Source organism: Motiliproteus sp. SC1-56 (assembly GCF_017309075.1).
Taxonomy (GTDB): domain Bacteria; phylum Pseudomonadota; class Gammaproteobacteria; order Pseudomonadales; family Balneatricaceae; genus Motiliproteus.
Window position 1 is genome coordinate 1 of the sequence record NZ_JAEMGS010000002.1, and the last position, 114,997, is coordinate 114,997.

Sequence of the window (114,997 nt, forward strand, 5' to 3'; positions counted from 1 at the left end):
AGGGGTGAAAACTGAAACGACTGTGGTAACATTTTGCTCACGGCTGTAGCTGCGTGGAAGTAGGCTCGACACCAACAACCATAAGGCTTTCAGCCGTTTCTGTTTACCCCTTCATGAAAAATGCGGGCTAGAGAACGGCGGTTTCGTGCTGATGAAGACTCACGGCGGTTTTCGACAGGATGTTCATCAGACCTCGTTGTGAACAGTGGTGTCGAAGTGGCGCATATCAATGGCGCGGGATCTTTCCAAGCCGGTCTCGAGCGAGCGTCCTGTCGATATGCGCTCTTCGTCTAAAGCGGCGTTCAAAAATTCGATGCTGTCGCTGATGGACTTGTTAAGCAGGCCGTCGATGGTTGTCTCCAGCCACTCCCCGCTTTCAGGGTTTTTGTATCTGATTTCTTGGCCAAAGTCGTAGTGGGTGAATGCCCCGCATTTAAAGTACGACAGACTGAGAACGGTTTGGAGGGTCTGTGGCAGAAAGCCCCCGAACAAGGACAGGGCGCTAACCATGGCTCTGTTGCCATAGATTCGCCTGGCTAGCACGTAGTTCTTGAACGCGCTCTCTATCCAAGCCCACTCTATCCTGGTGTCTATTTCCGGTGCATCCAGTCCATCTGCCAGGACATTGCGGAGTTTGGCAAGGCCGCTGTTCACCATCTTGCTGAAGTTCAGTTCGGGGCTGAATTTCTTGTTCAGATAGTTATCCAGGGCCGACTCCAACTGCCGGTGTCGTAACTGCGCAACGGCCCTTCGATCGGGGTTCTGGTCGTAGTAATTTCCGGTGTGGTAGTAGATGTAGGGGTGGAAGTTGATGTCCGCATAGATATGACTGGCGACCCCTGTGGCGAAGGCGAGCAGGATGTCCTTCTGCCGGGATTTTTCGGATTTCTGAAGGATTGCCTTAACCAGGGAGTGGGTGTCCTCCTGATTGGAGCCATGCAGCTTGTCGGGAAGCGCTGATGCTTCTTTGGAGTCGCCGGTGAAGTAATAGAGCGCATCGTGAATGACCGCGCCTATCAGCAATACGTCCCGGTGTTCGTCCAGGTTGGTGATCTCGGGTGTGAGTCTGCCGCTTTTTAAAACTTGCTCAGCGGCCACCCAGTGAGTGATCTCTTTTGGCATCTCGCTGTTCCTGTCAAACTTCGTCAGTGAATATGCCGTGTAGACCGAGCGCTTCGGCGAGTCTGATCTCGCTGCGGTTGTTTACCGTCCAGGCGTAGACTTCAATTCCACCGGCCTTAAGCGTGTTGATGGTGTGTGCGCACACCGAGTCAAACCCGATGCCCGCCTGGTTCGCCTTGCAGGCATTGACAAGGTGGAGGGGGTCGATCGGGCAGCATTCAAACAGGGCCATGGTGGCCTGTGCAGGGTTCTGCCGCTTGGCCTCCAGAAGGGTCGAGTGGTGGAATGATGAAATGATGCAGCGATCTTCAATGCCATATTTTTCGATCGCATCCAGGGTGGCGCCGAGGGCGCGCTGATCGATCAGCTCAAGGTACATCCTGGTGCGTTTATCCCTGAGGTTATCGAACAGGTCATAAAGCGTCGGTACTTTTTCACCGTTGCTGAGCCGGCAGGTTTCGTCCAGCGCTTTGTAATCGTAATCTTTGACAAAGCCTTTTTGATTTGTGGTCCTGTCAAGCAGTTTGTCGTGCATCAGGACAGGCACATTGTCACGGGTGAGTTGAATGTCTGTTTCAATTGCCCAGGCATTGTTCTCCGCGCAGAATTTGATTCCGGACAGGCTGTTCTCCGGGTGAATGCTGGGGAAAAAACGATGCGCGATCCTTTTAAGCATGCTGAGTCCCCGCGATTATAATTTCCGGAGCGGCGATTAGCTCGTTTCTGCCGTTTTTGATCCAGTAATCAAACCAGGATTTGTACGTGAGGAACAACGCCTTGTTCAGCTCAGAGTTTGAATCTTTCTTGATGTAGATATAAGGCGTGGCGCCTCCAACCAAGCCTCCTCCGCTGAAGTGGGTAAAGCCAAGCAACAGATGTTCGTCATCGATCAGAAAGCCATGGATCACCGGGGGGGTGTTGTAGCTGTGCAGCTCGATGTCGATGGTCGTTTCTCCGGAGTCGATGGCTGACCTGACCGCCTCTACCGCCTTCCTGGCGGTATCACAACAAAGGTTGCTGCGCCCTTTGCAGACGCTCTCTATCAGCGGGTCACTGTAGTCGATGACAAGGCCCCGGTAGATGGTCTCCCGCTTGGTGATCTCTTCTTTGAAGGTATAGCGGAACATCGAACCGATGGTCTCCAGGTCAAGCCCGAAGTTGTCTATGCGCAGCGGTTTATGGCTCTCTTTTGACGACTCGAATATTTCAATTATTTTTGCTTTGGCAGCATCGACATTCGGCAATACGGCGTCGAACAGCAGGTTGCCGTTTTTGGTGACCTCCTGGGACTCCATGTTTTCAAGCTGCCTGGATAACGAAATTATCTTTCGCTGTTGGGTGATGAAGAAAACGGCGATTGATAGAACAACACCGGTGAGTGAAATGACGAGATCAATTCTTCCGAGATCTTCCCACATTGCTCAAACTTCCTACTTCTAGAATGGGTTTTATTTTTTAGGTTGTTTTTTGCCAACCCTTTTCTATCTGCCTATATGGGCTTCTTTTTTATGCGTGAATACGCTTGGGCAGTTTCCCGGCTACTTTAACACAGGATTTCGATTTTGTTATTCGCAGCGGATTGAGGGTAGCGTGGGGGGAGGGGCACTGAATGATTTCTGTTTTTTAAAATGTGCACCCATCATGGGATGCCGATCGTTACCGCTGCCGGAGTCGCATCGGGTGTTCACCAAGCGCCCAGGGCTTTTAGCGGTCGGACCGCGTTTGGAGGGCGCGTAGGCGGGATCGCCATCTAGATTCTTGCCCCTGGGTGGCGCCGCGCAGTGCCGGCGGCTATACCTTTGTCACCACCGGCCCTGTCACCACCGATGTTGCCACTGGCAACTGTCTGGCGCGGGGCGCGCCGCCCCTGAAAAATCACCAACTGCATGCCCCGGCTTGCTCCTCAGAGCGATACGCCCAGGAGTTAACATGCTGGTTTCCCTCTATAAAACCGAAGGCCGCCATGCGACCTGGTTGGAGCTTTTTTTCGACTTGGTTTTTGTGGCCGTTATCGGGGTGATCGCCCATGATCTCTCCCACACCCACGATGGCCACATTGGTGTTGAGCAACTGGTGCGGTTTCCGCTGGTGTTCGTTCCTGTGTGGTGGGTGTGGATGACCCATACGCTGTATGCCAACCGCTTTGATAACGACAGTCGTGAGCACCGCCTGTTCAGCCTGGCGATCATGGCCTTAATGGTGGTGCTCTCCACCTTTGCCGAAGACAGTCTGGACGCAGGTTTTACCCCCTTTGTGGTGCTCTATTGTCTGGTGCGGCTGATGCTGGCGTATCTCTACTGGACGGTCCATCGCCGCGCGGAAAATGATGACGTTTTTGCCAAGGATGTTGCGGTCGCGATTGCGGTGGGGGCGGCCGTCAGCGCGACTTCAGTGCTTTTTAGCGGCGCTGCCAAGTTCGTGGTTTTTTACGCGGGGCTGGTGATCGATGCCGGCTGGCAGATCGCTCTGCGTGATAAGCTCAATCTCAAGCCGATCGACCGGGGGCATTTCGTTGAACGCATCGGGTTGCTGGCCATTATTATCCTGGGTGAGTCGGTCATCGCGATGGTGGCCTCACTGGATCATGAGGTATGGAACCTGCTGGATATCGTCTCGGCGGTCACCGGCTTTCTGTTGATTGGTGCGATCTGGTGGATTTACTTCGATAGCTTTCCAAAGCTGGAGCGATCTACGCGGGTGACCACGGGCAACGTGCTTATCTTCACCCACCTGCTGCTGTGCATGGGGCTTTTGATTCTGGCCAATATGATCCGGCATGCCATCTTGGGAGACCTGAACAGGTCCACCTTTGGCTTGCTGGCGGTCACGGGGCTGTGCCTGTTTTACCTGGGCAAGCAAATACCTTACTGGTACGCCTTTCCACCCTGGCGGGGGGCGATCATTTCAAACACGGTGATCTGTGTGGGGATTACCGTCGCCAGCACGTTTTTGCCGAAACCGGAGTATTCGCTCGTGGGAATGATGGTTGGCATGCTGGTTTATGTGTGGCTGACGTTTAAGCGCATTCTCTCGGTCAACGTTGATGCCTACCTGGATGAGCATCACGGATAGGTTTTTCGGCGACCGTCGATGGGAGTGCAGCGTTGGCTGATAGCTTGCGCAGTCAACCGCGGCCGGGCACCGGGCGTCGGCAAGCCCACCTACCGCTGGACTGTTTGTGGGTTTCGGGCCGGGTGAAGGCCAAAAAAAAGAGCGGCCAGTGGCCGCTCTTTTGTCGTGACGTTGCCCTTGGGCTCGGTCTTGTTCCTTAGGCTTGGGCGGGGCTGGGCTTGAGGCTGCCCGCGGTCTCTTGCTCGGGGGCAGGCTGAGCCTTGCCGGTCCAGAAATCCGCGTTCTCGATGCCCAGCTTCTCCGGATCGAAGGTGAACTCGGTGACGCCGGCTTTCTGCTGCGCCTCGTAATCCTTCAGGGCCTTGAGGGCGGGCTTGGACATGAAGAAGATGATCACGATGCCGATGATGTTCAACCACGCCATCAGGCCGACACCCGCGTCGCCGAGGCCCCAGGCCAGGTCGGCGGTCTTGATGGCGCCGTAGAACGTGGCGGCCATCAGGGTGATCTTCAGGGCGACGGTCATGCCGGGAACCTCGAAAGTGCGCTTGATGTACGCCACGTTGGTCTCGGCGATGTAGTAGTAGGCCAGGATGGTGGTAAAGGAGAAGAAGAACAGCGCCAGGGCGATGAACGGCTTGCCGATTCCGGGCAGTACGCTATCCACTGCCATCTGGGTGAAGGCGGGGCTGTTGGCCGCAACATTGGCGGTCAGGTTCTGTACCAGGAAGGTCTCCTCGGGGCCGTGCACGTTATAGGCGCCGGTGATGAGGATCATCAACGCGGTGGCGGTACAGACGAAGAGGGTGTCGATGTAGACGGAGAAGGCCTGCACCAGGCCCTGCTGGGCGGGGTGCTGCACGGCGGCGGCGGCCGCTGCGTGAGGGCCGGTGCCCTGGCCGGCTTCGTTGGAGTAGACGCCGCGCTTGACGCCCCAGCCGATTGCCGCGCCCAGGCCCGCCATGGGGGTAAAGGCATCGCTGAGAATCATGGCGAAGATGCCGGGCAGTTGCTCGATATTCAGGGCCACGATGGTGCAGGCGGTGATGATGTAAGCCAGCGCCATAAAGGGAACCACGATTTCGGTAAAGCGGGCGATTCGCTTAACACCGCCGAAAATGATGAAGCCCAGTACCAGGACGATGGCGAGGCCGGAAACGATCTTGGCGGAGCTCAGCTCGCCCATGCCGGTCTGGATCATTTGGCCGGGTCCGAAGGCCATCTCCACGGCGTTGCCGATGCTGTTGGACTGAACGCCCGGCAGCAGCACGCCACAGGCGAGGATGGTCGCCAGAGCGAAGATCCAGGCGTACCACTTCTGGCCCATCGCTTTTTCGATGTAGTAGGCCGGACCGCCGCGGAACTCGCCGTCCCGCTCTTCCTTGTAGATCTGGGCCAGGGTTGATTCGGTGTAGGCGGTTGCGGCGCCCAGGAAGGCGACCACCCACATCCAGAAGACCGCGCCCGGACCGCCGAAGCCGATGGCGGCGGCGACGCCGGCGATGTTACCGGTGCCTACGCGGCCGGACAGGGAGACCGAGAGGGCCTGGAAGGAAGAGATACCGGTGTCGCCGCTTTTGCCGGAGAGGAGCAGGCGCCACATCTCGCGAAAGTGCCGTACCTGAACGAAGCGGGTAAGGATGGAATAGAAGAGGCCGGCGCCGAGGCACAGGTATACCAGTACCGGACTCCAAATGATGCCGTTGATAAAGTCAACCAACTCTTGCATGCGAAACTCCCTTTGATGATACGGGCGGGCGCGTTTGTTTTTGTGCTGCCCGCAGTGATAAAGCGCCGCATTATAGACAAAATCATAAAAAAATTGACAGAAATGCTCGAAAAAATTGACGAATTGCCTACGGGCGGCTGGAGAGCGGCGCGGGAGTCGGGCGCCAAGGGCCCGTGGTTGCGGCGGATCAGCGTTGGGCGCGGTCGTTCTGTTCTTTCAGCTCTTTCCAGCTGGTGCTGACAGGCGTGGTCAGCCATTTGATGAACAGGCGGAAGGTGGAGAGCCGCTTTTGCGGCGCTGGAGCGGCTTGGCTCTTGGCTGCTTGCGGTTTTTTAGGAGGGGCGGCGTGGGGCGGCTTTGGCGTGGCCGCTGCCTGGGCAGCAGGGGGGGGCGATTCGGGTGGAGATTGGGGGGCGGGGCCGGGCGTCGCTTCAGGCTTGGGTGTGGCAGGGATGGGCGTTTCGGCGGGCAGTTCGGAATCCACGACCACCACTTCAAACTTGCTGGGCAAATCTGCCACGGAGCCGCCGCGGGCCAGGTGCTCAAGGTTGGCCTGCATGGCTTGCTCCACCGCCACCAATTGCTGCTTCTGCTTGTCCGACAGGGCAGGGCTGCCCAGCAGGGCGCGGGTATCGTCGATAATGCTCTTGGCTTCGGCCTTGATCTGGGTGATGCAGTATTTTTCCTGCCGCCTTAGCACCTCGATGCGCTCGATCACGGTTTCCTGGGGAAACGGAAGCTTGAAAGCTTCGAGCATGACCCCGCGATTCTTAAGCAGGTAGCGCAGGGCAAGGGCGGTCTGGGTGCGTCGGTCGAAGTCGACGACCAGCTTCTTGAAACCTTCAAGGTCGAGCCCCTTGAGGGCCCCTTCCCGTAACTGGTGAAGGTCGAGCTGGGCGACTTGCGCCAGGTGTTCCACCGTTTTCTTAATGGTCGTCTCTGCCGAGGCGAGCCATTGGCGCAGCTCCTCGTCACTGAGGCGGGCGTGCTTTTCCTCAAAGGCGTGCAGGTTGCGTACGGTCTTGGAGGGGATTTCCTGGGACGGACGGGCGATCACGGAGAGGTCGCCCATCGCGGCCTGCTGGCTGTTGATGCTGGCGGCGATGGTGATGAGCTTTTCCAGGGCGGCGCGCTTGTGCGTCAGTTCGTTGAGCTGGCTGAACGCGTCGGTTTGGGTTTTCTCTGAACTCATGATCCGTTCCTGCATGCTGCACTACCGGCCGGGTCTGGGCCTGCTTTCCCCGGCAGCGACGGCTCCGGGCTAAAGCGTCGATATTACTACTGTTTGTGGGTGCTATCTAGAAACAGGTTAAGCGCATTTCCCGGCCAGCTGCGTCAAGTCAGTAACCGCGATCGAAGTCGACCTCATGCATCAGCGGCTCGCCGGCACGGTAGCGCGCCAGGTTTTCCAGGAAGATCGGGGTAATGTCCTCGGGGAAGCTGGGCGCGGCGGTGTGGGCGGTGAGGGTGACGCGCTCGGTGGTCCAGAACGGATGCTCGGGGGGGAGGGGCTCCTGGCGAAACACGTCCAGTACGGCGCCGCCCAGGTGGCCGTCGTTGAGGCTGTCGATCAGGGCGGCATCGTCAATCAGGTCGCCGCGGCCGACGTTGATTAACAGGGCGCCGGGCTTGAACTGCTCAAGTACCGATCGGTCCAGCAGGCCACGGGTGGCGGGCGTGCTGGGCAGGGAGGCGACGAAATAGTCCGCCTGGCTCACCATGTCGGCCAGTTGGTCGGGGGTGTAGTGCTCATCGACCTGCGGGAGGGGGCGTTGGGTGCGGGCGCAGCCCAGGGTGCGCATGCCGAACTGCTTGGCGGTGCCGGCCAGGTGCTGACCGATGCTGCCCAGGCCCAGCAGCCCCATGGTTTTACCGCGCAATGTCCCCGGGGCCACCGGTTGCCATCGTTGGCTGGCCTGGGCTCGACGCTGTGCGTCCAGTTTGCGTACGTGGGCCAGCAGGTGGGCGAAGACGTACTCGGACATGAGTGGGCCGAAAACACCTTTGACATTGGTCAGACGGTAGTGGCGCTCCGGCCGCTCGACCAGGGGCCTGACGCCGGCCCAGGTGGATTGAAGCCAGCGTAAACAAGGTAGATCCGGCAGGGCCTGGCTGGCGAGGTCCGGGTCGGCGAGCAGGAGAGTGAAGGTCTCGGGCCCGGCGGTGGCCTGGTCGGGATCGGTGCAGGTCGTCACCCGGAGATCCTCGGGTAGCGCGTCTGTGAGCAGCGCCTTGTAGCGGGCCGCCTGCTTGCTCAGAATAAGTAAGTGTTCAGCCATGGTTGTGGGTTGTTACAAAGAGGTTTGGAGGTGATCGAGGCGTTTTCGTCGTGCCATGCTTGGATTTTGGCTGCCGCTAGGCCACAAAAAAAGGCGCCTCGAGAGCGCCTTTTTTATCTTGCCGATCGGACTTTTTGTCCTATCGGTGCATCACGCCTTTAGATGGCAGTGATGTTCTCAGCCTGGGGGCCTTTCTGGCCTTGAGTTACGGTGAACTCAACGCGCTGACCTTCGGTCAGGGTCTTGAAGCCGGAGCCGGTGATCGCGCTGAAGTGGGCGAATACGTCGGGGCCGGACTCCTGCTCGATAAAACCAAAACCTTTAGCTTCGTTGAACCACTTAACGGTACCAGTAGTAGTAGACATATTAATATCCTGTAAAATCAGAAGTTTTTGCCATAAAAGGCGGGATTTAGCTGGAAGTCTTGCGATAACTTATGAAAAACAGGTCGAGCTACTAACTAGGGAAGGTCGAAATGGTGTACATAAATATAAGGCGTACTTTCAAGCTAAGCGCATACTATAGACGCTGTTCAGCCGGGTCAACAATTAATGCTCGATAGTGGTCAAGAAAATACAGCTTTGAGTCGGTGCAAGCCCTGAAGCACTCAGAGCTTCCCAAGGGCGGCCTGAAATTCCTCCATGCTGATTCCTGCCCGGGCCATCAGCCCCCGCATTTCCTTTAGCGAGCGTTCGCCTTTCTGTTTCAGCGTTCGCTGTTCTGCCTGCTCGCGGGCCTCTTCGATCAGCGCCTGCAGGTTGCGTTGAATACCCTCCAGCTCTTTGCGGCTGAGGTTGGTGCACAGGCTTCGCAGCGTGTCAGGATCTGTCAGGGGTAATAGGGAGTGGGACATCGTCAAATCTGAAAGTTAATGCGTGGAGAAAGAAAAGATCGATACGGCGATTGGGTTCGAGATGGTTAGCCTTGAACGGAGTGTCGGCTTGCCTGGTTACAACTTCGGCCATTATAGCTCAATAACGAGCGATACCGAACTGTCAGCCGGCAGGGTGGTGCGTTGTCCCGAAGGTCAAAAAGAAAGCACAAGGCTTCGTTGATGCGCGAAGCGGCGGGAGTGGAGAGAGCAGGGAACGCAGGTGTTTGCACCAGGGGCGGCTTCAGGCGCCCCTGGTGCAGCAGGTAGTCGGCGTTAGCCGGCCAGTGCCTCTTCGGCACGGACGTAGCTGTAGCCCAGGTCGCGTGCGACCGCCTCATAGGTGATCTGTCCCTTGTGGACGTTGAGGCCGTTGCGCAGGTGCTCGTCATCGAGCAGGGCCTGCTTGTAGCCCTTGTTGGCCAGAGCGATGGCGTAGGGCAGGGTCGCGTTGGTCAGCGCGAAGGTGGAGGTGCGGGCCACGCCGCCGGGCATGTTGGCGACACAGTAGTGGACCACGCCTTCTACCTCGTAGATCGGCTCCTGGTGGGTGGTGGGCTTGGAGGTTTCGAAACATCCGCCCTGGTCGATCGCCACGTCTACCAGAACCGCGCCGGGCTTCATCAGCTTCAGCATCTCGCGGGTCACCAGCTTGGGGGCGGCGGCGCCGGGAATCAGGACCGCACCGACTACCAGGTCGGCTTCGCGAATGCTGGTCTCGACGGTCTCGGCGTTGGAGTGAAGGGTCTTCAGTCCGGGGCCGTAAAGGTTGTCCAGCTCTTTGAGGCGGGGCAGGGAGCGGTCCAGGATGGTCACATCAGCGCCCATTCCCAGGGCCATGCGCGCAGCATGGGTGCCGACCACGCCGCCGCCGATGACCGCCACCTTGGCCGGGGCCACGCCGGGTACACCGCCCAGCAGGGTGCCGTTGCCGCCCTGGGCTTTCTCCAGGGCGTGGGCGCCGGCCTGAATGGACATGCGCCCGGCCACTTCGCTCATGGGGGCCAGCAGCGGCAGGCCGCCGCGGGCGTCGGTCACGGTTTCATAGGCGATGGCCACGGCCTTGGACTCGACCAGCAGCTCGGTCTGGGTGGGGTCGGGGGCGAGGTGCAGGTAGGTGAAGAGAATCTGGCCTTCGCGCAGCATGCGGCACTCGTTGGGCTGGGGCTCTTTGACCTTAATGATCATCTCGGCCTGGGCAAAGATCTCCTCGGCGGTGTCGACGATGCGCGCCCCGGCGGCCTCGTAGAGTTCGTTGGTCAGGCCGATGGCCTTGCCGCCGTCTCGCTGGATCAGGACCTGGTGGCCGTTGGCAATCAGTTCGCGGGCGCCGGCAGGGGTCAGGCCGATGCGATACTCGTGGTTCTTTATCTCTTTGGGTACGCCGATAAGCATTTTTATTCTCCTAACGAGTTCATTGGAATAATGTTGCTATCGTAGAGAATTAGCAGGAGAAAATGTTGGTTTAATTCGGATTTTGCTAGATTAAACGCTGGTTTTTCGGTGTTGATGCAGGTGATATTACTGGTTTGTGGTTGGGGGCTTGAGTCTGCTGCCTGCAAGCGCGGACAAGCGTTGAGTGCGTGGCTCAAGCCGCCTAGTATCACCTGCTTTAAGCATAGTCCGGTTCGTCGCGATGCTCCGTCCCCGATGCATGTGCCGAGGGCCGATGCTCTGGCGCTCACCTTGGGCTATTAATGGAGGAGACACCTAAAACCTGATGCGCCATGATCCCAGGCTTTTTGGTTCGGCATGGCATAAAGGCGAGGGCAAGCGGGTGCGAGTACGGATACGCAAAAGGAGCCTGCGATGGAAGGGATGAGGGTTGGCGGCCTGCTGGGCGCAGCGGTGATGGTCGCCTTGCTGGTCGGCTGCGACGGGCCGGCGGAAGAAGCCGGGGAAAAGCTGGATAAGACCCTAGAGGAAGCCTCCAGAGAGGTCGATAAGACCCGCAAAGAACTGAAGTCGGTGCGCGACGAGCTGAAAGAGGTCAAAAGGGAGCACGTACGGGCGCTGGAGGAGCTGGAGCAGGCTAAAGAGGCCCGGGATCAGGCGGTGGAGCTGCTTGAGCAGGTGCGTGATGGCGACGGTGCTGCGTCACCCGAATGACCTTCCCCGCGGGGCTGGCGCGGACTTGTCTCCATGACTGTAATTATATACAGTGCTCCGCGTGTGCCCCAGCCAGGCTTTAAGCGTCGGTTTTGCCCCTATGTCACCGCTGCATCTGTCTCCGTCCGCCGGTCGCCAGCGCAAAATCATTCACTGTGATTGCGACTGTTTTTATGCCGCCATCGAAATGCGTGATGACCCCGCCCTGCGGGGGATTCCCATCGCCGTGGGCGGGGCGCCGGACAAGCGCGGGGTGATCTCAACCTGCAACTACGAAGCGCGGGCGTTCGGGGTGCGATCGGCAATGGCGTCGGCCCGCGCGGTCACGATCTGCCCAGGGTTGCGCATCCTGCCGCCCCGCTTTGAGGCCTACCGCGAGGCCAGCGCTCAGATCAGCGCCATTTTCGCCGACTACACCGAATTTATTGAGCCCCTTTCCCTGGACGAAGCCTACCTGGACGTGACCGATTGCCACGCCTGCCAGGGCAGCGCGACCCTGATCGCCGAGGAGATCCGGCAACGGGTCCGGGCCCAGGTGGGCATCACCATCTCCGCTGGCGTGGCGCCGAACAAGTTTCTCGCCAAGGTGGCGAGTGACTGGAACAAGCCCGATGGGCTGTGCGTCATCACCCCCGACCAGGTCCCCGAGTTTGTCGAGCGCTTGCCGGTGAGCCGGCTGCACGGGGTGGGGCCTGCCACCGCGGCGCGCCTCAAAGCACGGGGCATTGAAACCTGCGGCGACGTCCGTCCCTACAGGGTGCTTGAACTGAGCCAGTGGTTGGGGCGGTTTGGCGAGCGTCTGTATCAGCTCTGCCGGGGCATTGACGAGCGCCCGGTGAAAACCAGCTGGCGGCGCAAGTCGGTTAGCGTGGAGAACACCTACCCCCATGACCTGCCGGACCTGGCCAGCTGCGAAGCGCGGCTGCCGGCGTTGCTGGAATCACTGGAGCGGCGCCTGGGGCGGCTGGACAGCAGTTACCGGGTGGTGGGCGCCCTGGTCAAGGTGAAATTTGACGACTTCACCCAGACTACCGTCGAGCAGCGCAGCCTGACCCCTGATGCAGCCCTCTACCGCCGGCTGCTGGGTGAGGGGGTGGCCCGGGGAGAGCGGCCGGTGCGCCTGCTGGGGGTGGGGGTGCGGCTCGAGGATCTGGCCGAGGCAGCCCCGACGGCGGGGCAGTTGCGCCAGCTCAGTCTCGACTTATGAGGCGGCGGCCGTGACCGTCCCCTTGAGTCCCAGCATTCGCTTGGCGTTTTCCAGCATGTAGAGCAGCGAGGGGACTACCAGCAGAATCAGCAGGGTCGCGAAGGCGAGGCCGAAGACGATGGAAGTGGCCATCGGAATCAAAAACTGCGCCTGCAGGGAGGTCTCGAACAGGATCGGGCTGAGGCCGGCAATGGTGGTCAGGGAGGTCAGCAGCACCGCCCGCAGGCGTTGGCAGGCCGCCTCCACGATCGCCTCCTCTACTTCCATGCCTTTTTCCCGCAGTTTGCGGTAAAAGGTGATCAGCACGATGGAGTCGTTGATCACGATCCCCGAAAGCCCGAACAGCCCGAACAGCGAGAGGATTGTCAGCGCTTTGCCCATCACCAGGTGGCCGATAATGGCGCCGGTGAGCCCCAGCGGAATGGCGGCCATGACGGTCAGCGGCCAGCTGTAGGAGGAGAACACCCAGGCCAGGATGATGTAGATCAGCGCCAGGGCGATCACCAGCCCGGTCTTCATGTCGGCCAGGGTCTCCCGCTCGTCCGCCTTTTTCCCCTCGAAGCTGGCCTGGACGCCGTAGCGCCCGGTGATCTCCTGCAGGGGGCCGGCCCGCAGTTCGTCGATAATCTGGTTGGCGTTGGCCGCCTTGTCATCGACGTCGGCGGAAACCACCAGCGCCAGCTGGCCGTCGATGCGCTTGAGGGTGTCCAGCCCCCGTTTGGCCCGGAATTCCACCACGTTGCTCAGGGGGGTGGAGTCGCCGTTGGGCAGCAGTATCGGCAGGCGATCCAGGGTTGCCAGGTGATCGCGCTCGCTATCGGGCAGGATAACCCGTACCTCCACCTCGTCGTCCTGGTCGTAGAAGATCTGCACCAGCTGGCCGTCAAAGGCCGCCCGCAGGCGCCGCCCCACGGTTTCCAGGTCAAGCCCTGCGGCCTTGCCGGTGCCGGTGAGGGCGTAGATCCACTGCTCCTTGCCGTAGGGCAGGTCGTCGTCGACGTTACTCACCCCGGTGTAGCGCTTGAGCAGCGCCTGCAGCTCCAGGGAGGCGGACTTGAGGGCGTCGGTGGTACCGCCGGCCAGCTTGATTTCGATGGGCTTGCCGGGCGGGCCGCCGCTCTGCTGGGTGATGCTGAGCCGCTCAAGACCCGCCACCTGCGGTAACTTCTCCCGCCAGCGGGCCAGCAGGGTCTCGTTGGGCAGGTTCCGTTGCTCGGCGTTGACCAGTTGCACGAACAGGGCCCCGTACTCGTCGCCATTACTCGCCGCGGCGCTGTCGCGCTCGAACAGGGAGCGGCGCTGGTGTTGTATCACCGACTCCACCAATCCGCCGCCAAGCTCCTCCTCGGCTTCGTACAGGCCGGCCTCGAGGCGATCCAGGAAGTCATCCACCCGCCGCGGTTCGGTGCCGGCGGTGAACTGCACGCTGGCGGTGAGCACATCCCCGTCCACCACCGGGAAAAAGGTAAAGGGGACGCGACCGCCCGCCACCAGCCCCACGGCCAGGATCAGGCTGGCGAGGGCGGTGCTGAACGTGACCCAGCGCAGGCGGATGGCGGCCTTGACCAGGCGTCGGAAACCGTGCTCCTTGAAGTCATTGAAGCCCTTGTCCAGCCAGGCCCGCAGGCGCCCCGGCTTGACCTTGTCGGCCCGCTTCAGGCTGTGGTGAAGGTGGCCCGGCAGGATCAGGAAACACTCCACCAGGGAGGCGATAATCACGCAGATCACCACCGTTGGAATGTCGATCAAGATGTTGCCGATGGTTCCGCCGACCAGCAGCAGGGGCAGGAAGGCGCTGATGGTGGTCAGGGAGGAGGCCATGACCGGCGCCAGCATCCGTTGGGCCCCGCCGATGGCGGCGTAGACCCCGGGCTCCCCCTGTTGCACGTGGGCGAGGGTGTCTTCGCCCACCACGATGGCATCGTCGACGATAATCCCCAGCGCCATGATCATGCCGAACAGGCTGATCAGGTTGATGCTGCCGCCGATCAGATGGAGGATCGCCAGGGTGGCGAGAAAGCTGACAGGGATGCCCATGGTCACCCAGAAGGCGACCCGCACGTTGAGGAACAGGAAGAGCATGGCGACGACCAGGATAAGCCCGCCCAGGCCGTTCTTGAGCAGCAGATTGATGCGGTCCTGCAGGTAGTTCCAGCGTTCGTTGTAAACGGTCAGCTCCACCCCCTCGGGCAGGGTGGGGCGCACTTCTTCAAGCCACTGGTGGAGCAGGTGGGCGGCTTTCAGGGTATCGTCGTTCTCGGTGCGTTGCAGGATCAGCTCCACCGCCGGGCGCTGCTGAAACTCCAGGTAGGTCTGGTTGTCCTGGGGGCGGCGTTCAATCCGCGCCACATCCCCGAGTCGCACCAGCCGGCCGTCGGCCTGGGTGACCAGCGGCAGTTCGGCGAAGGCCTCGGTTTCCCGGGCCTGGCTGAGGCTGCGGATCTGGCGGGCGCCGTCGCTGCGTCCGGCGGTGCCGGCGGGCAGGTCCTGGCTGCGCCGGTCCACCACCGCGGCGATTTCGTTCAGGGTCATGCCCAGCTCGTGCAGGCGGTCGGTGGGGACCTGGATGGCGATCTCCTGTTCCGGCAGCCCGGCGATATCCACCTTGCGCACCCCCCGGGCGAGCAGGTCCCGTTCCAGCCGGCGGGCCAGCGGGCGCAGCTCCTCCAGGGAGTCGTTGCTGCTGATCACCACGCTGGCGATGGTCTCGTAGCGGGTGATCTGCTGCACCACCGGTTCCTCGGCATCCTGGGGCAGGTTGCGGATGCCGTCGATCTTCTGCTTGACCTGGTCCAGCACCTCACCGGTATCGGCCCCTTCGTCCAGCTCCAGGCGCAGGGAGGCGACGCCCTGGTTGGAGGTGGAGAGGATCCGGTCGACGTGGTTGACGCTCTTGAGCTCCTGCTCGATGGGGATGGTGATATTGCGCTGGACGTCCTCGGCGGCGGCGCCGCTCCAGATCACCTGTATGGTGATGATGTCGAGCTCAAAGGTGGGGAAGAACTGGGTGTTGAGCTTTTTGATGCCGTAGCTTCCCGCCAGGATCATCAGGAACATCAACAGGTTGGCGGCCACCCGGTGGGTGGCAAAGAGACGGATGAAGCCGTGGAGCATGCCGCTGGGACGGGTCATGTCAGGCCTCCGCCCGGCGTACTTTCAGGCCACTGATGGCGTTGGGCAGCTGGGTGGTGACGATGGCGTCGCCGGACCGAATCTGCTCGCCGCGCACCAGGATGCGGGGGTTGCCGTCGCGCCGGGTTTCCCCGACCCGCTCGACGCTAACCGGCTCCAGCCGCCCCTCGCGAATGCGGTAGACCCGGTCGGTACCGTAGAGCGCCTGCGCGGGAATGGCGAGTACGTTCTCAAGCGGCGGCAGGGTCAGCTCCAGCTCCAGGGGGCGTCCGAGTTCCAGCGAACCCGGGGCCGAGTCGACCCGGAACAGGGCATCCACCCCCGCCTTGCCGCCGCCCACCTGGCCGGAGAGACGTTGCAGACTCATGGTCAGCGGCTGGCCATCGAGGGTGGCGACGGCCTGCAGGGTATCGCCGCGCTCCAGGGCGGCGCGGATGGTGCCGAGGCGTCGCGAGGGAATCTGGGCCCGCACTTCCAGCGCACCGGTGTCATACAGGCGCACCAGGGGGTCGCCGCTGCGCACCCGGTCTCCGGGGGCCACGTTGACCTGTGCGACCCGACCCTGGAAAGGGGCGCGAACCTCGGTCCGTTCCAGGTCGAGCCGGGCCGCTTCCAGCTGGCTGCGGGCCTGCACCTGCAGCGCCTGGAGCTGCTTGAGACGGCTCGGGTGTTCGTCGATCTCTCGTTGGCGGTTGCTCAGGGCCAGCGCCTGCTGCTGGTAGTTGCGCTCGGCCTCGTCCAGCTGGGTCTGGGAGCTCACCTGGCGTCCCTGCAGCTCCTTGAAGCGGGCCACGGCGCGGCGGCTCAGGGCCAGCAACTCTTCTTCGATGGCCAGGGCGCGCCGGTCGGCGCGGTGGCGGTTATTCTCGCTGTCGATGCGGGCCTGAATATCCGCCAGTTCGGCCTCGCGCCGGGCTACCACCAGTTTGGCGTCGCGGGGATCGAGCTGCAGCAGCCGCTCGCCCTCCTGCACCGGGTTGCCCTCGCGCACAGAGAGGCTTTCGACAAAGGCGGTGACCGCGGCCGAGAGCTCGGCGGTGCGGGGTGATTCGATGCTGCCATAGAGGGTGATCTGGGGAGCGACAGTCTCCAGTTTGGCCTCGAGGGTGTTGACCGCCCATTCGCGCTCCTCCGCAGGCCGGGCCGGCGGGGTGGGTTTGCTCTTGACCATGGCGGCGAACGCCAGCACGGCCAGCAGCAGGATCAGGAGCGCAGCGAGGTAGGGCAGGGCGCGACGATAGGTCAGGCGGCTTGGCATGGGGTGTTTCGATATCCGGCTGTAGGTGTAAGGGCTATCTGTTTGAATAAAAACCAAAGAGTCGCCTTGGCGACACCTTTGAAAGGACTTCAGAATAACGCAATAATTCCCCCGTGTCCGGACAGGGACCTAAGCTTTACCGAACTTTAGGTTAACAGGCGGTAAAACGTCCGCGCCCCCGGGCAGGCCGGGATTGCGCGGGAACTGACAGGTGAGGAGAGCTATGCGAACCGAAAGCTTTTTGGCGCTCAACCCCCAGGGGTTTCACCGGGTGGTATACCGGGAGTGGGGTGCACGGGAGAACGAGCGGGTATTGGTCTGTGTTCATGGCCTGGTGCGCAACAGTCGCGACTTCGACGAGGTGGCCCGGGCGTTGAGCCGGGATTATCGCGTGGTCTGTCCGGACGTGGTCGGTCGCGGTGACAGCGACTGGCTGCCGCCGGGAGCGACCTACCAGGTTCAGCAGTACGTCAGCGACATGACGGCGCTGTTGGCGCGGCTTAACGTGGAAAAGGTCGACTGGCTCGGCACCTCCATGGGCGGCATGATCGGCATGGCGATGGCCGCGCTACCGGGATCCCCCATTGAGCACCTGGTGCTCAACGATGTTGGTCCCAGCATCAGCCGCGCGGCGCTGAAGCGAATCGGCGAATACGTGGGGCGGGCGCCCCTGTTTCAAGACCACGCCGAGGTGGAAGCCTACCTTCGATCGGTTTATCCGGCCTTTGACGGGATTGAGCCGCGCCTTTGGCAGCAGCTGGCCCGGCACGCCAGCCGCGAGACCGAAGACGGTAAACTGGCGTTGGCGTATGATCCGGCCATTGGTGAACACCTGCGCCAGGCCGCCGACGAGGCGGTGGAGCTCTGGGACCTGTGGGAGCAGGTGTCCTGCCCCCAGCTGCTGTTCTGGGGCGAGGAGTCAGATGTGTTGAGCGCCGAAACCGTCGCCCGCATGCAGGCGACCCGGCCCGATTCCCTGACCCTGAGCGCCTGGCCCGGAATCGGCCACCCGCCTTCCCTGATGGAGCCTGCGCAGATCAAGGTGCTGGTGGAGTGGCTACGAACCCAGCGGGCCGCCTGAGCGTTGCCGCAGGCGGCTTCAAGACGGAGTAACGGAATGAGTATATTGACCAGCTGGCCCCGGGATCAGCTTTGCCTGAGCGATGAACGGCGCCAACAGGCGGTGGATGCCGTTGAAGCGGCGTTTTCCTCCACCCTGAAGTCACTGAAAGTGGATATCGGCTTGGTGGAGATGCTTGATGCCATCTACGTGCCCCTGGGCGCTTGGTTGATGGAGCGGAAAAGCGCCCAGCAAGGTCCCCTGATCATCGGCATCAACGGCGCCCAGGGTGCCGGGAAATCGACCCTGTTTACCCTGCTCGAGGTTACCCTGAGCCAGGGCTTTGGGCAGCGGGTGGTGGGGTTCTCCCTTGACGATCTCTACAAGACCCGCGCCGACCGGCAGGCGCTGGCCGAGCGCGTGCACCCGCTGTTTGCCACCCGTGGTGTGCCCGGCACCCACGACGTGGACCTGGGGGTTGGCCTGTTGCAGGCGCTGAAGGAGGCCGGACCCGGACAGATCACCAAGATTCCGGTGTTTGACAAGTCGATTGACGAGCGCTGTCCCGAGGCGGTCTGGCAGGAGTGGCTGGGGCCGGCGGACGTGGTGGTGCTGGATGGCTGGTGCCTGGGGGCCTTGCCCGAGGACGACGAGGCGCTGGCAAACCCGATCAACGCCCTGGAGGCCGAAGAGGACCCCGACGGTACCTGGCGTCGCTATGTCAACGAGCAGCTGAAAGGTCCCTACAGCGAGCTGTTTGAAATGCTCGACGTGCTGCTGATGCTGAAAGTGCCGAGCATGGAGGCGGTTTACGAGTGGCGCACGCTGCAGGAGAAAAAGCTGGCCGAGCGGGTTCAATACCTGGATCGCACCCAGCAGCCCAGCGAGCCCCTGCGGATCATGGACGAGGCGCAGATCCGGCGCTTTATCATGCACTACGAGCGGCTGACCCGGCTGATGCTGGCGCAGATGCCGGGGCGTGCCGACGTGACCCTGCACCTCAACAACAACCACAAGATCCACCAGATTCAGATCAACAGTCCGCTGGTTTGTAACCAGCGCACATTCTAGGTTCAGACTAGGTTCAGATCCCCACGGGAAGCAGCGTCGAGGAGGCGATGCTGTGGACTACGCTGTTGATGGCGCGGTTGTTCCGGTCGGCAACGATCTTCGCCATCATGTCCTGGAGCACGATCATCTTGCCGAATATCCGCTCAAAGCTGAGGTTGGGCACGCGGCCGGTGTAACCGTTACTGAGCAGGAAGGGCTCACCCGCCGAATTATGGCGGTTGTTGAGGCGCCAGGTGATGATCTCCAGATTGCGGGCGCTGTCGTAGAGTTTCTGCTGGTCCAGGTCGTCCAGCAGGAACAGCTCGGTCTTGCCGTCGTAGGCGGCGTTGAGCATGCTGTTGATCCCGACCATCAGCGCAAACACCCGGTCCCCCTTGAAGTCCTCGTCAAACGCCAGGCGCACCGCGTCGTTGCCCCGGCGGTTACCCAGTTCGATAAAACGGTAGTTGTTGGGCTGGCTGAAAAGCTGGTTGATGCGGCGGGTGACCGAACGTCCTTTGCCCCGCGACAACTGTACAGGATTGCGCTTGTAGAGCTTGACCAGCAGCTCGTGGCTGAGATTGCGAAGCTCGCGAATATGGGCGTCGGCGACCATGTCGACGTCGCTCTTGGCCAGGTTCTTGACGTTGAAGGCACGCCCCGAGCAGCCCGCGAGCATGCCGACCAGGGCGATCAGCAGCAGGCTCTTGACGAAAAACCGGTGGCGGAGAGCAGCACGCATGAAGGCATTTTAGAGGCCCGGGGGAGAACAGGAAAGCGTTGTCGTGCTGCGCGTAGGGATTTTTTTTTGCGCTTTTGTTGCGGCGCACAACAAAGCGGACTACTTTTACCCTGTACGTTGTGCTTCATCCTCCTAGTGGCCCAGTGCCCTGTGACCTTGCCCCCTGTCCCCCAGGGGGCTTTTTTTGTGTTCAGGCGTCCATGCCCGCGCGTTTTCGGCCCCAGGTTGTCGGCGCGTGGCGTTGCGCAGCGCAAAACGGTTGGCAGGGGGAGCGAACGGCCAAAAAACTGACCCCAAAAAAAACGGCGTCCAAAAAAAGCCCCGCGTTCACGGGGCCAAGAGTAGGAAGGAGAAGAAAAGACCGATGTTATCGGTGTCTCCAATAGACGCAGGCGTTTTCAGAAAGTTCCCGCCCGATTGCGCTGCTTAGTCTGCTTGTTGCAGGCAGCGGGCAAACTCGCCGGCAAGTTGCTCAAGAAACGCCGTGTAGCTGTCGGCATCGGTGGCCAGCGGATCGAGGCTGCCGCGTTTCACCGGCAGCCCTTCGGCCACCCGCTCCACCAGATCGCTGCGGAACTGGGGCTCGCTGAAGATGCACCTTGCCTGGGAGGTTTCCAGCTGCCGGCGGATATGCTGCAGCTGGCGGGCACCGGGCGGGCGTTGCGGCGATAGGGTAAAGGCCCCCAGGTGGTTGAGCCCGTAATGGCGCTCGAAGTGACCGTAGGCGTCGTGGAACACGAAGTAGCCGGCCTTGAGCGGCGCCAGGCGCTGCGCTAACGCTCGGTCCAGGGTTTTCACCCGGTCGACGAACGCCCCCAGGTTCGCTTCGTAGCGGGGCCGGTTGGACGGATCCAGCTCGACCAGCGCCTCGCTCAGGCGTGTGGCAATCGCGATGCCCTGCACGGGGTCGAGCCAGATGTGGGGGTCGCCGGCCGCGTGGTCGTGGCCATGATCGTGGTCATGCCCTCGGCCATGTTCTTGCTTGGTTGTCTGCAGCAACTGGACCACCCGGGTTTGCGGCAGTTGCTGAACCGGCTTGTGCAGAAAGGGCGCCATGGCTGGCCCGATCCACAACAGCAGGTCGGCTTCGTTCAGCTGTTTAAGGTCTGAGGGCCGCAGCTGGTAGTCGTGGGGAGACGTGCCGGCGGCGAGCAGTTGCCGGGGCTGGGTAACGCCGGCGGTGACCGCCTCGGCAATCAGCTGCAGCGGCTTGATGGTGGTGACGACCTGGGGCGCGCTCTGGGCGGAGAGAGAATGCAGTGACAACAACGACAGCAGCGCAACGCTTAGGGCTCGAAGCATGGGGGATTCCTCGGGAAAACGGGGCAGGCAACGGTAATGTTATAGAGTAACCTTTGCAAGGGCGAACCATGGCTTTCTGCGGGCAGGGGCAGTCGCTATAATGCGCCCTCACATTCAGACAGCACGATTGGGATTACGATGACTGTTCGCACGCGTATCGCGCCTTCCCCCACCGGTGACCCCCACGTCGGCACCGCCTACATTGCCCTGTTCAACCTCGCGTTTGCCCGCCAGCACGGCGGCCAGTTCATCCTTCGCATCGAGGATACGGACCGGGCGCGCAGCACCCCAGAGTCGGAGCAGATGATCCTGGATTCGCTGCGCTGGCTGGGGCTGGAGTGGGACGAAGGCCCTGACGTGGGCGGCGAGCACGGTCCCTACCGCCAGAGCGAGCGCGGCGATATCTACGCCGAACACGCCCAGCGGCTGATCGACGACGGCCACGCCTTTCACTGCTTCTGCAGCAGCGAGCGCCTGGATGAGTTGCGCAAGGAGCAGATGGCCAACAAGCAGACCCCCGGTTACGACGGTCATTGCCTGCACCTGCCCAAGGCCGAGGTGGAAGGCCGCCTGGCCGCCGGCGAGGAGCACGTGGTGCGTATGAAAATACCCACCGAGGGCACCTGTCGCGTCGAAGACATGCTGCGCGACCCCATCGAGATCGACTGGTCGCAGGTGGATATGCAGGTGCTGGTCAAGGGCGACGGCATGCCCACCTACCACCTGGCCAACGTGGTGGACGATCACCTGATGGGCATCACCCACGTGATTCGCGGGGAAGAGTGGATCAACTCGGCGCCCAAGCACCTGCTGCTCTACAAGTACTTCGGCTGGGAGGCACCCACCCTCTGCCACATGCCGCTGCTGCGCAACCCCGACAAGAGCAAGCTGAGCAAACGCAAGAACCCCACCAGCATCATCTACTACCAGCGCATGGGCTACATGGCCGAGGCCCTGCTCAACTACCTGGGGCGGATGGGCTGGTCCATGCCCGACGAACGGGAGAAGTTCTCCCGCGAGGAGATGTTCGCCAATTTCGACATTCAGCGGGTCTCCCTGGGCGGGCCGATCTTCGACCAGGAAAAGCTCAGCTGGCTCAACGGCCTCTGGATTCGCGAGGAACTCAGCCCCGAGGCCTTCGCCGACCGGGTCAAGGAGTGGGCGCTGAACCGCGATTACCTGATGCCCATCGTGCCCCTGATCCAGCCGCGGGTGGAGACCTTCTCCGACGTGATGCCCCTGGCCGGCTTCTTCCTCTCCGGCATGCCCCAGATCGACGAGGCGGCCTTTGAGCACAAGAGCCTGGAGCGCGACGACGTGCGCCGCATTCTGCAGTACGCCCTGTGGCAGCTGGAGGCGACCCGCCACTGGGACAAGGAGCATATCTTCCCGGGGCTCAGCGGGCTCTCCAAGGCGATGGACTTCAAGATCCGCGACTTCCTGTTTCCGCTCTTTATCGCCATCGCCGGCACCAGTTCCACCGTCTCGGTGATCGAGTCCATGGCGATCCTGGGACCGGACCTGAGCCGCGCCCGCGTTCGCCACGCCCTCAACCTGTTGGGCGGCCCTTCCAAGAAGGAGGCCAAGCGCTGGGAGAAGGAGTTCCGCGGCCTGCAGGCGGCGCTGGAAGGCTAATCCGCACCTGATCGGAGCTTAAGCTTCGAGTTAAAAAGCCACGCGGTTTCCGCGTGGCTTTTTTTATGGTGATTCGCAAGGTGGCGCCACGGCAGCAATCGGTTAAATCCACAGTGCATTGCCGGCGTTGGGTCGTGCTCTTTAAAGCTCATCATCGGCATTGCTCGAAGCATTGTTCCGCCCCGGCCGGGCGGGCCAAGGGAATGTTTCGCCATTCCCTTGGCAATCGTTTCTTTGCCTCGCGGCAAAGAAATGAAGGCGCCCGGGTGGGCGCAACCGGAACCATCAAAACACACCGCTAATGCGCTTAAAACGCCTTAACAAAAGATCTTACCCGAGAGGTAAAAGTGCCGGCTTTACTCTGGAAACGCTCCGAGGTGGGGCTCCTGCAAGTGATCCCCGTACTTCAGTGCCCGATGCTATCCAGCGGACTCACCGTACCGGCGAAGTGCTGCCCCAGCACATGGGTATAGATCTGGGTGGTCGCCACGTCACTGTGGCCGAGCAACTCCTGGACAGTCCGGATATCCCGCCCGGATTCCAGCAGGTGGGTGGCGAACGAATGCCGGAAGGTGTGGCAGCTGACCCGCTTGGTCAGCACACCGGCGCGTTTGACTGCCTGCTTTAATGCCTTGCGAGGGGCCGAGTCGTGAAGGTGGTAGCGGCAAAGCGCCCCGGTATTCGGGTGCTCGCGCAGGCCGGAGGCCGGGAAGAGGAACATCCAGGCCGGCTGACGGAACGCGTTCGGGTATTTTCGCCCCAGTGCGTCGGGCAGCGCGGGCCCCAGCCCCCGGCTGTTATCCTGCCGCTGAACGTCCAGCGCCGCCTCGATGGTATGCCGCAAACTGTCATGGAGGCTTCGGCTCAGCAGGGTGGTGCGGTCCTTGCCGCCTTTGCCGTTCCTGACCGTCAGGGCGCCGTGATCGAAATCCACGTCCTGCACCCGTAGGCGCAGGCACTCGGTAATTCGCAATCCACTGCCGTAGAGCCGCGAAAAAATCAGCCGGTAGGGCGCCTTCATTTCTCTCAGCAGCTTGCCGATTTCGGCGCGGGTCAGTACCACCGGCAGGCGCCGGTGCTGCTTGGCGTGCTGAAAATCCAGCTTGCCGAGCGGAGCAGACAAAACCTGGTGGTAGAGGAAGGCCAGCGCGTTCAGCGCCGTCTTCTGGGTATTGACCGCCACCTGTCGTTCGTTGGCCAACCAGGACAGAAACCGGGTGACCTCGTTTGCTCCCATGGTGGCGGGGTGTTGCTGGTGATGAAAATTGATATAGCGCCTGATCCAGACCAGGTAGCTTTTCTCCGTCCTCAGGCTGTAGCCGCGCAGCCGGATAGCGCGGCGAACCTCTTCCAGCAAGGCGCTCTTGGTCATGGTTTGGGCCCTTTGGAGATCGTGTCATTATATGTATGTATATACAGTATGTTGAGAGGTTTCCAGTGAACTGGCTCGAATTGTCTGTAAGGCAGGCTCGTTTTACAGTGGAAACGAAAACGATAATCCAGCATTATCAGTGTATTAGAGCTGATTGGCGCCGAGATAACGCGCCAAGACCCCGGGACAAACGAGCCGGCTCGTTTTTGCCGGGAAGGAATGACGGACGTTTTACTAAATGTCTTTAGGTTCAGTTGGTTAAGTTGGATCTATTCATCTTGTGAATACGACAAAACGAGCCGGCTCAGTATTAAGCTGTTGCAGATGACGTCTATCGCTTTATAAACAAAGAGATAGGTTGCTTAAGAGTTGGTCTGATATATAAGAGGACTTGGCGTTAACTGAAAACTTTTTACCACCAGTGTGATTCAGAAAATGTCCAATATCTGGATGTTTTCATTCATGCTACCGTGTCCGCAAACGACGCGTTTGAACGGGTTCAACCGACGGCGTCATCGGTCACGGTTAAGGAATACAGCCTGATATGGGCTTTATTTTTTGTTGAAGTCCGCGATGGCTAGGGAGACTGTGTGAACCGTCGAGTCCGTGACACCAAATCTGACTACTTTCCTTTGCTGGCCGTTATGGCATGGTCGGCGCACAACAACAAATCGATACACGAGATCCCAATTGCAGAAAACGCAAGTGGGACTCGTGATCTATGTCGTTAGGGGGCTTCAATGACCAACGCACCAAAAATAGCCCTTGGGGTATTTGCAGCACTTGGAATTCTGGTAACTCTGAAATTAGTCACCGGTACAGTAAGCGTCTCTGGTGCAAATATCTGCAATGGTACTCTCCAAAATGTGTACCCATCTCCAGACAGAGTTCGCAGCCTAACTGTCGAACACCTCAACTGTTCAAATACTGGTTCAAAATCAACTGTATTGCTTGGGCACCGTGATACACCAGATGAGTTTGCGGTACTTTTAAGCTGGGAGGCAAAGACCTACCAAAGCGAAGGTTTGGTATTCTTTCCCCCACCAATCGCTGTGGAGTGGTACAGCAACAATGAAGTCCACATCATGGCACCGGAAGAGAGCCTTCAATTCAAAAAAAATGAATCACGTGAAGGGGTTGAAGTTCAGTACTATAGCCTCAGCCCCCTAACAAGGCACTCAACTTTAAGCCCAACTGCGTTGGGCTCGGAACTCCGCCACTACGCGGCTCCGTCCCGTTAGTGCGGCGTTATGTTTCAAGGCAAGTAATGGAGTAAGCCATCGAAATGGAATTCTTAGTTCCTGACCATCTTGAAACTGAAAGACTGATCCTCCGGCAGTTTCGGGATGAGGATTGGAAAGACCTTCACCACTACTACTCCTCCGCTGAAGCCACGAAATTCACAGTGGGTCGCGAGTTCACCGAAGGCGAAACGTGGCGAACCATGTGTGGCATGGTCGGCCATTGGCAAGTCCGTGGCTACGGTCCTTACGCCTTAGAAGAAAAATCCAGTGGTAGGGTATTGGGAACGGCTGGTTTCTGGTATCCGAACGACTGGCCAAGCCCTGAAATAAAATGGGCGCTGGCTCCTGAGCATTGGGGCAAAGGTTACGCCAGTGAGGCTGCACGAGCTGTGCAAAATGCTGGGCTTAGTCACTTGCCGGACATTTCTCTCATCAGCTTCATCAACGCTGAGAATACGGCGTCTATACGGCTAGCGCACGCGATTGGAGCAAAGTTCGAAAAAGAGGTTCTGTTCCGTGGTGCAAACTGGCATATATACAGACATCCACGTGAAACATAACAAACAGGTCAAGTTCGCCCTGCGGGCGGGACGCTTCGCAGCGCTGCTGCTACGCGCCCCTTACCTGGGGCGTTAAATAGCAACGGAGAGTTCGTCATGGGACGACGTTATAGGAGAAGGAGTGCAGCCAGCTCAATCGTATTCGATACGGGCTATATCGGCTCAAGGCTGCCTTGGTGGGGCGCTCTTATTTTCGGCTTGGCGGCATTCATTCTTTTCTATTTCATGGCCCCAGCATGGCTTGAGTCCAAGCTTGCAGCACAAGAATCTAGCAGATTTTATCCAATGCTTGAGGCCACGTTCGGTCGGCGTATCCATTGGTTTGAGTGGGTCGGTATCGCATGCGGTTTGGTGGGTTTGTTTTTTGGTGTTCGCAATTATCTATGGTCGAGCCAAGCAGGCTACAAAGAGCGTGGTATCGTTGCGTTACTATCCAAAATATTCGGTAGGGACTTGAGTTAGTTGCAATTTAACAAGTCAATCAACGATCGCCCTTCGGGCTCGGACCTCCAAAACGCTGCGCGTTTTTCCGGCCCGTTATTGAGGCGTTAATCGAAAAATGAATAAAGATGCTTTTTTAAAGGAAGTCACCAGAAGACTCGAGCAGGTTTTCGGCTCCGCCCGGGATGGTTACAAGGTGCCTCCGGTTCAGAGGCACCGACTGGAGGGCTTTATGCAGGCCGGTGTGTTCCTCGGGTTGGCGTCCAATGAGGAGCTCCAGCAGTTGATGGAAACGACTCACGTCTCAATATTCGGCAAAACCATCAAGGAGCGTGAAGCGCAGCGGCCGGTCGCGTGGCAGGAAAGCGCCCTGGACTACCGGGAGTACGAACAGCCGACCTTTACCCGAAGGCCTTAACCCTCGGCTGGGATGGGCGGGAATCGGCTGGCGGCCGCAGCGGGTCGTCTGAGGCAGACCCCGCGGCGCGTCCGTCTATCATATCGATTCTTCCTGGATGAAACCGGGGCCCCGAGTGCTGGCAACCCCGGCGGGCGGCATCAGCTGGTCCCCGCCAGCACGTAGGCGGCCATCATCACCCCGTAAAGGGCAGCGAAAATCCGGGGGATCAGGGCCTCGAGCCCCGCGATCGACCGGTAAGCGCGGTAATTCCGGTCACCTTTGATCCGCGCCCATTCCCGCGTGTAGGGCGCATACGGCAGTCGTTGCTCCATCTCGTGGATCACTTCGTAGCGAGCCTTGGTCAGCGTCTGGTAGGAGCGTGTCATGCGGGCCCAGACCAGGCAGGCGAGGATTCCGGCAACCGGCAGGCCGGCCAGCCAGACGCCGCTGCCCGTCGGCGCGTGCTCGATCCCCAGCCCAAGCAGGGCAACAAAGGCCGTGTTGACGGTGAGAAAATAGCGATTATTGGCGGTGCGGCGCTCGATCAGTAACTCGGTGTGCTCAGCGTAGAAGCAGTACAGTTCCTGGATGTTTTTCGCGTCCATTCCCGACCCGTTGTTGTCCGCCATTCCGGTCGCCTCCCGAATCGGTAACTGGCCGCTTGCGGCGTAGGGTTCTCTCATACCCGCGCGCAGCGGTAATCTTTTTTAGTTGTCAGTATTTTTGGAGTTGGCAATCATTTCCCAGAAGCGCTCCACCACCAGGCCGAGAAACTCCTGGTTCATGGGGGCGAACCGCTGCAGTATCTCCGAGCACGCCCTGGCATCGCGCCTGTCCATGGCGCGGTTGAGCTCACCGGTGCCTTCCGGGTTCTTCGCGTTATTCCAGGCAATGAACATCTCGAACACGCTGTCCCGGTGTGCTTTATCGAACAGGTTGATGATGTCCGCCCGGTCACCGATATCCCTGGACTCCCAGTCCTTGTTGAGCCGGCGCAGGGAGACATCAAGGCGGTCGACGTCCTCTTCGGACGCCATCTTGCCGGCAAATCCCTCCAGTACCTCCCAGCGGAATCGGTAGGCGAAGCGCAAGACGGCGGCGAGCTTGGCCAGCTCCCTGGGGATGGAGGAGTTATCGATCGCCACCACATCTTCTGAAAAGGTGAGGTGAAAATTCAGGATCGCGCCCTGGGAGTTGTTGGCCCTGTCCACGGCGTGTAGAACCGGCCGGTAGAACTGGCCGTTGAGTGCCTTGAACACCGCCTGAACCGGGTAGAAGCGGCGCCCCTGGGCGGCCCTTCGGATCACGTGGAACAGCTCGGAGAGCCAGCGGGCGTCGTCGGACTTCTCGGCGAGTTCGGCCCGCAACGCGCCCCAGGTCCCGGGGCATTCCACAAAGTCGAACAGGGCGAGGGCGCACGGGTTGGCGTACTCGATAACGCCGCTGTCCAGGTCATCGGGGTTCTCAAGGGCCCCGGGGTTGGCGACCCTGATGACCACGGAGGGTTCGAAGACGTCGTGATAGACCTTCTCCGGCGGGCGGATGGCGTTCACTATCTTCTGGGCGAGTTCGCCGATATCGGGTTCCGCCTCCGGGTTGATGGGGGGTAACCCGGGTATCGGGTTGTCTTCCACGTAAACCATGCGCAGGAATTTCTCGACCTCCGGGACCGTCGCTTTAACGTGGTGATAGGTGCTGATCGGGTCCGGAATGGGGGTGTCGGGGTGGTGCAGGCAGATCACCCGGTCGCAGGAGCAGACCTCCCGGTCAAACAGCCCCGTTTCATACAGGCACCAGTCCCAGTCGTCAGAGGGGTCGGGCAGCAGCAGTATGAACCAGTTGGCGCGGCATATATCTTCCTTGATCTTGTCGCGCCATTCCTGACCGGGAATCTCCTCAGTGTTGTCGGCCCCGAAGGAGATGCGCAATTTGTTGGCGGAAAAAAGCCTGAGCAGGCGCACGACCTCTCTGGCCGCGATCTCGTCCTTTTGCTTGTAACTGAAAAAGACATTGACGGCTTTCTCGCTCAGGGCGGGCAACAGCTTTCGCAGGGCGGTGGGGGCGTCCTGTTTATTGGATAACCACTCGGCGGCCCGTTGTACCTCCTTGACCGAACCCTGGTGACTCTTGATCCAGTCGGCGATGAAAGGGTCCGTCAGCAGGTTGTTTTCCGGTGACATGGCAGCCTCCAGTGCTGTTGTCATTTCCGTTGGTGAGCCGATCCCGTGAGAATCGCCAACTGCCATGGCCGCCGCCGGCGGCGCTGCTAACGCGTGTGCCCGGCGCGCCCAGGGTTTAACCCGGGGGCCTTGTCGGTGGTGGCTTGCGCGGCCTGCCGTCGTGAGGGGGAGCGCCCTCCCGATCCTCGGCGCAGCCTGCTCAATAGTCATCCGCAGTATAGATCGTGCGGTGGTCGTTCGGTTAGCAGAGGGGAGGAGGGGCTCGCCGCGGAAAAGCGGCGGTTGCCGGGGGGCGGCCCGCCGCCAATGACCTGTCTGCGGCACGCACAAAAAAAGCCCGGAGCACCTGAGGTGCCCCGGGCTTGTTAGCAGGCCGGGCCTGTCTTACTGGGCGGCGCTGGCCAGGATTCCGTTGAGGGTGGCGCTTGGGCGCATCACCTTCTTCACGGTCTCACGCTTGGCGTGGTAGTAACCGTCCAGCTCGGCGGGCTTGCCCTGGCAGGCGTTCAGCTCCTCGACGATCTTCGCCTCGTTGTCGGCCAGTTGCTTGGCGACGGGGGCGAAGCGCTCGGCCAGCTCCTTGTCCTCGGTCTGGGCGGCGACGGCCTGGGCCCAGTACATGCCGAGGTAGAAGTGGCTGCCGCGGTTGTCCAGCTCACCGGTCTTGCGTGAGGGGGACTTCTCGTTCTCCAGCAGTTGCTCGGTAGCCGCATCCAGGCACTTGGCCAGCACGCGGGCGCGGGCGTTGTCCTGCTTCATGCCCAGCTCGTCCAGGGATACGGCCAGGGCCAGGAACTCACCCAGGGAGTCCCAGCGCAGGTGGTTCTCTTCTTCAACCTGCTGCACGTGCTTGGGCGCGGAGCCGCCGGCGCCGGTCTCGTACATGCCGCCGCCCTTGAGCATGGGCACGATGGAGAGCATCTTGGCGGAGGTGCCGAGCTCCATGATCGGGAACAGGTCGGTCAGGTAGTCGCGCAGTACGTTGCCGGTGACGGAGATGGTGTCACGGCCGCGGATCATGCGCTCCATGGAGCGGCGGATCGCCTCCTCGTAAGTCTGGATGCGGATATCCAGGCCGCTGAGGTCGTGCTCCTGCAGGTAGCAGTTGACCTTCTTGATCAGCTCGATGTCGTGGGGACGGTTGCGGTCCAGCCAGAAGATGGCGGGGGTGTCGGACTGGCGGGCGCGGGTAACGGCCAGCTTGACCCAGTCGCGAACGGCGATGTCCTTGGTCTGGCAGGCGCGCCAGATGTCGCCTTTCTCGACCTCGTGGCTCATCAGCACGTTGCCCTTGGCGTCGACCACGCGCATGGTGCCGTCGGCTTCGAGCTCAAAGGTCTTGTCGTGCGAGCCGTACTCTTCGGCCTTCTTGGCCATCAGGCCGACGTTGGGTACCGAGCCCATGGTGGTGGGGTCGAAGGCGCCGTTGGTCTTACAGAAGTTGATCATCTCCTGGTAGATCTTGGAGTAGGTGCTCTCGGGCATGACCGCCTTGCAGTCCTTGGGCTTGCCGTCGGGGCCCCACATCTTGCCGCCGTTGCGGATCATGGCGGGCATGGAGGCGTCAACGATCACGTCGCTGGGGACGTGCAGGTTGGTGATGCCCTTGTAGGAGTCGACCATCGCCATTTCGGGACGGTTCTCGTAGACGGCGAGGATGTCGCGCTGCAGTTCGTCGCGCTTGGACTGGGGCAGGTCGGCGGTCTTCTCGTAGACGCTGGAGAGGCCGTTGTTGGGGTTGACGCCCAGCTCCTTGAAAAGCTCGCCCCACTTCTCGAACACGTCCTTGTAGTAGACGGTGACGGCGTGGCCGAAGACGATGGGGTGGGAGACCTTCATCATGGTGGCCTTGACGTGCAGGGACCACATGACGCCGGACTCTTTGGCGTCTTCCATGGTCGCTTCCAGGAAGCTGCGCAGGGCTTTACAGCTCATGCGCATGCTGTCGATGATCTCGCCGGTCTCGAGTTGCAGCTTCTTCTTCACGGTGACGTTGCCCGCCTTGTCGACGAACTCGATACGCACGTCGCCGGCCTGGGGCATGGTGTAGGACTGCTCGGCGGAGTAGAAGTCACCGTCGCGCATGTAGTCAGCGTGGGTGCGTGAGGCCATGCTCCACTTGCCCATGGAGTGCGGGTACTTGCGGGCGAAGTTCTTCACCGCCTTGGGGGCGCGACGGTCGGAGTTGCCTTCGCGCAGCACCGGGTTGACGGCGCTGCCCAGGATCTTGGCATAACGGGCCTGAACCGCCTTCTCCTCGTCGCTCTTGGCCACCTGAGGGTAGTCGGGGATGTCGTAACCCTGGGACTGGAGCTCCTTGATGCAGGCGTTGAGCTGCGGTACGGAGGCGCTGATGTTGGGCAGCTTGATGATGTTGGCGTTGGGGTCCTGGGTCAGTTCACCCAGGAAGGCCAGGCCGTCTTCGACCTTCTGCTCGTCGCTGAGCTTTTCGGGGAATGCTGACAGGATACGGCCGGCCAGGGAGATATCGGTGATCTTGACGTCGATACCGGCGGCACTGGTGAAGGTTCTGACGATCGGGAGCAGCGAGCAGGTCGCCAGCGAGGGTGCCTCGTCGGTAAGGGTGTAGTAAATGGTGTTTGCTGTTTTAGTCATGATGTCCCCTGTAGTTTCCGGCTGGTAGCCAAGGGCCTGTGGCTGGAACCCGCTTTTGACGGCTTTCGGACAGGCCTAAGGATTAGAAATGCCGCGGCGAATTGTAGGGCACTTTGGGGGCCATACTGAAGTAGTCCGGCGGCTTTTCGTGGCGAGATTCTACTAAAAGATAAGCCGGGCATTAATTACAGCGTGGCCTTTCAGCTCGGGAGACGATGGGGTTTTTGGCGTTATTTGTCTTTTGTAACAATAAGTTGTTTGTTTTTCTTCGCGCACTCAGAAAGCTGTGTGGGGCTAGGGCCTGTTTTTGTATCTGTAGTAGCACTACAACAGTGGTGCTACTTGCCGTTGCCCAGCTCTTCCTGGATGTAACGTTCCAGAAACTGCTGCCCCTTGCGGGTGGCGTTGACGATCCAGAGGGTGAACAGGGCGCCCAGGGCGATCACCAGGATACGCACCTCTGGCAGCAAAATGGCGGCCGCCAGGGCGATGGGCAGCACCACCGCCAGCGCCAGCCGACAGCGTCTGGCCAGGTTGGCCTGGATGTCACGGGCCTGCTCGGGGGCGGTGATTTCAGCCTGCTTCAGGCTCTTGCTCAAGGAGGCGTAATCCCGTTCCTGCCGGGCCGCCATGCGGCCAAAGGGATCGTTCAGGTTCATCGGTCTGGACTCCGAAGGTCACATCAAAAGGCGCCTATTCTGGCACAAGGGCGGCGGACTGGAAAATCCGCCTTCACCGGCACCCGCTTTGGCCGCTCCCTGCTAGGCTTCAATTCACAGACGTCAATTCAAATAGATCGGGTAAGTTGAGATAAACCATCATGAAACTCGCGATTTTATCCTGCGCCCCCAAGGCTTACAGCACCCTGCGCCTGCTGGAAGCGGCCGAGGAGCGGGGGCACGTGGCCAAAGTGCTCAATACCCTTAAGTTTTCCATCGACCTGGAACGGGGCTCGCCCAACCTCTACTACCGGCAGAAGCAGCTCAGCGAGTATGACGCGGTGCTGCCGCGGATCGGCGCCTCCATCACCTATTTCGGTACGGCGGTGGTGCGTCAGTTCCAGGAGATGGATGTTTACTGCGCCAATACCGCCCACGGTATTGCCAACTCCCGGGACAAGCTGCGCAGCCTGCAGATTCTCAGCCGTCACCACATCGGTATTCCCAAGACCAACTTCGCCCGCGATAAGAAAGATGTGTTGCCGGCGATCAAGCGGGTGGGGGGCGCCCCGGTGATCATCAAGCTGATCGAGGGAACCCAGGGCATCGGTGTACTGCTGGCCGAGTCCACCAAGTCCGCCGAAGGGATTATCGAGCTGCTGCAGAGCCAGAAACAGAACGTGCTGGTGCAGAAGTTCGTCGCCGAGAGCAAGGGGCGTGACATTCGCGCCCTGGTGGTCGGTGACCGGGTGGTCGCGGCCATGCGCCGGGTCGCCCAGGGGCAGGAGTTTCGCAGCAACGTGCATCGGGGCGGCGTGGCGGAGCCCGTGGAGTTGGATGAGCAATACCGGGAGACGGCGGTGCGCGCCACCCAGATCCTGGGGCTGCAGGTGGCCGGGGTCGACATGCTCGAAGGCAAGGATGGCCCCCAGATCATGGAGGTGAACTCCTCGCCGGGCCTTGAAGGCATCGAAACCTGCACCCAGCTGGACGTGGCCGGCGCCATCATCGACTACATCGCCGCCCAGGTGGACTTTCCCGAGATCGACCTGCGCCAGCGCCTGACCGTCAGCCGTGGCTACGGCGTCACCGAAATCTACGTGCCCGGCGAGTCCACCTTCGTCGGCAAGACCATCACCGACTCGGGGATCCCCGAGCACGATGTTAACGTCCTCACCCTCTACCGGGGCAACAAGGTGATTCCCAATCCCAAGTACTCCCGGGTGCTGGAGCCGGGGGACAAGCTGCTCTGTTTCGGCAAGATGGAGTCCATGCGCAAGCTGATACCGCTCACGGCGCGACGCAAGCGCAAGCCCAAGGTGCAGCAACTGGAGGAGGGACACGAGCCGCCCCAGGGGGATGATTGAAGCGTCGGAGGTTTATCCACGGAAGCTGTGGATAAGGTTGTGGCCAAGCACTGAAGTCAGCGCCCGAGCGCCCGCAGAGCGGGTGACGGGGCGCGGCGGTGATTTTTTAGACGCCGCCGCCGGCGCGTTAACGGCGCATCGCCAACGCCTGCGCTAGGGGCCCGTATCCGCGCCGCTTTGCCGGCGCGGCAGGCTGAAGTAAAAACGGCTGCCGGCGCCGGGCGCGCTGTCCACCCAGATGCGACCGCCATGGTGCTCGATAATCCCCTTGCAGATCGCCAGCCCCAGGCCCGAGCCTTTCGGCTTGCCCTGCTGCTCATCCTCCACCTGCTGAAACTTGTCGAACAGCCGGTCGTGGAAGGAGGCCGGAATGCCGGGGCCGTTGTCGTCGACGCAGACCGTGACCCAGTGGGCGTCCGCCCGCAGGCTGACTTTCACCCGGCCCCGGTTCTCCGGGCAGAACTTGGCGGCGTTGGAGAGCAGGTTGATGACCACCTGCAGGATCCGGTCCCGGTCCATTTTCGCCATCACCCGGGCGTCGGGAAACTCGGTGCGAAGGCGGATGCCCCGCTCCTGGTAAAGCTGGTAGACCGCCTTGGTGGCGTCGTGGACCAGCTGCTTGAGATCGGTGTCGGCCAGGGTCCACTGAAAGTTGTCGGCATCGAGCTTGGCCAGGTCCAGCACATCATTGATGAGTCGGGTCAGGCGCTGGCTTTCATCGACGATGATCTGCAGAAACTCCTGGCGCTTGTCCATTTCCAGGTCCGGCTCGCTGAGCAGAATTTCGGAAAAGGCGCGGATTGAGGTGAGGGGGGTGCGCAGCTCGTGGCTCACGGTGGAGACAAAGTCGTCCTTGAGCCGGTCCAGCTGCTGCAGGCGCTCGTTGGCGGCGCGCAGCTTGGCGGTGGCGGCTTCGTACTGGCGTGTCTTCTCCTCCAGCTGGTGGCTGTACTCCACCACCTGGGAGGTCTCGTCGAGGATATCCATGACGTCGTCGATGTTGAGGGTCTGGCCCTTGTAGAGGGTGGAGATCATCACCCGGGCGCTGGCCGCCCCGATCACCCCGGCGATCAGCCGCTCCCCGTAGCTGACCAGGTGGGTGTGGGGCTCGGCAATGGTCTGATCCTCAAAATTGAACCCCCGTTCCAGGGCAAACTGGTTGAAGGCCCGTTCGGCCGCCTCTTCGCCGGTAAAGCGGGCCACCAGCGCCTTGAGGGAGGCCACGGTGACCGTGCCCCGCCAGACATCGATCCGCCCGCGCCCCGGCTCCACATCCTTGAAGGCGTCCACGAACTCCCTGGCCTGGACCTTTTCGATCAGGCTCGGGTTGCTGTAAAGGGAGACGGTCACCAGCAGGAAAATATTGATCGGCAGGCTCCAGAACACCGCGTGGGTGATCGGGTCCAGTTCGGCAAGTCCGAACAGCGCGTAGGGTTTGAGCACCGCAATGCCGAACAGCCCCTCCTCGACGATGCTGATCGGGAGCCAGCCGGATTTGGCCAGCGCCGGCAGCAGCAGGGTATAGCCCCAGATCACAAAGCCCGCCAGCAATCCCACCAGCGCCCCCTGCCGGGTTGCGCCCTTCCAGTAGATGCCGATGAGGATGGCCGGGGCAAACTGGGCGGCGGCGACGAAGGAGACCAGGCCGATGGAGACCAGGGCGTAGGACTCCCCGATCAGGCGGAAATAGAGGTAGGCCAGCAGCAGGATGACGAGGATGCTGCCACGGCGAATCCGCAGCACCCAGCGGCTCAGGTCGCCCTCGGGCAGCAGTCCCTTGGCCTCCTCCTGGCGGCGGGTACGCAGCAGTGTGGGGAGAATCAGCTCGTTGGAGATCATGGTCGCCAGGGCGATGGTGGCGACGATGACCATGCCGGTGGCCGCCGATACGCCGCCGATAAAGGCGAGCAGCGCCAACCCTTCGGCCTGCTGGGCCATGGGGAGGGTCAGCACGAAGGTATCGGGGTCGACGCTGCCGTCAAGCAGAAGCAGGCCGCCCAGGGCCAGGGGGAGCACAAAGATATTGATCAGCAGCAGGTAGAGGGGAAACAGCCAGCTGGCCTGTCGCAGGTGCTCCTCGTTGACGTTTTCCACCACGGCGACCTGGAACTGGCGGGGTAGAAAGAGAATCGCCGACATGGAGATCAGCATCAACGAGAGCCAGCTGGCGTAGCCGCCGGGCAGGGCCTCGAGGGTTAGCAGTTTCGCCAGCTCGGGGTCGTGCGCTGCTTGCCGGAAGATGTCGCCGGGACCGTCGAACAGGTGAAAGGTGACGTAGAGACCGACGGCGAGAAAGGCCACCAGTTTGAATATCGATTCAAAGGCGATTGCCGCCACCATCCCTTCATGGCGCTCGGAGACATCGATATGCCGGGTGCCGAACAGGATGGTGAAGGCGGCCAGCAGCAGGGCGATGTAAAACGCGGTGTCGTGCCAGAGCAGGGGGCTGCTGCCCACGGGAACCTCGAGGGCCGGGTAGCCCTGCAGCAGGATGAAACTGTTCGACACCGCTTTGAGCTGCAGGGAAATGTAGGGAAGAATGCCCACCACCGCGATCACTGTCACCAGTCCTGTGAGCTGGGCGCTCTTGCCGTAGCGTGAGCCGATAAAGTCGGCGATGGAGGTGATCCTCTGGCGGCGGGAGATATGGACGATTTTGCGCAGCACCAGCCACCAGAGCGCCGCCATCAGGGTGGGTCCCAGGTAGATGGGCAAGAATCCAAGGCCCGTCTTGGCGGCCCAGCCGACGCTGCCGAAGAAAGTCCAGGCGGTGCAGTAGACCGCGATGGAGAGGGTATAGATGTAGGGGTTGGCGATCAGCGAGCGCCCCTGCTTGGCGCGGTGGTCGGCGACGAAGGCGATGGCGAACAGCAGCCCCAGGTAGAGGGCGATGGTGACGACCACCACGGGTGTGCTAAGCACCGCGGTTCCCGCGCGCCTTGTCGGTCCCTGTCCGCGGTCGGACGGGGGAATCGCCCTCGTCCACCGGGCCGGGGTGGAGCAGGAACCGGACGGTCAGGATGAACACCAGCCAGAGCACGAACAGGTAAAGGAACAGGGGCGGGATGTCCGCCACCAGGTGCTTGGAGTCAAACAGGGACAGCCAGGGGTAGTTGAGCAGCAGCAGCAGGGTGGTGGCGGCAAAGGGTAGCAGGGGGGCGCGGCTGACTGGGGCTTTCATGGCAAATCCTCCGGGCTCAGCGGTACGCCTCCAGGGCGTCGCGCAGGGTGATGATGCCGCGGGCTTCCAACAGGTCGATCTGGGAGAGCAGGATGCGGGCGGTGGCGAGGCTGTCGCCGAGGGCGGAGTGACGCCCCAGGATATCGATGCCCAGGCGGTTGGCGATGCCATCCAGGGACTGGTCCACCTCCTGGCCGTGCAGGCACACCGAGAGCATCAGGGTATCGAGAATGGGGTTGGTGAAGTAGGCCCCGGACTGGGCCTCGCGACGGCGGATGAAGGCCAGGTCGAACCAGGCATTGTGCGCCACCAGCACCGCGTCCTTGGCGTAGGCCTTGAAGCGGGGCAGCACTTCGACGATATCGGGCGCGTCCTTGACCTGCTCGTCGGTAATCCCGTGGTAGCGGATCGAATCCCGGGGGATGGGGCGGCCCGGGTTGACCAGTTCGTTGAAGTTCTCGTCGGGCAGGATGCGCTGGTTGACGATGCGCACGGCAGCGATGGAGACCACTTCGTCGCCGGACTCGGGGTGCAGGCCGGTGGTTTCGGTATCGAACACCACGAAGTCGAGCTGGCGTAACGGGCGTTCCATCAGGGGGCCGTGGCGGTCACGCTCCTCGAACAGGTTGAAATCGTAGATCATGGGCCGGGTCGGCAAAGGCGGGGCGGCATCTTCGGCCGACTGCTCGGGCGCGGGCAGCGGCAGGCGCACCTGGGCCCGGCTCTCCAGTCGCGGATGGGGCTGGCTCCAGAGTTCGCTGCCCAGTTGTTGCAGCAGCTCGTCCGCCGAGGGTTTGCCCACCACCTGCCCGAGGGTCGCCGCGCGGCAGGCCTCCAGCTCCGAGGTGCTCAAGGCCCGGCCTGACCAGGAAAGATCCAGGTAGACCCCCTGGCCGCCGCCGCTGGCTTCCACGTCAAAGGCCTGGACTTCGAGTTTGTCGGCGACAAAGCGGGTGATGTGCTCCAGGAGCGCCACCAGCGCGTAGCTGTCGGTGGTGAGCCACTGGGGAATGCCGGTCATGGTCACAGCCAGCGGGTCCTCGTCGCCGAAACGGCGGGTGAGGAGGTGGATCAGGTCGGCGGAGTAGATGTCCGCCAGTTGCCATTTCTGGCCCACCAGGGTGCGCTCGTTGCCGGCCAGCTCGGCCACCTGCTCACTCAACCGCTGGCTCTCATCATTGATGACCTGGACGAAGGCGCGGCGCTGTTCGGCGCCCATGTCGCCGTAGTCGGTCACGGCTTCGGCGGCGGCGCGCAGGCTCGCCAGGGGCCGGCGCAGCGCCTCAAGGGTGGCGCTGAAGAGGCGGTCCCGACGTTGCAGGGTCTGCTGGCGGGCGGTGACGTCCTCAAAGGTGAGGACGAAGCCCCTGCCCAGTCGGGAGGGGCTGCCCTGGTGCTCGTCAACGGCGCGCAGCAACCCCAGGCGGCAGTTGAGCAGCAACTCCCGGTCCACCACCGCGCTGATAAACTGGGCGTCCTGGCAGTCGGGGCTGTTGAGCCGGTCCAGGGTGTGTTCGATGGGGGTGCGCGGGAGCAGGTCGTAAAGCAACCGCCCCAACCCCAGCGCCGGGTGTTGCTCCAGCACCCGGTGCGCCGCCGGGTTGTAGAGCAGGATGCGGGCGTCGGTGTCGCAGACGATGACGCCTTCCTCGAGCCCCTGGATCACCTGCTCGAGGCGGCGACGCTGCAGTTCTGCCCGCTCGGCGCCGGTGCGCAGGGCGCTGGCGATCTCGTTGCGCCCACGGGCAATTTCGTCCCCCAGGGCGTGAATCTGCTCGGGCAGCCGGCCCAGCAGGTGGTGGCGGGGAAGCTCCAGGTCGTGGGCCGCGTGGGTCTTGAGGATGATTTCGTTACCGCGCTCAAGCCCGCGCAGGGGCCTGAACAGGCGGCTACGCAGCCACCCCGCGCAGACCGCCTGCAGCAACAGCATCAACGCTGCGGCGCCCAGCAGTGCGGCGAGGGCCTGTCCCTGTTCAAGGCGAAGCCAGAACGCCGCCCCCGCGACGACCAGAAGTTGTGCGCCGAAGAGGGTGATGACAAGTGTTCTGAGGGGCTTCATGGTCGCTCAGTCGGCGGGAAGCAGGGACTGGATCTTGGTCATCAGCTCCTGGTTGGAAAAGGGTTTGGTCACGTAGTCGTCGGCGCCCAGGGCCAGCCCTTTCTCCCGTTCCACATCGCGCCCCTTGGCGGTCAGCAGGATGATCCGGATCTCCTGCCAGGCAGGATTGGCACGTATTCTTTCGCACACTTCGTACCCGTTCATCTTGGGCATGTTGATGTCCAGCACCACCAACGCCGGCTGTAGTGCCGTCACCTGGGTCAGGGCCTGTTCACCGTCGCAGGCGGTGGCCACCGTGTAGCCGGCTCTCTTAATCAGAAACTCCAGGGACAAGAGGATGTTGGGCTCGTCATCCACCAGCAGAACCTGCGCCTTCATCTGTCGACTCCCGCCTTGTCGCTCACTCGTTTTCGCCTCGTCAAACCGCTACCGTGGCGGTAGATCAAGTTGCTGTTTTTCAAAGATAGTTGACGTGGGGGGAGTTTGCGTCGAGGGTCGGAATATCCCTCGTAATCAACCGTTAGCGGGGGGCGGGGGCGCGTCAGTGGGTGGGCTTGCAACGGGGTGCTAGAGCTAGGGCTGCCCAGAAACCGTCAAAGGTCGCATTTAAAGGGCAGGTAGGTGCGGGCCTCCTCGCGGTAGGCGGCGATGTGCTGCCGTTCCCGGCGCAGCCAGGCGGCCACGGCCGCCGATAACCCGGGGTCGCGCAGCCAGTGTAAGGAGCGGGTGATCACCGGCTCAAAACCGCGCAGCAGCTTGTGCTCGCCCTGGGTTCCGGGATCGAAGTAGGCCAGCCGCTTCTCAATGGCGTATTCGATGCCCTGGTAGTAACAGGTTTCGAAATGCAGGCAGTCGATGGTCGGGTCACCGCCCCACCAGCGCCCGTAGAGGCCGCGCGCGCTCTTCAAAAACAGGGCGCAGGCCACCGGCTGGCGCTCGGTTTCCGCGCAGACCAGCATCAGGTGCTCGGGCATCCAGTCGCGCAGGTGACGGAAGAAACCGGCGGTGAGATAAGGCGTCTGCCCCCTGACGTGGTAGGTCTGACGGTAGAAACGGTAAAACCGCTTCAGCAAGGCGTCGTCGATCTCCGCGCCTTCCACCCGGCGTAGCCGCACCCCCTGTTCATGTACCTTGCGCCGCTCGCGCCGGATCCCCTTGCGCTTGCGGGAGGCGAACCGGGAGAGGTAGTCGTCGAAATCCTGGTAATCACGGTTGTGCCAGCGGAACTGGCATCCATGGCGCTCCAGCAGGTGCATGTCCCCGGGAGCCGCCGCCTTTGCCTGTTCGCTGGTTCGGGTGTCCGCGAACAACAGGTGCCAGGAAGAGGCGCCCTGGTGCTCGGCCTCGGTTTGAACCGCTTGCAGCAGCCTGCGGACGTCGGTGGCGGACCCATAACCCAGCCGCGGGCCGCTCGCGGGGGTGTAGGGGACCGCGGTCACCAGCTTTGGGTAATAGTCGATGCCGTAGCTCGTGGCTGCCCGGGCCCAGCTCCAGTCAAACACGTATTCGCCGTAGGAGTGCGTCTTGAGATAGAGCGGGAGCGCGGCCTCGGCGGTCGCGCCCAGCGCAATATGGGCCGGCTCCCAGCCCTGGACCGGACCGACGCTGTCCGACGCCTCCAGGGCCTGCAGGTAGCGCTGATCCAGGAAAGGTGCGCCCTGGGGGAAAAGGCGTTCCCACTGGTCGCGAGCGATGGCCGTAATGTCACTCAGGCGCCGGTACTGGTCGCGAATGTCGGCTTCCACTGACGAGTTCACCCTGGGCTATCCTTCAAAAAATCCCTCAGGCTAATGAGTATGGCCGGCTACCAACGTTCACTTTTTCTTTTTCGCCGGGATCTGCGCCTTGACGACAACCGGGGGCTGAACGCCGCCCTGGTAGGATCGGAGGAGGTCCTGCCGGCCTTTATTCTCGATCCACGCCAGCAGGCGCCGCACCCCTATCGCAGTGAGCCGGGGCTGGCCTTCCTGTTCCGGGCCCTTGCGGCGCTGGATCAGGCGCTGGGAGAAAAGAGTGGCCGCCTGCACTGCTACCGTGGCGATCCTGAATCTCTGCTCGCCAGCCTGGTGGAGCGCCTGGGCATCGACGCCCTGTTTGTGAACCGGGATTACACCCCCTTCAGCCGGGACCGGGATGCGGGACTCGCCCGGGCATGCCGGTCGCTCGGCATTGGATTTCACCCCTTTGCCGATGCGCTGCTGACCGAGCCCGAGGAGATCGCGAAAAGCGACGGCAGCGCCTACCGGGTCTTCACCCCGTTTTACCGCCGTGCCCGCCAGCTCCATATCGATGCGCCGGAAGCGATGCCCGAGGGGCGCTGGCTGAGCGACGCCGCCGCCGAGGAACTGCCCCGCGACCCTGCATTGGCCGAACGCTGGCCGATGACCGCGGCAGGCGCCAAGGCGGCCGAGGATCAACTGGCACGGCTGGATGAGCTCGGCGACTACGACAACCAGCGCGACCTGCCTGCCATCAATGGCACCAGCGGCCTCTCGCCGGCGCTGAAGTTTGGCACCTGCTCGGTGCGCCGGGCCTACCACCGGGCTTGTGAGGCCCTGGGCGCTGACCACTCGTTCGTCCGGCAACTCTACTGGCGGGACTTTCTTGTCCACGTCGCCTGGCACTGGCCCCACGTGTTTGAGGGCGCCTTTGACCGCCGTTTTGATGCCCTTGAGTGGAATAACGACGAGGCGGCATTTGAGCGCTGGTGCGAAGGGCGCACCGGCTTTCCCCTGGTGGACGCCGGTATGCGTCAGCTCAATCGCAGCGGCGAGATGCACAATCGGTTGCGAATGGTGACCGCCGCGTTTCTGGTCAAGGACCTGCATATCGACTGGCGGCGCGGCGAGGCCTACTTCGCCCGCAAACTGGTGGATTACGACCCCTGCCTCAACAACGGTAACTGGCAATGGGTGGCGTCCACGGGCTGCGATGCCCAGCCCTGGTTCCGGGTGTTTAATCCCTGGCGTCAGCAGCGCCGCTTCGACCCGCAGGCAGCCTATATCCGTCGCTGGGTGGACGAACTCGCCGAGCTGGAGCCCGCGCAGATTCACGGGCTGGAAAAGGGCGGGGCGATCGAGGGTTATCCGGCGCCGATGGTGGACCATCGCGAGGAGGCGGAGGAGACCAAGGCCCGTTATCGCCGGGCGGCCCGTGGCTGAGCGGCGCCCGGGGTGCGCCTGTTGCGTGCCAGCTGAATCCCGTGCTTATACTACCGGCTGATAGTTCAAAGGGCGCGCAAGAGGATAGTGGCGATGGATGACTTGGAACTTGATGATCAGGCCCACCTGCTGGACCCGGAACTGCACCGGTTTGGCCTGGACCCGCAACTGGCAGCGGATACCCTGTTGCTGGGGACTTTCCCGCTCTGTGATCTGCTGCTGATGAAGGATGCCAACTACCCGTGGTTTATCCTGGTGCCGAGGCGCCCGGACGTCACGGAAATTCACCACCTGGGTGAAGAGGATCAGCGCATGCTGATGCGCGAGTCCAGCGTACTATCGCAGAATCTGGCGGATATTTTCGCCGCCCATAAGATGAATGTCGCCGCTCTGGGTAACGTGGTGCGCCAGCTCCACATCCACCACGTGGTCCGTTACGAGGGCGATCCCGCCTGGCCGGCCCCCGTCTGGGGTAAGCACACCGCCAAACCGTACAGCCAGGATCAGATCGAGGAGATCAGGCAGCGGGTCTGTACCTTGCTGGAAGACCGCGGCCAGTTTCAGCGCGCCGGTGACGCGAAACCTGTGCCAGAAAGCGGCAAGTGAGTTGAAAATAACTCCAGCTCAATTGGTTGTAATTCGGGCAGTGAGGACTAAGGTTTAACCACGCTGCCGGTTTTGACAAAAACCAACGGATTGGTAAGCGTATGTTTCCAAGCGGCTCAGGATGGCCCCTATGACGATATTTCTCTGGATAATGACCGCGGTCGCCCTCTATCTGCTAGCCTCCGCATCCATGGACCTTTCTGGCCTTTACCGCCAGCTTATGGGAGGCCGGTCTCACAAAGCCGTGGCCTCCGGCCCCAAAGACGGTTCCTGAAAAAGACGGTTCCTGAAAAAAGACGGTTCCTGAAATCTGAAAGCCCCGTTCCTATGCAGGGAACGGGGCTTCTCTTTGTTTGTCTCTCCTCCTCCTCTCTGTTTTTTTTCCTTCTATCTTCGCGTTGTGCGGTGGCTTGCCACTTGTCCGATCGCGGCGGACTTTAAATCGCCCGATCATCCCTGCATCCCCTCAGCGCAGTGCCAGTCGTTTTAACAGCCGGGAGAAATTGCTCCGGTTGACGTTCAGCTCCCGGGCCGCCGCTGCCTGATTGCCTTGATGGCGGCTCAGTACTTCCCTCACCAAATCTTTCTGAAACTGATCAACCGCTTCGCTCAAGGCCACTCCCGGGGGCAATTGAAACGCCGACTCGGGGTGGACGCGCTCTGCATCCGGAAGAACTGTGGCCGGCAGGGCTTGTGGCGCGATATCCAGTTCCGTGGGGTGGAGAATGATGGTGCGGCTGTCCCGTCCCTGGGCGGCGATCGCTTTCAAGGCCGCGCGGCTCAACAGGTGCTCAAGCTCGCGGACATTGCCTGGCCAGTCGTAACTGAGCAGGGCGCTCTTGGCCGCATCCGAGAGTCGCAGCCCCTGGACCCCGAGGCGGCGCTGGCTGCTCTCCAGCAGGTAGCCGGCGAGGAGGAGGATGTCGCGGCCCCGGTCCCGCAGGGGAGGAACGTTGACGGGGTAGACGCTGAGGCGGTGGTAGAGATCGGCGCGAAACCGCCCCTCGGCGACCTCCCTTTGCAGGTCGCGATTAGTGGCGGCGACGACCCGTACATCGACCTTCACCGCGTTGTCGCTCCCCACCCTCTGCAGGTCGCCGTTCTGCAACACGCGCAGCAGCTTGGCCTGGATCGAGAGGGGCAGTTCCCCCACCTCATCCAGGAACAGGGTGCCGCCGTCGGCAATTTCGAACTTGCCCGCCCGGTCGGCGACGGCCCCGGAAAAGGCGCCGCGCACGTGTCCAAACAGCTCGCTCTCGGCGATGTTTTCCGGCAAGGCCGCGCAGTTGACCTGGACCAGGGGCTCCTGGGCCCGGGGGGACTGGTGGTGTACCTGGCGGGCTACCAGCTCCTTACCTACCCCGGTTTCTCCCAGTACCAGCACGGTGAGGTGGGACCGGGCGACGACCGCGATCTCCTGCCGGAGCTGCTTGATCGGTTCGCTGTCACCGATGATCTCCAGGGTCGAACTCTCTTCGGCCAGGGCCTTGGCGACCCGGTGTTCGCGTTCGGCCCGGGCGGCGAGCTTGTCCATGCGTTCGGCGGCTTTCACCGTGGCCTCGGTGAGGCTGATAAAGGTCTGCAGCTCCAGGGGATCGATGCCGTCAAAAGTACCCGGCTGCATCGCATCGAGGGTCAGTACCCCCCAGGGATGCCCGTCGATGTGCAGGGCGAACCCCATGCAGTCGTGCACGTGCAGCTGCTGGTCGTCGTTCTCCACCAGCCCGTCATAGGGGTCGGGCAGGTCGGAATCGGCCGGGAAGCGCACCGGTTCTCGCGCCGACAGCAGGCGCGCCAGGCGGGGGTGTTCGGCCACGACAAAGCGCCGCCCCAGGGTGTCGTCGCTGAGGCCGTCGACCGCCAGGGGTTTGAGGTGGTCGTCCTGGCGCTGCAGCAGGGCCGCCGCGTCGCAGGGAAAAATCCGCAGCATGGCCTCCAAGAGGCGGCGGTAGCGCCTGGGCGCCGGGAGGTCCCGGGACAGGTCTTCGACGATAGAGGTGAGGCTGTGGAAAAAGGCGGGTGTTGTCATTGTGACTCCTTGTTGTCATTTGGACAGCATAGCGGCTGCTGTCAAAAAGACAACAAAAATAAAAAATTCAATAAAAACATATAAATAAAATCTGGCACGTTTCTTGGTATAGGGAGGGCACAGGTTAAAAAATACGAGGAGCCACCATGACATACCACCAAGCCAGTGCTTCTGGCATTCCCGATCCGCACCCCGTCGGGGCGGAACGGTTGAGCACGACAACCGCCGACGTCTTTTTCAACGGAATAGGAGTACACCATGGCTGACAGCTTCAACAAAGGCATGGCCAGAAACATCTACTACGGCGGGGGCGTGTTCTTTTTCCTGCTGCTGGTGGGGCTGACCTTCGACACCATGCTCGAGTTGCCCAAGCGCGACCACCGGGAAAACATCACCCCGGCGGTGGCCAACGGCAAGGCGATCTGGGAAGACAACAACTGCATCGGCTGCCACAGCCTGATGGGCGAGGGCGCCTACTTTGCCCCGGAGCTGGCCAACGTTTACGACCGTTACGGCCAGGGCAGCGAGGAAACCTTCACCCAGTTTCTGCAGGCCTGGATGGCGATGCAGCCGCTTAAGACCGAGGGTCGGCGGCAAATGCCCCAGTTCCACCTGACGGAGTCCGAAGTGAATGATCTGGCTGCGTTCCTGATCTGGACGTCGCGGATCAACGATAACGACTGGCCGCCCAACAAGCAGGGTTAAGAGGGGGATTTCATGAAATTTCAATCACAAGCGGTGGCGAAGCCGTACTTTATCTTCGCCCTGGCCCTCTTCGCCGGCCAGATCCTGTTTGGCCTGATCATGGGCCTGCAGTACATCATCGGCGACTTTATGTTCCCGTACCTGCCGTTCAACGTCGCGCGTATGGTTCACACCAACCTGCTGATCGTCTGGCTGCTGTTCGGCTTTATGGGGGCGTCCTATTACCTGGTCCCCGAGGAGTGCGACACCGAGCTGCACAGCCCCTGGCTTGCGCGGGTGCTGTTCTGGGTGTTCGCCGCCGCAGGCGTCGCCACCATCCTCGGTTACCTGCTGGTGCCCTATGCCGAGCTGGCGGAAATCACCTACAACCACCTGCTGCCGACCATGGGCCGGGAGTTCCTGGAGCAGCCCACCATCACCAAGATGGGGATCGTGGTGGTCTGCCTGGGCTTTATCTTCAACATCGGCATGACCATCCTCAAGGGGCGTAAGACCGTCATCAACATGGTGCTGATAACCGGTCTGATCGGGCTGGCGGTGTTCTTCCTGTTCTCTTTCTACAACCCGGACAACCTGGTGCTGGACAAGTTCTTCTGGTGGTGGGTCGTACACCTCTGGGTCGAAGGAGTCTGGGAGCTGATTCTGGGCGCCATCCTGGCCTTCACCCTGATCAAGGTCACCGGCGTTGACCGGGAAGTGATCGAGAAGTGGCTCTACGTGATCATCGCCATGGCGCTGATCTCAGGCCTCATCGGCATGGGCCACCACTACTTCTGGATCGGCCCGGGTGAATATTGGCTGTGGCTGGGTTCTATCTTCTCCGCGCTGGAGCCGATTCCGTTCTTCATGATGGTGCTTTTCGCGTTTCGCATGGTGAGCCAGCGCCGTTACGAGCACAACAACCGCATCGCCACCACCTGGGCGCTGGGCTGTGCCACCATGGCGTTCCTGGGCGCCGGTGTATGGGGCTTTATCCATACCCTGGCACCGGTGAACTACTTTACCCACGGCTCGCAGATCACCGCCGCCCACGGCCACCTGGCCTTCTTCGGCGCCTACGCGATGATCGTGTTGACCATTATCTCCTACGCCATGCCGATCATGCGCGGCCGCCCCCAGGGCAACCCGGCGTCGGCGCAGACGGTGGAGCGGTTCGGATTCTGGGCCATGTGTCTGAGCATGCTGGGGATCACCCTGGCCCTCACCGTGGCCGGTGCCTACCAGGTGGCCCTGCAGCGCCTGCCCGAGGACAGCCTGGCGCTGAGCTTCATGATGACCCAGGAGAAGCTGATTCCCTTCTACTGGGTGCGCCTGGGCTTCGGGTTGATCTTCTTTGCGGGGCTCGTGGCCTATTTCGCCAGCTTCTTCGTCGGCGGCAAAACCGTCAGTGACGAAGAATCCCTGGTCGAGGGTGAAGCCCGACCGGCGGTCTGCTGCGGCAGCTGTAGCTGATCCGTCAGGCGGGGACCATGGGTCCCCGCCTTCATCCCGCTTCGATTCTTTAGCTCTGTGCCCGACGGATGCAGAGCTAAGGGGTGGAACCCAACCGACAGTGAGACCGAACCATGGAAGAATTTGTAGGCGAGCTCTGGCACAAGCTGATCACCCGCCAGGCCCGTACCGATTTTGAGGCGGCCCGGGTGCAGCTCAGCGAGCTGCAAACGCAGCTGGGCCTCTATTTTCGTGCCCTGGGTGGCGATCCCGGTAAGGGATTGGAAGGGGCCGATTCCCGGCTGCTGGAGACCCGGCGTCGTCTGGTGCAGCGGCTCGCCGGCACACACCGTCGGTTTCCGGTCTGCTGGCAGGACGAGCGCAGCCTGCGGCTGCCCCCCAGCATCGCCTGCTTTCCCGAGGCCGAGCTGAATACCTCCCTTTACTTCTGGCTCACCGCCCTCAGCGCCCAGCTGCCCCGTATCGGTCACTGGTTCGTGGATAACCAGCGGGCCACCCTGGCATTGCTGGAGAAACGGCCGGGCCTGGCTGAAGGGTACTGGCGTCTCGCCGACGCTACCCTGGTCTCCCGGCCTTCACTGGACACCCTCCAGGGTGCCGAGCGGGAGCGGGAAATGGTGATCCAGCAGGCCATCCGCCAGCCGGGCTCCGTGGACCGCCTGCCCCTTGCCAAGGGGGATCCGCTGCCGGTGCCGCTCTGGGTCTATCCGGCGCCGCTGCGCGCCCTGGCGCCGAGCACCCGGGATGACCTTGAGGATCAGGGCGACGGTAGCCGTGCCGAAGAGAGTCTGGAAGGGAGTCGCAAGCAGGCCGAGCGCTTTGACGACAGTAAGCAGACCGACGGGTTGCTGGTGTTCAAGCTCGAATGCCTGTTCAGCTGGGCCGAGCAGGTGGAGCTGGATCGTTGCCAGGAAGAGAACCTGGAGGAGGACCCGGGCTCGGCGGCAGAGGACCTTGACATCATCAGCCTCTCCCGGCAGCGTCGGGCCGGCGCCGCCCGCATCAAGTTCGACCTGGATCTGCCGGCGCCCCAGCAGGATGACCTGCCGCTGGGGGAGGGCATTCGGCTGCCGGAATGGGATCACCGCCGCCAGGCGCTGATCAACGATTACTGCCTGCTGCAACCCATGCTGGCCGATGACGCGCTGCCCGCGCCGCTGCCTGAACACCTGCGCCGTCAGGCCCGCCAGCTCAAGGACCGTTTTGCCCTGCTGCGCCCCGAGCGGCGCATGCAGCGCCGTCAGCCCCAGGGGGAGGAGATCGACCTAGACGCCTGGATGGAGTTCTGTACCCAGCCCACGCGTGCCGAAACCTGTCACAACCTCTACTTGGACCGCAGCCAGCCTCACCGGGATCTGGCCTGCCTGTTGCTGGCGGACCTCTCCCTGTCCACCGAGGCGGGGCTTGGGGGCGATCAGCGGGTGATCGATGTGATCCGCGACAGCCTGGTGCTCTTCGCCGAGGCGCTTTCCGGCAGCCGCGACCCTTTTGCGATCTACGGTTTCTCTTCGATCAAGAACAAGCAGGTACGTTACCAGCTGCTCAAGAATTTCGGTGAACGCTACGGCGACGAAGCCCGGGGTCGCCTGCTGGCTATCAAGCCCGGGTTTTATACCCGTATGGGCGCGGCAATCCGCCAGTCAACGGCGGTGCTGCAGACCCAGAAGGCATCGCAGCGACTGCTGCTGATCCTCTCGGACGGCAAGCCCAACGATATCGACCGTTACGAAGGCCGCTACGGCATTGAAGATACGCGCCAGGCGGTGCTGGAGGCACGCCAGCAGGGGCTGCAGCCCTTCTGCGTCACCATTGATGATGCCGGTAACGACTATTTGCCGTACCTGTTCGGTGACCGCGGTTACACGGTGATCAGCGACCCGGACCGGTTGCCGGTCATGCTGCCCAGGCTCTACCTGAACCTCACCGGGAACGGGCGGTGAGACGCGACCCGGGAGCTCGATGCGTTTTATACCGTTATCTTAATGGGAATAACCGGCGCTACGGCGCCCTGAACAGCATTAATCGGACAGGCGAGGCCGTGCGCCCGCCTCAGGAGTAATCCATGTCGAAAGAGCGTCACTACCTGCCCAAGGGGCGGGAAATTGAAATATTCACCCTGGCCGCCGAGAACCGGTTGCCGGTGCTCATCAAAGGGCCCACCGGGTGCGGCAAGACCCGTTTTGTCGAACATATGGCCGAGCGGCTGGGACGTCCCGTCTACACCGTGGCCTGCCACGATGACCTCACCGCAGCCGACTTGGTGGGCCGCCACCTGATCGGGGCCGAGGGAACCTATTGGCAGGATGGCCCGCTGACCCGCGCGGTGCGCGAAGGGGGGATCTGTTACCTGGACGAGGTGGTGGAGGCACGCAAGGACACCACCGTGGTGTTGCACCCGCTGTCGGACCACCGCCGGGTGCTGCCTGTGGAGCGCACCGGGGAGATGATCGAGGCGCATCCGGATTTTATGCTGGTGATCTCCTATAACCCGGGCTATCAGAACCTGCTGAAGGGGCTCAAGCCCAGCACGCGACAACGCTTCGTGGCCATGAGTTTCGACTACCCCGACCCCGAGCAGGAGGTGGTGATTGTCTGCCAGGAGTCCGGTGTCGATAAGCAGCAGGCCCAGCAGCTGGTTGCCCTGGGCAACGACCTGCGCCGGCTGAAGGATCATGACCTCGAGGAGGCCGCCTCCACCCGCCTGCTGATCTACGCCGCCCGCATGATCGGTGCCGGCCTCAGCCCCCGGGAAGCCTGTCTTGCCTGCCTGGCGCAACCCCTTAGCGATGAGGCTGAAACCCTGAGCGCTATTGAGCGCCTCATCCAGGCGTACTTCTGATTATGTTGAGCCTCGTCGCCTCGCCGTTGGCACTCGCCGCCGCCGAGAACGCGTCGCGCCGGGCGCCGGCCAATATCGCGGTCTGGATCCTTGTCTGGGCGGAGTTGACCGAGTTCGCGCTCTTCTTTCTGGTGCTGCTGGTGGTGCGTGCCCACAACCCTGACGTGTTTGCGGCCGGCCCGGGGCAGCTCAACACCCTGGCCGGGCTGGTCAACACCCTGCTGCTGCTGACCAGCAGCTTCTGTGTGGCCCGGGGGGTGGCCGCTATGCAGCAGGGGCGGGCGCGTCGCTGTCTGCACTGGCTCGGCGGAACCTTGCTGATAGGTGCGGCCTATCTTGGGGTCAAGGGGTGGGAGTACCAGTGGAATGCCGCTGCCGGGTTCGATTCACGGACCAATGTCTTTTTCACCCTCTATTACTACCTGACCTTCAACCATTTGCTGCACGTTCTGGTGGGCATGTGCACCATCGGCTGGGCCATGGCCCGCACCCATTGGGGGCACTTCAACGCCCGTGAACATGAAGGCCTGGAGGGGGCGGCCTGCTACTGGCACATGATCGATCTGGTGTGGATTCTTATTTTCCCCCTGCTGTACGTATTGAGGTGACCAATGTTGAACCGTGAGTTGCTGGTGTCGGTGTGGCTGTTGTTGCTGGCGGTGACCCTGATCAGCGCCTTGCTGGCGGACGTATCGGCTTCCGGCGCCGTTCCGGTGTTGCTGGTGTGCGCCGCCGCGGCGATTAAGGGGAAACTGGTTGTCGAGTACCTGGTGGGCCTGGCGGGTGTGAAAGGCGCGATACGGCGGAGCATGCTCGCGTACTTTTATGTACTGGCACCGCTGATCGCCCTGGGGTGGTTGTTTCCGGAGGTGGTAATCCGGCTTACATCGCTCTAGGTGAGCAGCGCTTTTGGGCTTCCCCGGCCGTTGAAAGACGGTGCCGGGTGAAGCCCTTTTTTTTCTTTTTTTGGTTCTGTGTGTGCCCTTTAAGGCGCTGATATAAAAAACAAAACCAAAAAACATACTGCTTTTATCGGAATTGATGCGAATCAAGTCGGGAGCCTCGTTTCGCTCCTACACTCGGAGTCAGATTATCGTTAAGCAAGAGGCTAAGAGCATGAAAAAACAGACAACGGATTGCATGGAACCTGAAGGCGTCAGCCGACGCGGTTTTATCGGCGCGACCGTCGCCACGGTGGGCGTTGCGGCTGCGGCCAGCCTGATGAGTTCGCAGGCCGCCGCCGGCAGCCGCCCGGTGGGGGCCGCTGTGCCGGCGGAGGAGATCGGTTCTCTGCGACGAGTAAAGCAGACCCTGGTGCCGCCCCCCTTTGCCCCCGTCCATGACCAGGTGGCTACAGGGGGCCCCAAGGTGGTGGAAGTGCGGATGGTAGTCGAAGAGAAACTGATGGACGTGGACGGCAGCGGCGCCAAGGTCTGGGCCTGCACCTTCAACGGCAGCATGCCCGGGCCGCTGATCGTCTGTCACGAAGGGGACTACGTTGAGTTGACCCTGGTTAATCCGGCTTCCAACCAGCTGATGCATAACATCGATTTCCACGCGGCTACCGGCGGGCTGGGTGGCGGTGCCCTCACCGAAGTTTCCCCGGGCGAGGAGGTGGTGTTGCGGTTCCGGGCCACCAAGGCCGGCACCTTTGTTTACCACTGCGCCCCCGGTGGCCAGATGATCCCCTTCCACGTGGTCAGCGGCATGAACGGCGCCATCATGGTGCTGCCCCGTGACGGACTCAAAGATCCCCAGGGCAATCCGGTCCGTTACGACCGCGCCTACTACGTGGGCGAGCAGGACCTCTACCTGCCCAAGGACGCCAACGGCAAGTACAAGGTCTACGACAGCATTATCATGGGCATGCCGGAAATGCTGGAGGTGATGAAGGGGCTGACCCCCACTCACGTGGTGTTCAACGGTGCCGTCGGCGCTCTGACCGGCAAAAACGCCATGAAGGCCAAAGTGGGTGAGTCGGTGCTGATCGTTCATTCGCAGGCCAACCGTGACACCCGTCCGCACCTGATCGGCGGGCACGGGGACCTGGTCTGGTCCGGCGGCTCGTTCAACGATACCCCCTCCACTAACCTTGAGACCTGGCACATTCCCGGCGGTGCCGCCGCCGCGGCCCTCTACACCTTCCATCAGCCGGGCACCTACGCCTACGTCAACCACAACCTGATCGAGGCGATCCTGTTGGGCGCCGCCGCCCACTTCCAGGTGGAGGGCGCCTGGAATGACGACCTGATGACCCAGGTCAGAGCGCCCGGGCCGATCAAGGCCTGATCCGGTGACGGGGGGAGTGATCCCCCCGCTCAAATTTAATCACCCAGAGGGGAGGGATGGCCGTGACCATCATGCGCTCTGTGGCCTTCGGCCTTTGTTTATGGCTAGGGGGGCTGGTGCTGCCGGCCACGGCCTCGACCATGGACGCCGACACTGCGGCAGCGAGCGCCCGCGAACTGGTCGAACGCTGGCTGGAACTCCAGCATCAGCGCACCACCCAAATTGACGGTTACCGCACGCTGGTGGTCGAACGAGGCTGGGAGATCCAGCTGGTGGAGGGCGAGGCCCGCTCCTTCGCCCAGCTTGAAGCGTTACTCGGGCAGCGTTTCGACGGTCTGAGCGCCAGCCGTTACCGGATCGCTTACTTTAAGACGGCGCCACGCGGGAACGGCCTGCTCCGCGTCTGGGTGGAGCTGGACTGGCAGGGTACGCAGGACGATGGCCTGGCGGCCGTGGCGCGGCTTGATGTGGAGCTCACCCTTGGGGAGATGCCGGATGGCCAGCTGCGAATACGCCGGCTGAGCGAGCGCTATCTTGCGCCGCTGCAGGGTAACGGCGCCCGTATCAAGTGTTAGGAGATTCCATGATCAACAAAGGCATGAAAATCGGCACCGTCTGCCTGCTGTTCTGGTTGGCCTCGTTTGAGGCTACGGCGGCGCTGCCTGTATTGCGCGGGCTCGGCGGTGATTTTTCCGCCATGAGCACCCTGGGCCGCGAGGTGGGGCCTGCGGACTTTCAGGGCCAACCGGTGCTGCTTTTTTTCGGCTACACCAACTGCTCGGATATCTGCCCGGCGACCCTTGGGCATCTTGCCGAACTCACCGGCGACGATGAGGTCGCGGTTCAAGTGCTCTTTGTCTCCGTTGACCCGGAGTACGATACTCCCGCGCACCTCAAGGCCTACCTGGCCCATTTCGACCCCGGCTACATCGGCATCAGCGACCGTCGCGAGCGGATTGACCAGATCGTTGCCTTGTTTCAAGCCCGTTACGACCGCAAGGGTGAGCAGCCGCTGAGCACCGCCTACAAAAAACTCAAGGTTAAGAAAACCGATGGCGACGGTTCGCTCGCCTACCTGTATAGCCACAGTGCCGGTATCTACCTGTTGGATAAACGCAGCCGGGTTCGGGCAACCTATTTCAGTGGTACGCCCATTGCCCAGATGCGGGACGATATCCAGGCACTCAATGATGAATAAGGAGACGGTATGAGCGTGTTCCGTCGAGCTGTGTGGCCTCGGGTTCTGCCGCTGTTGTTAGCCGCTTTGCTCCTCCCCCCGGCGTCGGCGGATTCGAAGATCCATATCGAGGATGTCTGGGTGCGTTCGTTGCCGGCGGTTTCCAAGGTCAACAGTGGCTACATGGTGATCCACAACCACGGTGACGCTGGCGATCGCTTGCTTAAAGTGCGCTCTGATTTGGCCGGGGAGGTCGAAATTCATAAGAGCGAAGAAGTGGACGGCCATTATCGTATGCAAAGGGTACCCGGAATCCCGCTTCCTGCCGGTTCCTGTACGACTTTGCAAAGCGGCGGCTACCACCTGATGTTCAAGGGCATGACCCGGGCTCCGGCGGTAGGCGAGCGGGTTCCCATCTGGCTCACCTTCGAGTCGGCGGGGGATATTCGCGTGGACGCCGAGGTAAGGCCGGTTGGCTCCATTCCGACCGCCAGCGCGCAAGCCAACGGGCACCATCATCGCCATTAGCCGGCGATGACCGGGTCTGGCCCGGTCGCCGGTGCCAGCGAACTACACTTCGAGCAGGAGGAAGCCATGACCCGACTGCTCGCCACCCTGTTGCTGGTGTTGTTTGTTGCCGGTTGCGCGGGGCCGCGAAGTTACACCCAGTTGACGGGACTTCAGGATGAGCCCCGTTGCCGGGAGCTGCTGGCTGACATGGAAGGGCGCATCCGCACCGCCGGGACCCGGGATCGCAGCGCCCACCCCCTGGACGATTTTCCCTACCTGCGGGTGGACCGCTTTCTCGCCAGCTTCGCCGGACAACTGGCGGGGCCGGCGCAAAGGCGCGCCTGGCACGGGCGTCTTCTGGCGCTGGGCAGCGAGGCCCGGGCCCTGGAGCTGGATAACCTGCCGCGGCCGTTCACTGCATCCGAGCGCCAGGCGATTGAAACCTGCATTCGGCGTCTGGCGGATGCGGACCGAGCCGCCCCCGGTTTTTACCAAAGGGTTCAACAGCAGGCCCGGGTCCCCAGTGGCTACAGCACGCCCCAGCGAGTACTGGGTCTTTTCCCTTTGACCCGCCTGGTGGTGCTGCACCAGATTGAACGGTGGAATGCGATTTGGGAGCCGGCGTTTAACGCCCCCCGTTTTGCAAAGGGAGTGCGCATCGAGTACCGCCCCTTGCAAGCGGTGACACTGGAACCGGACCGGATCCGAGCCTGGCTGGCCCAGGCCCGCGCGGCCAGCCCGCTGGCGATCCCGGAACTGCCGGACGCTCGGTTGCAAGCGCTTTTTCACCATTTCGCCCCCCGTTGGCAGGTGCGGCAGGCGAGTTCGGCAGACCGGATCGGCGCACTGTATTGGGGGCAGGACGGGCGACCCCAGGTCGACGGAGCGCGGCCGGTAGTGTACCAGCTGCCGTCCTATACCCGTTTCCAAGGCCAGATTCTGTTACAGCTCAATTACCAGGTCTGGTTTGGGGCGCGCCCGGCCCAGGGTCTGTTGGATATCTATGCCGGTCACCTGGACGGGTTGATTTGGCGGGTCACCCTGGATTCTGATGGGCAGGTGCTGGCCTACGACAGCATTCATGCCTGCGGCTGCTACCACTTTCTGTTTCCCGTTTCAGAGGAGGTCCGCCTCCATGCGCTGGACCCGGACGAGGAAAACCCGCTGATCTTTTTCGGGGCCCCGGACCGGGATGAGGAGCGTCTGTCGGTTCGGATCACGGATAGCCATCACTACCTGGTCGGCCTTTCCCTTGAAAAGGATCAAGGGACGGAAGTGCGTGATTATCGTCTCCAGCCCTACCAAACGTTGCTGCGGTTGCCGGACGGGCAGGGGGGCACCCGAAGCCTGTTTGACCCGGGTGGAAGGGTAGCGTCTTCCCGCCGGCTGGAACGTTTTCTGTTATGGCCCATGGGGGTGCCTTCGGCAGGGGCGATGCGCCAGTGGGGCCAGCACCTGATCAGCTTTACCGGGCAGCGCCATTTCGACGACCCTTTTCTGCTGAGCGAGTTTTTGCTTCGTCCCGGCCCTCCCGGTGGACAAAAAAAGCGTTGACAAGGGATATTAAAATTCGCTTATGCACAAGATTGAAGGGTGAAAAAAAAGTTGACACCGGGTGCGTTCAATAGGTTGAAATTTTTTTAACAACTCGGCTTGACAAACGCAGAGCCTTGAAAACAAAAGAAAAAAATATTTGTGAGCAAAAAACGCCCAATTTGCAGGGGCACCGCGGTTAGTGCGCCCTAGACGCGGATACCCAAAAGTTACACACAAACTTATCCACAAAATCTGTGGATTTTGTAAAAGGGTGCCGGAGGCCCGCCGGGAGCGTTGACTTGGCGATTGAATCGGGGTTGGTTAAAGTACGCCCTCTGTTGATCGCGGGCTGTCAGGACCACTCCATGAGCGCCAAGAAAAAAATTGCCTTTGTCGCCGGAAAGTCCCCCTCGGCCCAGGGCGCGCGGGATATTCTCTGCCGGATATACCCCCACGTAGACCCCCAGGAGGCGGACGTGATCGTCGCCCTTGGCGGTGATGGCTTTATGCTGCGGGCCCTGCACCGTTATCTGCGTCTGAAGAAACCGGTTTACGGCATGAATCGGGGCTCCGTGGGCTTTTTGATGAACGAGTTTCGCCCCGACGGGCTGATCGAGCGGCTGGAGCAGGCCGCTTCCATCGATCTGCACCCTTTGCGGATGGAGGCGTTCTGCAATAACGGCGAACGTCACCACGCCCTGGCGTTCAACGAAGTCTCCCTGTTCCGCGAAACCGGCCAGGCGGCGCACATTCGCGTCAGCATCGACGGTGTGGTGCGTCTGGAAGAGATGGTCTGCGACGGGGTCCTGGTGGCAACCACGGCAGGCAGTACCGCTTACAACATGTCGGCCTACGGCCCCATCCTCCCGTTAGGCACCAACGTGCTGGCGCTGACCGCGGTAAGCCCGTACCGGCCCCGCCGCTGGCGGGGCGCTATTCTGCCGCGCCAGGCGGCGGTGGAGATGGAGGTGCTCGACGCCGAGAAGCGGCCGGTGGGGGCCTCGGCGGACTCCACTGAAATCCGCAACGTGCTGCGGGTGAAGGTCTTCGAGGATCGAAGCCTGTGGAGCCGTCTGCTTTACGACCCCGAGCACAACCTGGAGGAGCGGATCCTGCGCGAGCAGTTCGCCCACTGATGTCACCGCGGCTGTCACTTGCCCTGCAGCGCCGAGTGGCGCGGGCGTTGATCTTGTTTGGGTTGCTGGCGCTGGGCAGCGGCCTTACCGCCCCGATGATGACCCTGGAACAGTTTTACTTCTGGGAAGATCGGGTGTCGTTGTTATCGGCCTTGCTGCAACTGGCCCGCGGCGGGCACTGGCCGCTGGCCCTGCTGCTGGGGCTGTTCAGCGTGCTGCTGCCGGTGGCTAAACTGTTGCTGCTGGCCAACCTGGCAGGGGAGCACCCCGCATCCCCCCGGGCGCACCGCTACCTGCGATGGATGCAGCGCTACGGACGCTGGTCGATGCTGGACGTGTTCGTGGTGGCGGTTCTGGTGGCGGTGGTGAAGCTGGGCGGGCTGGTGGCGATCGAGCTCCATTACGGTTTTTATCTTTTTGCCGCGGCAATTCTGATCACCCTCCTGGCGACCGCGCTGACCACCGGGTTGTTGCAGCGGGAGGCGGGGTGAAGCGCGTGCGGCGCATTCTGCTCTGGGTCAGCCTGCCGCTGCTTCCGGTGCTGCTCCTGCTCCTGTTTTTCGGTATCGGCTGGCAGGGGTATCAGCGCCTCACCGACGAGCAGCTGGTGGCCGAGCTGACCTTTGATAACCTGGGCCCGCAGCGTTACGAGGCCATCCTGCTCAGCGGCGACCGCTGCCGGGTACAGCGCTACCTGATGCTCGGTGACCAGTGGCGTCTCGACGCGCGCTTTTTGAAGTGGAAGCCCTGGGCCAATCTGCTGGGTTTGGATGCCCGTTATCGCCTGGAGCGGCTGGAAGGGCGCTACCAGGATATCGAACAGCAAAACCGGGGGCCTCTGCTGGCCCATGCATTGGGTGAATCAAAGCTGGATCCGCGCCTCCTGACCGAAGCCCTGGGGCCGCTGAACGTTTTTTTCGACAGCCGTTACGGCAGCTCCACCTTTCGGGAGATGGATCCGGACCTGCGCTATCGGGTTTACCGCACCCAGAGCGGGCTGATCACGCGGGCCGCGCCGCGCCCCGGTGCCCGTTACGAGGGGGGCACCCTGACCCTGGAAATTAACAGCGCCTGCGCTCCCAGCGAAGGTCTCTGGCAACGGGCCAGCCGCGGCCTGGCCAGCGTTTTCCAGCGAGTTTTTCCGGGCAACGACGATCATGGGTGAGCCCGCCAATTTGCTCCTCTTTCTGCTCTCCAGTGCCGCGCTGGGAGTGGCGCCGGGGCCGGATAATCTTTACGTTCTGGCCCAGTCTGCCCGTCACGGCTGGCGGTCAGGGATGTCCGTTACCCTGGGCCTGTGCACGGGGCTCGTGGTCCACACTGCGGCGGTTGTCCTGGGGGTGGCGGCGCTGGTCGCCGCTTCGCCTGCGGCGCTGACCGGGCTGCAATGGCTCGGCGCCGGTTACCTGCTTTACCTGGCGCAAGCCGCGGTGTTTGGGCGGGGGGCAGGCGGGTCGAACGCGGCCCCGCATCTTGGCTTCGGGCAGCTCTATCGGCGCGGTGTGCTGATGAACCTGAGCAACCCCAAGGTGCTGCTTTTTTTCCTGGCGTTCTTGCCCCAGTTCGTGACGGACAAGGGCGACCCGCAGGGGCAACTGCTGGTGTTGGGCGGGCTTTTTATTCTGGTAACCCTGGCGCTTTTTGCCGGCTTCAGCCTGCTGGCCGGGCAGCTTCGCGCCCGCCTGGCGGCAAATCCGGGGTTTGGACCGTGGCTTGATCGTTTAACCGGCGCGATTTTCCTGTTGCTCGCCCTGCGGCTGCTCTTCGCCGCGCTCTGAGCGGGGCGGCACCAGCAGGCGGTAGCTGGCAAAGCTCAGCAGGCCGCAGCCGGCGATGACCGCCACCATCGGCAGCGGCGTTTCGTCGTGGAACCAGCCTACCAGCGCGGCGGCGCCGGCGCCGGTCAGAAAGCGCAGGCTCCCCAGCAGGGCCGAGGCGCTGCCGGCGCTGTGGCCGAAGGGGGTCAATACCCCGGCGGTGGTGTTGGCCCCCAGCAGGCCGATCATGCCGACAAAGGCCACCAGCAGGGGCACCAGCAGAACGAGGGTCGCGGCATCCATCACCACCAGCGCCACCATCCCCAAACCGCACAGGAGCTGAACCCAGGTTGCGACCCGGATCAGCCTGGCGCCGCCCAGGGTCATCACCCAGCGGCGGTTCATCCAGTTGAGCAGCATCATGACCAGCACGTTGGCCCCGAACAGGAGGCCGTAGAACTGTTCGCTGACCCCGAAATAGCCGATGTAGACAAACGGGGAACCGGCGATGAAGGCGAACATGCCGGCAAAGGAAAACGCGGCGCAGAGCAAGTGGCCCAAGGCGCTACGATGAACCAGTACCGCCAGGTAACCCCGCGCCAGATTGCCCGGCGACAGCGTGCGGGGCTGGGACAGGGTTTCGGGCAGGCGGCGCCAGATCAGCAGCGCCAGGAGCAGGGCGAAGCCGGCCAGCAGGTAGAAGATCAGCCGCCAGTCGAACCAGAGCAGCACCTGGCCCCCCAGCAGGGGCGCCAGTAAGGGGGCCAGGGTCATGGACATGATTACCAGGGACATGGCCCGGGCTGCCTCGTCGCCCTGGTAGAGGTCCCGCACCAGGGCTGCGACCACCACCGAGGTGGCGCCGCCGCCCAGAGCCTGCAGCAGGCGCCAGGTGAGCAACTCGCTGACCGACCCGGCCCGCGCGCAGAGCAGGCTGGCCACGGCAAAGAGGAGCAGGCCGAACAGGATCACCGGCTTGCGCCCGAAACGGTCGGAAAGGGGGCCGTAGAGCACCTGGCAGGCGGCAAACCCGAGCATGAAAACCGCCAGGGTCTGCTGGACGCGGCTGATCGGCGCCTGCAGCTCTTCGGCAATGGCCGGCAGCGCCGGCAGGTACATATCCACGGCCAGCGGTGCGGTCGCCGCCAGCGCCCCCAGCACCAGCAGCAGGGCCGGGGAGGCCGTATCAAAAAAACGTCCGACGGGCATCTTCAAGGGCTGAAGGCTCCTCTCTAAGGCTGAAGGCTCCTCTCCAAGGGCTGATTGCTCCCCTCGGTTCGCAAAAAAGTTAGCAGGGTAGCAGATAATCCGGTTCGACCTACTGTAACGCCGGTTCTCCGCCGGCGTCTTGTAAAAAACGGCCAAGGGTCGTGATACTAACGCAACGCTCAACATAGGGACGGGTTATGGAGTATTCGCTGGGAATTCTGGTCGCCGTGGTGGCCCTGGGCTCGATTCTGCTGACCCGGCGCGCCGGGAGCGCCGCCATGTTTTTCCGCGGCGCCGGCCCCGGGGGGGAGGCTCCAGGGCTCTGGTTGCTCACCTTCTCCCAGGTGACGACCTGGGTGTTTGCCCGCTCGCTGATGAACGCCGCCATTCTCGGGTTTTACTACGGCATCTGGGGCACGTTGGCCTACGCGGCTTACTACCTTTCGTTTCTCACTGGCGGGCGGATTATCGACAGTCTGCGCTTTCAGCATGGCTACAGCAGCGTGCAGGGATTCCTGCGGGCACGGTTCGGCCGCAGCGGAACCCTCTGTTATAACACCGTGGTCGGTGTACGCCTGATCAGCGAGGTATTCGCCAATCTGCTGGTAATCGGTCTGCTGTTCGGCGCCGCCGGTTCCGGTGCCTATGCCCTGTCGATTACCGGTTTCGCCCTGGTGACCTTGCTTTATTCCATGCTCGGGGGCTTGCATGCCTCCCTTCGTACCGACCTGTTTCAGATGGCGCTGTTTATGCTGGTACTGGGCGTGCTCCTGGTGCTGGCCCTGGGTAATGGGGCGGTCAGCCTCGGCCAACTCGGCTTTGTCCCTTTTGTCTACGACCAGCCCGGCCCCGTGCTGCTCGCCGTGGCCCTGCTGCAGATCTGGAGTTACCCCATGCACGACCCGGTGATGATGGACCGGGGCTTTCTGGCGGATCGTCAGACCACCCGCCGCAGCTTTCTGCACGCCACCTGGATCGGTGTCCTTTGCATCGCGGCCTTTGGCAGTCTCGGCGTGCTTGCCGGCGCCAACGCGCTGGAGGGTGAGGCCATGCCCCAGGCGCTGGAGCGGTTGCTGGGGGCGCTGCCGATGCTGCTGTTCAATGCCGCGTTGGTAATCTCCGCCATGTCCACCCTGGACAGTACGCTCTCGAGCTCGGCCAAGCTGGTGGCGCTGGACATGGGGTGGGTGGATGGCTCCCTGCGCAACGGGCGGGCGGTGATGGCACTGTTTATGCTGCTAGGCTTGGCCTGTGTCTACGGGGGCAACCAGGATCTGTTTAGCGCGGTGGCGGTCAGCGGTACGGCCTCCCTTTACCTGGCGCCGGTGATCTTTTTCTGCCTCTGGGGCGGGCGGGCGGATATTCCGGTCTGGAGTTACCTGGCCACCTTTGTCCTGGCTCTGGGGGGCGCTGCGCTCTATTTCCTCGAGTCCGCCGGCTACAGCCAGTGGCTGGGGGATCTACACAAATACACCAAGCTGCTCTATATCTCCGCCACGGTGCTGGGGGGCGGCTGCCTGCTGTTCTGGCTCGGGGGGCGCCTGGGGGTGGAAACCGTCTCCCGGCCCCAGGTGGCTTGAGATGGAGGTGAAGGTGAAGGTGAAGGTGCAGGATTTGGGACGGATCGAAGGGCCGGTACTGATTTTTGGTGGTCCTTACAGCAACCTGGAAGCGACCAAGGCCATGCGCAGCGAGGCGCAACGTCTGGGGCTGCCCCCCGAGCGGGTGATCTGCAGCGGCGACCTGATTGCCTACTGCGCGGATCCGGTCGTCACCCTGGAGCTGGTGCGCGACTGGGGAATCAGCGTGGTGATGGGCAATTGTGAAGAGTCCCTGGCCCGGGACTCCGCCGATTGCGGGTGTGGGTTTACCGAGGGCAGCGCCTGTCAGCTGCTCTCCGTTGGCTGGTACGGCTATGCCCGCCGGCAGATGGATTCCGCCATGCGGGCCTGGATGGGCGCCCTGCCGCGGCGGGTCCGCTTTACCTTGGGGGAGCGGCGGGTGGCGGTGATTCACGGCGGCGTCAGTCAGATCAGCCGGTTTATCTTCGCCTCCACCCCTGCCGCCGTGAAAGTTGAGGAGCGGGCGGCGTGCGAGGCTGATCTGGTGGTGGGAGGCCACGCGGGGCTGCCCTTTGGCGAGCGTATCGGCGACGGCGCCTGGCTCAACGCCGGGGTGATCGGGCTGCCCGCCAACGATGGCACCCGGGACGGTTGGTACCTGCTGCTGGAGCCCCGGGGCGGTGCCCTGCGCTGTCGTTGGCAGCGCCTGGTGTACGATGCGGACACGGCGAGCCGCAAGCTGGCGGCGGCCGGCTTGGGTGAGGGATACGCCCGGGCGCTGGTGTCGGGCTGCTGGCCCAGTATGGACGTGCTGCCCGAGGCGGAACAGCGGCAGCGGGGCCAACGGCTGGTGGTGCCGGAGCTGTGGATCTAGCCAGGGGGTTGAGTCCGGGAGGAGGGGCGCGGGTCAGAGCCCGCTGTGGCCGTGGTCGTTGTGGCCGGGCAGCGGGTGGCTGTGATCGGCCAGCCCCGGGGCATGAATATGCAGGTGGCTGTGCTGGTGGGGGTGGCGGTGCATGACCGCCTCCTTGAGCTTGCCCGCCTCCAGAATCACCGCCCGGTTGGCCAGTTTTTCTACCAGCAGCCGGTCGTGGGAGATAAACACCATGGCCTGGGGCAGCTGCTTCAGGTAATCGGTTAGTCGTTCGTCGGTGGCTTCGTCCAGGGCATTGGTGGGCTCGTCCAGCAGCAGCACCTCGGGTTCCATCGCCAGTACCGTCGCCAGCGATACCAGCCGTTTCTGGCCCCCGGAAAGGCGGTGGGTGACCCGGTCGCGCAGGTGAGAGAGGGCCAGCTCATCCAGCACGCGCTCGGCAATGGCCCGGGCCTCTCCAGCGCTGCGCCCCAGGTTGAGGGGGCCAAAGGCGATATCCTCCAGTACCGTGGGGCAGAACAGCTGGTCGTCCGAGTCCTGAAACAGTAACCCGGCACGGGCGCGCACCTCCCTGAAATCGGCTTCCGAGCGGCGTTCCTGGCCAAAGGCGTGGATGCGCCCTGCACGGGGCTTGACCAGTCCCACCAGCAATCGCAGCAGGGTGCTTTTGCCGGCGCCATTGACTCCGGCCAGTGCTACCCGTTCGCCGGGGTTGAGGGTGAAATCCACGTCTCTGAGTACTGGGTCCGAGGGGTAGTCGAAGCAGACCCCTTGCAGCCGAATCAGCGGTTCGCTCATAAAACAGACTCCAGTAGGGGCAGGACAAGCACCAGCGGCACGGCGGCCAGGGCGATAAGGGTATCGTGCCGGCCCCAGGCGCCGTCGTCCAGCAGGTAAAAGCGTCCGTGGAAACCGCGGCACTTCATCGCCTCGTGAATGCGTGAGGCGCGCTCCAGGCTGCGCACCAGCAGCATCCCCAGCAGCCAACCCAGGCTGTTCCAGCTGTGGCGGTTGGTGCCCGGCACGAAGGCCCGGGCTCGCATGGCTTGGCGCAGGCGCAGGTGTTCTTCATAGAGCACCTGGACGTAGCGGACGGTGAACAGCAACAGGTGAACCAGTTTGTCGGGGACGCCCAGGCGGGCGAGGGCATGCCCCAGGGTGACCACCTCCAGGGTGCCCAGCAGGATCAGCACCATGAAAATTACGCCGTGGGCCTGGAACAGGATTCCCAGCGCACGGGCGAAGCCGGCATCGGTGGCCTCCAGGTTCCCCAGGGTGAACACTGGGTTGCCCGGCATGCTGAAGGGCAGCAGGAGCAGCACCAGCAGCATGAAGCCTTCCATCACCACCAGGCGACGCAGCAGTGCCCGGGGACTCAGCCCGAGCAGCAGGGCGACGCCCAGGGCGGCCAGCGCCGCGAGGGCCTGAAGCGAAAGGCGCTCCAGGCTCAGGCAGCTACCGGTCCATGCCAGGCAGAGGAGGACCCGCAGGCGAGGATCCAGGGTGTTCAGAAAGGAGGAGGTGGCCAGCGGGGCCAGCAGGGGCAGGCTGCTCACTTGGGGGCCGCCGGCCGGCGTTTGGCTCTCCACCACAGGGCCAGCCCGGCCAGCCCGAGGATATAGCCCAGCGCTCCCAGGATGTCCTGAAAACGCAGCCGCTGCTCCAGCGCGATCAACTGTTCGCGCAACGGGCGGACCTGTCGGGCCACGGCGCGCTCGACCTCGGCAGTGACGGCGACCTTACCGGCGGTCGGAGACGTAGCCGGATCGTCCGTTACTTCGAGGGAGATCCCGGGGGCCGGGGGCAGGTCGACGGCCAGCTCCCGGGACGGAAGAGTCCACTGTGCCCGGTGGCCGTCGCCGGCGTCCGCGGTGATCAGGTAATCCTGGCGCGAGGCGATGGAGAAGGTAAATGAGCCGCTGGCGTCCACTGTGGGTGACGCGGCGGACGTGCCGTCCTGGGCGTTCACCGCGAGGGTGGCCTGGGTAGCCGGCGCACCGCCGGCGAAATAGACCTGGCCGCTGACCTGTTCGCCTTCGGCGAACGCGAACAGGTGCAGTTTGTGGGCCCAGGCAGATGCGCTCAGCAGTAACAGGGCGAGCAGGGTAAGGGGTCTAGTCACGGGTCACCTGTTGGAGTCGAAGCTGCTCGGGGGCCACCCGCTGTACAAAGCCGAGAATGGTGCCGGTGATGGCGGCTTCAGCCAGCATCAGGGGGACATAGGTGAGTAGCGCCACCTTGGCGGCGGGGATGTACTCCGGGCCGCTCAGGGCCAGTGCCAGGCAAACCAGCACACCGGTCAGGGCGATGCCGCTGAAGCCGGTCAGCGCGCCCAGCCAGAAAAGCTGGCGGGGGGAGTGGCAGCGGTGAATGGCGCCCCGGAAGAGCGCCGCGCAGAGCAGGGCGGGAAGCGCCAAATTAAGGGTGTTGATCCCAAGCACTGCAAGCCCCCCGTAGCCGAAAAAGATCGCCTGCAGCAGCAGGGCGACCAGCAGCGCCGGGACCGCGGCCCAGCCCAGCAAGATGCCCATCAGCCCGTTCAGTATCAGGTGAACGCTACTGGCTCCGACCGGGACGTTGACCAGGGAGGCGACGAAAAAAAGCGCCGACAGCATCGCGGCCTGGGGAATGCGATCATAATCCAGCCGTCTCAGTGCGTAGACAAGCGCGCCGGCGCTGAGGACAGCGCCGGTGGTCAGCACCGGGGCAGAGAGTACGCCGTCTGGAATATGCGCCACGAGCTACTGCATGTCCCTTGCGTGGATCCAGATCAGCCCCGCTTCTTCGACCGGCACCTGGGTACCGTCGGGCGCGGCTTCCCGCCCCTCGGCCTTACTCAGGGCCGAGAACCCCCACCAGCCGGCCCGGGGCAGGGCGTAGGCGAAGACGCCTGCGGCGTCAGCCTTGATCAACTGGGTCTGATGGGCGTCGGTGGGGGCGGTGATGCTGCCGTCGTTGCGCCATTCCACTTCAACCTCCCCAAAAGGCAACGGGCTGCCATGGCGAAGAACGCGGCCGCGGAACAGGTTGCCGGTCCAGAGCCCGTAGGGGCGGGTCAAGGGCTCGATCTCGGTGGGAAAACCGACCAGCGTGTCCCAGCCCTGGTGGTTACTGAAGGCATCGACCACCACTTTGGTGTAGTGGCGAATCAGTTTGTTCTCGTCGGGCTCCCAGTAGGTGGCCGGGCTCAGGTAAAACAGGTGGTCCCCGGGTTGGCGGACCTGGTAATCGAGCCGGTAGGCGTCCGCGCCCTGTCGCTGCAGCGGCTGCAGCTGCCCGCTGAGGTCTTCCGCCTTGCCGCCGGCGATGATTACGCCGAACGCTTCGGGGCGCTGCATGGGCATCACCGGCCCACCCGCCATGGGGTGGGTAAAGGTCAGTTCAAGGCTCAGGTGGCGGTTTTGGGTCAGGGCCGGGGCGGACGGGATCAGTTCCTGGAAGTGGGCCATCGCCGGCAGGCTCAGCGAAAGCCCCAAGCTCAGCGCGAGCGCGGGCAGGCGCGACAACAGCATAGGAATACCTTGGTGGAAAAATTAAAAAAGCCTAAAGCCCGGTGGTCAAGGGGTCAATGGTTTTAAGGGAAACGGCTGGAATCCAGGGGCTGTTGGCGGCATCATGCGGCCATAATCTGACATATCTCTTTTTTGCAGGTACCGGTTCGCCATGTCTGACCAGGAGCACCCCTTCGCACCCTTTGTACGGATTCTGGGTAAAGGCAAAAAAGGCACCCGCTCGCTCAGTGTCGACGAAGCCCGTGATGCCATGAGCATGATCCTCGCTGGCGAGGTCCGACCGGAGCAACTGGGGGCTTTCTTGATGCTGTTGCGCGTGAAAGAAGAGAGCCCCCAGGAGCTGGCAGGGTTCGCAGAAGCCGTGCGGGCGCGGATGTCGGCACCTACGGCGCTCAGTGTCGGCCTGGACTGGTCCACCTACGCCGGCAAAAAAAACCGGCTTCCCTGGTTTCTTCTCAGCGCCCTGGTGCTGGCCGGCGAGGGGGTGCGCATTCTGATGCATGGCGCCCGCGGGCACACGCCGGGGCGGCTTTATATTGAAGACCTGCTACCCCGCCTGGGGCTGCGTGCCGCAGCCAGCTGGCTCGACGTCGAGCTGGATCTCGCCCGGCAAAACTTTAGTTTCGTACCCATCACCATGCTCAGTCCGGTCCTGGCCGAGATCATCAACCTGCGGCCGATATTGGGGCTGCGCTCGCCGGTGCACACCCTGTGCCGTCTGCTTAACCCCCTTGATGCCCCTTACCGGGTGGACGGTGTGTTTCACCCCGCCTACGGCCCTTTGCACCAGCAGACCGCCGCCTTGCTCGGCCACGCCAACAGCGTCACCATTCGGGGCGATGGCGGTGAGGCGGAGATCAAGCCCGACGGTGAGAGCAGCCTGCAGTGGCTGCGCCAGGGGGAATATTGCGATCAGGTCTGGCCTCGTCGTTTTGAACGGCGCCTGATCAAGGAAGAGGCTTTGGATCCCCAGGATCTTCTTCGCCTGTGGCGAGGTGAGATACAGCACGAGTACGGCGAGGCGGCGGCGGTGGAAACCCTCGCCATCTGCCTGCGGCTTTTGGCAAAAGCGGACACCGATGCCAAGGCGCGGGAACAGGCGGACGCGCTTTGGGCCGGTCGTGATCGTCAGGCGTTCTGAGCCGGGCCGGGTTTAGGGGGGGCCGTCAACGCCAGGCGTTTTGAGTTGGGGCCCGCGCTTAGGCGTTGCCGTCAACGCCAAGCCACGGGGGGGAGAGGCACTGTCCAACGCGGCTTCTAGCTCGGCCAGGCGCTTGTTCGCCTGGGGTACCTGTCGAGAGATCACGAAAACGACGTCCCAGGTGCGCAGCGCCGAGTGCTCTACGTGGTAGAGCCCCATGGCATTGCGGGTCTCCGTGGCGGGCCCCTCGTAATTGAGGAGGTAGTCCCCCTGGTTGGCCTGCAGCCGTTTAAAGCCGTCGCGGTGGCTTTCGGCGATGACCGCTGTGATGCCGTTTTCCGGGTCGAGCAGGGTGTCTACGAGCCCGCCGTAGCCGTACCCGCGAATCAGAATCAGGCGCCGGTTGCGAAGATCGTTCAGGTGCATGGCCGCAGAACGGTCCGGCAGGTGGTAGGTGTTGAGCACCAGCGGGGCAAGGGAACGGGTGCCGAACAGTGCATGGCGCTCCAGCAAGGGGTGATGGATCAGCATGGCAATCTGGGTGCTGCCGCTGGTCATGGCCTCCAGCAGGCGTGGCACGCTGTCGAAAAACCGTGCTTGCCAGGGGCACCCGACCTGACCCATGACGTGGTCAAAGAGGTCAACCAGTTGGCCTTCTGGGCGGGCATCGTCGGTCTGGTGGTAATAGGGAGGGAAGTCAAACAGGCCTACGTTGACTGAGCCCAGGGCACAGGCTTGGCCGGACAGTGGCAGTGTCGAAAACAGAAGCCCTGTGGCCGCGCCGAGAAACTGCTTCAGTGGGATTTGCATAGGCCCTTTTCACTCACGATTACCGTATCTTACGTTGCGGTGCAACATAGAGTTATGGGGAACTTAACACTTGGCGAAAGGACAATCAAAGAGGCATTCTCGAAAGAGGGGGCTCGCAACTCTGCCAGGTGACCAATTTGTTCAGGTGACCAGTTTGCTCAGGAGCCAGATGCCCAGCAGCAACAGGAGGCTCAGCGCCGTGGGCAGCGCTTGGCGCTGCAAGGCTCGCCGCCAGAGGCTCAGAGGGCGGTGCGCCAGGGCCAGTGGCTGGGCCTGGCTTTCATTGCGCGCCTGCTTGAGTGTTCGGACAGTCTCGGGAGATACAGCCTGCTTCAGCTGCGCCAACTCGACCCGGATCGCCCGAAGGCGCCGGCGGTAGGCAGACCTATTGTCCGGATTGGTGTGGAGCGAAGCGGGCCAAGCGGGGTGCTGAACCCGGGAAACCGGGGCCTCGACAATATCCGCGACCTGAGCTGCATTGAGCGGTGTAAGTGCCCGAAGCAGGTAAGCAAAGCGGCAGGTGATGGGCAAATGACCAAGGGCGGTGCTAGGTGGCGTGGAGGGCTCGTCGGAGGGGGGCTTGAGGAAGGGCAGCCAGCGGCGCCGCCATTGCCAGTCTTTTAGGGCGCTGACCAGTAAAAGGTAAAACCGCGGCATCACCTGGTGCGGCTCTTCCGGCAGGCTCTCCCCCAGGGCAGTGAGTGCTTCCCTGACCAGGCGCAGCGACTCCCGGCGGCTGTTGGTGATCGCCAGGGCGAGGATATAGGCTTGCACTTCACTTTGCGGGCGTAGCATGCTTGAAGTGTGGCACCTTAAAGCACCGGCTGCGGAGCGCCCGGGTTGGGTTCAGGATGATTCGTGCGCCGACAGGTGGCGGGGGCGGCGGGCGTGTCGCTAGGGAGGATTTTATGGCCAGCGAGGAAGAACTTTTTCGGCAGGCGGTGGCCGACGTCCGCCCCTTGGCCAAGAGCAACCGCGCGGCCCTTCGGCAGGCCCGGACAAAGCCCAGTGCAGCCCAGTTGGCGCGCCGGGTTGCTGCCGAAGGCGAGGCTGCGAAGGAGCTCGGGGTTGGCCCCATCGAACCGGTTCACCCGTTTGATCCGATCGCCTGGCATCGGGATGGGGTGCAGGACGGGGTCTACCGTAATTTGCGCCTGGGGCGATACTCCAGTGATGCCCGTCTTGAATTGATCGGACTGTCGGTGCCGGCGGCCCGTGATGAACTCCTTCGTTTTATCGGCGAGTGCTTGCGCCTGGAAGTGCGTACCGCCCTGATTCATCACGGCCGGGGCAAGCAGGCGCAGGCGCCGGGTAATCTGTTGCGCAGTTATTTGACCCGCTGGCTGCCGGCGTTGGAGGAGGTGCTGGCTTTTCACAGCGCCCAACCGGCCCAAGGGGGGCTGGGCGCCACCTACCTGCTGCTGCGAAAGAGTCCCCGGGCGCGCCAGGACAACCTCGAGCGGCACCAGAAGCGGCGCTCATGATGTGGCTGGCGGCCGTCGGACTGGCGACGGGCCTGGCGGCCGCAGGGGCGTCATTGGACGCGCCCCTCGATTGCCGCGTTGAGGGCAGTGACGACCGTTTTTTACTCCATCCCCACCAGTTGCTCAAAGCGACGCCTAGCTTCCAGGTATTTATATTGATGGATGGATTGACCCTGGCCGTGGTCAACCGGGACACCGGACGCTTTAACCGACTAAGCAATCTCAACTTGTTACCTGACCCGCAGCCTCCGCAGTTCTTTCACGGGTACTGTCAACCTGCCCCATAGGGCTGGCCTCCATAGCGCTGGCTAAGGCTTCCTGCCGGCACCGTGCTACACTGCGCCGCTTTGATTACGAAGGGGTTGAGGGGAGACCATGGCCGATATTGCTGCGCTGATCCTGGACGCCGGGCGCGCGGGGATCGAGCTGGCGCTGTTTGTATTGCTGCCGGTGATGATCGTGATGCTGGCGATTATGCGCCTGCTGGAGCACTGGGGCGTGCTTGACCGGGTGGTGCGGGTGGCCGCGCCGGTGCTGCGGCCTCTGGGAATCCCCGGACTCGGGGTGTTTGCCATGATCCAGATTCTCCTGGTCAGCTTTGCCGCGCCGGTGGCAACCCTGGCGATGATGGACCGTGGCGGTGTCTCTCAGCGCCATATCGCGGCGACCCTCGCCATGGTCCTGGCGTTGGCCCAGGCCAACGTGGTGTTCCCCATGGCGGCGGTGGGACTCAACGTCTGGGGGACGCTGCTGATCTCTCTGCTCTGTAGCCTGCTGGCCGCTGCCTTGACCTACCACCTGTTCGGGCGTCACCTGAACGCCGAGGACCAGGGCTGCACCGTTTCCCAAAGCGATGGCGAAGGCCCGACCGGGCTGCTAGGCGTGATCAACCGGGCCGGTCGAGATGCCTTTGAAATCTCGATCGGGGCCCTGCCGATGCTGGTGCTGGCGCTGGTGGTGGTTTACGTCCTGCGTGCTGTTGGCCTTATCGAGGCGCTCGAGAGCACGCTGGCTCCGTTATTCTCTCAGCTGGGCCTGCCCGGCGCATCGCTGTTGCCGATTATCTCCAAGTTTATCGCCGGCGGCACCGCTATGATGGGGGTGGCGGTGGATTACATTCACCAGGGGCTGATCAGCGCGGCTGACTTCAACCGCCTCGCGGGCTTGCTGATTCACCCCCTCGACCTTGCCGGCATCGCGGTGCTCGCCGCTGCCGGCCGACGGGTCGCGGGCGTGCTGCGCCCGGCACTGTGGGGGGCGGTGGTGGCGATTGCCCTGCGCACCCTGCTTCACGGGCTGCTGTTCTAAATGCCGCTGTAGCCGCCCGTGGCGACCGCTGAGCTGCTGATACGGCTTGCACCGATTCTCGGTTGCTACCTGCTGGGCGTATGTCTGGCTCGCTGTGGCGTGAGACCATCTCAGGTCGATGGGGTTTTCGGTGCTGCGCTCCATATCGGGTTGCCGTGCCTGGTGCTCAGCACCGTGCCAGGGCTGACCCTGAAAGGCGAGTTGCTTTGGCTGCCGCTGGCCGCCTTGCTGGGGCACCTTCTGACCGGCGCCCTGGCTTGGATCTGGCTCGCGCCCCGGCTGAACGATCCTCGCCAGAGAGGGGTGGCGATCAGCGGCGCCATGATTATGAACTTGGCGGTGGTCTACCCTTTCGTTTTCGCCGTGTGGGGGTTGGCGGGCGCCAGCTTCCTGCTGTTGCTTGATCTTGGCAACGCGCTGCTGACCCTGAGTCTGGTCTATATGCTCTGCTGCGGCTTTGGCTATGCGCGAGGGCGCCTGCGAACGGTCATGGGGTTGTTGCTACGTTTTCCGCCCTTGTGGGCGCTGGGGGTGGCGCTGTCCATGAACGCATTTGACTGGCGCCTTCCCCTGGCGTTGGAGCGGGTCGGGGGCGGGGTTGCCGCGGTGCTGTTGTTATTGGTGCTGGTGGCGCTGGGCGTTTACAGTCGCTGGCCGCTGAAACCGGATAGAAAGACCTTGGCGGTTGCGGTTGTGCGGGGGGCGGCCGGGGGGCTGGTGGGGTTGTTGCTGTCCGTTTTGTTGGGGCTTCCACCGCTGGCAGAGAAAGTGCTGATAGTGGGGTGCGCAGCACCGGTGGGCTTCAATACCCTGGTTTTTGCTGCCCGCGCCGAGCTGGACCGGGATTATGCGGCCAATGTGGTCTCCTTTTCACTGCTGTGCGGTTTGATCTATCTGCCAGTTCTGATCGTGCTTCTGGAAAGGGTCTGAATCAGCCTGATTCATCCAGGATGGTGAAGGAGAGAAAGGTGGTAAAAAGCCCGAGCGTGACGATGAAGGGAAGCAGGGGATAGGCCAGCATCATCAGGCCGGAGGCGATCCAAATCCCTTTGACAATACGCTTTTTCGCCTGGTACCGCGGCGAGCGGGTATGGTCGGCGACGGGCTGTTGTCGGTTGAACCAGCCCGGGCAAAGTAGCAGCGCAAGTATTCTGAATCCTAAAATCATGGTAACGAATTTCTCACGGCAGCGACGAGTGGAGTAACTATAGCCGATGGTGACTTTTGTCCGGCACACGAGACGCTTTTTGCGCGGCAGGTGGCAGCATCTGCTTACCATAGGACTCATTGCGCTGCTTTGGGTTCCGGTGTCAGCGTTAAGCGCAGAGGGGGACCTGGCGCAGGTTCGCTGGATCAGTGAGCAATACCCTCCCTACAACTACACCGACCCGGATGGTGAGGCTCGGGGAATTGCCGTCGATGTGCTGGCTGAGGTCTGGCGACGACTGGAGGTTGGACTGACCCGCGGGGCGATCGAGTTTTTGCCCTGGGCACGGGGGTATGCGCTGTTGCAACGCGAACCCAACACGGCGCTTTTCTCCACCACCTATACGCCCGAGCGGCAACGGCTGTTCCGTTTTGTGGGTCCCTATATCGATACCCGGGTGGTGCTGGTGGCGCCCCGTCGAGCGCACCTGAAACTGACCCGGGATGAGGAGTTGGATTCCCTGCGCATCGGGGTCGTGCGCGAGGATATCGGCGCTCAACTGCTGCGAACCCGGGGGGTGGGGAGTCAGAACCTGGTGTTCAGCAATTCCTCCCGCAACTTGGTGCGGTTGCTGGAGTACGGCCGTGTTGATGCGATTGCCTACAGTTACGATGTGGCCGTCTGGTCCATGCTGAACGGGGGTATGGATCCAACGGATTACCAGATCGTCTATTCGCTGCTTGAAGGGGATCTGGGTTTTGCCTTTCATTCTGAAACCGACCCACGCATGCTCGAGCATATGCAGGAGGTGCTGCAAGCGCTGATCAAGGAAGGCGTGGTGGAACAGATCCGCCTTCGTTACCTGGGGCGGTGAGCCGCCTCGGGCGGGTACCGATCAGCGCGCGCCCTTGCCGAAAAAGACTACTTCCGCGGTTTGTATCAGGATGATGGTATCCAGTAAGAAGCTGAAGTTTTTGATGTAGTAGAGGTCGTACTGCAGCTTTTCCAGGGCGTCGGCCTCGCTGCTGCCGTAGGCGTAGCAGATTTGCGCCCAGCCGGTAAGCCCGGGTTTCACCTGGTGTCGATCGCCGTAATAGGGAATGGATTGGGAGAGCTTCTCGACGAACTCCGGCCGTTCCGGACGGGGGCCGATGAAGCTCATGTCGCCGCGCAGAATATTGAACAGCTGGGGGAGCTCGTCAATACGGTACTTGCGGATAAAGGCGCCTACTGCCGTGACTCGCTGATCATTTTGGCGGGCCCAGACCGCGCCGTTGGCTTCGGCATCCACCGTCATGCTGCGGAACTTGAAAATACTGAAGGGCACGCCGTGCAACCCCACCCGTTTCTGGGTATAGAGCACCGGTGCCCCGGGGCCGCTTTCGAGCTTGATCAGAAGCGCGGTGATTACCATCAGGGGCCAGACCAGCAGTAGCAGCAGCAGGCTGATCAGGATGTCGAAGCCCCGTTTGGCCATCCGTACCAGCAGTGACGCGCCTCCATAGCCTTCTCCATAAACCAGCCAGCTCGGGCGCAGGGTTTTCAGCGGAATTTTGCCGCTCTCCCGTTCGATAAAGGTGGCGATATCCATCACCTTGACGCCGCCGATTCGGCAGCGATAGAGCGCCTCCATGGGCAGGTTGCCGCGCCGTTGATCTGCCGCGACCACCACCTCGTCAACCCGATTAGCGCGGACGTATTCGGGTAAGTCGTTCAGGTTTAAAAACAGCAGCTGTTCGTGACGAATACGATCGCTATCGTCGGGCATGGGTACAAAGCCGAGTACCTGGAACCCCTGGCGGTCGGCGGACCGTCGCATCCGGTCCTGAATGATGCTGGCGCGCTCCCCGTCGCCCAGTACTAGAATCCGCCGCTTTAGGGCTTCGGCACCGAGCAGTTTGAAAAAGCCGTAGCGGAGCAGGCAGACGATAAAAAAGGAAAAGATCAATGCCAGGGCGATGGCTTTGGGGTCGACTTGAAGGAAGGGAATAAAGTAGAAAATCACCCCCTGCGCGATAGAGGCCATGACGAAGCTCAGGAAGACGCGGGCGACCACTTCCCGGGGGGCGCCGCGAAGCCGGGCGTGGTAGAGGCCCATGGCCGCCATGCAGATAAACGCCACCACCACGAACGTCATGCACTCCAAGCATAGGACGTGGTCGAAAAACCCGACGTAGTGCGGCGTCGTTGAGTAACTGAACCCGAGGTAGAGGCACCAGAGCATGGCGGCCGTTTCGCAAAGTGCCAGGGCCATGTAGCGATAGCGCACAGGTACTTTGTTTATTCCCAGAGCCGGCATACCGCGATCCAGATTCTTGATATTCAAGTTGCTCATGTCGATCCTTGACTGTTGCCCGCTATCCTTGGCTTCCAAATTGCTCCTCCAGCGGTCAGGAGCCTGCGTAAAAGGTCTGAGTGACCACGGTGGTCTACTGGGCAGCCGCTACTTATCGAAGGAGGCCGTTACCCTTCAGGCTAGACCAAAATTTCAGCGGCAAGGGGGTGGCTCAAAAAGGCGGTGGGGCTTGCGCTCAGCCCGTAAGCGCCTGATTGGCGGACCACTACCAAATCCCCTATTTGGGCTTCCGGGAGTTCGACCCGCTCGGCGAGAATATCAAGCGGAGTACACAGGGGGCCGACGACAGTGACGACCTCTGTCTTATTCCCCTCGACCCGGTTACCCAGTTGTACCGGGTAATTCTTGCGAATGACCTGGCCAAAATTGCCCGAGTTCGCCAGGTGGTGGTGCAGTCCACCGTCCGTGACCAGGTAGGTGGTCCCCCGGGAGCATTTCTTGTCGATCACTCGGGATACGTAAATTCCGGCCTCGCCGACAATATAGCGGCCGAATTCCAGGGCGATTGCGGTCTGGGGCGTTAGCTTGTGCACGGTGCTCTGAATTTCGCCGAGGGTTGCCATAACGGGTGCCAAATCAAGAACGGGCTCGCCCGGGAAGTAGGGAATGCCAAAGCCGCCGCCCATGTTGATGAAGCGAAGGTCCAGATTGTGCGCCGGAACCAACTGGCAGCACAGATCGGTGACGCCTTGCAGGGCTTCACACAGCGCCTGGGGGTTAAGGTTCTGGGAGCCGGTAAACAGGTGCAGCCCCTCGGGCTCGAGTCCCTGTGCGCGCACGTACTCGATCAGGTCAGCAAAGCATTCGCTGTCGATACCGAAGGGCTTGGCCCCACCGGTCATTTTCATTCCTGAAGCCTTGAGTTCAAAGCTGGGGTTCAGCCTCAGCGCAAGGCGTGCCTTGAGGTTAAGAGACCGGGCGGCCTTGGCGATCTGTTCAACCTGAAGAAAGGATTCGGCCGTCACCACGATGCCGGCCGCCACCGCTGAGACAATCTCCTCCTGGTTTTTACCCGGCCCGGCGAAGCTGATTTCGCTCTCTTCCATGCCGGCATCCAGAGCGATTCGCATCTCGCCCTTGGAGGCCACGTCCAGCCCGTCAACGAGGGGGGTCACGAAGTCAACGAGGGCAGGCATGGGGTTGGCCTTGATCGCGTAGTGCAGTTTGATCCCCTTGGGCAGTTGCTGGCGCAGGGTATCAATGCGTTGGCGAATGAGCCCGCGGTCGTAGGCGTAGAACGGCGTCCTTCCTACAACTGCTGCGTGACGGGTCAGTGGTTTACCGCCGACGTAATACTCGTTATTGCGGATGTCCGGCCACTGGCTGGCGTGGGTAGCGGGGCGGTCAGTTTTCATTGGGCGTGTCCAGGGTAAAGAAATCGGCGTACTGTTCGGCGAGGCTGCGGCGGTCGATTTTGCCGTTGGCGTTGCGTGGCAGCTCGCTCAGCACGCAACAGTCTTTGGGCTGCATAAAATTAGGCAGCTGCTGATGACAGGCGCCGAGCACCTGCTCCGATACTCCTTCGCTGGCTTCCGCCGGCGTCACCAGCAGCAAGATCCCCTGGCCCAGGGCCGGGTGCGGCACGCCGAGCGCTGCGGCATCGCGCACGCACCCGGTCTGGTAGGCCACTTCTTCAACCTCGCTGGGACTGACTCGATAGCCCGATGTCTTGATCATTTCGTCCTTACGCCCGACGAAATAAAGGTAGCCGTCGCTGTCGCGGGTGACCGTGTCGCCCGACCAGACGGCGATCTCCTGGAATACCAGCCCCCCTGATGCCTTGGGCAGGGGCTTGAACCGTTCGGCGGTTTTTTCCGGGGCGTTCCAGTATCCCAGGCTGACCAGGGGACCCCGGTGCACCAGTTCGCCGGGTTCGTTGTCGAGGCACGGACTGCCGTCTTCCCGCAGCACCAGGATTTCTGCATTGGGTATGGCTTTTCCGATCGAGCCGGGGCGCTTGTCAGCCTGGTCCGGGGGGAGGTAGGTGGAGCGGAAAGCCTCGGTGAGGCCGTACATCAGAAAGGGCTTCGCATCCGGAAAAATGTCCCGCAAGCGCGCCAGTAAGGCGGCGTTCATATGACCGCCTGTATTGGCAAAGTAGCGTAACGAGCGGGCAGCCTCGGGGTTCCATTTCAGGCTGGAAATTTGGCTCCAGAGAGGGGGAACGGCGGTGATTCCGGTAATTCCATGCTTTTCCACCTGACGCATGACATCGTTGGGCAGGAGGTAGTCCATCAGGTAGCAGCAGGCACCTGCACGGAAAACGGTGGTGACTTGGCTTAAACCGGCGTCAAAGCTGAGCGGCAGCAGCGCCAGCACCCGGTCTTCGGGTGTGTTTTCCAGGTAGCTGGCAACGCTCTGGGCGCCCACCACCAGATTGCGGTGGCTGAGTACGACCCCTTTGGGTTTGCCGGTGCTGCCGGATGTGTAAAGGATGGCGGCCATGTCGCCATCGGTCAGGGCGTGTGGCGGCGACTGGCAGGGCTCGGTGTCCAGAAGCGTATCCCAGGGGGTGGTCATGGGCCCTGGAGTGGTGGGTGCGTCGACGAGCACCACTTGGCGCAGGTCCCTGAGCTCATGCAGGATGGGTTTGAGTGTTTCCAGCCGGGCGCTGCTGGTGACCAGGACCCGCACGTTGCAGTCGGCCAGTATATGCTGTACTTGCGGCGGCTTGAGAACCGGATTGACTGGCACGAAACAGGCCCCGGCGAGGGTGCTGGCAAAAAAACTGGTCACGGTTTCGATCTGTTTGGGCAGGTAAACCGCGACCCGCTCCGCCCGTTCAACCCCCAGCTTCCTGAACCCTCCGGCAGCACGCTGGATGTCCCTTAGCAACTGGGTATAGGTGCGTTGCCCATGTTTGTGCCACAGCGCCGGGGCGTCGGGGCGTCGGAGTGCTTGTGCCTCTATGAGGTGGTGGAGGAGGTAGTTAGCTGCGGCTGGCTCAGTAGGCTCATTCATAGGTGTTTAACACTTCCGGCCATAGGTGGGTGATGAATGCCTGCAGATGCCGTTCGGCCGCCTGCGGGTCTTCGTAATCGGTAGCCAGGGCAAAAGCCGAGCTCAACGACGAGTCCTTTTCAAACCGTGACCAGGCTTGCAGGACCTTGACGGTCGCGGGATTGACAGCCGCCTGCCCGTTAGCCCGGTACCATTGCCAAATAAGTCGCTTTTCTCCGTCGGGGCTGCGTAGATCCAGCTCGTTAACCGGTAGATTGGAACCTGCGATCACCAGGTTTCGGGTTCTGCGCTGTGCCAGACTCCAGGCGTTTTTGTCGAAGAACTGGTTAAGGTGGTTGATCAACTCCTTGCCTTGCCCCTCGGTCTGGTAGTCCGCAATGAAAAAACTGATGGGCTCACCTTCAAGGGCTTTATAGGTGTGCAGGTAGGTTCGGTCTGCGCCTTTGAAATCGGGGCGCCAGGACATCGCGGTCGCCTCGGCGCTCTCGTAAGCCCCGAGGGGCAGGTCATACGCTGCCAGCGGGGTCGGCGGGGTATCGGCTTCCAGCCCGGCACCGAGCTGGGCGCTCACCAGCAACGCTCCGATACCGGCGACGGCAGTTCCAATCAGTCGCCCCCTGGGCGGGAGAGGCGGATCATCTTTCCGGGGCCTGGCAGCGGGGGCCTTGGCGTCGCTCCAAAATCCACCGACCCAGAACATCAACCCAATAACCACGCCGAAAAACAGCCAGCCGTAAATCAGGTGGTCCACGCCGGTGGCGTATTTCAGGTCCGAGAGATGGGCGATCATCACGATCATATAGGCGCGGATGCCATTGGCCAGAATCGGTACCAGCAGGGAGGCGGCGACAAATAGAACCCGCTTTTTCGTGCTGCTGTAGGCCAGGTACGCGTAGAGGGTACCCAAGGCCAGCGAGGCGATAAGGTAGCGGATGCCGCTGCAGGCCTCTGCCACCTCGAACTGTCCACTGGGAATTTCGATATAAAGCCCGCTCATGAAGACCGGAATGCCAGTCAGTTGCAGCATCTTTACCGTAATGCTCGCGGTGACCTGTTGTAATGCGGGGGTTAGGGCCTCGCCAAAGGGAACCGCGAACACAAGGTACAACAGGGGAAAGAGCAAACAGTGAAAAACAGGCCGTCCCAGGATAAGGAGTATTAACGACCAGAGGACCAGGATGGCCGCCAACTGCTCGATCACCAGAAGGTTGGCCGCCCGACCCGCCAGCCAGGCGGCGCATGCGATCATCAAGGGGAGAAGGGCGGGCGGAAAGGGCATGACCGGCGTGCATCGCAAAGCGTCGCGCCGGCGCCAGATTAGCCAGAGTGAAATCGGTGCGATAAGCGCGCCATGGGCGTAGGTGTCGGAGCGAAGCCAGATGGTCGCCATGGAGAGCAGTGTCTCTCCGAACACGGCAATATAGACGAGGCCGACGCCGATCAGAATGACTGTTACGGACCGATCGTAGGCGAATGGCTGTTTGGCTGCCAAGGTTTCCATCAACGGCTGTTAACCGAGGTGCCTTGATAGCCTTGGCCCAAGGAACTGAGAAAGGTTCAGCGGTAGCTTTTGCCAAAGCTTGATGAAAAACCGGTACTTGGGATTATTCGGACTCAGGTTGGGCAGGGCCTTGGCTTTAACCAAATGGTACTCGTAGCACAGCGAGGCGGGTTCGAACCCCCAGTGACGCTTGTAGTGGTACGGCCCGCTGTCGACCTTACTGCGGCCGAAGTCATAGATTTCTACCCCCTGCTTGCGGGCCCTGCACATCTGGTCCCAATACATGAAATCCATCGACTTCAGGTCCCGGGCCTCAGGCAGGCCGCCCCCGTAATAGGGGAGCACCTCGTTACGGAAGTAGAAACTCATCAGGGCCGAGACCGGGCGGTTGTCATGCAGTACCGTCACCACCTCGGTGGCCTCGGGGAACTCCGCTCGCAGGGCTTCAAAAAAGTGGCGGGAGAAAACCGGTGTGCCCAGGTTACGCACACTGGTGGAGTAAATGGTAAAAAAATCGTTGATATCGTCGGCCTTCAGGGTTTCATGGCCGTTGCGGATGGCTTGGCGAATAACCGCCCGCTGTTTGCGCTTCATGGCCTTGAGATTGGCCTCGTCATCATCGTCCAGTTGGCGCCGGAAGGTGGCGTGCAGGTTTTTTGCCGGCCAGCCGGCTGTCTGAGGCTCCCGGTGGCGCAGTTCCAGATAGTCGACCCCGATTTGCTCCGCCACCTCCTGTGCGCGCTTTAACAGCGCTTCCTTGCTTTCGGGGTCGTCGGCCACAACTCCCCCGTAGACGCAGAAAGGCGTAGAGACCAGCGCGTTACCAAATAGCAGGCTCTTGGTGTGAACCAGTGGCAGCACGCCGGTGAGTTTTCCGTTTTTTTCCGCATACAACGCGTAGCTGCGGTGGGAGGTGGTTTTTTCGATGGCCCGAAGCCACCCGGATAAGTGAAAAAAAGTGGCGTCTTGTGCGCGGTTAACGTAAGCGTCCCAGCTTGCCTCTTTCTCGGGGGTGAGCGTCTCGACGATCATAAAAGAGTGGGTTCCCTTCTAACTGCGTTGTTTCCATGCTGAGCATAAGAATAGACAGTTTTTGCGGCGGGGCACCAAAATCGAGTTCCGCCGTGCTTTCGCTTTCATTCGGGGGTGGCTGTTTTTATGCAGATTTTCATTTTTTGGGTTAGTCTGGACGATGCCGCTGCGGCCTCACGCTCGCGTCGCGCTCTACGTGGTCAAAGGAATGAAAGCAGATGCTCGCAACTGCCACTGATGTGCTGAATGGATCGGCCCCGCCACTCCGGCTCATGCTGGATGAGGAGTCCACCGGTGTCCTGGAAGGAAACCATAACGGTGTCCGTGCCTTTATTTGGGGGCAGGTGTTTGATGAAGATCGACGCGCCTTGTCCCCTGAAGCTCTCTGTCAGCGGGTCGCTACCGGAGCGGGTATCAGCGGGCTGCGAGGGCATTACGCGCTGGTGCTGGTGGATGGCAACGGCGCGCGGGTGCGAATCGTATCCGACCGGTTTGTGACCCGGCGGCTTTATTACACCCTCGTTCAAGGTGAAGTCTGGGTCTCTGATTCAATCAGCTGCCTGCGCCGGGCACTGCCGGACTCACCGTCGATTGCGCCCCAGGCGGTGCTTGATTATCTCTTTTTCCACATGGTTCCCAGTCCCGATACTATCTACGAGGGCATCTACGCGTTGGCTCCTGCGGAAGTGGCCGAGGTGAAAGCGGGCCGACTTGAGCGCTACCGGCACTGGAAGCCGATATTCACCGCAGACACGCATGCTGACGAGCAGGCCCAGGCTGGGTTGCTTTTCAGCACTCTTGAAGCCGCGGTTACCGATACCCTTGATGAAACGCCCACCGGCTGCTTCTTGAGCGGCGGGCTCGACAGCTCTTCCATCGCGGGTCTGGTTGCCCGAAAGCGACCGGGCGTCCCGGTCTTTTCGATCGGCTTTCCCCTGGAACAATACAACGAACTGGATTACGCCCGCTGTGCGGTCGAACGTTTCGGTTTGACCGGCCACGAGTACTGTATGTATCCGGAGGATGTGGTAGAGGCGCTGCCCACGATCATCGACAGCATGGACCAGCCGTTCGGCAACAGCTCCGTCTTGCCCACCTATTTTTGCGCACGCCTGGCCAAGTCCCACGGGGTGGACAGGCTGATTGCCGGTGATGGCGGGGACGAGTTGTTTGCGGGTAACGTTCGTTATAGCAAGCAACTGCAAATGGACCGCTGGCGCCAGCGTCTGGGACCTCTGGTGCCGTTGCTGGCAGGCGGGCTGCTGAATTCCCAGGTACCGAGCCGGCCCGCAATTTTGCGCAAGGGCAAGAGCTTTGTCCGCCAATTACGCATGAGCGTTACCGAAAACCTGGAATACTTTAATTTTCTCAACCTCATTGATCGTCGCAGCGTCTTTGCCGAAGCGCTGTTGGGAAGCCTGGATTTGAAGGAGCCAGAGCGCAGGTGTCAACGTCTTTATGATGAATTGCCCCAGGCTGATACCCTGGATCGCATGCTCTACATGGACTGGAAACACACCCTGGCGGATAACGATTTAGTCAAAGTCTCCAGCGCCTGTCGCCTGGCGAATATCGAGGTGGCTTATCCCATGCTGGATGATGGCTTGGTGGATCTCTCGCTGTGCTTACCCGCTCGTCTCAAACTTACCCCGAACAATCTGCGCCACCTTTACAAGGTGGCGATGAGCGACTTTTTACCCCAGCGTATTATCAACAAACCCAAACATGGCTTCGGGTTACCTTTCGGGCTTTGGACGCAGAATCATCCCGAGCTGCGGGCTCAGGCCCATGCTGCGTTGGATGGGCTCAAAGCGTATAACCTGTTTCAGCCGCGCTTTTTAGATGAAGTTAAACGCCTGCATCAGCACGAACATGCCAAGCATTACGGTGAACTGGTATGGGTACTTATGGTGTTGTCGCTATGGTTAGATCGTAATCAGCAGTAGCGGAGAGGGGCTTGGCTAGCTACCAGGGGCATTTTATTCAAGCGGGTGAGCGGACAATATACCTAGCTTGTTTTGGTGATATGCAGGCTTCCAAACGCCTCGTATTCGCGCCGCCCTTTGCAGAAGAGATGAATTACAGTCGTGCGGTCGTGGCGCGCACCGCACAACACCTCGCCACTAGAGGCTGGTACGTGGTGCTGGTGGATTACTGGGGAACCGGTGACAGCGGTGGTGACCTGGAGCAGGTTCGGTTACATCACTGGCTTGCAGACATGGATGCGGTCTTATCCTGGGTCGGCTGTGATGAGACGCCGGTCGCTCTCTGGGGGCTACGATTCGGGGCCCTGCTGATCGATTACTACCTATCGGTTAAGCCTTCTAGGAACCTCTCACAATTTATTTTCTGGCAACCCCAGCTTTCGGGGCGGCGGATGATGCGTCAGTTTTTCCGGCTGCGACAAGTCCAAGAGGCATTTTCCGGAAAGCAACGGGTGGATTGGCTCGCACGCGCGTTGGAAGGAGACACCGTAGAGGTATCCGGTTACCGCTTGAGTCCTGAATTGGTCAGGGAAATATGTGCGTTATCTTGGCAAGGACACGCGCTTCGCGTGGGAGCATCGCTGTGGCTGGAGGTTGGTCAACCACCCTCTGAAGGGGCGCTAGGGTTCCCGGTAAGTGCAGGGCTAGAAGTCCAAACATGCGAAGGCCCGGCGTTTTGGCAGGTTCCGGACGTTTACCACGCACCGGCTCTACAGGCGGTCAGTCATGCATGGTTGGAGGGCGCGGTGTGAGTCGGGAACAGGCGGTGACCCTGCCGCTAGGGGATCAGCGGCTTCCGGCGATTTTTCATCCAGGAGTAAGCAGCTCCCGTGTCGGAGTGGTGATTGTCGTTGGAGGGCCGCAATATCGAGTTGGCAGTCACCGACAGTTCTTGCACTTGGCGCGGTGGCTGGCCGCTGCCGGCGTACCCGTGTTGCGTTTTGATGCGCGGGGAATGGGTGATGCGAGCGGTGACAAACAGCCCTTTGACCACTTGGATGAAGACATTCGCGCGGCGCTTGACGGTTTATGCAGTAGAGCCCCAAGGGTTGAAGGCGTTGTGCTCTGGGGGTTATGCGATGGCGCATCGGCGGCGTTGCTATATGCCGATAAAGACGAGCGGGTGGCCGGTCTCGTGCTGGTGAATCCATGGTTGGAAAACGTCCAATCCGAGGCTAGAACCCGTCTTATCCACTACTATTTGAAACGGCTCTCAAGCGGGGGATTCTGGCGCAAGTTTATCGGCGGGCGGGTAGCAATTGCCGATAGCCTGCGCGGCGTGGGGAGTGCTGCACGGCAGGCGTCCACAACGGGTAATGAAAAAGGGGGCTATCAACAGCGGATGCGTGACTCCTTCGAAGCTTATACCCAGAAAGGTCAGCCGGTGTTGCTGGTGCTGAGCGCCAACGATCTGACGGCAAAGACGTTTGAACGCCAGTACCGCAGTGAGCCCCATTGGCGTCATTTAAGTACCAGCACGCGCGTAAGCGTTGAGATTCATCCGGAAGCAGACCATACCTTTTCTTCCAGCGAGTGGAAGGCTTGGCTTGGCGACTGTACTCTGGCGTTTGTCAAAAGGCTATCCAGAAGCTAGCGAGGGCTGGGATGCGCATACTGTGCAGAAATTTGTTCTGCGGTCTGTTTTTCGTGGCGGCCCATGCCGTCGCTCAGCCGGCGGTGCTGCTGGACGGAAAGCCTGCAGCAAGCCTCGCTGACGCCATGTCGAAGGCAGAAGTTGGCAGTCGGATCGAGCTGGCGCCGGGCGTATACGAGCAAGCAGGCGTGCTGCGTGCCGACTTCGTGTCTATCGTTGGCGAGCCTGGTACGGTGATCGCCAATACTGCGGTTGAGGGCAAAGCCGCCTTGGTTATCAAAGGGAGCAATACGCTGATAGCCCAAATCGAATGTCACGGCATACAGGTGAAAGATCAGAACGGCGCTTGCGTGCGCCTCGAGGGAAGTAACCTTGAGCTGGATAAAGTCTATTTCCACGACAGCGAGCAGGGGGTGTTGACAGGAAAAAATCCGGGTTTCGTGGTGATTCGCAACAGCCGTTTTCAGCGATTGGGTAAGAGGGGGCGGGCCCACGCCATTTATGTGGGCGGTGGAGAACTGCAGATCATCAACAGTGAAATCCTGGCTTCTAAGGACGAAGGACACGAGGTTAAGTCGCGCGCGCGACGCACGGTGATCGAAAGCAGCCTGATAGCCTCGTTGGATTCGATGGATAGCCGGCTGCTGGATATCGCCAATGGGGGGGAGCTGATTGTCAATCACTCAGTACTGCAACAGGGCAAGCGCACGGCCAACAACGATATGATCGGCTTCGGTCTCGAGGGTGTTAAATACCCCCTCAATCGGATTGAGTTGCACCGTAACGTTTTTGTTATCGACCAGGAAAAAACCCGCATTCTGTCTGCGCGACCAAAAACTGTCCGGGTCGATTCTTCGCTGAACACCATAGTGGGGGATTACCGGCAGGGAATCGATGGCGTTGCTTTGCACCTGGAAGATCGCGCAGCGATCGGACTGCCGTCCTATCCAAGCCTAGAAGGAATTCGCCGCTTGTTGGACGGTGCTTTACCCATTGGCTCGCAGCCGTGAATAAAAGCGTTAGCGTCGGTGCGGGCGCTGATAGGGAGACTGGCGAGACGGGCCAGCGGCATCATCGTCCTCATGGCAGCTTGATCGGCGGCGGACTGCCGATGTTGCGCTGGTTGGGAGCGATTACGGCTCTTGCAGCTTTGTTTTTTTTGTTGCTCGACTACCCGGCCGGTTTCACTAGTCTCTACCTCATCCTGGCACTGTACTCCGCCGCCTGTCTGATCACACCGTACTTTTGGTTGCTGGCGCTCCCTGCGCTGCTGTTAACCTATGACTTGACCCCATGGAGTGGACGCGCCGGCCTGAATGAGTTTGACATGCTGCTGCTGGTCACGCTCTCTCTTGGGTGGCTGCGCGTTCCAAAGAGCAAGCCCGGGATTGGACCTGTTGTCTGCAATCGCAATGTTCTAGCCGTGTGGGTGGTCTATTTGACTGGGCTGTTGGTGGTAGCGCTGCAACAAGGATTGCCCCAGCTCGGATCTATGCACACCCTGGTCTATTACGCTCCCGATATCACGTTGCTGCAGACCCGCGGGATGCTCTACGGCCTGCTGCTTTCGACTCTTTGGTTTCCTCTTTACGGTCATGATCCGAGACGCTGCCAGCGCTGGACCCTGATCGGGGCATGTCTGGGGGCGTCGGCTTTGGCGCTGGTAATACTTTGGGAACGGGGCGTCTTTAACGACTTGCTCTCGAGTGGCGCTTACTACCAACGACTACGAAGTTTATTGGATTTCTCATCAACCTACCGTGTTACCGGAAGTTTTTCGGAGATGCATACCGGAGGGGAAACCATCGATGGCGTGTTGATGTGGGTGGTACCGTTTAGCTTGGCGTCCATGCTCTATTTTCGAGGCCCCTGGCAATGGCTGGCGATGCTTGCGTTTCTTGGCTCAAGTTATGGGGTAGCGTCGTCCTTTACGCGCACGACCTACGCCGCATACGGCGTTTGCCTGCTGTTTTTTTTTGGTGTGTTGTTAGCTCGTCGACGCAGCACGCTGGCCCAACTGCATGCTTACGACTGGCTGACGCTGGCTGCCAATTTAGCCGTCCTTGGTCTGCTGGGAACGGTTTTTCGGCTCAGTGGTTATATAGGTGTTTTGGCGAGCGGTTTAATGTTGGCACTTGGGTTGGTTGCCAGCGCCTATCCACGTTACGGGCGCCGTCTCTGGCTGTTATTGCCTGCCTACGGACTTTTGGCGCTGCTCGGTGTATACGGGCAGTTGACCAGCAAGTGGGCCGATCAAGGCCTTGTTCCAACGCTGACTTTAGCGGCAATCTTTTGTCTGATCGCGCTGTTTGGCGTTTTCTTTGTCCGCCGATTTTCCTGCCCGCCCGGACCTTTGCTTTGGGTGGGGGTGACCCTGCTGATGCTATCGGCACTAATGGGGTCGGTGCTTGGTGGCCATCGGATGTCTGAGCGTGTCACTACGGTCACCACTGACCTTGAGAAACGTGTCGATCACTGGTCGCGGGTGTTGGAGGCCATGAACGCAGGGCCTGCCACTATCTGGTTTGGTATGGGAAAGGGGCAATTTCCTTACGCCTACGCGCTGGCTCACCCGAACAGCGCTAAGTCTGCGGGAGGGGTGCGGGTGTTTTCCGACCCGGAACAAGGCGATTATCTGCGGTTGGTGACCGGCAGTGATTTGAAATTGGCGCAACGGGTGAAGGTCATTCCGGACACCCGTTACCAAATCAGAATACGTCTGCGGGCCACTGAAGACTCGTCGCTGACGCTGGGTTTCTGCGAACGGAATATCCTTTACGCCAGTGACATGAACGTGATGTGTAGTGCTCGTTGGGTAAAGGTCAGGAGCACCAATGGGGACTGGGTTGAACATGAGGTCAGGATCCAAAGCAAGAGGGTTGGCCGAAAGCCCCCATGGAAGCGTTGGCCAACGGTCTTTTATCTTAAAAATGCGGGTGCCGTAGCTGTTGATATTGAACATGTTTGGGTCCAGGCGAATGGGCAGCCGGCAAACTCAATTCGCAACGGAGGCTTTCGACAAGGATTGGATTATTGGTTTTACTACAATGATTTCAAGCATTTGCAATGGCACATCAAAAACCTGTACCTCGCGATATATTTCGAGCTTGGGGTGTTGGGCGTGATCCTGGTCGGTGGTGTTGTCGGGATGGCTGTTTATCGGGGGGCTCGGAAAGCCCTGTCTGGCGAACCGCTGGCGTTGGCCGCCTGGTTAAGTGTGGTGTCGGTGCTGGTAGTAGGCGTGATGGGGAACCCTCTTGATTCCGCTCGAGCGAGTCTGTTGTTTTACTGGCTGATCAACATCTTACTATTTACCCGCTTTCAAAGACATTCGTTGTGCGAGCCTACACCCTCATTTGCCGACTCTGGCGGTGGCTAAAGCGTGCGAAGCAGTGCGTTTAGCTCCCGGGCGCGCTGCGTCCGGCTGTGGGTCTCGACCACTGATTGACTGACACCGAGCGCGTCACCTCTGACCAGTTGCAGACGAAGTCGGGCCAGCTGCTTGGTGACCGCCTCATTATTGTCTATTTGGGCCACATGGCTTACACCGGCATGGCGTAGTAATTGAGCCGTTTCACTGTTTGGGCTGCAGAGTCCGAGGACAGGACGTTCGCTTCGCATGTATTCGTAGAGTTTGGCAGGTATCTGATTCGGGCAGCTAGGCCCTTGCAGCAGGACCAGCGCATCGCTTTGGCATATTTCATTGATGGCTGCCTGACAGGGGAGGGGTGGGAGCAGTCGCACGGCATCGTCACAGCCGGCCATTTTAATAAGGGCGTTTAATTGGCCCTCGTTTCCAGGGGCCCTTAAATGCAGCCGAATGGGGGGGAGATGCCTCTCTGTGTTGAGTACTCTGATGGCGTTAAGCAACGCCTGTGGCGGCCTGTCGGCGGGGTCTAGCAAGCCGCTGTGGAGCAAGGTGATATGTTCTCTCGGCCCTGGGTGTTTAGGCGCTTGGACAAATAGTTGCGGGTCGTAGCCGTTGGCAATCACTTCATAGCGCGCACCGTCGTGGTTTTTTGTCGCATGGCGCTGCGCGAGCTCTTTAGCGGTGCCCTCGGTCGTTACCACCGCAAACCGGGCATGGCGCATTACCTTGGCTTCGATCCACTGGTGACTGCGCCGCTCCCAGGGGTGGTTTGGAAAGTGCTGGTCATACATGGGGTCTCGAAAATCTGCGACCCAGGGGAGACCGGTAAGGCGGTGTAGAATCAGGCCTATCACATGGGCGCTCGCAATCGGATAGGTTGACCAGAGCGCTTTTGGAGGTTGCCGTCTAATCGTCTGCAGGCCTCGTATCACACCGCTCAGGATCCAACTTGACCAACGGTCCGGTAAAGCGAGTCCCCGCAGATAACGTCCGGCAACGGCGAGTGTCTGCGCGCTGTTGATCGTCCAGCCGCGTGTTACGGTGACTTCGGGGCGGATGCGCGCGCAGGTATCATCGAATCGAGTCGGGTAAGCGTTGGGGGAGGCTGTAAGCACGGTGGGTGACCATCCGAGGTCAACCAGGTCGTTGGCAAAGCACAGGGTTCGGTGAACCCCGCTGCTAAACCCCGCCGGAGGGTAGTGAAAAGCCACCATCAGAATGGGATCCGGTGGTTCGGCGAAATTATGCGGGGGCACTGTGATTAGAGTTTGGTTTGCAGGAACTCTGTCAGGCTGCCAATCGTCTCGAAAGCCTCGGCGGTAATTTCATCATCGGAAAATTCCACATCGAAGGTCTCTTCCATGGCGGCCAACAGCGTAACGACTGCCATTGAGTCAAATTCGGGAAGTGCGCCTAGAAGCGCAGTTTCCCTCGTCCAATTCTCAGCGGTGGTATTGAGTGCTTCACTGACCAAATCGATGACTTTAGCTTCCATGGGCGGTGTGGGGCTCCGTGCTTTTGATTACTCTGGCATAAGTCTATCAGCGGGTGGAATGCTTGGCTATCAACGTACTACCCGTGTTTTAAGCGTTTCCTGAATCCTTTGCGAAGCCGGCAGCTTAGGGTTGCCAAGGCTCCGCGAAGGGAGTTGATCCGATAGGCCCGAATGCCCCATTGCTCGCGACGCAGGGTCATCCAGTCTTGTTTATAGCTGTCATCACCGGTCAGAAAGTCGACTTCGTGCACTCTGTCGATGTCCAGTACGTGCTCCATCAGCGCGTGGGTGAGCAGCGTGCCGGGGGAGTAGTGATTAAAACCTGGGTCGTGGGCAAGTTTGAAAATGTAGGCTTTCGAACCTGAAACGGCCCATATCTGGGCCGCCACTATGTGCGCACCCGCAAAGAGAATACCTAGCCGGAGGCGCCCTTCTCCTGCTAGCTCTCGACACCACTCGGCGATAAATTGGGGATGGGGTTCTTTTCTTTTCCAGCTGAGACTGTAGAGGCGAGTAAACGCTTTCAGGCCGAGCTCCAACCTCGCACCGGCACATTGAACGATTTCGACATCGTAGCCGAGGTCAGTTTGCATCCGGTTTCGTCGACGCCGAAAGGTGTTTTTTAGTCGGGAGGGGCGTCTCTCCCAATAGGCTTCAAAGCCGCCTTCTGCGCTGGGCAGTATCCAATTGCCGTGACAAAAATAGGGTTCGGTGTACCAGCCGTACCTACGCAAACCAAGATCCAATGGCGCCCAGGTCGGGGAGTTTCTCAATAGTGGTTTCAGTTCCAGTTGCCAGCAGCGCCCTTCAACCGCCGAAAGTGAGCTCAGCACTCCGTCAATGGCGGCGGACGGGGCGGTGCCGGGGAACGTCAGCAGGTCATAGTGACCGCTATAGAAGTTGCTTAGCGGCCGCAGCTTATCAGCTTGGCGTTTTCCTGCTCCCGATAACTTCAGGGCTAAGAATGCCTGTGGTTTTTTGTCTGTATCAAGCAACAGGTAATACCGAGGGCGTTCTTTTGACTCCAGCAGGTATCGCTCGAAGAGGAGAAACCAAGAGGGGGCTATAAATGGGTTTCCGGATGATGCATCCAGAATGGCCTCGCGATACTCGGGAGAAATATCTGTTATGCTATCAAAGCGTTGCAGCACGCTTTCTATTCCCTGTGCAAAGAGTGTTGAGTAACGGTAGCAGTGTCGTAACCCAAATCACAAACTTGTAGTGAATGCGTTGGCGATTTAGTAGATTGTGATACGCTCGCACGAACATGGGGGGCAAGGATGGCCAATGATGCGCAGCTAAGGATATCGCAAGCACACGCGCCGCTTTCATTGAAGCGGTCTATTCGTTACGTCCCAGAATGGGGTTGGCGCCTCGTTCGAGCTCTGGCCACCCACCTGTCTCCAGGTGGAGAAAAGGGCACTTTAAGCATACTGATCTATCACCGTATCCACAGGGAAACGTCTGAGCAAGGCTTCGACTACTTCCCCGAGTCCTCTCTAGACTGGCAAATGTACCTTGTCAGCAAAATTTTCAATCCGGTGCCTTTACGCCAAGCGATTGAGCAACTTCAGTCGGGAACACTGCCTCCAAGGGCGCTGGCCGTTACGTTTGATGATGGTTACGCTGATAACCTGACTCTGGCTATGCCCCTCCTGCGAAAATACGGTATCGAAGCCACCTGCTTTATTGCCGGTGTAGGGGTTCAAGAGGGCAGGTTGTGGAACGACAAATTGATTGAAGCGATCAGCCGTTCGCCGCTGGAGAGCCTTGATTTAGGCCCGCTCAAATTGGGGGTTTTTTCTCTGAAAACCGCGGGCGAACGCCGGCGGGCGATCGCAGGCCTGCTTGAAACGCTCAAACCTATGCACCCGGAAGAGCAGCGGCGGACGTTGGATCGGATCCTTGAAGCCGCGGGAGTTCAGATAAAGGAGAGACTGATCTTATCTGAAGATCAGATTCGTGAACTTCACAATCAGGGAATGGACATTGGCTGTCACTCCATGAATCACCCAATGCTCACCAAGGTAGACCTGGAGTACGCCAGGCGGGACATCAACATTGCCAAGGATGAGCTGGAGCGGATCATTTCAGCCCCGGTCGATCTTTTTGCTTATCCTTATGGCAAGCCTTGCGAGCACTTTCAGCCGAGCCACGAGAAACTCGTCGAAGAAATTGGCTTTAGCGCTGCACTCAGTACCGCATGGGGCGCCAACAGTTGCCACACCAACCGCTATGCTTTGAAGCGTTTTACGCCTTGGGATGACAATCCGGTTAAGTTCCTGGCGAGGCTGCTGTGGAATTACCGCACCAGTCAGCGAACCATCGCCTATGAAGATCTGAACAAAGAGATCGATTGCCTTCTAGTGACCAGTATCTTTCCACCGATCAATGGGGGCTCCGCTGTGGTGTACGAAAAACTGGCCTACTACAGTCCGGGTTCGCGGATGATGGTGTTGGCCCCCAAATACCACTGCGCCACCCGGGAGGCGCTGGAAGGTTGGCAGGAGTTTGATCTACGGGTGCCCTATCCAGTGGCGCGGCTAAATCTGCTTCGGCCTTGGGTGCTGGAGGCAAAGTCACTATGGCATTCGCTGTTCTTGATCTTGACACATGACATGCCACTCAGGGCGAGGGTGTTGTTCACCACCTTGAGTCTGATTCGCAAGCATAAAGTTAAGGTGCTCTGCATCGGCGAGCTTAACTCCCTGAGCTGGTTGGGATCGCTGTGCCGAAGTCTGACCGGCGTTAAGGTGGTCAACTATATCCATGGAGAGGAGGTGACGACGGAGACGGTTTATCGTCGCTTTGGCCGTAAACGTAAACGCTACTTGCATCAGGCTGATGCCGTGGTAGCGGTGAGCCAGTTCACCAAGCGTTATCTGCTGGAACATTATGGGTTGTCGGCCGAGAAAGTAAGGTTGATTCCTAACGGTGTCGATGTTGAGCAGTTTGTTCCGGGTGAAAAGCCAGCACTTTTACTGCAGCGATATGGATTAGAGGGCAAACGAGTTCTGTTGACCGTTGGGCGGTTGGTTCCCCGTAAGGGGATCGACAAAACCATCGAAGCACTGCCTATGCTCGTCAAGCGTATGCCTGATCTCCATTACCTTATTGTCGGCACAGGCCCTTACCGCGCTGAGCTGGAAAGGCTGGTGGATGAGCATAAGATGCGCACCCATGTGACCTTTGCAGGCAGAGTGTCCGAAGACGAACTGGTATTACATTACCAGCTATGTGATTTGTTCCTGATGCCAAATCGGGAGATGCCGGATAAGGATACCGAGGGTTTCGGTTTGGTATTTTTAGAAGCGAATGCTTGCCAGAAACCGGTAGTGGGCGGGCTGGCCGGTGGTGCGGTGGAGGCCGTGAGAAACGGATATAACGGCCTGTCCGTGGATGGCAATAGCCCCCAGGAAATTGCCGATGTTATAGAGCGTATTTTCTCCGAACCGGGGCTGTCTGAGCACTTGGCAGATAATGGTCTGACCCTGGCGCGCGGCTCAAGCTTCCAGTTTTGCGCGAAGGAATTCCAAAAATTATGCAAGGACGTGGCCGATCAGTGACAAGCTCTGACTCTGCAAAGACCGTACTGGTTTTAGCCGGTGAATACCCCCCTTTAAAAACGATTGGCAGGATCCGCAGCGCGAAATTTGTAGAGCACCTTCGTGACCTTGGTTGGCAGCCTGTCGTGGTAACCCTTGATTTCAATCGCAATGATCCAACCTATTTCGCTGACCTGGAATCTGAAATACCGGACGATGTCCAAGTGATCCGCGTTGCTAATCAGCGGCTAGACGATTGGGTTCTCTGCGCAGCTAAGCGCGGGCTGGGCTTGTTTAATCGGAACTCTGACAGACTGAATTCGAAAGCGGTACAAGCCCCCAGCAAAAACGAATTTGAAAGGAGGCCGGGAGCGGCGCGAACTGATCGACTGACAATCCGTTTCAAGCACTTTGTACGCAACTGGGTTCATGTGCCGGATGATTACATTTTGTGGGGCTTTCGTGCCTATTACGAAGCGCTCAAGATCTGTAAAACTCAACGTGTGGACTTGATCTATACCAGCCTGCCGCCTTTCAGCAGTGCGATAGCTGGATACTTGCTCAAACGCAAGACCAAACTCCCGTGGGTTGTCGATTATCGTGACCTCTGGATAGGCGATGTATTGCGTGAGTGGCTTCCGCCAATACGTGAGCGGTTTGAGGGGCGGTTGGAAAAGCAGATTATCGGCAGCGCCGACGCAGTAATCGCCGTGAGCGAGCAGAAAACGGAGTTTCTACGCCAGCATATAGGCGGCGAGCGGATTTGGGAAACTATCACCAACGGCTATGATCCCGAGTCGTTTGATTATCTTTTAGGTGAACGCCATAGCGACAAGGCCACAATCGATTTTGTCTATGCTGGCCGTCTTTTTAAGAATCGGCGTGGTTACGCCTTTGTTCATGCTTTGGGAGAATTGGCCGCTGAGGATGAATCCGTGACTCGGCGGGTGCGTGTTCACTTCTACGGAGAAATTGAACCGGGCATTTTTTCAGAGTACCAGCGGTTAATTGCACTCTACGGGTTGGAGCCAGTATTTGTTTTTCACGGCGACGTCGATTACGAGAGCTCAAAGCGGGCCCAAATTGCGGCAGATTACCTGTTGTTGATTGTTGATACCGGTGCGACCACCGATGGCGTTATTCCAGGAAAAGTGTTTGAGTACGTAGCTTCAAAACGTCCGATACTGGCTCTTTGTGATAGCCGCGCGACCCGGGAAATTATCCAGCGTGCCAATATCGGTCAGGTTGTCGGGGCGGAAGACCGCACGGGATGCAAGGATGCGCTGAAGCGAATTATTGATAGGACTGATCATGAGCTAATCGATGTTGATAGTTCTTATCTGAGTCAGTTTGAACGACGAAACCTATCGCGGCGGCTTGGGGCGTTATTCGACCGCTTGACTTGAGTTGGGTGTTATCGGCGACCGCTTTTTGGTTATGCCATAAAAAAGGTTTTGGAATATATGGATACCTCACAAAGTCCAAAAATATGTTTTCTATTGGGCATTGACCAAAGAAGTGGGACGAATTTCCTTTTTAAACTTCTGGATCAGCATCCGGATTGTGTCGGTCCTGGCCCCATCTGGGAAGACCGCTTTGTGGCGCACTCTGGATCAATTGCCGAGTGGGCGAGGAAGATCTTTACCTCTTGGAATCCTAGGTGGAATGTTGAGAAATCACTGGGTCAGCCAGAGGTTCTTTTGGGGTTATTTGGGGATGCTATTGAAAAGTTTCTGAGGCTGCAGCTTGAAAAACAAAGCTTTTCTGATTGTCAGGTTGATAAAGGAGGCTCTAAAGAAAATAAGCCAAAAGTATTGCTGACAAAGACGCCAAGCGTTAAAGGACTTGATAACTTTTTCACTTTTTTCCCCAATTCTCACCTTATTTTGCTTGTTAGGGATGGACGCTCTGTTGTGGAGTCAGGGGTTCGATCGTTCGATTGGAATTATGAGAGATCTATGAGGCGATGGAGCGAAAGAGCTCAAATGATTATCGACTTTAAAAATAGATTCGATCATGCGGACAGAAAATTCTTGATTGTACGGTACGAAGATGTCGTGTCAAACGAGACGGCGACGTTGAGAAAGATATTTGACTACTTGGGCGTCGGAGCAGAAGGATATGACTTCGAGAAAGCACGTGACGTTGACGTTCGTGGCTCATCTGACCTCAAAAAAGAAAATGGTGTTGTTCATTGGGGAGGGGCTAAAAAAACCAAAGATTTTTCACCACTTGATCGATTCGATAGTTGGGATAAGAAAAAGCATGAGCGCTTTAATTGGATTGCCGGTCCGCAGATGGCGGAGTTTGGATATGAGCTAAAACAGTTTGATGATGGAACTTTATTGTCAGATCTGAAAAATAGATTGCTTGATCGTAAGTTCTATTTGGCTATTTCAGGGCAGAAATTGTCAAAATACTGCCCTAAACGTAGCCTGTTTAGGCTGGCGATTGGAAGCAAAGCTAAATCACCACAAGGCTAGGGTTGAAGGGCGCGCCAATCAAAATTAAAACAGCGTGCTTAATAATGTTTATTATACAAAGACATTGCAAGGAAAACATTGCCAAAGAGTGCCTGCGAAACCTCGGGCCGTCCATAGAACTATTTTAAGCTAGGTAGCTGAATAGCCGCACATACTTGTCCACGCCGGGGGGGTGTTAGCGGTTTCCAAACTTTACCGGGAGGGTTAACCTTCAAGTCCGGCCAAAATTCTGTGGCGTCAATGCGCATGACAGATGTACGCTTGCGCACATTAATCAGCACTCCGTAGCGTGATGCGTATACCATTTGGCCGTACGGCTCTTGAATTCTGACGGCTTTGCTGGCGGTTGGCAGCTTTTTCCACTCAAGATGTTGGAGTGAGAAAAGCCATTCTTCCTTAGGAGACTGGCTGGCTGCGAAGACCGCGTTCTGACCTTCGAGATAGACCACAACGGCCGGCTGACCGGAGGGTGAACCGGTCGTTTTTAGGTTGCTGAAGCGGTTTTCGGATATGTCGTAGATCCAAGTGTCAGCGCCGTTTTTTTTGCCTGGGTGAGTATAGAAAAATACTTGATCACGATCGCTCATGTAGGTGAAAGGTACCGACTCACGGGTGAGTGGCGGATAGGGGGGGGGGATTTCACGCACTTCCAGACTATTTGAGTAAATATCGTGAATACCGAGCCACATTTTCCGGGCCCGCTTACCATAGTAGCGGCCGCGATTGGTTTGAAAGCCCAGAACCCTTCCCCGTGGATCGCTTAACTGTGCCCCGCCGTAAACCCCCTTAACCCGGTCGTGCCGTTTCACCGAAACCCGCTGTTGCCGCCAAAGCCCCCCGCGGTCGACGTCGTAAAACCAGTTGTGGCGCGGTACGTCTGCCAATGCTGACTTATTTTGTTTTTTACGGGAATAATAGCGAGTGCCGCCGTTAGCGCGATACATCCTGCCATCGACAGCAGTGTAGGTATTACGCTGATGCGCCGCAGGCGGCCCGCCACGAAAGCTCATAGGCCTACCACCCCAGTTTATCGGCGGGATGTGGTCGTTGTGTTCTCCCGGACCCGTGACCCAACGATTGGCTCCGACTGAATAGATGGAAACGTTGTTTACTTGGTAGGATGCGTGGCCGCCACCAAAGTAAAAGACCCATCCACGCACTTGATCGTAGGCTAGGTTTCCCCATTGTCGAAATGCGGGCTCTCCGCCTTCCGGGTGAGCAGCGTGCCAGGTATTGGTGGGGAGCTCCGCCAACTCTGCCAGCCAGGAGGGATTCTCTTTTGGAACCTCTAGCGGTTTGATGGGGGGCTCTGACAGAGTAGGCTCCGGCTGTTCGGGATGCATACCCGCGAGATTCAACTTCATCACGAAGGTATCGGTACCCTGGGTCAACATGAAAAGGCGGTTTTCCGGATCGAATGCCACTTCGAAGGGGGCGTGGCCTGTAACATTCCGAAGGGAGTCGTTCCATTCGAAGGCCCACTTTTCTTGCTGCAGGAGTGACCATGACTCGGTTTCCAGGTCGAGGGCCCAGATGCCGATGGTTCCCTGTTGAATGGAGCGCGTGACAAGCAACATCATTCTGGATTGAGGGTCGTAGCTTAAATGAGAACGCGCCTGGGGTGGCGGTTGGCGGCGGATGGCGATTTCGCGCCAAGAGCGTGTTTGGGGATCGTAGAGCCACGTATCGGAAAGCGCGCCCGGTGTCTGCGCGCTGTTCTCAGAGAGGTCCGTTCGCACCAGACTACCAATGCCCCCGTACATAACGATGACCTTTTTTTCAGGATGCCACTCCATGTCTGCTGCGGAGCGAGGTGGCGGCTCGATACGCAACCTGTCGTCGAGCAGTGCATAGAGTGCCCATAGGGCGTTTCGGCCAAAGGGGTGCTCGGACGAATTTTCATCGCTGGAGACCGCCTTGGCGGCTGCCCGAAGGTTGGCGCTGGCCTCTTCAAGTAAATCGGCTAGTTTTGGCTGTTGTTCGGCGAGTTTATCAGCGGCGTCGGCTGCTGCGTCAAATGCGCACATCACACTTGCGACGGTGACCTCTGCGCCTGCATGGAGGGCGTGCGCGAGGTCCAGCCCCGCACTGACACGCGCCAGTATACGCTTGACCGCCTCGCGCTGGCCCCGTTGACTGTCCGTACCCAACTCCCTGCGCAGGCTCCTCCAAGTGCCATCAGCAAAGCGGTAGGCGAGTGTACCGGCGTGGCCTGACACCTCTCCGGTGACGCCAATCATGGTTTGGTCAAGCAGCCCCCAGTGGGGAAACATTACAAGCTCGTCGTTGATTGGGTCGTAGGCGATTCCGCTTCCGTACGCTCTTGGGGCCTCACCGCCCTGGTGTGAAGGAACTTCGCTCCTGGCGGCGAGTGTAGTCCAACGACGGGTTGCCGGATCGTAGGCGGCGGTGAGTCCCGGCATGGCATACACCAGGCGTTGCTGCTTGGAGTTCCAGGCGACGCCGTTGACGATATTCCCGGGCGCTGGATTACCACTGGGCAGAATCTCTCCAACCCCTCGGATTGAGAAGCTGACCTGTGGTGAGTTATCTGAAGGGTAATCCGACTCCCAGGTGCCGCTCTTCACGTTGAAAGAGACCACGTCGTTTCTGAGAGGGCTTTCGTCGGTGAATCCACCGCCACCGCCCGCCCGGTTGACAGCGCCCCAATGCAGAATTTGTCGTCGGGATGGTACCCAGATTGGCTCGCTCATCTGGTAGAGGTGTGCTGAAGATGGGGGGAGTCTGACCCATTGGTTTATTGGGAGTCGCTCAAGCCAGGTTTGCGCCTTTAAAAAGGGAGCCCCCAACGCTGAAGAGACGAAAACTGCCGCAATCACGAGTGAATGCCGTCGGATTTTCCAGTCCAACATTGAATTCCCAGTTGATGACCGGATGGAGGGTCCCTGAAAGAGCACCGGTCTTCCACTCTAAACCTAGCGGAACTCCTTAGGGGAAAAGTATAGAGAACGAACGCTTACCGAGGTTGCGGTGAGTTGGTTATCCGCTCCGCGTGGTGACAGAAGTCTCCTGAGAGTGTGTTTACCCTCAGGAAACTAGGCGATGTGAAACCTTCAGCGTTTTGGCCAGCTGGCATAAGCGCCTTTACCGTTGCGGACAGTCTCTTCCATCATCAGCGCATCGGCAAAAAACTTAGCGGCCCAGTTCGGATATTGCCATGGATGGTAACCTCCGTTGATAGGGTGGGAGCCCTTAATACCGCCTCGTTCAGCCTCGATACCCTCCAGCTTTTGGGTGCTCTTGGTGAACGTGTTAACCCGGGTTAAAGCGTCGCGGTACTTCTCATCGCCGGTCACCTGGTAGAGGCGACCCCAGTTGATCGCGATCTGTGCATTGCCTGTCAGGCAGGACCACTTTACGGTGGGGTTCCATTGGTCGTCGTAGCGGCCGGGGACGAAGCCGCCTTTACCAATATGGGGAATTATGGCATCGCCCATCTTGATGGCCTGAGCGATGAAATCCTCGCGATCGGCATAGACCCCTAATTCAAGAAATCCACGCATGGCATAGGCGATGGTATGAAGAAAGGGCTGGGCATCGTTCTGCAGACAATTATGTTCGGCCCAACCGTTGGCGTGTACATGTCGAAGTGCCCACTCGGCGTTGGCAATGGCAGCGTCGAGAAAGCGTCGTTCGCCTGTAATCTTGTGAACCCGAGCCATGCCCCAAGCCGAGCGCGTGTTATACAGGTTAATGTTCCGCGTGGTGAGAGGCGAGCCAAACTGTCGCCAGCATCCGTCATCATCCATCACCGCGCACAGCCAGGATGCTCCTTTGGCAGCCGCTTCACGATAGCGCTCGGTACCTTCCTGCTCAAAGGCGGTTACCCATCCGAACAGTACCTGGCCGGTGTTGAAAATGGTCGGCTGATCTGAGTCTCCCAAGGCGCCGGCCAATACACCGCCGCTGGGGCACTGAATTTCACACTCCCAGTCCGCCATGCGAACTGCCCGTTCTCGGGCATCCTGATCGCCGCTGACTTGGTGCCAGCGGTAAAGCGTTGGAATGATGTAGCCCGTAGTCTCCGGGTACGAGTTAGCCCATTTCTTATAGCGTACAAGGTAGGTCTGGGAGACCCCGTCATCCGGCGAGCTGTCTTGCGCTCGTTTGAGCCACGCAATCGTGGCTTGTAAATGGGTTTGGTTGGATTCTGGCTTGGTCCGGCTGAATCCGGAGAGTTCCATGAAACTGCGTTTCTTGAGTTTGAGTGTCTCGACCACTGGCATAGGCTGAGTCCCTTAACCTTTATTGTGCAAAGTGGAAAGCAGAATTTTATTCTGGCACATCAAAAAAGCTTTGTCCGCGGCGATACATCGTCTCGGCGACGTCTACCATATCCCGGCACTCAAGCAGCAGCAGCCGGCAGTTCCCAATACGCGAGCACTTAATGGCGCCAGCTTGCTCCAGAGCGGCGACGTAACGTTCCTCGCGTCTTAGTCGATTTGCCTGGGAAGAGAGCACCTTTACGGGAATGCTCTGTTCATTGTTATCGGTATCAATCACAACGCCCTGGAAAATGTTTTTTTCGTATAGAGAGTAGGGTAGGTAGGGTGCGATCCGATCTTCCACAAAATGGGAGAAAGTTACAGTGGAAAAAGGAGCGCCGATGCAGAGAATTTTGGCGTTGCGGTCAAGTAACTTTTGAAAAGGGCTGTCGGGGCCAAATGGAACTAGCGCTGCTTCGTGACCCTCTATGAAAGTGCGTGCCTCAGGGCCGCTTGCCAGCAGCGGATGGGTGGGACTTAGGCTTCTTACCGTCTGGGCATTGCGCCGAAATACTTCCGTCAATAGCCCCATTTTGGAGGGGCTACGTCTTATGTTGATGGAGCCCTTGCGCTGCAAGAAATCGCGGGATGACTCGTTTTGATACGGCATGGAGGTCATTACCAGCAGCCCTTCGGAGCCGATGGCAACTTTCAACGACGTGATCATATCAAGCGGCGTGCCCGAAAAGCCGGAGTCAGTGCGCCAGGACGCGTGAACGATTAATGTATCGCCGGGCTCGATGCCGAGTCTTTGAAGGTGTGAAGTTAAAGCAGCGGCGTCAAATCGCCATAAGGTCTTTAGGAGTAGGTTTTTAAGTCCTGACTTGATCGCAGTCTTGGCGGTCATCGCGGGTCCCTGCGCATATCCAACCCGGAAACTAGCAACATCCACGAGTATGTGCAACACTCAATCGCAGTGGGCTTACAGCCGGGAGCTTAGGCCATATGCAAGGAAGCAAGAACGCCAGAACCAAAGGTTATCCAAGCGCTACAACGGTTAGAGAGCTTCAATTCCAGCATACACAGTGCTCGGTGTTGCTGATGTCTTGAAAACCGGTGTGGGCATATTGCCTCCAGCCCCATGCTGGATAAGGCGCAATGGGCGGCTTAGTGAGCGTGACTAGCTGTCTGATCGTCGAAGCGCGAAATGGAACACAACATCGGCCGGCGGCTGATGCAGCAGGTATAGAATCAGGGACGTTACCTCTATGGGAGTCGTGCAAGCGAATTTTGTTAAACTGACTGATGTGGTTAAGAACGCCACCATCAAGCCCATCCTACGTAAAAATCGAGTTCTCTTTACACCGGAAGTGAGTCACCGCTTGGTTGTGCATTGTGGTCACCACAAAGTTGGGACCTACTGGTTTGCCAGAATCTTGAATGGTATCGCAGAACATTACGGCTTGGACTTTCAGAACTGTGAGCAGTATTACCTGAAGTCCGAAACCTCTTTTTTCATGGAACAGCACAGTTACATCGACAAGGATCTGCTGCCCAGCCACCGGGGCTCCCACCTAATTCGCGACCCCCGCGATATGATCGTTTCAGGCTACTACTTCCACCTTTGGACAAAGGAAGACTGGGCTCACCTTCCGGTACCGGAACTTGGTTTTATCAGCTATCAGAAATACCTGAATTCGTTGCCCAAGGAGGAAGGCATCGCCGCTGAAATTCGACGCACGGCTAAAAACATCAAAGATATGGCCCGTTGGAACTATCAGGATCCCAATTTCTATGAAATTAAATACGAAGAGCTGATAAACGACGAGCAGACGATTTTCGAAAAACTGTTTCGGCATTATGGTTTTACTGATGAAGCCGTTGAGGTGGGCCTGGAGCAAGCCAGGAAATTCAGCTTCAAGAATGTTGCCAAGAGGGAAATCGGCAGCAACGACAGCAAAAGCCACCTACGTTCGGGCAAGCCGGGGCAGTGGCGGGATGAGTTCAGCGGTGACCACATCAGGCTATTTGAAGAACTAACCGGGGATGCCTTGAAAGTGATGGGATACCAAAACGACTGACCCCAAGTTCCGTAACCTGCATTACTAGGGAGAGCAGATGGAATGCGTAACAGTGTCAGCGTGGTAATACCTGCATATAACGCCAGTACCTTTATCAGTGAAACACTGGACTCGGTCTTAGCTCAGAGCGAGCCTCCCTTGGAGGTGATCGTGGTCAACGACGGTTCGACGGATAACACGCCGAAGTTGATAGCCGATCACTATCCGCAAGTAAAGTTGATCAACCAGGCAAATGGTGGCGTCTCCAGGGCGCGAAATGCAGGTCTCGCGGCCTGCAGGGGGGACTATATTGCCCTCGTCGATGCCGATGACTTGTGGGAAGCTAATAAACTGGCGCGACAGTTGGATGCCCTTGACCGGTTTCCGAAAGCAGGGTTTGTGGTGACCGATGAATGCTTCTTCGACGAGCAGGTGTACTGCGAATCCGGCATGGGACGCCGTAGTTTCAGGAGTCAACTTCCCCAAGACATCGACATGATGGCAAAACCCGTCACCTGGCTGATCACCGAACCCTTTGTAAGCACTTCCAGTGTCTTAATGCGCCGCGAGTTGGCACAAGCGGTTGGAGGTTTTGAGCCTGGCCTGCAAATTGGTGAAGACCGTGACTACTGGATTCGTCTAGCTCTGAAAGCCGGCATACTTTATGTCCCCGAGGTTTTGGTAAGGAAACGCCAGAATCATGGCCAGAATTTAAGCAGCATATCTAATGCAACCTGGGCGGCGGGCCTGGAACGTGTTCTGACCCGTCACGACACTCCGGGTACCCACCGCCTGATCGCCGCGGAAGGGGAGGATGAAAAAAAAGTATTCGGTACCAACTACGCTCGTTTCGCCAAAATTTACTGGTACGCGAATGCGCTCGCGGAAGCGCGCAGGGCCGCGGCAAAAGCACGGGCAAAAGGAGTCAGGCTAGAGGGTTTCCTGAATTTTTGGTTGCGTTTTCCTGACCGCCCGATTATGTGGCTGAAATCGGTTAAGTTGGGGGTGCGAGCGTGGTGATATACGGTGGAGTCCTATGATCACGGTGATCGCTGCGACCTATAACGGCGCCCACACGTTGCCACGGTTTTTGGATTCCATGGCTGCACAGAGCACGGACGAGCCGTGGAAGCTGTTGTTGGTAGACAATGCCAGTACTGATGAATCGGCGCGGATAATCAAAAGTTACAAGGATCGCCTCCCTCTTACCTACTTGTTCGAAGCTAAAAAAGGAAAAAATGCCGCGATTAATCAAGCACTCTCCTGTATAGAGGGCGACTTGGTGGTGCTGACTGACGACGACGTTATTGCCGCCCCAGACTGGTTAACCAACTACCGTGCGGCTGTGGATCAACAACCCGATTTTGATGTGTTCGGCGGAACCATACGGCCCTATTGGGAGGGGGAACCCTCAGAGCTACACCTCGAATGCGTCCCCCAGGGGCCGGTATATGCCCTGACTCGACATGAATGGGAGGACGGCCCTTGTTCTCCATACAACATATGGGGTCCGAATATGGCGATTAGGGCACGGGTATTCAGCGCCGGCTATCGGTTTGATGAACAGGTTGGACCCAATAGCGGGGAAAATAACTACATGATGGGGTCGGAAACGAGTTTTACATCCTTGCTGGCTGCCAAAGGATATAAAAGTTTTCATATTTCGTCACCCTCAGTACAGCACATAATCAGGGCTAGGCAGATGGCACCTGTTTGGATCTATGGTCGTGCTATTCGTTACGGCCGCAGTTTATTCTCCCCGCCTACTCATTATCAGCCTAAACGTTTTTTTGGCTATCCAATATATATTTGCATTGAATTGCTCTTTTGCTACGTCAAATATTTACTCAGCTATATGTCTTTAAACAGAAAGCTTGTCTATCAATACAAATGGAGTGTTAACGTAAGCAAGGGCAAGTTGTTTCAATCGAAGAGCGTATTTGATCCACGAATTAGTAAAGATGGTTCGGTTTCAAAAAGTTAATATTTAGCATTTTTTTGGAGTGTTATATGAGGGCATTGGTTGTCCATAGTGTGGCAGCAAACTGCGGAGATCAGCTACTTTTAGAAACACTGACGCTGGGATTGAAAGAGCATTGTGGGATCACCGTTGTAGCGGTAACCACAAATAACCAGTTGTCCTTTCCGTTTATAAGAAATGGCGAGCCATTTTTGAATGAGACTGTACTTGGTATAGCGAGAAATGATTCCCTTATTGCTGCGTTGATTAGAAGGATACCGTTTTTTCCTTATCGTATTGGGGTGTTTTTGGCTCGGATTTTTGATAATGATATCTGGAAATTCAAACGAGCAATTTCCGCAGTGGATATAGTGTTTATATGCCCAGGAGGATTTTTGCACGAGTATTACGGTTTTAAAAAATTCTCGAAAGTGTACGAGAAGATTTTGGGTTATGGAAAACCTATATATTTTGTTGGTCATTCTGTCGGACCCTTTGGTAAGGCCGAGAACAAAATCATCGCAAAAAACATATTCGATAACTGCGCTGGTTTGTTCCTTAGAGAGCGCTACTCAAAAGGTTATGTTGAAAGCCTTTATGGCCCCGCTGGTAAAAAACACGCTGAGGTGTATACGGATGTCGCCTTCGCCTATGGACGGTTGTCAAAAGTAAAAAAAGTAGCTGACAATTCAAATTCAAAAAAAGTAGTAGTTAATTTCAGAAGTTGGGAAAAAGGAGCGATTTCTGATGACGTTATCATCGACAAGGCTGCCTCTATAATTGAATTCCTAAGTGGTAAGGGGTATGACGTGGTGTTTATGTCGACGTGCCAAGGGGTTGAAGGTTATGTTGATGATACTGACCTGGGTGAAAGCATAAAGTCAAGATTGGAAAGGCAGCATGGCGTTAGGATAGAGATAGATCACAATAGGCATTCTCCTGATGAGTTTATAGATCAGGTCCAGAAGGCAAAATACTACATTGGAATGCGAATGCATGGTGCAATAATGCCAATTCTCTCTAATACGCCAGCGTTTAACATTGGCTATGAGCCTAAAACCAAAGGGGTCTTTGAGACGGTCGGCTTGGGTGAATATTGCTGTGAGATTAGTGATGATATTGATTGTATTTTGAGCAAAATAGATTGTTTCGTTGGAAGTGATTACGAAATTTTAAAAGAAGAATATCTGCTGGCTCTGAAGAGAGGCGAGAGGCTTGCTTTGGAAATGTTTTCAGAGTTGGCGAAAAAAATAAACGAAGGATGTGATATTCCATGAGGCTCTGCATTGTACTACCGACAAAACCGAAGCCTTCAGAAACATTTTTGACGGCTCATGCTACTTTATTGAGCAATGACGCTACGGTTGTTTATTTTGAGGGGAATGTTCCTTACGTTGATGATGCCCCGATATTCTCTCAAAGCCCTTGGTCAAGATTGATGAGAAAAATCTATAGAGTGTTTAAAAGAAAGGAGTGGAAGTGGGAGGCTGTGTGGGCATTAAAAACTACTTTTTCTGAACGTGCGGATGTGATTTTGGCTGAATATGGACCAACTGCTTCAAGATGTATCGAGGCAGCTAAATGGTCTGGCGTACCTCTTGTTACCCATTTTCACGGTTTTGATGCGTCGGTGGACTCTGTCATAGAGAAATATAGAGAAAAATACAGCGATGTGTTTGCTTATTCAAAAGCCATTGTTGCGGTCTCAAGAAAAATGGTAGATGACTTAATAGGGCTTGGGGTAGATAAGAGTAAAATATTTTTGAATCCGTGTGGTGTTGATTTCGAATTTTTTGAAGAGATCAACTGCGCATTGAATCCGCCATGCCTAGTTTCGGTAGGCCGATTTGTTGAAAAAAAAGCGCCTCACTTAACTATTTTGGCTTTTTACTTCGCTCGCCTAGAAGTCAAAGATGCAAAGTTATTTATGCTTGGAGGAGGGCCTCTTGACGGCGTTTGTAAAGATCTAGTTGTTTCCTTAGGTTTAACTGAATCCGTTTTTCTGATGGGAGAATGTGATCAAGATCTGGTGAAAGAACAGATGGCAAAAAGCAGGGGGTTTGTCCAGCATTCCGTTAAGGCTCAGGACGGTGATTGCGAAGGCACCCCAGTCAGCATTCTAGAAGCTCAATCAATGGGGTTGCCGGTAGTTGCAACCAGACATGCCGGAATAGCAGATGTAATTGTTGATAATGAAACCGGATACCTGTCTGAAGAAAGAGATATAAAATCCATGTCGAAACACATGGTAAATATATTGAGGGAGCCTGCCGAAGCGAGAAAGCTGGGTTCGCGTGGAGCAAAAAGAGTTAGGCATTTTTACTCCATGGATAAATCTATTGATAATTTGAAAAGCATTCTTGAATCTTCTGCCTAGAAACAGTTGATAAGTGAATGTCAGGCTGTTTGATGGGTGACGAAAGTCCTATGATTTACTTTTTTCTCTGCTGATAGTTCTTGCAACATTTATTATTCTATTGGAAAGTTTTTCTACTTTGCTAGCTTTTGCGTCAGCCTTGTTTGAGTGCGGGAGTGAAAGCCCCGTGGTATCGATGCCTAGGAAGTTTCCTATCTCTTTCCAACCATCTCCTTTTTCCCAGCATACTTCTAGGAATGATTCTGGCTTGTCTTTAAAAAAATCGCGCACATTTGAGTTGTGCTCTTGATATTTTTTGATATGAAATGGCTTGTTTTCATTTGGTTTTTCATAGCCGTAAATGTATTTTCGGTAAGGAAAGCGCTCGCCAGCGCCTCTCTCAACATGTTTCGATAAACTTTCAAACCATTTTTCTTCGTCTATTCTAGTGGTTAAGATGAACTTGCTATCGGGGAAGGCTTTATATGCTTCCCTATAAATTAGAGCCCAGGGCCAGTCATCAAACGAGTCAAAATACTTCATTAGCTTGATAAGAGCTGAGATTTCAGATTCTTTATATAGTAAAAAAGCTTCTCGATTGCATGAGATATGATTGTAGCCGAGCATTCTCATGCAACTTCCCAAGGTCGTTGTACCTGTCTTATGAAAGCCGATGCCAATAATTTTATGTGCGCTCATAAAGATTCATCTCCTGCAGTTATGCTCAATTCTGTCCCAATGCGCTCTATTTATGGTCTAAATTTTGCTGATTCCTGTTAATCAAAAATCTAGCTGTTTAGGTGGTCGAGTAACGAACGATTGCTAATCTAATCCTTTCGATTTCTTCCTTGATAGGGTGTCCTACATAATAGACTGCAATCGGCCATATCAACGTAGAAGCGATAGTTATTAAGAGCAAGGACTGTATCGGGGGATCGGAGCCATAGTAATAGAATGATATGACGGCGGGTAAGGCGCTGGCAGCGGCTATCACTACCGCCTGACTATAGGCTGGAAATAATTTGATTAGACGGGTGTCCCAAAAATCTCTAATGCTCCAGTAAGTTAATGTGAAAAAAATAATCGTCTGTAGGGGACGTAGGGCAGCAAATAATTCAAGGCTTTGGCTGGCACCGATGAATGCAACAATAAGGTTAGAAATCAGCCCGAGTAATCGGAGCTTGAATAATCGTTTAACCCGTCCATGGGGAGTGAGAACCTGTTCTGGCTGCGGGAGCAATGTCAGAATGGCATTGGAAAGAAGGAACCAAGGAAGTAGCGTCCCGGCAATACGCCAGTTTTCACCAAAAAGCAAAACGACTAGCGCCTCACTGCAAAGGGCAACCACAAGAAAAACAGGTATAACAAGGACAGTGGTCATGGCGACCACTTGTTCAACGCCTTGCCCTATTGATTTTCCGTTGCGAATGTCTTCTGAAAATTTCGGAAAAAGAACGGCGCGTAGGGGAGTAAAAATGCTTCTCCGTACCAGGACTGGAATTTGGATTGCCCGCTCATACAGAGCAACCGATGTCGGACTTATAAGTCCACCCAATACAAATTTCACGCTCTGTCTATTTAACTCTCCGGCTAGCGAAGAGCCGGTCAGATAGCCCCCAAAACGCATCACGCTGCGCCAGTGGGCCAAGGATAGGTGCAGGCTGAATTCCTTGCGATTGATGGCCATAAGCACCAGAGCGCGAGTTAAATTTTCCGCCAAAAACCCCCATGCTAGCGACATGTAACTGTGCCCCAGCCAGGCCAGAATTATACTTGTCGCCAACCCGGTACATAGAGCGAACAGGTTGATATGGTGCAGAACGTCGAATCGCATGGCGCGGGTCAGCAGCGAGTAATGAGTTTGCCCAAAAGGTGTTATAAGGAAAGAAAACGCCAGTAGAGTCATCACATCAGAAATGGGCGGCGCTCCATAAACGGTTGCAAGCCAGTCTTTTATAAGTATGAGTATCAGCGCTGCCGACCAAGAGAAACAGAGCCAAAGGGTAAAAGCGGTGTCCTTTTTGCTTCGTGTGATTTCTTTTTCTCTGACTAAGTAAGAGCCTATACCAAAATTTCGAAAAGCGATCAAAATATGGCTTGCCGCCATTGAAATGGCAAATACGCCGAACTCTTCCGGCGTTAAAAGGCGCGCCATGATTATGGAACCGGCGAATTGAAGTATAAAAGTGAGCGCTTGTTGGCTGAAGGCCCAGGTTAAGGAAGTTCTGAAATTCATCTGGAATTCATTGCCCGGGTTGTTGTTAATAAGCCGTCGTTAAAGGTTGATTTGATAGAGACGTCAATATATCGTAAATGGCATATGGGAAATGTTTTTCCTTGGTGTTGAGTCAATAGAGCTTTAAATGTGCGCTCAATTAGTAACGGCTGGTTACTGTTTTGCGGGTTCAGTAATATCAATTCCAGCTTCCTTAAGAAGGTTTCTTAGACCCTCTAGGGGGTATCCTTCTGAGTAGGCAAGTTGAGCTTTTTTTTTGGCGTTGGCGTAATCGGAGGTATAAAAATAGGCAAGTCCCATATTGTAGTCTAATTCAATGCTTTCATAGCCGCTGTTCTCAGATTCAAGGTATAGTTCTAACGCCTTTTGGTGCTCACCATTCCGCTGCATATGCAGGCCGTATAACATATAAACAACACCGCGTTGTTTGCTCGGGGTGAACTTTAATGCGCGTTGAAAGTAACAATCAGCCGAATAAGCCATTCTTTCGTCCGCATGCTTATTTGGTCTGGTCTCGATAGCCTTTTCTAGCCTTGAGGCCAAATCCAACGCTTGGGGATGATTGGGAATCCGTGACAGGGTGTAGTTTAGGTCTGGCCCTATTCGATGTGAGGTTCCGCCTCGTTCTAGTGCCAGCATTCTCGGTTTTAAGTGTACATTGGTGACCCGCTTTACCGGACCCATTGGGTGTCCTGGAATAGGCCTATGACTTTTTGGATCGAAATAGTTCCACGGGCCAAAAACGTTCATATCTATTTCTAAATCACACCCTTGGGCTGCCGCTGATATTAACCATGCCGAAAGAATGATGGCTGAATATCTGTATTTTCTTTTCAGGAAGTTATTCATGGCTCTTCACTTTGTTTTCTGACAAAAACCAGGTAGAAAGTCTTGTCGCTGAGGGAGTTCTGCTGTTGTTGAAGTCCTTGCGAGTGGTGCCTGTTTGGGATGTATTTTATGCCGTTCCAAAAGGCTTCCGCTGATGATTACTATTGCTATTAGGTAATACGGTAGGTCCCAAAAGGCCAGTCCCAAAAACGCGCCACCGGTGGCGTAGGCGACGAGAGACACTTGACACATGGACATGAGCTGGCCAATCCATTTTTGATCATCTGTCTTGAGCGCTTTGCGCTTTATTCCACTGGCTTTCATCCACGTTAAAGAGAAGATCATAAAAAATAATAGCAGTCCGGTGAATCCATGCTCACCCATCACCTCAAAATAGATACTATGGGCGTCCTTTACATCTGTTGGGTTGGGGGCATAGAGCGCAAACGTGTATCGGCTCCAGGTGTCGTAACCCCCACCAGTGATTCTGTCTGAGGCTAGGTTAAAAGCCATATGCCAAGCGTTTATGCGGCCTTGCGCAGACGCATCGGTTTCGTAGCTTTCGATGGTGTCCATTCGGTCGAACCACTTGTCAGGCATAAATGGGATAAGTACTAGGACCGTGAGGATCATCATGGCTGCAATAGGAAGCTTCTTTGAGCTTTTAAGCCAAAGGAATATTCCGGTGCAGCCGAGCGCTAGAAAGGCGCCCCTGGAGTACGAGGCTAGAATTGAAATCGTCATGATGCCTAGGAAACCAATCATTAAGGATTTAAGCCATTTTTTCTCTGTGTCTTGATATAGGAAGTAACCCAGCGGTAAGGTCATTATCAAAGCTAGGGCTAGCTCATTGTTTCCTACTATAAATGATTGTGGCGGCCCCCAAACCCGGAAGTTACCTCCCGTTAGTACAACAAAGATCCCTCCCTTTATTCCAAAAAAAGCAATTGATCCGAAAATAACCCAAACTAGTTCTTTTAGTTTTTTGTCGCTATCGATCATCAGAAGCGTCAAAACAATAGCTAGCTGTATTTTCAAAAAGCGACTATAGCCCTCTAGAGCTGCCGTTGGGTAATAAGCTGTGTAGGTCGTAATTCCAAGCCAAGCAACAAAAAGTATTAAAAGAAAGCCTACAAAACCAATATTTGGGAAGCGGGCCTTTCCATTAACAAAAGACCAGCCGCTAAGGGCGAGTGCGAGTGCTATGATTGCCGCAAATAAAGGCATGTCATAAACGAAGGACCAGTGACCAGCTACTCGATGGGGGTTCATAAAGCTCATCCACGCGAGCATCAGTACTGAGACATAGGGTTTTCTAAGGGCTAGCAAGGAAAGAAGGCCAATTGCTGAGATAAGAGCGATTCCGCGTAAGTCCATGGCAGTAAACCCTACTCCGTCCGAGTTCTAAACAAGGGTAGTAAACGCTTTAAAGCAGGGCGGTTGAAAAGCCCAGATAGCAATAAATAGAGCAACCCGAAAACCAGAGTTTTGACCATGATTTCTGAGATGCCATCTTGCAGCTCCAACTCCGCCATCTTGATAAAAACGAAGCATGCGCAAGCAGAGAGCCACGGGGGGAGCAGTACCCTTACGGCTTCCTGGACTCTTATCCGGAGCACATTGAGGTAATTTAGAAGGAGCAGTGGCAAAACGATGTAATGTGCGTACATCAAAAATAGAGCGGTGTCTTTGATCTGTTCCTGTTGGTTGGTAGCCAATGAGACCGCAATTATCGTTGCGGCTAGTAACAGCCCCTGTGCTGACCACCGCCTGCCCGGCGCCTCGCTTGCGGAGGTCGCTGTACCTAGGAAGTTGTTAATAGCTTTGACCGGCATCAACAAGGCCAAAGCCTCTAGTATTGGCGCTGTAGTTAGCCACCTTTCGCCAAACAGAACTTCGACGAGGGGTTCACTTATCGCGGCCACTCCGAAGAAGACCGGGAATGTCGCTAGACAGATCAACGAGAGCCCAGAGGTCACCATTCTAGGACGGAGCTGTTCGCTCGCGCTTGTGATCGCCGGGAAGGTTATTTGGTGGATAATACCAGCGACTTTTTGGAGAGGAAGAAAAGCGAAGTTCTTTCCAACTTTATAGGCACCTAAGTGGCTCTCACCCAGCTGCTGCCCGATAATTACATCGTCCACCGTTTGGGTTAGCTGCCAAGTTAATCTATTTCCAGTAACGTATCCGGCAAAATGATAATCTCCTAATACGCGTTTGAACGACAATGATGGCTTACAGGGGGCATTGGAAACGTATATTAGCCCGATTGACCGTACTGTTTGATTCACCAATGCTGCAGATACAAGGGCCCAAACCCCTTTTTCAAGATACGCTAATAACAAAGACGTCAGGCTTGATAGGACGAGCGCCAGTATTTCGATTGTCGCGATTTCTCGCATTCTGAAATCGCGCTCTAATAAGCAACTAGGGAGGATCGTTAAGGCGGTGATCGGTAAAAGAAGGGAAAGAACAATGATTACATTTTCTGCGGGCTTGATATTCAGGAAAGCGGAATACGGTGAGGCGATGGTTACGGCGAAAAGCATTAACAGTAGGTTAAAAGAAAGTAATAGGGTCAATGCTTCACGCTGATAATCCACCGGCGTTGCCCGGCGAAGAAGAAGCAGCTCTTCCATCCCAAGTGATCCAAGAACACAAAGGGTTCCGATTAAGGCCATAGAAACAGCCATTAGGCCGTAACTGGCAGGATCAAGTAGGCGTATCACAGCTATGGTAATGATCCAAGATATCATCTGGCTGGCGAACTTGCCGAAGGTTAACCAGCGAATGCCGCTGACTATTCGTCCGGTATTATCTGTCATGCGAGGCTCCGGGATTTATGGGCTCCCATGTTAGCCTCAAATAGCTTGATAATGCGGCGAGCGTTCTGGTCCCAACTGAGACTGCGGCTCTCGATATCGACAGCGGCGGCATTCCCAAGCTGGCTTCGCAGTTTCGTATCGGCTGCTAATCGGGTGATGGCATCATGAAATGATTGGCTATCACCTTTGCGAAATAATAGGGCGTTTTTCTCGTTCGTCAGCAGTTCCTTAATATTCTCTTGATCGGGGGCTATGATCGCTTTCCCGCTGGCCATGTATTCGAGTATTTTCAGTGGCGACGCGTAGTCCACCACTGCCGGTTGCAGTGCAATGTCGATAGCCGCTTGAAATGAAGGCATTTGCTCACGGGATATCAGACCGGTCAGGTGTACTCGGTCGGCCGCACCCAGGGCCTTCGCCGTATCTTCTATCATCGGCCTGGCAGGGCCGTCGCCGACGATCAACAAAAACAGGTTAGACAGTTCGGCTGGGGCTATTAATTCCACTACGCGTTCTAGTTCGTGCCACTCGCGGCAAAAGCCCACAAAGCCAATAACAAGCCGGTCTTCGGCATTCAGCGGTAGCTTTGCAGGGGGCGTTCCTGGGTTGAAGCGAGAGGTATCAACGCCGTTCGGAATCACCGTTACCCTATTTTCCGGGACGCCGGTTCGTTTAACGATGTCTGCCAGTACCTGAGTAACGGGCAGCACATGGTCGGCTTCTTTCCAGCAGTAGTTTTCTGTGGCTTTTGCGATGTGCTTCAGTGAGATTCCGTTGAATCGGCTTCTCTCTTGGAACAAGGGAGCGTTGACTTCAAGTAGTAGAGGGCGTTTAAAAAGCTTTGCTGCCCAGATCCCGGCGACGGTAAAAAGATTGTAGCGCTCGTAAATAACATCTGGCTTTTCGGTGATGATGGCCTTTGTTAGTTTTAAAAAAATCAGAAGGTTATATAGCAGTTCAAGTAGTTCGTATATCGACCCGGGTAATTTGTTTTTAAGGTCGTGTACGAAGCCTCCACTACTTCCGAATGCGGCAGATTGGGCGATTTTTGGACACACCATGATGATTTCGTGCCCCTGGGCTTTTAGCTGCTTAACGATCTCTTCAACGTGAACGTACTGCCCATCTTTAGAAGCTATCCGGTGGTGATAGAGTATTTTCATGCGACCCTTATGGCCTCTTCGAAGTGGGTGCGTTGGCCGAATGATGTCTGGGCCCAATCGAATCGTTCGGCGTAGCTCCTGACATTCGTTCGCTCGGGTGGGTGCTCAAACAATTCGGTAATGGCGGTAGCGATCGAGTGGGCAGACCGCTCGCATAACTTTCCACCGCTGTCTGGTTGAACCACTTCGGGGGTACCCCATACGCAGGTGGCTACCACTGGTGTGCCGCATGCCATCGATTCCAACAATACATTTGCCCAGCCTTCTCGACTGGATGCAAGGACAAGGGCATCTACCGCTCCATAGTAAGTTACTAACTCGGCTTGCGAGAGGCTGCCAAGAAAACGCACTCTTGACGCCACTCCTCGATCCGCAGCTTGCTTTTGAAGCTGGGATCGGAGGGGACCGTCGCCAGCGATGTAAAGGGTGACACCCTGAAGCCCGACTAAGGCATCGATGATTAAATGGTGCCCCTTGCGTTCGATTAAATGACCGACGCTGAGAATCGCATTACCCTGGATTCCAAGATTTTCCCTGAGACTCTCTCGGCTGCGCGGGGGGTGAAATAGCTCGAGGTCTACTCCATTTCTCAAGGTTACGACCTGGTTGGCTGGAAAACCGATGCCGATAGCGGCCCGTCGTAATGCTTCACACACCGTGAATACTTTGGTAGCGCGTTTAGATGCCCATTGGACGAGCATCCTAGGGAGACGATATCTAGGGATTAAGTTCAAATCGGTCCCCCGAGCGGTTAGGAATAGTGGGACTTTAAGCCATGGTTTACATATAGCAATTGCTACCCCGTCCGGATAAAAGTAGTGCCCATCAACTAAATCAAAATCTGAATCAATCGAGAATTGTTTTTTTAAACATATGATGATGCTAATAGCTAGCGTAAAAGGTGTGATTAACATCCCTATTTTAGGTATGACGAGGTAACGAGGGTGATAAACGACAGCCCCTATTCGGCTTTCTTGTCGCGGCACTTTGGCGAACTTTGCATAGGATCCGAAATGTTTACCTGCGAATGGGAACCAAGGGATTGGAGCAATTATAGTCAGTTCAATATCCGGGTACTGGCTAACCAGGTGTTTTAGCCTGCTCTCGACAAAAATACCGTGTTTCGGGTCTTGGCAGTTTGGGAAAAGAGTAGTGATGGTTAGGATTTTCACAGCGCTTTTATTCCGTTTGATTCGTGTGGAAGGCTGATAGATCACCTTTGCTTGATCCATCTGTTCGCAGATCTATGGCTGGCTTTTGTATAAGCGGCTGTTTTTCTCTTGTGATCATTGGAACCTGACGCCAGATATTGCTTCAAAACGTTTCACGCTGGCTTCGGTTTTCTGGCGGAGTTCTGCGCGAGTCTCCTTCCTCATATCGGGTATTTCTTGCGTAAGAAGATTGCCTAAACGCAGATATACTTTTTTGGGCAATGTTTTTTTGGCTTGTTTAGTCAGTTTTTTAAAAATGCCCCGTTCGTTCAGAATCTTTGATATGACTCTCCCTGTCTTATTATATCTGTAGGAGACGTTTTTTGCTTCGCTATTAAGGTTGTCAGGTATTTGACTATGATCTATTTCTAGAAATGAAGCGCATCTCGCTAGTGTTTCTCTTGGGTTTTGATTCAGGTCTTTGAGCCTGATAATAAGGAAGTTTTCAAGTTTGAAGTGGCGAAGGTATAACTCAATCTGCCCCGCGTAATCACTTTGGTCAAGATAGTGGCTGGTTGCCCTTATTGCTTCCTCAAAAGGTCGTGATTCGTCGCCTACTCGCACGGCATGCCAGTAGCCGGAGTAGGCCCGGTCCACGGGGTCGCGAACGATGTAGATAAATTTCGCATTAGCGTTGGCTGCTTTAATCCGCTCAGGGACGCCCATCAATGGGCTCTCGGCATGGGCTTCCGGGTTCGACAAAAATGCTTGGGTATAGCTTGTGGAGGCATCAATTAGAATGTTGTCTTTATTGTCAAAGCACTTGGCATACCAGTCGAATCCCAAATGATAATTCTTGGTGAAAAAATGGGGCTCCTTTGGACGCGATAGGCTTATATTCGGGAACGAATCAAGCAATGTTGCAAGAGTGGTTGTGCCCGCTTTTTGCGCACCTATCAAAAATATATCAGGGCAAAAAACCATAGTACGTTCCTTGTATTGCGCTCTAGCCCTTGGCTGAATTGTGAGACCCCGGTCCGCTCAGATAGACCAACGGGCACCCCGGTACTGACGGGGCTCACGCGGCTTGGCGAGCTGAGATTTGTCCTGACTTGCGCATACTGGCTTCGAACATCATCAGCGCCCAGAGCGCGGCGCTATGTTCGCCGGTGCCCCGAATATGCTCGTCGACCAGCCGCTCAAGGGTTTTCTGATCAAAAATAGCCAAGGGCTGCAAGGCACCGTCTAGAACCCGCGAACGCAACCGTTCCTTGAGGGGCCCGCGGAACCATTTGGCGATCGGTACGCCGAACCCCATTTTGTCCCGATAGAGCACGTCATGGGGAAGGTGTGGCTCCAATGCCTTCTTGAAAATGTGTTTGCCTTCCCTGCCTTTGAGTTTCAGGTCAGCGGGAATCCGGTTCGACCAGCCGAGGAACTCATGATCCAGCAAGGGCACCCTCACCTCAAGGCTGTGCGCCATGCTGGCACGGTCCACCTTGGTTAAAATATCGCCCGGCAGATAGGTTTTCATGTCCAGGTATTGAATCAGTGACAGGGGGTCCTGGCCATCGAACTGCTGCATATGCTCCGCAAAAATATCCACGGGTCGGTATCCGTCCAGCCGCTTGTTAAAGGACGGGGTAAACAGGTTTCGATGGATCTGCTCCGGGATCACCGACATGGTATGCAGGTAGGCGTTCATTGCATCCCGTTGCAGGGCTTGGAAGGTCGACTTGGCACGGAGGAATTTCGGCGCCCAGTCTAGTTTGGGGTAGTAATTCCCCAGCAGGTTGAAAACCGGCTGGCGGATAGGGGCGGGCACCATCCTGCGCACGCGCTCCTCAAGCATGTGCCAGCGGTGGCGACGATATCCGGCAAAAACCTCATCCCCTCCATCACCGGACAGGCAGACGGTGACCCGTTGTTTCGCTACCTGGCATACCCGGTAGGTGGGGATCGCGGAGCTGTCGGCAAAGGGTTCATCATAGAGGCCCGCCAGCTGATCAATCAGCTCAAAGTCGTCCGATGCCACGATCTGTTCTTGGTGATCGGTTGCGTAACGTTGGCTGACCTGGCGGGCGAATTCGGTTTCGTTGAAACTGGGCACATCAAAGCCGATCGAGCAGGTGTTGACGGGCTTATCCATCAGCCCCGCCATCAGCGCGACCGTTGCGCTTGAGTCAACGCCGCCGGATAGAAATGCCCCAATGGGGACTTCGGAAACCAACCTGATATCGATGGCTTCACGCAGTCTGCCAATCAACTCTTCCTGCAGGGCTTGGGTATCGGGCTGAGCGAAGGTGCCGGCGAAGCTGGGGTTCCAATACGGCTTGATCTCGGGGGCATTGCTGCCGGCCTTTAGCAAAAGCGTGTGGCCTGGGGCCAACTTGCGGACGCTGCTATAAATCGTTTTGGGGTCGGGGATGTACCCGAAGGTGAAGTAATCGGCGATGGCTCGCTCATCAAGCGTGCGATCGAGCCCGGGTAGGCAGTGCAGTGCTTTGAGTTCTGATGCGAAGGCGAACTGCGAGCCGCCGAGGAGGGTGTAATAGAGTGGTTTGATGCCGAGCCGGTCACGGGCGATGAACAGGGTTTCATCCTTGCGGTCCCAGATGGCATAGGCAAACATGCCCCGCAGGCGCTTTACTGAATCCGGCCCCCAGGCTCGCCAGGCCTGAAGGATGACTTCCGTATCTGAGCGGGTGTTAAATCGGTGTCCTAGCGCCTCAAGCTCCCGGCGCAGCGAGGCGAAATTGTAAACCTCACCGTTAAATACGATGACAGCATCGTTATCTGCGTTGACCAGTGGCTGTTGACCGGAAGCAATGTCGATAATAGAGAGGCGGCGGTGGGCAAGCCCTACCGGGCCTTCCTGAAAAACATTTCCTTCATCAGGCCCGCGATGAAACAACGTATCGTTCATCTGGTGCAGCAGTTGTGCATCCACGGGGGCGGGCTCAAAGTTACGCATTCCTG

At 58.8% G+C, this 114,997-nt stretch carries 101 protein-coding genes and 1 pseudogene (1 of these 102 cut by a window edge); 49 read left to right on the plus strand and 53 right to left on the minus strand.

Translation table 11 applies throughout. The features are described 5' to 3' along the window. Positions 1–186 precede the first annotated feature (186 nt). From JGZ97_RS01875 to JGZ97_RS01885, 3 genes are read right to left on the minus strand one after another with little or no spacing between them, the layout of a single operon-like run. Complete coding sequence (locus JGZ97_RS01875; protein WP_207060909.1) at positions 187–1,122, minus strand: zinc dependent phospholipase C family protein; 936 nt, start codon at positions 1,120–1,122, stop codon at positions 187–189. Between the two features lie 13 nt (positions 1,123–1,135). Beyond that, a complete protein-coding gene (locus JGZ97_RS01880; RefSeq protein ID WP_207060910.1) occupies positions 1,136–1,798 on the minus strand; it encodes a glycerophosphodiester phosphodiesterase family protein in 663 nt (220 codons plus the stop codon). Then, positions 1,791–2,540 (minus strand): hypothetical protein, encoded by a 750-nt coding sequence (locus JGZ97_RS01885; protein ID WP_207060911.1) that lies wholly within the window; start codon positions 2,538–2,540, stop codon positions 1,791–1,793. Before JGZ97_RS01885 ends, JGZ97_RS01880 begins: the two co-directional genes overlap by 8 nt. A gap of 511 nt (positions 2,541–3,051) precedes the next feature. Between JGZ97_RS01885 and JGZ97_RS01890 the strand changes: the two genes are divergently transcribed. Then, complete coding sequence (locus JGZ97_RS01890) at positions 3,052–4,194, plus strand: low temperature requirement protein A (RefSeq protein ID WP_207060912.1); 1,143 nt, start codon at positions 3,052–3,054, stop codon at positions 4,192–4,194. Between the two features lie 196 nt (positions 4,195–4,390). Here the strand turns inward: JGZ97_RS01890 and JGZ97_RS01895 are convergent, their stop codons facing one another. The 6 genes from JGZ97_RS01895 to ald all read right to left on the minus strand — a co-directional run bounded on the left by JGZ97_RS01895 (position 4,391) and on the right by ald (position 10,468). Further along, a complete protein-coding gene (locus tag JGZ97_RS01895; RefSeq protein ID WP_207060913.1) occupies positions 4,391–5,923 on the minus strand; it encodes a sodium:alanine symporter family protein in 1,533 nt (510 codons plus the stop codon). 187 nt (positions 5,924–6,110) lie between these two features. Then, positions 6,111–7,115: a hypothetical protein gene (locus tag JGZ97_RS01900; protein ID WP_207060914.1), complete on the minus strand. Its 1,005-nt coding sequence runs from the start codon at positions 7,113–7,115 to the stop codon at positions 6,111–6,113. Between the two features lie 148 nt (positions 7,116–7,263). Then, positions 7,264–8,202 (minus strand): D-2-hydroxyacid dehydrogenase, encoded by a 939-nt coding sequence (locus JGZ97_RS01905; protein ID WP_207060915.1) that lies wholly within the window; start codon positions 8,200–8,202, stop codon positions 7,264–7,266. 158 nt (positions 8,203–8,360) lie between these two features. Continuing rightward, positions 8,361–8,567 (minus strand): cold-shock protein, encoded by a 207-nt coding sequence (locus tag JGZ97_RS01910; RefSeq protein WP_207060916.1) that lies wholly within the window; start codon positions 8,565–8,567, stop codon positions 8,361–8,363. A 242-nt stretch (positions 8,568–8,809) separates the two neighbouring features. Further along, on the minus strand, positions 8,810–9,055 hold the full coding sequence (locus tag JGZ97_RS01915; RefSeq protein WP_207060917.1) for a hypothetical protein: 246 nt from the start codon (positions 9,053–9,055) through the stop codon (positions 8,810–8,812). Positions 9,056–9,349: 294 nt separating this feature from the next. Further along, positions 9,350–10,468 carry an alanine dehydrogenase gene (gene ald, locus JGZ97_RS01920; RefSeq protein ID WP_207060918.1) on the minus strand — a complete coding sequence of 373 codons (1,119 nt, stop codon included), beginning with the start codon at positions 10,466–10,468 and terminating at the stop codon, positions 9,350–9,352. Positions 10,469–10,882: 414 nt separating this feature from the next. Here ald and JGZ97_RS01925 point away from each other — a divergent pair, with 414 nt between their 5' ends. Next, complete coding sequence (locus tag JGZ97_RS01925) at positions 10,883–11,182, plus strand: hypothetical protein (protein ID WP_207060919.1); 300 nt, start codon at positions 10,883–10,885, stop codon at positions 11,180–11,182. Positions 11,183–11,282: 100 nt separating this feature from the next. Then, on the plus strand, positions 11,283–12,389 hold the full coding sequence (gene dinB / locus JGZ97_RS01930; protein ID WP_207060920.1) for a DNA polymerase IV: 1,107 nt from the start codon (positions 11,283–11,285) through the stop codon (positions 12,387–12,389). On the opposite strand, the gene JGZ97_RS01935 is transcribed toward dinB, so the two are convergent. Continuing rightward, entirely contained in the window at positions 12,384–15,521 is a 3,138-nt protein-coding gene (locus JGZ97_RS01935; RefSeq protein WP_207060921.1) for an efflux RND transporter permease subunit, read from the minus strand. The genes dinB and JGZ97_RS01935 overlap by 6 nt on opposite strands. Before the next feature lies 1 nt (position 15,522). Next, on the minus strand, positions 15,523–16,779 hold the full coding sequence (locus JGZ97_RS01940) for an efflux RND transporter periplasmic adaptor subunit (protein ID WP_207060922.1): 1,257 nt from the start codon (positions 16,777–16,779) through the stop codon (positions 15,523–15,525). Positions 16,780–17,002: 223 nt separating this feature from the next. On the opposite strand from JGZ97_RS01940, the gene JGZ97_RS01945 reads away from it, so the two are divergent. Both JGZ97_RS01945 and JGZ97_RS01950 read left to right on the plus strand, forming a co-directional pair. Then, complete coding sequence (locus JGZ97_RS01945) at positions 17,003–17,860, plus strand: alpha/beta fold hydrolase (RefSeq protein WP_207060923.1); 858 nt, start codon at positions 17,003–17,005, stop codon at positions 17,858–17,860. 36 nt (positions 17,861–17,896) lie between these two features. Beyond that, positions 17,897–18,910 carry a hypothetical protein gene (locus JGZ97_RS01950; protein WP_207060924.1) on the plus strand — a complete coding sequence of 338 codons (1,014 nt, stop codon included), beginning with the start codon at positions 17,897–17,899 and terminating at the stop codon, positions 18,908–18,910. Between the two features lie 13 nt (positions 18,911–18,923). Here the strand turns inward: JGZ97_RS01950 and JGZ97_RS01955 are convergent, their stop codons facing one another. Together JGZ97_RS01955 and znuA are read right to left on the minus strand one after the other, a co-directional pair. Continuing rightward, positions 18,924–19,631, minus strand: a complete 708-nt coding sequence (locus tag JGZ97_RS01955) for a hypothetical protein (protein WP_242521479.1) — start codon at positions 19,629–19,631, stop codon at positions 18,924–18,926. Positions 19,632–20,057: 426 nt separating this feature from the next. Next, complete coding sequence (znuA, locus tag JGZ97_RS01960) at positions 20,058–20,933, minus strand: zinc ABC transporter substrate-binding protein ZnuA (protein WP_207060925.1); 876 nt, start codon at positions 20,931–20,933, stop codon at positions 20,058–20,060. A 138-nt stretch (positions 20,934–21,071) separates the two neighbouring features. On the opposite strand from znuA, the gene gltX reads away from it, so the two are divergent. Further along, a complete protein-coding gene (gltX, locus tag JGZ97_RS01965) occupies positions 21,072–22,568 on the plus strand; it encodes a glutamate--tRNA ligase (protein ID WP_207060926.1) in 1,497 nt (498 codons plus the stop codon). Positions 22,569–22,974: 406 nt separating this feature from the next. Here the strand turns inward: gltX and JGZ97_RS01970 are convergent, their stop codons facing one another. Further along, positions 22,975–23,940, minus strand: coding sequence for an integron integrase (locus JGZ97_RS01970; RefSeq protein WP_207060927.1), 966 nt, complete (start codon positions 23,938–23,940; stop codon positions 22,975–22,977). Between the two features lie 740 nt (positions 23,941–24,680). Here JGZ97_RS01970 and JGZ97_RS01975 point away from each other — a divergent pair. The 4 genes from JGZ97_RS01975 (at position 24,681) to JGZ97_RS01990 (ending at position 26,603) form a co-directional block, all read left to right on the plus strand. After that, the gene (locus tag JGZ97_RS01975; RefSeq protein WP_207060928.1) at positions 24,681–25,181 is read left to right on the plus strand and encodes a hypothetical protein; all 501 of its coding nucleotides are present in this window, start codon (positions 24,681–24,683) and stop codon (positions 25,179–25,181) included. Positions 25,182–25,225: 44 nt separating this feature from the next. Then, the gene (locus JGZ97_RS01980) at positions 25,226–25,744 is read left to right on the plus strand and encodes a GNAT family N-acetyltransferase (RefSeq protein WP_207060929.1); all 519 of its coding nucleotides are present in this window, start codon (positions 25,226–25,228) and stop codon (positions 25,742–25,744) included. Between the two features lie 96 nt (positions 25,745–25,840). After that, positions 25,841–26,206, plus strand: coding sequence for a hypothetical protein (locus JGZ97_RS01985; RefSeq protein WP_207060930.1), 366 nt, complete (start codon positions 25,841–25,843; stop codon positions 26,204–26,206). Positions 26,207–26,303: 97 nt separating this feature from the next. Beyond that, a complete protein-coding gene (locus tag JGZ97_RS01990) occupies positions 26,304–26,603 on the plus strand; it encodes a hypothetical protein (RefSeq protein ID WP_207060931.1) in 300 nt (99 codons plus the stop codon). Between the two features lie 140 nt (positions 26,604–26,743). Here JGZ97_RS01990 and JGZ97_RS01995 read toward each other — a convergent pair whose 3' ends face one another. From JGZ97_RS01995 to JGZ97_RS02010, 4 genes are all read right to left on the minus strand, one after another. Beyond that, the gene (locus JGZ97_RS01995; RefSeq protein ID WP_207060932.1) at positions 26,744–27,214 is read right to left on the minus strand and encodes a hypothetical protein; all 471 of its coding nucleotides are present in this window, start codon (positions 27,212–27,214) and stop codon (positions 26,744–26,746) included. 78 nt (positions 27,215–27,292) lie between these two features. Then, positions 27,293–28,765, minus strand: a complete 1,473-nt coding sequence (locus tag JGZ97_RS02000; RefSeq protein ID WP_207060933.1) for a toll/interleukin-1 receptor domain-containing protein — start codon at positions 28,763–28,765, stop codon at positions 27,293–27,295. A 384-nt stretch (positions 28,766–29,149) separates the two neighbouring features. Beyond that, the gene (locus JGZ97_RS02005) at positions 29,150–31,381 is read right to left on the minus strand and encodes an NADP-dependent isocitrate dehydrogenase (protein WP_207060934.1); all 2,232 of its coding nucleotides are present in this window, start codon (positions 31,379–31,381) and stop codon (positions 29,150–29,152) included. Positions 31,382–31,719: 338 nt separating this feature from the next. Next, positions 31,720–32,040 (minus strand): hypothetical protein, encoded by a 321-nt coding sequence (locus JGZ97_RS02010; protein ID WP_207060935.1) that lies wholly within the window; start codon positions 32,038–32,040, stop codon positions 31,720–31,722. Positions 32,041–32,201: 161 nt separating this feature from the next. Between JGZ97_RS02010 and JGZ97_RS02015 the strand changes: the two are divergent. Continuing rightward, positions 32,202–33,080 (plus strand): annotated as a pseudogene (locus tag JGZ97_RS02015) (RimK family alpha-L-glutamate ligase); the annotation flags it as partial. Next, complete coding sequence (locus JGZ97_RS18070; RefSeq protein WP_370583989.1) at positions 33,069–33,407, plus strand: cation:proton antiporter regulatory subunit; 339 nt, start codon at positions 33,069–33,071, stop codon at positions 33,405–33,407. The pseudogene JGZ97_RS02015 and the gene JGZ97_RS18070, both read left to right, overlap by 12 nt. A 153-nt stretch (positions 33,408–33,560) precedes the next feature. Here JGZ97_RS18070 and JGZ97_RS02020 read toward each other — a convergent pair whose 3' ends face one another. The 5 genes from JGZ97_RS02020 to JGZ97_RS02040 form a co-directional block, all read right to left on the minus strand. Then, positions 33,561–36,329 carry a sensor histidine kinase gene (locus tag JGZ97_RS02020; protein ID WP_207060937.1) on the minus strand — a complete coding sequence of 923 codons (2,769 nt, stop codon included), beginning with the start codon at positions 36,327–36,329 and terminating at the stop codon, positions 33,561–33,563. After that, positions 36,322–36,588 carry a hypothetical protein gene (locus JGZ97_RS02025; protein WP_207060938.1) on the minus strand — a complete coding sequence of 89 codons (267 nt, stop codon included), beginning with the start codon at positions 36,586–36,588 and terminating at the stop codon, positions 36,322–36,324. The genes JGZ97_RS02020 and JGZ97_RS02025 overlap by 8 nt, the downstream gene beginning before the upstream one ends. A gap of 16 nt (positions 36,589–36,604) precedes the next feature. After that, positions 36,605–38,647, minus strand: coding sequence for an exonuclease domain-containing protein (locus tag JGZ97_RS02030; protein WP_207060939.1), 2,043 nt, complete (start codon positions 38,645–38,647; stop codon positions 36,605–36,607). 6 nt (positions 38,648–38,653) lie between these two features. Then, entirely contained in the window at positions 38,654–39,025 is a 372-nt protein-coding gene (locus JGZ97_RS02035) for a response regulator transcription factor (protein ID WP_207060940.1), read from the minus strand. A 215-nt stretch (positions 39,026–39,240) separates the two neighbouring features. Continuing rightward, complete coding sequence (locus tag JGZ97_RS02040; protein ID WP_370583978.1) at positions 39,241–40,404, minus strand: GNAT family N-acetyltransferase; 1,164 nt, start codon at positions 40,402–40,404, stop codon at positions 39,241–39,243. Positions 40,405–40,443: 39 nt separating this feature from the next. On the opposite strand from JGZ97_RS02040, the gene JGZ97_RS02045 reads away from it, so the two are divergent. Further along, positions 40,444–41,808: a deoxyribodipyrimidine photo-lyase gene (locus tag JGZ97_RS02045; RefSeq protein WP_207060941.1), complete on the plus strand. Its 1,365-nt coding sequence runs from the start codon at positions 40,444–40,446 to the stop codon at positions 41,806–41,808. 93 nt (positions 41,809–41,901) lie between these two features. Next, the gene (locus JGZ97_RS02050) at positions 41,902–42,414 is read left to right on the plus strand and encodes an HIT domain-containing protein (protein WP_207060942.1); all 513 of its coding nucleotides are present in this window, start codon (positions 41,902–41,904) and stop codon (positions 42,412–42,414) included. 466 nt (positions 42,415–42,880) lie between these two features. On the opposite strand, the gene norR is transcribed toward JGZ97_RS02050, so the two are convergent. After that, positions 42,881–44,443: a nitric oxide reductase transcriptional regulator NorR gene (gene norR, locus JGZ97_RS02055; RefSeq protein WP_207060943.1), complete on the minus strand. Its 1,563-nt coding sequence runs from the start codon at positions 44,441–44,443 to the stop codon at positions 42,881–42,883. A 258-nt stretch (positions 44,444–44,701) separates the two neighbouring features. Between norR and JGZ97_RS02060 the strand changes: the two genes are divergently transcribed. From JGZ97_RS02060 to JGZ97_RS02130, 15 genes are all read left to right on the plus strand, one after another. Then, positions 44,702–45,148, plus strand: a complete 447-nt coding sequence (locus JGZ97_RS02060) for a cytochrome c (protein WP_207060944.1) — start codon at positions 44,702–44,704, stop codon at positions 45,146–45,148. Positions 45,149–45,160: 12 nt separating this feature from the next. Continuing rightward, complete coding sequence (locus tag JGZ97_RS02065) at positions 45,161–46,600, plus strand: cbb3-type cytochrome c oxidase subunit I (RefSeq protein ID WP_207060945.1); 1,440 nt, start codon at positions 45,161–45,163, stop codon at positions 46,598–46,600. 113 nt (positions 46,601–46,713) lie between these two features. Next, positions 46,714–48,540, plus strand: a complete 1,827-nt coding sequence (locus JGZ97_RS02070; RefSeq protein WP_207060946.1) for a nitric oxide reductase activation protein NorD — start codon at positions 46,714–46,716, stop codon at positions 48,538–48,540. A 122-nt stretch (positions 48,541–48,662) separates the two neighbouring features. Further along, the gene (locus tag JGZ97_RS02075; protein ID WP_207060947.1) at positions 48,663–49,439 is read left to right on the plus strand and encodes a CbbQ/NirQ/NorQ/GpvN family protein; all 777 of its coding nucleotides are present in this window, start codon (positions 48,663–48,665) and stop codon (positions 49,437–49,439) included. A 2-nt stretch (positions 49,440–49,441) separates the two neighbouring features. Beyond that, positions 49,442–50,047 carry a cytochrome c oxidase subunit 3 family protein gene (locus JGZ97_RS02080; RefSeq protein WP_207060948.1) on the plus strand — a complete coding sequence of 202 codons (606 nt, stop codon included), beginning with the start codon at positions 49,442–49,444 and terminating at the stop codon, positions 50,045–50,047. Positions 50,048–50,050: 3 nt separating this feature from the next. Next, positions 50,051–50,335, plus strand: a complete 285-nt coding sequence (locus JGZ97_RS02085; RefSeq protein WP_207060949.1) for a hypothetical protein — start codon at positions 50,051–50,053, stop codon at positions 50,333–50,335. A 220-nt stretch (positions 50,336–50,555) separates the two neighbouring features. After that, a complete protein-coding gene (gene nirK, locus JGZ97_RS02090) occupies positions 50,556–51,728 on the plus strand; it encodes a copper-containing nitrite reductase (RefSeq protein ID WP_242521480.1) in 1,173 nt (390 codons plus the stop codon). A 56-nt stretch (positions 51,729–51,784) separates the two neighbouring features. Next, a complete protein-coding gene (locus JGZ97_RS02095; RefSeq protein WP_207060950.1) occupies positions 51,785–52,303 on the plus strand; it encodes a hypothetical protein in 519 nt (172 codons plus the stop codon). An 8-nt stretch (positions 52,304–52,311) separates the two neighbouring features. Next, positions 52,312–52,926 (plus strand): SCO family protein, encoded by a 615-nt coding sequence (locus JGZ97_RS02100; RefSeq protein WP_207060951.1) that lies wholly within the window; start codon positions 52,312–52,314, stop codon positions 52,924–52,926. Between the two features lie 9 nt (positions 52,927–52,935). After that, on the plus strand, positions 52,936–53,433 hold the full coding sequence (locus tag JGZ97_RS02105; protein WP_207060952.1) for a copper chaperone PCu(A)C: 498 nt from the start codon (positions 52,936–52,938) through the stop codon (positions 53,431–53,433). Between the two features lie 66 nt (positions 53,434–53,499). Beyond that, the gene (locus JGZ97_RS02110) at positions 53,500–54,969 is read left to right on the plus strand and encodes a hypothetical protein (protein WP_207060953.1); all 1,470 of its coding nucleotides are present in this window, start codon (positions 53,500–53,502) and stop codon (positions 54,967–54,969) included. Between the two features lie 281 nt (positions 54,970–55,250). After that, complete coding sequence (locus tag JGZ97_RS02115; protein ID WP_207060954.1) at positions 55,251–56,087, plus strand: NAD kinase; 837 nt, start codon at positions 55,251–55,253, stop codon at positions 56,085–56,087. After that, positions 56,087–56,578, plus strand: coding sequence for a paraquat-inducible protein A (locus tag JGZ97_RS02120; RefSeq protein ID WP_207060955.1), 492 nt, complete (start codon positions 56,087–56,089; stop codon positions 56,576–56,578). Before JGZ97_RS02115 ends, JGZ97_RS02120 begins: the two co-directional genes overlap by 1 nt. Next, positions 56,575–57,252 (plus strand): hypothetical protein, encoded by a 678-nt coding sequence (locus JGZ97_RS02125; protein ID WP_207060956.1) that lies wholly within the window; start codon positions 56,575–56,577, stop codon positions 57,250–57,252. The genes JGZ97_RS02120 and JGZ97_RS02125 overlap by 4 nt, the downstream gene beginning before the upstream one ends. Beyond that, positions 57,245–57,865, plus strand: coding sequence for a LysE family translocator (locus tag JGZ97_RS02130; RefSeq protein ID WP_207060957.1), 621 nt, complete (start codon positions 57,245–57,247; stop codon positions 57,863–57,865). Before JGZ97_RS02125 ends, JGZ97_RS02130 begins: the two co-directional genes overlap by 8 nt. Here the strand turns inward: JGZ97_RS02130 and JGZ97_RS02135 are convergent. Further along, entirely contained in the window at positions 57,809–59,053 is a 1,245-nt protein-coding gene (locus tag JGZ97_RS02135; protein ID WP_242521507.1) for a Bcr/CflA family multidrug efflux MFS transporter, read from the minus strand. The two genes, JGZ97_RS02130 and JGZ97_RS02135, sit on opposite strands and share 57 nt — an antisense overlap. 197 nt (positions 59,054–59,250) lie before the next feature. Here JGZ97_RS02135 and JGZ97_RS02140 point away from each other — a divergent pair, with 197 nt between their 5' ends. Together JGZ97_RS02140 and JGZ97_RS02145 are read left to right on the plus strand one after the other, a co-directional pair. Next, positions 59,251–60,633, plus strand: coding sequence for a sodium:proline symporter (locus JGZ97_RS02140; protein WP_207060959.1), 1,383 nt, complete (start codon positions 59,251–59,253; stop codon positions 60,631–60,633). Between the two features lies 1 nt (position 60,634). Beyond that, positions 60,635–61,489, plus strand: coding sequence for a metallophosphoesterase (locus tag JGZ97_RS02145; protein ID WP_207060960.1), 855 nt, complete (start codon positions 60,635–60,637; stop codon positions 61,487–61,489). A 33-nt stretch (positions 61,490–61,522) separates the two neighbouring features. On the opposite strand, the gene JGZ97_RS02150 is transcribed toward JGZ97_RS02145, so the two are convergent. From JGZ97_RS02150 to JGZ97_RS02170, 5 genes are read right to left on the minus strand one after another with little or no spacing between them, the layout of a single operon-like run. Beyond that, on the minus strand, positions 61,523–62,287 hold the full coding sequence (locus JGZ97_RS02150) for an energy-coupling factor ABC transporter ATP-binding protein (RefSeq protein ID WP_207060961.1): 765 nt from the start codon (positions 62,285–62,287) through the stop codon (positions 61,523–61,525). Continuing rightward, entirely contained in the window at positions 62,284–63,045 is a 762-nt protein-coding gene (gene cbiQ, locus JGZ97_RS02155) for a cobalt ECF transporter T component CbiQ (RefSeq protein ID WP_207060962.1), read from the minus strand. The genes JGZ97_RS02150 and cbiQ overlap by 4 nt, the downstream gene beginning before the upstream one ends. Then, a complete protein-coding gene (locus JGZ97_RS02160; protein ID WP_207060963.1) occupies positions 63,042–63,611 on the minus strand; it encodes a carboxypeptidase-like regulatory domain-containing protein in 570 nt (189 codons plus the stop codon). Before JGZ97_RS02160 ends, cbiQ begins: the two co-directional genes overlap by 4 nt. Continuing rightward, on the minus strand, positions 63,604–64,227 hold the full coding sequence (gene cbiM, locus JGZ97_RS02165) for a cobalt transporter CbiM (protein WP_207060964.1): 624 nt from the start codon (positions 64,225–64,227) through the stop codon (positions 63,604–63,606). Before cbiM ends, JGZ97_RS02160 begins: the two co-directional genes overlap by 8 nt. Positions 64,228–64,230: 3 nt before the next feature. After that, positions 64,231–65,001 (minus strand): DUF4198 domain-containing protein, encoded by a 771-nt coding sequence (locus tag JGZ97_RS02170; protein ID WP_207060965.1) that lies wholly within the window; start codon positions 64,999–65,001, stop codon positions 64,231–64,233. 151 nt (positions 65,002–65,152) lie between these two features. On the opposite strand from JGZ97_RS02170, the gene JGZ97_RS02175 reads away from it, so the two are divergent. Then, complete coding sequence (locus tag JGZ97_RS02175) at positions 65,153–66,142, plus strand: glycosyl transferase family protein (RefSeq protein WP_207060966.1); 990 nt, start codon at positions 65,153–65,155, stop codon at positions 66,140–66,142. 12 nt (positions 66,143–66,154) lie between these two features. Here the strand turns inward: JGZ97_RS02175 and JGZ97_RS02180 are convergent, their stop codons facing one another. Next, positions 66,155–66,952, minus strand: a complete 798-nt coding sequence (locus JGZ97_RS02180; RefSeq protein ID WP_207060967.1) for a hypothetical protein — start codon at positions 66,950–66,952, stop codon at positions 66,155–66,157. Positions 66,953–67,093: 141 nt separating this feature from the next. Beyond that, complete coding sequence (locus tag JGZ97_RS02185) at positions 67,094–67,747, minus strand: hypothetical protein (RefSeq protein WP_207060968.1); 654 nt, start codon at positions 67,745–67,747, stop codon at positions 67,094–67,096. A 113-nt stretch (positions 67,748–67,860) separates the two neighbouring features. Here JGZ97_RS02185 and smrA point away from each other — a divergent pair, with 113 nt between their 5' ends. The 3 genes from smrA (at position 67,861) to JGZ97_RS18425 (ending at position 70,674) form a co-directional block, all read left to right on the plus strand. Continuing rightward, complete coding sequence (gene smrA / locus JGZ97_RS02190; protein WP_207060969.1) at positions 67,861–68,436, plus strand: DNA endonuclease SmrA; 576 nt, start codon at positions 67,861–67,863, stop codon at positions 68,434–68,436. 375 nt (positions 68,437–68,811) lie between these two features. Then, positions 68,812–69,744, plus strand: coding sequence for a nucleoside recognition domain-containing protein (locus JGZ97_RS02195; protein ID WP_207060970.1), 933 nt, complete (start codon positions 68,812–68,814; stop codon positions 69,742–69,744). A 99-nt stretch (positions 69,745–69,843) separates the two neighbouring features. Beyond that, the gene (locus tag JGZ97_RS18425; RefSeq protein WP_207060971.1) at positions 69,844–70,674 is read left to right on the plus strand and encodes an AEC family transporter; all 831 of its coding nucleotides are present in this window, start codon (positions 69,844–69,846) and stop codon (positions 70,672–70,674) included. A 1-nt stretch (position 70,675) separates the two neighbouring features. Here the strand turns inward: JGZ97_RS18425 and JGZ97_RS02205 are convergent, their stop codons facing one another. Beyond that, a complete protein-coding gene (locus tag JGZ97_RS02205) occupies positions 70,676–71,032 on the minus strand; it encodes a hypothetical protein (RefSeq protein ID WP_207060972.1) in 357 nt (118 codons plus the stop codon). A gap of 19 nt (positions 71,033–71,051) precedes the next feature. On the opposite strand from JGZ97_RS02205, the gene JGZ97_RS02210 reads away from it, so the two are divergent. Beyond that, complete coding sequence (locus JGZ97_RS02210; protein ID WP_207060973.1) at positions 71,052–71,765, plus strand: transporter substrate-binding domain-containing protein; 714 nt, start codon at positions 71,052–71,054, stop codon at positions 71,763–71,765. Between the two features lie 21 nt (positions 71,766–71,786). On the opposite strand, the gene JGZ97_RS02215 is transcribed toward JGZ97_RS02210, so the two are convergent. From JGZ97_RS02215 to JGZ97_RS02235, 5 genes are all read right to left on the minus strand, one after another. Continuing rightward, positions 71,787–73,226, minus strand: a complete 1,440-nt coding sequence (locus JGZ97_RS02215; RefSeq protein WP_207060974.1) for a TIGR03013 family XrtA/PEP-CTERM system glycosyltransferase — start codon at positions 73,224–73,226, stop codon at positions 71,787–71,789. Between the two features lie 140 nt (positions 73,227–73,366). Next, the gene (locus tag JGZ97_RS02220) at positions 73,367–74,602 is read right to left on the minus strand and encodes a pyridoxal-dependent decarboxylase, exosortase A system-associated (RefSeq protein WP_207060975.1); all 1,236 of its coding nucleotides are present in this window, start codon (positions 74,600–74,602) and stop codon (positions 73,367–73,369) included. Further along, positions 74,592–76,208: an acyl-CoA ligase (AMP-forming), exosortase A system-associated gene (locus JGZ97_RS02225; RefSeq protein WP_207060976.1), complete on the minus strand. Its 1,617-nt coding sequence runs from the start codon at positions 76,206–76,208 to the stop codon at positions 74,592–74,594. The genes JGZ97_RS02220 and JGZ97_RS02225 overlap by 11 nt, the downstream gene beginning before the upstream one ends. Next, on the minus strand, positions 76,201–77,709 hold the full coding sequence (xrtA, locus tag JGZ97_RS02230; protein ID WP_207060977.1) for an exosortase A: 1,509 nt from the start codon (positions 77,707–77,709) through the stop codon (positions 76,201–76,203). Before xrtA ends, JGZ97_RS02225 begins: the two co-directional genes overlap by 8 nt. Before the next feature lie 9 nt (positions 77,710–77,718). Continuing rightward, positions 77,719–78,741: a FemAB family XrtA/PEP-CTERM system-associated protein gene (locus JGZ97_RS02235; RefSeq protein WP_207060978.1), complete on the minus strand. Its 1,023-nt coding sequence runs from the start codon at positions 78,739–78,741 to the stop codon at positions 77,719–77,721. A gap of 218 nt (positions 78,742–78,959) precedes the next feature. Between JGZ97_RS02235 and JGZ97_RS02240 the strand changes: the two genes are divergently transcribed. From JGZ97_RS02240 to JGZ97_RS02260, 5 genes are read left to right on the plus strand one after another with little or no spacing between them, the layout of a single operon-like run. After that, complete coding sequence (locus JGZ97_RS02240; RefSeq protein WP_207060979.1) at positions 78,960–80,687, plus strand: asparagine synthetase B; 1,728 nt, start codon at positions 78,960–78,962, stop codon at positions 80,685–80,687. A gap of 11 nt (positions 80,688–80,698) precedes the next feature. After that, on the plus strand, positions 80,699–81,478 hold the full coding sequence (locus JGZ97_RS02245; RefSeq protein ID WP_207060980.1) for a serine aminopeptidase domain-containing protein: 780 nt from the start codon (positions 80,699–80,701) through the stop codon (positions 81,476–81,478). A gap of 14 nt (positions 81,479–81,492) precedes the next feature. Beyond that, positions 81,493–82,320: a hydrolase 1, exosortase A system-associated gene (locus tag JGZ97_RS02250; RefSeq protein WP_207060981.1), complete on the plus strand. Its 828-nt coding sequence runs from the start codon at positions 81,493–81,495 to the stop codon at positions 82,318–82,320. A gap of 11 nt (positions 82,321–82,331) precedes the next feature. Beyond that, positions 82,332–83,330: a hypothetical protein gene (locus tag JGZ97_RS02255; protein WP_207060982.1), complete on the plus strand. Its 999-nt coding sequence runs from the start codon at positions 82,332–82,334 to the stop codon at positions 83,328–83,330. Further along, complete coding sequence (locus JGZ97_RS02260; RefSeq protein ID WP_207060983.1) at positions 83,327–85,699, plus strand: O-antigen ligase; 2,373 nt, start codon at positions 83,327–83,329, stop codon at positions 85,697–85,699. The genes JGZ97_RS02255 and JGZ97_RS02260 overlap by 4 nt, the downstream gene beginning before the upstream one ends. Here JGZ97_RS02260 and JGZ97_RS02265 read toward each other — a convergent pair. The 3 genes from JGZ97_RS02265 to JGZ97_RS02275 form a co-directional block, all read right to left on the minus strand. Continuing rightward, positions 85,696–86,904 carry a glycosyltransferase gene (locus tag JGZ97_RS02265; RefSeq protein ID WP_207060984.1) on the minus strand — a complete coding sequence of 403 codons (1,209 nt, stop codon included), beginning with the start codon at positions 86,902–86,904 and terminating at the stop codon, positions 85,696–85,698. The two genes, JGZ97_RS02260 and JGZ97_RS02265, sit on opposite strands and share 4 nt — an antisense overlap. Before the next feature lie 47 nt (positions 86,905–86,951). Next, the gene (locus tag JGZ97_RS02270; protein WP_207060985.1) at positions 86,952–87,185 is read right to left on the minus strand and encodes an acyl carrier protein; all 234 of its coding nucleotides are present in this window, start codon (positions 87,183–87,185) and stop codon (positions 86,952–86,954) included. A gap of 77 nt (positions 87,186–87,262) precedes the next feature. After that, a complete protein-coding gene (locus JGZ97_RS02275; protein ID WP_207060986.1) occupies positions 87,263–88,336 on the minus strand; it encodes a GNAT family N-acetyltransferase in 1,074 nt (357 codons plus the stop codon). 129 nt (positions 88,337–88,465) lie between these two features. Between JGZ97_RS02275 and JGZ97_RS02280 the strand changes: the two genes are divergently transcribed. The 3 genes from JGZ97_RS02280 to JGZ97_RS02290 are packed head-to-tail and all read left to right on the plus strand — an operon-like array spanning position 88,466 to position 93,213. Beyond that, positions 88,466–90,751 (plus strand): glycosyltransferase, encoded by a 2,286-nt coding sequence (locus tag JGZ97_RS02280; RefSeq protein WP_207060987.1) that lies wholly within the window; start codon positions 88,466–88,468, stop codon positions 90,749–90,751. Continuing rightward, positions 90,748–92,136 carry a glycosyltransferase gene (locus tag JGZ97_RS02285; protein WP_207060988.1) on the plus strand — a complete coding sequence of 463 codons (1,389 nt, stop codon included), beginning with the start codon at positions 90,748–90,750 and terminating at the stop codon, positions 92,134–92,136. Before JGZ97_RS02280 ends, JGZ97_RS02285 begins: the two co-directional genes overlap by 4 nt. A 57-nt stretch (positions 92,137–92,193) precedes the next feature. Next, positions 92,194–93,213 (plus strand): sulfotransferase, encoded by a 1,020-nt coding sequence (locus tag JGZ97_RS02290; RefSeq protein WP_207060989.1) that lies wholly within the window; start codon positions 92,194–92,196, stop codon positions 93,211–93,213. 119 nt (positions 93,214–93,332) lie between these two features. Here the strand turns inward: JGZ97_RS02290 and JGZ97_RS02295 are convergent, their stop codons facing one another. The 3 genes from JGZ97_RS02295 to JGZ97_RS02305 all read right to left on the minus strand — a co-directional run bounded on the left by JGZ97_RS02295 (position 93,333) and on the right by JGZ97_RS02305 (position 98,346). After that, positions 93,333–95,927 (minus strand): kelch repeat-containing protein, encoded by a 2,595-nt coding sequence (locus JGZ97_RS02295; RefSeq protein WP_207060990.1) that lies wholly within the window; start codon positions 95,925–95,927, stop codon positions 93,333–93,335. Positions 95,928–96,287: 360 nt separating this feature from the next. Next, positions 96,288–97,460, minus strand: a complete 1,173-nt coding sequence (locus JGZ97_RS02300; RefSeq protein ID WP_207060991.1) for a hypothetical protein — start codon at positions 97,458–97,460, stop codon at positions 96,288–96,290. Positions 97,461–97,506: 46 nt separating this feature from the next. After that, positions 97,507–98,346, minus strand: coding sequence for an AAC(3) family N-acetyltransferase (locus JGZ97_RS02305; protein WP_207060992.1), 840 nt, complete (start codon positions 98,344–98,346; stop codon positions 97,507–97,509). A 361-nt stretch (positions 98,347–98,707) separates the two neighbouring features. On the opposite strand from JGZ97_RS02305, the gene JGZ97_RS02310 reads away from it, so the two are divergent. From JGZ97_RS02310 to JGZ97_RS02330, 5 genes are read left to right on the plus strand one after another with little or no spacing between them, the layout of a single operon-like run. Continuing rightward, positions 98,708–99,520, plus strand: a complete 813-nt coding sequence (locus JGZ97_RS02310; RefSeq protein ID WP_207060993.1) for a sulfotransferase domain-containing protein — start codon at positions 98,708–98,710, stop codon at positions 99,518–99,520. A 42-nt stretch (positions 99,521–99,562) separates the two neighbouring features. After that, a complete protein-coding gene (locus JGZ97_RS02315) occupies positions 99,563–100,519 on the plus strand; it encodes a glycosyltransferase family A protein (RefSeq protein WP_207060994.1) in 957 nt (318 codons plus the stop codon). 16 nt (positions 100,520–100,535) lie between these two features. Continuing rightward, complete coding sequence (locus JGZ97_RS02320) at positions 100,536–101,483, plus strand: glycosyltransferase family 2 protein (RefSeq protein ID WP_207060995.1); 948 nt, start codon at positions 100,536–100,538, stop codon at positions 101,481–101,483. 26 nt (positions 101,484–101,509) lie between these two features. Continuing rightward, complete coding sequence (locus JGZ97_RS02325; RefSeq protein ID WP_207060996.1) at positions 101,510–102,736, plus strand: polysaccharide pyruvyl transferase family protein; 1,227 nt, start codon at positions 101,510–101,512, stop codon at positions 102,734–102,736. After that, positions 102,733–103,836 (plus strand): glycosyltransferase family 4 protein, encoded by a 1,104-nt coding sequence (locus JGZ97_RS02330; RefSeq protein WP_207060997.1) that lies wholly within the window; start codon positions 102,733–102,735, stop codon positions 103,834–103,836. The genes JGZ97_RS02325 and JGZ97_RS02330 overlap by 4 nt, the downstream gene beginning before the upstream one ends. A 48-nt stretch (positions 103,837–103,884) precedes the next feature. On the opposite strand, the gene JGZ97_RS02335 is transcribed toward JGZ97_RS02330, so the two are convergent. From JGZ97_RS02335 to JGZ97_RS02375, 9 genes are all read right to left on the minus strand, one after another. After that, entirely contained in the window at positions 103,885–104,514 is a 630-nt protein-coding gene (locus JGZ97_RS02335) for a sulfotransferase (protein WP_207060998.1), read from the minus strand. A gap of 97 nt (positions 104,515–104,611) precedes the next feature. Continuing rightward, entirely contained in the window at positions 104,612–106,051 is a 1,440-nt protein-coding gene (locus JGZ97_RS02340) for a lipopolysaccharide biosynthesis protein (protein WP_207060999.1), read from the minus strand. A gap of 153 nt (positions 106,052–106,204) precedes the next feature. Then, positions 106,205–106,900, minus strand: a complete 696-nt coding sequence (locus JGZ97_RS02345; RefSeq protein WP_207061000.1) for a hypothetical protein — start codon at positions 106,898–106,900, stop codon at positions 106,205–106,207. A 6-nt stretch (positions 106,901–106,906) separates the two neighbouring features. After that, on the minus strand, positions 106,907–108,256 hold the full coding sequence (locus tag JGZ97_RS02350) for a putative O-glycosylation ligase, exosortase A system-associated (protein ID WP_207061001.1): 1,350 nt from the start codon (positions 108,254–108,256) through the stop codon (positions 106,907–106,909). A gap of 11 nt (positions 108,257–108,267) precedes the next feature. Next, a complete protein-coding gene (locus JGZ97_RS02355) occupies positions 108,268–109,704 on the minus strand; it encodes an oligosaccharide flippase family protein (RefSeq protein WP_207061002.1) in 1,437 nt (478 codons plus the stop codon). Beyond that, entirely contained in the window at positions 109,701–110,867 is a 1,167-nt protein-coding gene (locus JGZ97_RS02360) for a glycosyltransferase family 4 protein (protein ID WP_207061003.1), read from the minus strand. The genes JGZ97_RS02355 and JGZ97_RS02360 overlap by 4 nt, the downstream gene beginning before the upstream one ends. After that, positions 110,864–112,099: a glycosyltransferase family 4 protein gene (locus JGZ97_RS02365; RefSeq protein WP_207061004.1), complete on the minus strand. Its 1,236-nt coding sequence runs from the start codon at positions 112,097–112,099 to the stop codon at positions 110,864–110,866. Before JGZ97_RS02365 ends, JGZ97_RS02360 begins: the two co-directional genes overlap by 4 nt. 54 nt (positions 112,100–112,153) lie before the next feature. Beyond that, positions 112,154–113,002 (minus strand): sulfotransferase domain-containing protein, encoded by an 849-nt coding sequence (locus JGZ97_RS02370; protein WP_207061005.1) that lies wholly within the window; start codon positions 113,000–113,002, stop codon positions 112,154–112,156. 94 nt (positions 113,003–113,096) lie between these two features. Beyond that, positions 113,097–114,997 carry the 3' portion of an XrtA/PEP-CTERM system amidotransferase gene (locus JGZ97_RS02375; protein ID WP_207061006.1) on the minus strand. The gene runs 13 nt beyond the window's last position, so only the last 1,901 of its 1,914 coding nucleotides appear in the window; its start codon lies off the right edge, out of view; its stop codon occupies positions 113,097–113,099.

Bases quoted from the DNA above. Each gene is read 5' to 3' on its own strand.
- JGZ97_RS02100 (WP_207060951.1), top strand. From the start codon at position 52,312: ATGATCAACAAAGGCATGAAAATCGGCACCGTCTGCCTGCTGTTCTGG.
- JGZ97_RS02050 (WP_207060942.1), top strand. From the start codon at position 41,902: ATGGATGACTTGGAACTTGATGATCAGGCCCACCTGCTGGACCCGGAA.
- JGZ97_RS01975 (WP_207060928.1), top strand. From the start codon at position 24,681: ATGACCAACGCACCAAAAATAGCCCTTGGGGTATTTGCAGCACTTGGA.
- JGZ97_RS02060 (WP_207060944.1), top strand. From the start codon at position 44,702: ATGGCTGACAGCTTCAACAAAGGCATGGCCAGAAACATCTACTACGGC.
- JGZ97_RS02240 (WP_207060979.1), top strand. From the start codon at position 78,960: ATGCTCGCAACTGCCACTGATGTGCTGAATGGATCGGCCCCGCCACTC.
- JGZ97_RS02005 (WP_207060934.1), bottom strand. From the start codon at position 31,381: ATGACTAAAACAGCAAACACCATTTACTACACCCTTACCGACGAGGCA.
- JGZ97_RS02225 (WP_207060976.1), bottom strand. From the start codon at position 76,208: ATGAATGAGCCTACTGAGCCAGCCGCAGCTAACTACCTCCTCCACCAC.
- JGZ97_RS01880 (WP_207060910.1), bottom strand. From the start codon at position 1,798: ATGCTTAAAAGGATCGCGCATCGTTTTTTCCCCAGCATTCACCCGGAG.
- dinB (WP_207060920.1), top strand. From the start codon at position 11,283: ATGTCACCGCTGCATCTGTCTCCGTCCGCCGGTCGCCAGCGCAAAATC.
- JGZ97_RS02030 (WP_207060939.1), bottom strand. From the start codon at position 38,647: ATGAAGCCCCTCAGAACACTTGTCATCACCCTCTTCGGCGCACAACTT.
- JGZ97_RS02070 (WP_207060946.1), top strand. From the start codon at position 46,714: ATGGAAGAATTTGTAGGCGAGCTCTGGCACAAGCTGATCACCCGCCAG.
- JGZ97_RS02255 (WP_207060982.1), top strand. From the start codon at position 82,332: ATGCGCATACTGTGCAGAAATTTGTTCTGCGGTCTGTTTTTCGTGGCG.
- JGZ97_RS02065 (WP_207060945.1), top strand. From the start codon at position 45,161: ATGAAATTTCAATCACAAGCGGTGGCGAAGCCGTACTTTATCTTCGCC.
- JGZ97_RS02135 (WP_242521507.1), bottom strand. From the start codon at position 59,053: ATGCCCGTCGGACGTTTTTTTGATACGGCCTCCCCGGCCCTGCTGCTG.
- JGZ97_RS02360 (WP_207061003.1), bottom strand. From the start codon at position 110,867: ATGAAAATACTCTATCACCACCGGATAGCTTCTAAAGATGGGCAGTAC.
- JGZ97_RS02175 (WP_207060966.1), top strand. From the start codon at position 65,153: ATGTCTGACCAGGAGCACCCCTTCGCACCCTTTGTACGGATTCTGGGT.
- znuA (WP_207060925.1), bottom strand. From the start codon at position 20,933: ATGCTTCGAGCCCTAAGCGTTGCGCTGCTGTCGTTGTTGTCACTGCAT.
- JGZ97_RS02110 (WP_207060953.1), top strand. From the start codon at position 53,500: ATGACCCGACTGCTCGCCACCCTGTTGCTGGTGTTGTTTGTTGCCGGT.
- gltX (WP_207060926.1), top strand. From the start codon at position 21,072: ATGACTGTTCGCACGCGTATCGCGCCTTCCCCCACCGGTGACCCCCAC.
- JGZ97_RS02170 (WP_207060965.1), bottom strand. From the start codon at position 65,001: ATGCTGTTGTCGCGCCTGCCCGCGCTCGCGCTGAGCTTGGGGCTTTCG.
- xrtA (WP_207060977.1), bottom strand. From the start codon at position 77,709: ATGGAAACCTTGGCAGCCAAACAGCCATTCGCCTACGATCGGTCCGTA.
- JGZ97_RS01885 (WP_207060911.1), bottom strand. From the start codon at position 2,540: ATGTGGGAAGATCTCGGAAGAATTGATCTCGTCATTTCACTCACCGGT.
- JGZ97_RS02145 (WP_207060960.1), top strand. From the start codon at position 60,635: ATGGAGGTGAAGGTGAAGGTGAAGGTGCAGGATTTGGGACGGATCGAA.
- JGZ97_RS02130 (WP_207060957.1), top strand. From the start codon at position 57,245: ATGGGTGAGCCCGCCAATTTGCTCCTCTTTCTGCTCTCCAGTGCCGCG.
- JGZ97_RS02000 (WP_207060933.1), bottom strand. From the start codon at position 28,765: ATGTCACCGGAAAACAACCTGCTGACGGACCCTTTCATCGCCGACTGG.
- JGZ97_RS02295 (WP_207060990.1), bottom strand. From the start codon at position 95,927: ATGAGCGAGCCAATCTGGGTACCATCCCGACGACAAATTCTGCATTGG.
- JGZ97_RS02290 (WP_207060989.1), top strand. From the start codon at position 92,194: ATGGATACCTCACAAAGTCCAAAAATATGTTTTCTATTGGGCATTGAC.
- JGZ97_RS02355 (WP_207061002.1), bottom strand. From the start codon at position 109,704: ATGACAGATAATACCGGACGAATAGTCAGCGGCATTCGCTGGTTAACC.
- JGZ97_RS02075 (WP_207060947.1), top strand. From the start codon at position 48,663: ATGTCGAAAGAGCGTCACTACCTGCCCAAGGGGCGGGAAATTGAAATA.
- JGZ97_RS02035 (WP_207060940.1), bottom strand. From the start codon at position 39,025: ATGAAGGCGCAGGTTCTGCTGGTGGATGACGAGCCCAACATCCTCTTG.
- JGZ97_RS02280 (WP_207060987.1), top strand. From the start codon at position 88,466: ATGGCCAATGATGCGCAGCTAAGGATATCGCAAGCACACGCGCCGCTT.
- JGZ97_RS02340 (WP_207060999.1), bottom strand. From the start codon at position 106,051: ATGAATTTCAGAACTTCCTTAACCTGGGCCTTCAGCCAACAAGCGCTC.
- JGZ97_RS01915 (WP_207060917.1), bottom strand. From the start codon at position 9,055: ATGTCCCACTCCCTATTACCCCTGACAGATCCTGACACGCTGCGAAGC.
- JGZ97_RS01900 (WP_207060914.1), bottom strand. From the start codon at position 7,115: ATGAGTTCAGAGAAAACCCAAACCGACGCGTTCAGCCAGCTCAACGAA.
- JGZ97_RS01910 (WP_207060916.1), bottom strand. From the start codon at position 8,567: ATGTCTACTACTACTGGTACCGTTAAGTGGTTCAACGAAGCTAAAGGT.
- JGZ97_RS02265 (WP_207060984.1), bottom strand. From the start codon at position 86,904: ATGGTGGCTTTTCACTACCCTCCGGCGGGGTTTAGCAGCGGGGTTCAC.
- JGZ97_RS02345 (WP_207061000.1), bottom strand. From the start codon at position 106,900: ATGAATAACTTCCTGAAAAGAAAATACAGATATTCAGCCATCATTCTT.
- JGZ97_RS01990 (WP_207060931.1), top strand. From the start codon at position 26,304: ATGAATAAAGATGCTTTTTTAAAGGAAGTCACCAGAAGACTCGAGCAG.
- JGZ97_RS02325 (WP_207060996.1), top strand. From the start codon at position 101,510: ATGAGGGCATTGGTTGTCCATAGTGTGGCAGCAAACTGCGGAGATCAG.
- nirK (WP_242521480.1), top strand. From the start codon at position 50,556: ATGAAAAAACAGACAACGGATTGCATGGAACCTGAAGGCGTCAGCCGA.
- JGZ97_RS02095 (WP_207060950.1), top strand. From the start codon at position 51,785: ATGGCCGTGACCATCATGCGCTCTGTGGCCTTCGGCCTTTGTTTATGG.
- JGZ97_RS02350 (WP_207061001.1), bottom strand. From the start codon at position 108,256: ATGGACTTACGCGGAATCGCTCTTATCTCAGCAATTGGCCTTCTTTCC.
- JGZ97_RS02120 (WP_207060955.1), top strand. From the start codon at position 56,087: ATGTCACCGCGGCTGTCACTTGCCCTGCAGCGCCGAGTGGCGCGGGCG.
- JGZ97_RS02180 (WP_207060967.1), bottom strand. From the start codon at position 66,952: ATGCAAATCCCACTGAAGCAGTTTCTCGGCGCGGCCACAGGGCTTCTG.
- JGZ97_RS02365 (WP_207061004.1), bottom strand. From the start codon at position 112,099: ATGGATCAAGCAAAGGTGATCTATCAGCCTTCCACACGAATCAAACGG.
- JGZ97_RS02305 (WP_207060992.1), bottom strand. From the start codon at position 98,346: ATGACCGCCAAGACTGCGATCAAGTCAGGACTTAAAAACCTACTCCTA.
- JGZ97_RS02300 (WP_207060991.1), bottom strand. From the start codon at position 97,460: ATGCCAGTGGTCGAGACACTCAAACTCAAGAAACGCAGTTTCATGGAA.
- JGZ97_RS01985 (WP_207060930.1), top strand. From the start codon at position 25,841: ATGGGACGACGTTATAGGAGAAGGAGTGCAGCCAGCTCAATCGTATTC.
- JGZ97_RS02215 (WP_207060974.1), bottom strand. From the start codon at position 73,226: ATGAGCAACTTGAATATCAAGAATCTGGATCGCGGTATGCCGGCTCTG.
- JGZ97_RS01995 (WP_207060932.1), bottom strand. From the start codon at position 27,214: ATGGCGGACAACAACGGGTCGGGAATGGACGCGAAAAACATCCAGGAA.
- JGZ97_RS01890 (WP_207060912.1), top strand. From the start codon at position 3,052: ATGCTGGTTTCCCTCTATAAAACCGAAGGCCGCCATGCGACCTGGTTG.
- JGZ97_RS02080 (WP_207060948.1), top strand. From the start codon at position 49,442: ATGTTGAGCCTCGTCGCCTCGCCGTTGGCACTCGCCGCCGCCGAGAAC.
- JGZ97_RS02330 (WP_207060997.1), top strand. From the start codon at position 102,733: ATGAGGCTCTGCATTGTACTACCGACAAAACCGAAGCCTTCAGAAACA.
- JGZ97_RS02335 (WP_207060998.1), bottom strand. From the start codon at position 104,514: ATGAGCGCACATAAAATTATTGGCATCGGCTTTCATAAGACAGGTACA.
- JGZ97_RS01935 (WP_207060921.1), bottom strand. From the start codon at position 15,521: ATGACCCGTCCCAGCGGCATGCTCCACGGCTTCATCCGTCTCTTTGCC.
- JGZ97_RS02150 (WP_207060961.1), bottom strand. From the start codon at position 62,287: ATGAGCGAACCGCTGATTCGGCTGCAAGGGGTCTGCTTCGACTACCCC.
- JGZ97_RS02105 (WP_207060952.1), top strand. From the start codon at position 52,936: ATGAGCGTGTTCCGTCGAGCTGTGTGGCCTCGGGTTCTGCCGCTGTTG.
- JGZ97_RS01950 (WP_207060924.1), top strand. From the start codon at position 17,897: ATGAGTATATTGACCAGCTGGCCCCGGGATCAGCTTTGCCTGAGCGAT.
- JGZ97_RS01925 (WP_207060919.1), top strand. From the start codon at position 10,883: ATGGAAGGGATGAGGGTTGGCGGCCTGCTGGGCGCAGCGGTGATGGTC.
- JGZ97_RS02025 (WP_207060938.1), bottom strand. From the start codon at position 36,588: ATGAAAGCCCCAGTCAGCCGCGCCCCCCTGCTACCCTTTGCCGCCACC.
- JGZ97_RS02270 (WP_207060985.1), bottom strand. From the start codon at position 87,185: ATGGAAGCTAAAGTCATCGATTTGGTCAGTGAAGCACTCAATACCACC.
- JGZ97_RS02370 (WP_207061005.1), bottom strand. From the start codon at position 113,002: ATGGTTTTTTGCCCTGATATATTTTTGATAGGTGCGCAAAAAGCGGGC.
- JGZ97_RS01895 (WP_207060913.1), bottom strand. From the start codon at position 5,923: ATGCAAGAGTTGGTTGACTTTATCAACGGCATCATTTGGAGTCCGGTA.
- JGZ97_RS02235 (WP_207060978.1), bottom strand. From the start codon at position 78,741: ATGATCGTCGAGACGCTCACCCCCGAGAAAGAGGCAAGCTGGGACGCT.
- JGZ97_RS01940 (WP_207060922.1), bottom strand. From the start codon at position 16,779: ATGCCAAGCCGCCTGACCTATCGTCGCGCCCTGCCCTACCTCGCTGCG.
- JGZ97_RS01970 (WP_207060927.1), bottom strand. From the start codon at position 23,940: ATGACCAAGAGCGCCTTGCTGGAAGAGGTTCGCCGCGCTATCCGGCTG.
- JGZ97_RS02310 (WP_207060993.1), top strand. From the start codon at position 98,708: ATGGGAGTCGTGCAAGCGAATTTTGTTAAACTGACTGATGTGGTTAAG.
- JGZ97_RS02085 (WP_207060949.1), top strand. From the start codon at position 50,051: ATGTTGAACCGTGAGTTGCTGGTGTCGGTGTGGCTGTTGTTGCTGGCG.
- JGZ97_RS02205 (WP_207060972.1), bottom strand. From the start codon at position 71,032: ATGAGTCCTATGGTAAGCAGATGCTGCCACCTGCCGCGCAAAAAGCGT.
- JGZ97_RS01875 (WP_207060909.1), bottom strand. From the start codon at position 1,122: ATGCCAAAAGAGATCACTCACTGGGTGGCCGCTGAGCAAGTTTTAAAA.
- JGZ97_RS01955 (WP_242521479.1), bottom strand. From the start codon at position 19,631: ATGCGTGCTGCTCTCCGCCACCGGTTTTTCGTCAAGAGCCTGCTGCTG.
- JGZ97_RS01980 (WP_207060929.1), top strand. From the start codon at position 25,226: ATGGAATTCTTAGTTCCTGACCATCTTGAAACTGAAAGACTGATCCTC.
- smrA (WP_207060969.1), top strand. From the start codon at position 67,861: ATGGCCAGCGAGGAAGAACTTTTTCGGCAGGCGGTGGCCGACGTCCGC.
- JGZ97_RS02195 (WP_207060970.1), top strand. From the start codon at position 68,812: ATGGCCGATATTGCTGCGCTGATCCTGGACGCCGGGCGCGCGGGGATC.
- JGZ97_RS02185 (WP_207060968.1), bottom strand. From the start codon at position 67,747: ATGCTACGCCCGCAAAGTGAAGTGCAAGCCTATATCCTCGCCCTGGCG.
- ald (WP_207060918.1), bottom strand. From the start codon at position 10,468: ATGCTTATCGGCGTACCCAAAGAGATAAAGAACCACGAGTATCGCATC.
- JGZ97_RS02140 (WP_207060959.1), top strand. From the start codon at position 59,251: ATGGAGTATTCGCTGGGAATTCTGGTCGCCGTGGTGGCCCTGGGCTCG.
- JGZ97_RS02220 (WP_207060975.1), bottom strand. From the start codon at position 74,602: ATGAAAACTGACCGCCCCGCTACCCACGCCAGCCAGTGGCCGGACATC.
- JGZ97_RS01945 (WP_207060923.1), top strand. From the start codon at position 17,003: ATGCGAACCGAAAGCTTTTTGGCGCTCAACCCCCAGGGGTTTCACCGG.
- JGZ97_RS02010 (WP_207060935.1), bottom strand. From the start codon at position 32,040: ATGAACCTGAACGATCCCTTTGGCCGCATGGCGGCCCGGCAGGAACGG.
- JGZ97_RS02315 (WP_207060994.1), top strand. From the start codon at position 99,563: ATGCGTAACAGTGTCAGCGTGGTAATACCTGCATATAACGCCAGTACC.
- norR (WP_207060943.1), bottom strand. From the start codon at position 44,443: ATGACAACACCCGCCTTTTTCCACAGCCTCACCTCTATCGTCGAAGAC.
- JGZ97_RS01905 (WP_207060915.1), bottom strand. From the start codon at position 8,202: ATGGCTGAACACTTACTTATTCTGAGCAAGCAGGCGGCCCGCTACAAG.
- JGZ97_RS02320 (WP_207060995.1), top strand. From the start codon at position 100,536: ATGATCACGGTGATCGCTGCGACCTATAACGGCGCCCACACGTTGCCA.
- JGZ97_RS02045 (WP_207060941.1), top strand. From the start codon at position 40,444: ATGGCCGGCTACCAACGTTCACTTTTTCTTTTTCGCCGGGATCTGCGC.